The 115059-nt window shown below is 61.4% G+C and carries 99 protein-coding genes, 4 pseudogenes and 1 riboswitch (2 of these 104 only partly in view); of the genes and pseudogenes, 44 read left to right on the top strand and 59 right to left on the bottom strand.

Translation table 11 applies throughout. The features are described from left to right. Together ltrA and dksA are read right to left on the bottom strand one after the other, a co-directional pair. Window positions 1-255: pseudogene (gene ltrA / locus WI754_RS16485) on the bottom strand (group II intron reverse transcriptase/maturase) (its annotated part extends 612 nt beyond the left edge of the window); the annotation flags it as partial. A 74-nt stretch (window positions 256-329) separates the two neighbouring features. Further along, complete coding sequence (dksA, locus tag WI754_RS16490; RefSeq protein WP_018324683.1) at window positions 330-749, bottom strand: RNA polymerase-binding protein DksA; 420 nt, start codon at window positions 747-749, stop codon at window positions 330-332. Window positions 750-1233: 484 nt separating this feature from the next. Here dksA and WI754_RS16495 point away from each other — a divergent pair, with 484 nt between their 5' ends. The 3 genes from WI754_RS16495 (at window position 1234) to WI754_RS16505 (ending at window position 4412) form a co-directional block, all read left to right on the top strand. Then, the gene (locus WI754_RS16495; RefSeq protein WP_349434560.1) at window positions 1234-1761 is read left to right on the top strand and encodes a histidine phosphatase family protein; all 528 of its coding nucleotides are present in this window, start codon (window positions 1234-1236) and stop codon (window positions 1759-1761) included. A 102-nt stretch (window positions 1762-1863) separates the two neighbouring features. Beyond that, on the top strand, window positions 1864-3339 hold the full coding sequence (locus WI754_RS16500) for a YcjX family protein (protein WP_349434561.1): 1476 nt from the start codon (window positions 1864-1866) through the stop codon (window positions 3337-3339). Continuing rightward, a complete protein-coding gene (locus WI754_RS16505; RefSeq protein ID WP_349434562.1) occupies window positions 3336-4412 on the top strand; it encodes a TIGR01620 family protein in 1077 nt (358 codons plus the stop codon). Before WI754_RS16500 ends, WI754_RS16505 begins: the two co-directional genes overlap by 4 nt. A 100-nt stretch (window positions 4413-4512) precedes the next feature. Here WI754_RS16505 and WI754_RS16510 read toward each other — a convergent pair whose 3' ends face one another. Further along, a complete protein-coding gene (locus tag WI754_RS16510; RefSeq protein ID WP_349434563.1) occupies window positions 4513-5304 on the bottom strand; it encodes a molybdopterin-binding protein in 792 nt (263 codons plus the stop codon). Further along, complete coding sequence (locus tag WI754_RS16515) at window positions 5301-6164, bottom strand: cytochrome b/b6 domain-containing protein (protein ID WP_349434564.1); 864 nt, start codon at window positions 6162-6164, stop codon at window positions 5301-5303. The genes WI754_RS16510 and WI754_RS16515 overlap by 4 nt, the downstream gene beginning before the upstream one ends. A gap of 260 nt (window positions 6165-6424) precedes the next feature. Between WI754_RS16515 and WI754_RS16520 the strand changes: the two genes are divergently transcribed. Further along, window positions 6425-6976 carry a hypothetical protein gene (locus WI754_RS16520; protein ID WP_349434565.1) on the top strand — a complete coding sequence of 184 codons (552 nt, stop codon included), beginning with the start codon at window positions 6425-6427 and terminating at the stop codon, window positions 6974-6976. 53 nt (window positions 6977-7029) lie between these two features. On the opposite strand, the gene folK is transcribed toward WI754_RS16520, so the two are convergent. Genes folK through folP form a run of 3 tightly spaced genes read right to left on the bottom strand, consistent with a single transcriptional unit; the run spans window position 7030 to window position 8808 of the window. Continuing rightward, window positions 7030-7557 carry a 2-amino-4-hydroxy-6-hydroxymethyldihydropteridine diphosphokinase gene (gene folK / locus WI754_RS16525; RefSeq protein ID WP_349434566.1) on the bottom strand — a complete coding sequence of 176 codons (528 nt, stop codon included), beginning with the start codon at window positions 7555-7557 and terminating at the stop codon, window positions 7030-7032. Window position 7558: 1 nt separating this feature from the next. After that, complete coding sequence (gene folB / locus WI754_RS16530) at window positions 7559-7927, bottom strand: dihydroneopterin aldolase (protein WP_112846756.1); 369 nt, start codon at window positions 7925-7927, stop codon at window positions 7559-7561. Next, window positions 7924-8808 (bottom strand): dihydropteroate synthase, encoded by an 885-nt coding sequence (folP, locus tag WI754_RS16535; RefSeq protein WP_349437840.1) that lies wholly within the window; start codon window positions 8806-8808, stop codon window positions 7924-7926. The genes folB and folP overlap by 4 nt, the downstream gene beginning before the upstream one ends. A 203-nt stretch (window positions 8809-9011) precedes the next feature. Between folP and WI754_RS16540 the strand changes: the two genes are divergently transcribed. Next, window positions 9012-9641 (top strand): DUF922 domain-containing protein, encoded by a 630-nt coding sequence (locus WI754_RS16540; protein ID WP_349434567.1) that lies wholly within the window; start codon window positions 9012-9014, stop codon window positions 9639-9641. Window positions 9642-10072: 431 nt separating this feature from the next. Here WI754_RS16540 and WI754_RS16545 read toward each other — a convergent pair whose 3' ends face one another. After that, window positions 10073-10393 (bottom strand): 2Fe-2S iron-sulfur cluster-binding protein, encoded by a 321-nt coding sequence (locus tag WI754_RS16545; RefSeq protein WP_112846812.1) that lies wholly within the window; start codon window positions 10391-10393, stop codon window positions 10073-10075. A gap of 217 nt (window positions 10394-10610) precedes the next feature. Beyond that, a complete protein-coding gene (locus tag WI754_RS16550) occupies window positions 10611-10979 on the bottom strand; it encodes an Hpt domain-containing protein (protein WP_349434568.1) in 369 nt (122 codons plus the stop codon). Window positions 10980-11641: 662 nt separating this feature from the next. Here WI754_RS16550 and WI754_RS16555 point away from each other — a divergent pair. Then, window positions 11642-18310: a kinesin gene (locus tag WI754_RS16555; protein WP_349434569.1), complete on the top strand. Its 6669-nt coding sequence runs from the start codon at window positions 11642-11644 to the stop codon at window positions 18308-18310. A 359-nt stretch (window positions 18311-18669) separates the two neighbouring features. Further along, complete coding sequence (locus tag WI754_RS16560; protein ID WP_349434570.1) at window positions 18670-18999, top strand: hypothetical protein; 330 nt, start codon at window positions 18670-18672, stop codon at window positions 18997-18999. A gap of 204 nt (window positions 19000-19203) precedes the next feature. Here the strand turns inward: WI754_RS16560 and WI754_RS16565 are convergent, their stop codons facing one another. The 5 genes from WI754_RS16565 to WI754_RS16585 all read right to left on the bottom strand — a co-directional run bounded on the left by WI754_RS16565 (window position 19204) and on the right by WI754_RS16585 (window position 26218). After that, a complete protein-coding gene (locus tag WI754_RS16565; RefSeq protein WP_349434571.1) occupies window positions 19204-20097 on the bottom strand; it encodes a cytochrome c1 in 894 nt (297 codons plus the stop codon). Between the two features lie 29 nt (window positions 20098-20126). Next, complete coding sequence (locus tag WI754_RS16570; protein ID WP_349434572.1) at window positions 20127-21398, bottom strand: cytochrome b N-terminal domain-containing protein; 1272 nt, start codon at window positions 21396-21398, stop codon at window positions 20127-20129. A 14-nt stretch (window positions 21399-21412) separates the two neighbouring features. Further along, window positions 21413-21991, bottom strand: coding sequence for a ubiquinol-cytochrome c reductase iron-sulfur subunit (petA, locus tag WI754_RS16575; RefSeq protein ID WP_349434573.1), 579 nt, complete (start codon window positions 21989-21991; stop codon window positions 21413-21415). A 368-nt stretch (window positions 21992-22359) separates the two neighbouring features. Beyond that, window positions 22360-24225, bottom strand: coding sequence for an ABC transporter ATP-binding protein (locus tag WI754_RS16580; protein ID WP_349434574.1), 1866 nt, complete (start codon window positions 24223-24225; stop codon window positions 22360-22362). Window positions 24226-24364: 139 nt separating this feature from the next. Beyond that, window positions 24365-26218 carry an ABC transporter ATP-binding protein gene (locus tag WI754_RS16585; RefSeq protein ID WP_349434575.1) on the bottom strand — a complete coding sequence of 618 codons (1854 nt, stop codon included), beginning with the start codon at window positions 26216-26218 and terminating at the stop codon, window positions 24365-24367. A gap of 394 nt (window positions 26219-26612) precedes the next feature. On the opposite strand from WI754_RS16585, the gene WI754_RS16590 reads away from it, so the two are divergent. Beyond that, window positions 26613-27077, top strand: a complete 465-nt coding sequence (locus tag WI754_RS16590) for a tRNA (cytidine(34)-2'-O)-methyltransferase (protein ID WP_349437841.1) — start codon at window positions 26613-26615, stop codon at window positions 27075-27077. 16 nt (window positions 27078-27093) lie between these two features. Here WI754_RS16590 and WI754_RS16595 read toward each other — a convergent pair whose 3' ends face one another. After that, window positions 27094-27663 (bottom strand): NAD(P)H-dependent oxidoreductase, encoded by a 570-nt coding sequence (locus tag WI754_RS16595; RefSeq protein ID WP_349434576.1) that lies wholly within the window; start codon window positions 27661-27663, stop codon window positions 27094-27096. 77 nt (window positions 27664-27740) lie between these two features. Between WI754_RS16595 and soxR the strand changes: the two genes are divergently transcribed. Next, window positions 27741-28250 (top strand): redox-sensitive transcriptional activator SoxR, encoded by a 510-nt coding sequence (soxR, locus tag WI754_RS16600; protein ID WP_349434577.1) that lies wholly within the window; start codon window positions 27741-27743, stop codon window positions 28248-28250. Here soxR and WI754_RS16605 read toward each other — a convergent pair. Together WI754_RS16605 and WI754_RS16610 are read right to left on the bottom strand one after the other, a co-directional pair. Next, window positions 28223-29431 (bottom strand): MFS transporter, encoded by a 1209-nt coding sequence (locus WI754_RS16605; RefSeq protein WP_349434578.1) that lies wholly within the window; start codon window positions 29429-29431, stop codon window positions 28223-28225. The two genes, soxR and WI754_RS16605, sit on opposite strands and share 28 nt — an antisense overlap. 87 nt (window positions 29432-29518) lie before the next feature. Next, window positions 29519-29779, bottom strand: a complete 261-nt coding sequence (locus WI754_RS16610; protein WP_349434579.1) for a hypothetical protein — start codon at window positions 29777-29779, stop codon at window positions 29519-29521. Window positions 29780-29991: 212 nt separating this feature from the next. Here WI754_RS16610 and hemF point away from each other — a divergent pair, with 212 nt between their 5' ends. After that, window positions 29992-30903 (top strand): oxygen-dependent coproporphyrinogen oxidase, encoded by a 912-nt coding sequence (gene hemF / locus WI754_RS16615; protein ID WP_349434580.1) that lies wholly within the window; start codon window positions 29992-29994, stop codon window positions 30901-30903. Window positions 30904-30969: 66 nt separating this feature from the next. On the opposite strand, the gene WI754_RS16620 is transcribed toward hemF, so the two are convergent. Further along, window positions 30970-31224, bottom strand: coding sequence for a hypothetical protein (locus WI754_RS16620; protein ID WP_349434581.1), 255 nt, complete (start codon window positions 31222-31224; stop codon window positions 30970-30972). A gap of 157 nt (window positions 31225-31381) precedes the next feature. Here WI754_RS16620 and WI754_RS16625 point away from each other — a divergent pair, with 157 nt between their 5' ends. Then, window positions 31382-31645: a BON domain-containing protein gene (locus tag WI754_RS16625; RefSeq protein ID WP_349437842.1), complete on the top strand. Its 264-nt coding sequence runs from the start codon at window positions 31382-31384 to the stop codon at window positions 31643-31645. On the opposite strand, the gene WI754_RS16630 is transcribed toward WI754_RS16625, so the two are convergent. The 4 genes from WI754_RS16630 to WI754_RS16645 form a co-directional block, all read right to left on the bottom strand. Next, window positions 31646-32260 carry an ABC-type transport auxiliary lipoprotein family protein gene (locus tag WI754_RS16630; RefSeq protein WP_349434582.1) on the bottom strand — a complete coding sequence of 205 codons (615 nt, stop codon included), beginning with the start codon at window positions 32258-32260 and terminating at the stop codon, window positions 31646-31648. Between the two features lie 210 nt (window positions 32261-32470). Next, complete coding sequence (locus WI754_RS16635) at window positions 32471-33841, bottom strand: MlaD family protein (RefSeq protein ID WP_349434583.1); 1371 nt, start codon at window positions 33839-33841, stop codon at window positions 32471-32473. A gap of 70 nt (window positions 33842-33911) precedes the next feature. After that, a complete protein-coding gene (locus tag WI754_RS16640; RefSeq protein ID WP_349434584.1) occupies window positions 33912-34763 on the bottom strand; it encodes an ABC transporter ATP-binding protein in 852 nt (283 codons plus the stop codon). Then, a complete protein-coding gene (locus tag WI754_RS16645; protein ID WP_349434585.1) occupies window positions 34763-35905 on the bottom strand; it encodes an ABC transporter permease in 1143 nt (380 codons plus the stop codon). The genes WI754_RS16640 and WI754_RS16645 overlap by 1 nt, the downstream gene beginning before the upstream one ends. 140 nt (window positions 35906-36045) lie before the next feature. Here WI754_RS16645 and dgcA point away from each other — a divergent pair, with 140 nt between their 5' ends. Beyond that, complete coding sequence (dgcA, locus tag WI754_RS16650; protein WP_349434586.1) at window positions 36046-37029, top strand: N-acetyl-D-Glu racemase DgcA; 984 nt, start codon at window positions 36046-36048, stop codon at window positions 37027-37029. Here the strand turns inward: dgcA and WI754_RS16655 are convergent. Next, window positions 36981-38201 carry an MFS transporter gene (locus WI754_RS16655; protein ID WP_349434587.1) on the bottom strand — a complete coding sequence of 407 codons (1221 nt, stop codon included), beginning with the start codon at window positions 38199-38201 and terminating at the stop codon, window positions 36981-36983. The genes dgcA and WI754_RS16655 overlap by 49 nt on opposite strands. Before the next feature lie 92 nt (window positions 38202-38293). After that, on the bottom strand, window positions 38294-39133 hold the full coding sequence (locus tag WI754_RS16660; protein ID WP_349434588.1) for a UDP-2,3-diacylglucosamine diphosphatase: 840 nt from the start codon (window positions 39131-39133) through the stop codon (window positions 38294-38296). A 202-nt stretch (window positions 39134-39335) separates the two neighbouring features. Between WI754_RS16660 and WI754_RS16665 the strand changes: the two genes are divergently transcribed. From WI754_RS16665 to WI754_RS16680, 4 genes are all read left to right on the top strand, one after another. After that, the gene (locus tag WI754_RS16665; RefSeq protein WP_349434589.1) at window positions 39336-41648 is read left to right on the top strand and encodes an NADP-dependent malic enzyme; all 2313 of its coding nucleotides are present in this window, start codon (window positions 39336-39338) and stop codon (window positions 41646-41648) included. A gap of 172 nt (window positions 41649-41820) precedes the next feature. Continuing rightward, window positions 41821-42558 carry an autoinducer binding domain-containing protein gene (locus tag WI754_RS16670; protein WP_349434590.1) on the top strand — a complete coding sequence of 246 codons (738 nt, stop codon included), beginning with the start codon at window positions 41821-41823 and terminating at the stop codon, window positions 42556-42558. Window positions 42559-42757: 199 nt separating this feature from the next. Then, entirely contained in the window at window positions 42758-43402 is a 645-nt protein-coding gene (locus WI754_RS16675) for an acyl-homoserine-lactone synthase (RefSeq protein WP_349434591.1), read from the top strand. 239 nt (window positions 43403-43641) lie between these two features. Further along, window positions 43642-44661: a DUF2865 domain-containing protein gene (locus tag WI754_RS16680; protein WP_349437843.1), complete on the top strand. Its 1020-nt coding sequence runs from the start codon at window positions 43642-43644 to the stop codon at window positions 44659-44661. Between the two features lie 9 nt (window positions 44662-44670). Here the strand turns inward: WI754_RS16680 and bluB are convergent, their stop codons facing one another. The 3 genes from bluB to WI754_RS16695 all read right to left on the bottom strand — a co-directional run bounded on the left by bluB (window position 44671) and on the right by WI754_RS16695 (window position 47764). Further along, the gene (gene bluB, locus WI754_RS16685; RefSeq protein WP_349434592.1) at window positions 44671-45363 is read right to left on the bottom strand and encodes a 5,6-dimethylbenzimidazole synthase; all 693 of its coding nucleotides are present in this window, start codon (window positions 45361-45363) and stop codon (window positions 44671-44673) included. A 43-nt stretch (window positions 45364-45406) separates the two neighbouring features. Further along, a riboswitch (cobalamin riboswitch) is annotated at window positions 45407-45620 on the bottom strand. Window positions 45621-45660: 40 nt separating this feature from the next. Continuing rightward, window positions 45661-46482: an SDR family oxidoreductase gene (locus WI754_RS16690; RefSeq protein ID WP_349434593.1), complete on the bottom strand. Its 822-nt coding sequence runs from the start codon at window positions 46480-46482 to the stop codon at window positions 45661-45663. 88 nt (window positions 46483-46570) lie between these two features. Beyond that, window positions 46571-47764, bottom strand: a complete 1194-nt coding sequence (locus tag WI754_RS16695) for a phytanoyl-CoA dioxygenase family protein (RefSeq protein WP_349434594.1) — start codon at window positions 47762-47764, stop codon at window positions 46571-46573. 104 nt (window positions 47765-47868) lie between these two features. Between WI754_RS16695 and WI754_RS16700 the strand changes: the two genes are divergently transcribed. Beyond that, window positions 47869-48897, top strand: a complete 1029-nt coding sequence (locus tag WI754_RS16700; RefSeq protein WP_349434595.1) for a LacI family DNA-binding transcriptional regulator — start codon at window positions 47869-47871, stop codon at window positions 48895-48897. Here WI754_RS16700 and WI754_RS16705 read toward each other — a convergent pair whose 3' ends face one another. Continuing rightward, on the bottom strand, window positions 48898-50226 hold the full coding sequence (locus WI754_RS16705) for a diguanylate cyclase (RefSeq protein WP_349434596.1): 1329 nt from the start codon (window positions 50224-50226) through the stop codon (window positions 48898-48900). It abuts the gene before it with no gap. Here WI754_RS16705 and WI754_RS16710 point away from each other — a divergent pair. Then, entirely contained in the window at window positions 50218-50394 is a 177-nt protein-coding gene (locus WI754_RS16710; RefSeq protein ID WP_349434597.1) for a hypothetical protein, read from the top strand. The two genes, WI754_RS16705 and WI754_RS16710, sit on opposite strands and share 9 nt — an antisense overlap. Here the strand turns inward: WI754_RS16710 and WI754_RS16715 are convergent. From WI754_RS16715 to WI754_RS16725, 3 genes are all read right to left on the bottom strand, one after another. Continuing rightward, window positions 50378-51127, bottom strand: a complete 750-nt coding sequence (locus WI754_RS16715) for an NYN domain-containing protein (RefSeq protein WP_349434598.1) — start codon at window positions 51125-51127, stop codon at window positions 50378-50380. The genes WI754_RS16710 and WI754_RS16715 overlap by 17 nt on opposite strands. An 82-nt stretch (window positions 51128-51209) precedes the next feature. Beyond that, complete coding sequence (locus tag WI754_RS16720) at window positions 51210-52046, bottom strand: TolB family protein (RefSeq protein ID WP_349434599.1); 837 nt, start codon at window positions 52044-52046, stop codon at window positions 51210-51212. A 23-nt stretch (window positions 52047-52069) separates the two neighbouring features. Next, window positions 52070-53749 (bottom strand): NAD+ synthase, encoded by a 1680-nt coding sequence (locus WI754_RS16725; RefSeq protein WP_349434600.1) that lies wholly within the window; start codon window positions 53747-53749, stop codon window positions 52070-52072. Between the two features lie 291 nt (window positions 53750-54040). On the opposite strand from WI754_RS16725, the gene WI754_RS16730 reads away from it, so the two are divergent. After that, complete coding sequence (locus tag WI754_RS16730; RefSeq protein ID WP_349434601.1) at window positions 54041-55981, top strand: LTA synthase family protein; 1941 nt, start codon at window positions 54041-54043, stop codon at window positions 55979-55981. Window positions 55982-56011: 30 nt separating this feature from the next. Here WI754_RS16730 and WI754_RS16735 read toward each other — a convergent pair whose 3' ends face one another. From WI754_RS16735 to WI754_RS16745, 3 genes and pseudogenes are all read right to left on the bottom strand, one after another. Further along, window positions 56012-56287, bottom strand: coding sequence for a hypothetical protein (locus WI754_RS16735; RefSeq protein WP_349434602.1), 276 nt, complete (start codon window positions 56285-56287; stop codon window positions 56012-56014). Window positions 56288-56342: 55 nt separating this feature from the next. After that, window positions 56343-61676, bottom strand: coding sequence for a DUF4082 domain-containing protein (locus tag WI754_RS16740; protein ID WP_349437844.1), 5334 nt, complete (start codon window positions 61674-61676; stop codon window positions 56343-56345). Window positions 61677-61800: 124 nt separating this feature from the next. Continuing rightward, window positions 61801-63662 (bottom strand): annotated as a pseudogene (locus WI754_RS16745) (DUF4347 domain-containing protein); the annotation flags it as partial. Between the two features lie 703 nt (window positions 63663-64365). Between WI754_RS16745 and WI754_RS16750 the strand changes: the two are divergent. The 3 genes from WI754_RS16750 to WI754_RS16760 all read left to right on the top strand — a co-directional run bounded on the left by WI754_RS16750 (window position 64366) and on the right by WI754_RS16760 (window position 67687). Continuing rightward, on the top strand, window positions 64366-64788 hold the full coding sequence (locus WI754_RS16750; protein ID WP_349434603.1) for a TadE/TadG family type IV pilus assembly protein: 423 nt from the start codon (window positions 64366-64368) through the stop codon (window positions 64786-64788). Between the two features lies 1 nt (window position 64789). Next, complete coding sequence (locus WI754_RS16755) at window positions 64790-66523, top strand: TadG family pilus assembly protein (protein WP_349434604.1); 1734 nt, start codon at window positions 64790-64792, stop codon at window positions 66521-66523. A 201-nt stretch (window positions 66524-66724) separates the two neighbouring features. Beyond that, window positions 66725-67687, top strand: coding sequence for a hypothetical protein (locus tag WI754_RS16760; RefSeq protein ID WP_349434605.1), 963 nt, complete (start codon window positions 66725-66727; stop codon window positions 67685-67687). On the opposite strand, the gene WI754_RS16765 is transcribed toward WI754_RS16760, so the two are convergent. From WI754_RS16765 to rpiA, 5 genes are all read right to left on the bottom strand, one after another. Next, window positions 67676-68074 (bottom strand): GFA family protein, encoded by a 399-nt coding sequence (locus tag WI754_RS16765; protein ID WP_349434606.1) that lies wholly within the window; start codon window positions 68072-68074, stop codon window positions 67676-67678. The genes WI754_RS16760 and WI754_RS16765 overlap by 12 nt on opposite strands. Window positions 68075-68196: 122 nt before the next feature. Further along, the gene (locus tag WI754_RS16770; protein WP_349434607.1) at window positions 68197-69570 is read right to left on the bottom strand and encodes a 3-deoxy-7-phosphoheptulonate synthase class II; all 1374 of its coding nucleotides are present in this window, start codon (window positions 69568-69570) and stop codon (window positions 68197-68199) included. Window positions 69571-69843: 273 nt separating this feature from the next. Further along, the gene (gene gor / locus WI754_RS16775) at window positions 69844-71235 is read right to left on the bottom strand and encodes a glutathione-disulfide reductase (protein ID WP_349434608.1); all 1392 of its coding nucleotides are present in this window, start codon (window positions 71233-71235) and stop codon (window positions 69844-69846) included. A 203-nt stretch (window positions 71236-71438) separates the two neighbouring features. Continuing rightward, window positions 71439-71993 carry a DUF2059 domain-containing protein gene (locus WI754_RS16780; protein ID WP_349434609.1) on the bottom strand — a complete coding sequence of 185 codons (555 nt, stop codon included), beginning with the start codon at window positions 71991-71993 and terminating at the stop codon, window positions 71439-71441. A gap of 171 nt (window positions 71994-72164) precedes the next feature. Beyond that, complete coding sequence (gene rpiA / locus WI754_RS16785; protein ID WP_349434610.1) at window positions 72165-72857, bottom strand: ribose-5-phosphate isomerase RpiA; 693 nt, start codon at window positions 72855-72857, stop codon at window positions 72165-72167. A 223-nt stretch (window positions 72858-73080) separates the two neighbouring features. On the opposite strand from rpiA, the gene WI754_RS16790 reads away from it, so the two are divergent. Beyond that, the gene (locus WI754_RS16790; protein WP_349434611.1) at window positions 73081-73758 is read left to right on the top strand and encodes an HAD family hydrolase; all 678 of its coding nucleotides are present in this window, start codon (window positions 73081-73083) and stop codon (window positions 73756-73758) included. A gap of 48 nt (window positions 73759-73806) precedes the next feature. Here WI754_RS16790 and WI754_RS16795 read toward each other — a convergent pair whose 3' ends face one another. Next, the gene (locus tag WI754_RS16795; RefSeq protein WP_349434612.1) at window positions 73807-75693 is read right to left on the bottom strand and encodes a murein L,D-transpeptidase; all 1887 of its coding nucleotides are present in this window, start codon (window positions 75691-75693) and stop codon (window positions 73807-73809) included. 509 nt (window positions 75694-76202) lie between these two features. Here WI754_RS16795 and fumC point away from each other — a divergent pair. The 3 genes from fumC (at window position 76203) to WI754_RS16810 (ending at window position 79675) form a co-directional block, all read left to right on the top strand. Next, window positions 76203-77615, top strand: a complete 1413-nt coding sequence (gene fumC, locus WI754_RS16800; RefSeq protein ID WP_349434613.1) for a class II fumarate hydratase — start codon at window positions 76203-76205, stop codon at window positions 77613-77615. Window positions 77616-77797: 182 nt separating this feature from the next. Then, a complete protein-coding gene (locus WI754_RS16805) occupies window positions 77798-78865 on the top strand; it encodes a GGDEF domain-containing protein (protein WP_349434614.1) in 1068 nt (355 codons plus the stop codon). A gap of 168 nt (window positions 78866-79033) precedes the next feature. Continuing rightward, a complete protein-coding gene (locus WI754_RS16810) occupies window positions 79034-79675 on the top strand; it encodes a L,D-transpeptidase (RefSeq protein WP_349434615.1) in 642 nt (213 codons plus the stop codon). A gap of 21 nt (window positions 79676-79696) precedes the next feature. Here WI754_RS16810 and WI754_RS16815 read toward each other — a convergent pair whose 3' ends face one another. The 4 genes and pseudogenes from WI754_RS16815 to WI754_RS16830 all read right to left on the bottom strand — a co-directional run bounded on the left by WI754_RS16815 (window position 79697) and on the right by WI754_RS16830 (window position 82567). Further along, window positions 79697-80497 carry a M15 family metallopeptidase gene (locus tag WI754_RS16815; protein WP_349434616.1) on the bottom strand — a complete coding sequence of 267 codons (801 nt, stop codon included), beginning with the start codon at window positions 80495-80497 and terminating at the stop codon, window positions 79697-79699. Next, window positions 80481-80834 carry a hypothetical protein gene (locus tag WI754_RS16820; protein ID WP_349434617.1) on the bottom strand — a complete coding sequence of 118 codons (354 nt, stop codon included), beginning with the start codon at window positions 80832-80834 and terminating at the stop codon, window positions 80481-80483. Before WI754_RS16820 ends, WI754_RS16815 begins: the two co-directional genes overlap by 17 nt. A 144-nt stretch (window positions 80835-80978) precedes the next feature. Beyond that, entirely contained in the window at window positions 80979-81587 is a 609-nt protein-coding gene (locus tag WI754_RS16825) for a pyridoxamine 5'-phosphate oxidase family protein (RefSeq protein WP_349434618.1), read from the bottom strand. 75 nt (window positions 81588-81662) lie between these two features. Further along, a pseudogene (locus tag WI754_RS16830) lies at window positions 81663-82567 on the bottom strand (alpha/beta fold hydrolase). Window positions 82568-82614: 47 nt separating this feature from the next. On the opposite strand from WI754_RS16830, the gene WI754_RS16835 reads away from it, so the two are divergent. Next, window positions 82615-83100 (top strand): MarR family transcriptional regulator, encoded by a 486-nt coding sequence (locus tag WI754_RS16835; protein WP_349434619.1) that lies wholly within the window; start codon window positions 82615-82617, stop codon window positions 83098-83100. A gap of 12 nt (window positions 83101-83112) precedes the next feature. Here WI754_RS16835 and WI754_RS16840 read toward each other — a convergent pair whose 3' ends face one another. Beyond that, window positions 83113-83487, bottom strand: coding sequence for a DUF971 domain-containing protein (locus WI754_RS16840; protein WP_349434620.1), 375 nt, complete (start codon window positions 83485-83487; stop codon window positions 83113-83115). A 237-nt stretch (window positions 83488-83724) separates the two neighbouring features. Here WI754_RS16840 and moaA point away from each other — a divergent pair, with 237 nt between their 5' ends. Together moaA and WI754_RS16850 are read left to right on the top strand one after the other, a co-directional pair. Beyond that, window positions 83725-84714: a GTP 3',8-cyclase MoaA gene (moaA, locus tag WI754_RS16845; RefSeq protein WP_349437845.1), complete on the top strand. Its 990-nt coding sequence runs from the start codon at window positions 83725-83727 to the stop codon at window positions 84712-84714. 366 nt (window positions 84715-85080) lie between these two features. After that, complete coding sequence (locus tag WI754_RS16850; RefSeq protein ID WP_349437846.1) at window positions 85081-85638, top strand: phosphotransferase; 558 nt, start codon at window positions 85081-85083, stop codon at window positions 85636-85638. 77 nt (window positions 85639-85715) lie between these two features. Here WI754_RS16850 and WI754_RS16855 read toward each other — a convergent pair whose 3' ends face one another. After that, window positions 85716-88268: a HAMP domain-containing methyl-accepting chemotaxis protein gene (locus tag WI754_RS16855; protein WP_349434621.1), complete on the bottom strand. Its 2553-nt coding sequence runs from the start codon at window positions 88266-88268 to the stop codon at window positions 85716-85718. Between the two features lie 458 nt (window positions 88269-88726). On the opposite strand from WI754_RS16855, the gene WI754_RS16860 reads away from it, so the two are divergent. From WI754_RS16860 to mobB, 3 genes are read left to right on the top strand one after another with little or no spacing between them, the layout of a single operon-like run. Continuing rightward, window positions 88727-89635, top strand: coding sequence for a DMT family transporter (locus WI754_RS16860; protein ID WP_349434622.1), 909 nt, complete (start codon window positions 88727-88729; stop codon window positions 89633-89635). Window positions 89636-89660: 25 nt separating this feature from the next. Next, entirely contained in the window at window positions 89661-90320 is a 660-nt protein-coding gene (gene mobA, locus WI754_RS16865; RefSeq protein WP_349434623.1) for a molybdenum cofactor guanylyltransferase MobA, read from the top strand. Beyond that, the gene (gene mobB / locus WI754_RS16870; RefSeq protein WP_349434624.1) at window positions 90317-90832 is read left to right on the top strand and encodes a molybdopterin-guanine dinucleotide biosynthesis protein B; all 516 of its coding nucleotides are present in this window, start codon (window positions 90317-90319) and stop codon (window positions 90830-90832) included. Before mobA ends, mobB begins: the two co-directional genes overlap by 4 nt. A gap of 8 nt (window positions 90833-90840) precedes the next feature. Here the strand turns inward: mobB and WI754_RS16875 are convergent, their stop codons facing one another. Both WI754_RS16875 and WI754_RS16880 read right to left on the bottom strand, forming a co-directional pair. Next, window positions 90841-91578, bottom strand: coding sequence for a polysaccharide deacetylase family protein (locus WI754_RS16875; protein ID WP_349434625.1), 738 nt, complete (start codon window positions 91576-91578; stop codon window positions 90841-90843). Between the two features lie 119 nt (window positions 91579-91697). Beyond that, window positions 91698-93878 carry an OmpA family protein gene (locus WI754_RS16880; RefSeq protein ID WP_349434626.1) on the bottom strand — a complete coding sequence of 727 codons (2181 nt, stop codon included), beginning with the start codon at window positions 93876-93878 and terminating at the stop codon, window positions 91698-91700. 391 nt (window positions 93879-94269) lie between these two features. On the opposite strand from WI754_RS16880, the gene WI754_RS16885 reads away from it, so the two are divergent. The 4 genes from WI754_RS16885 (at window position 94270) to WI754_RS16900 (ending at window position 97259) form a co-directional block, all read left to right on the top strand. Further along, window positions 94270-95052: an ABC transporter substrate-binding protein gene (locus WI754_RS16885; RefSeq protein ID WP_349434627.1), complete on the top strand. Its 783-nt coding sequence runs from the start codon at window positions 94270-94272 to the stop codon at window positions 95050-95052. A gap of 155 nt (window positions 95053-95207) precedes the next feature. Beyond that, window positions 95208-96011, top strand: a complete 804-nt coding sequence (locus WI754_RS16890) for an ABC transporter permease (protein WP_349434628.1) — start codon at window positions 95208-95210, stop codon at window positions 96009-96011. Beyond that, window positions 96008-96838 (top strand): ABC transporter permease, encoded by an 831-nt coding sequence (locus WI754_RS16895; RefSeq protein ID WP_349434629.1) that lies wholly within the window; start codon window positions 96008-96010, stop codon window positions 96836-96838. The genes WI754_RS16890 and WI754_RS16895 overlap by 4 nt, the downstream gene beginning before the upstream one ends. Before the next feature lie 154 nt (window positions 96839-96992). Continuing rightward, window positions 96993-97259, top strand: a complete 267-nt coding sequence (locus WI754_RS16900) for an usg protein (protein WP_037130015.1) — start codon at window positions 96993-96995, stop codon at window positions 97257-97259. 24 nt (window positions 97260-97283) lie between these two features. Here the strand turns inward: WI754_RS16900 and WI754_RS16905 are convergent, their stop codons facing one another. Together WI754_RS16905 and WI754_RS16910 are read right to left on the bottom strand one after the other, a co-directional pair. Then, window positions 97284-97988, bottom strand: a complete 705-nt coding sequence (locus WI754_RS16905) for an SDR family oxidoreductase (protein ID WP_349434630.1) — start codon at window positions 97986-97988, stop codon at window positions 97284-97286. A gap of 102 nt (window positions 97989-98090) precedes the next feature. Then, entirely contained in the window at window positions 98091-98816 is a 726-nt protein-coding gene (locus WI754_RS16910; protein ID WP_349437847.1) for a DUF2270 domain-containing protein, read from the bottom strand. Between the two features lie 138 nt (window positions 98817-98954). On the opposite strand from WI754_RS16910, the gene WI754_RS16915 reads away from it, so the two are divergent. Further along, window positions 98955-99770 (top strand): class I SAM-dependent methyltransferase, encoded by an 816-nt coding sequence (locus WI754_RS16915; protein ID WP_349434631.1) that lies wholly within the window; start codon window positions 98955-98957, stop codon window positions 99768-99770. A 104-nt stretch (window positions 99771-99874) separates the two neighbouring features. Here WI754_RS16915 and WI754_RS16920 read toward each other — a convergent pair whose 3' ends face one another. Next, window positions 99875-100843 (bottom strand): aliphatic sulfonate ABC transporter substrate-binding protein, encoded by a 969-nt coding sequence (locus WI754_RS16920; protein ID WP_349434632.1) that lies wholly within the window; start codon window positions 100841-100843, stop codon window positions 99875-99877. Window positions 100844-101083: 240 nt separating this feature from the next. Here WI754_RS16920 and WI754_RS16925 point away from each other — a divergent pair, with 240 nt between their 5' ends. The 3 genes and pseudogenes from WI754_RS16925 (at window position 101084) to WI754_RS16935 (ending at window position 104029) form a co-directional block, all read left to right on the top strand. Beyond that, window positions 101084-102361, top strand: coding sequence for an MgtC/SapB family protein (locus tag WI754_RS16925; protein WP_349434633.1), 1278 nt, complete (start codon window positions 101084-101086; stop codon window positions 102359-102361). Between the two features lie 111 nt (window positions 102362-102472). Continuing rightward, window positions 102473-103340, top strand: a pseudogene (locus WI754_RS16930) (NAD(P)-dependent oxidoreductase). Further along, window positions 103337-104029, top strand: a complete 693-nt coding sequence (locus WI754_RS16935) for a DNA alkylation repair protein (RefSeq protein ID WP_349434634.1) — start codon at window positions 103337-103339, stop codon at window positions 104027-104029. The pseudogene WI754_RS16930 and the gene WI754_RS16935 overlap by 4 nt, the downstream one beginning before the upstream one ends. A 17-nt stretch (window positions 104030-104046) precedes the next feature. Here the strand turns inward: WI754_RS16935 and WI754_RS16940 are convergent, their stop codons facing one another. From WI754_RS16940 to WI754_RS16950, 3 genes are all read right to left on the bottom strand, one after another. Next, window positions 104047-104535, bottom strand: a complete 489-nt coding sequence (locus WI754_RS16940; RefSeq protein ID WP_037130000.1) for an Lrp/AsnC family transcriptional regulator — start codon at window positions 104533-104535, stop codon at window positions 104047-104049. Between the two features lie 66 nt (window positions 104536-104601). Continuing rightward, window positions 104602-105240, bottom strand: coding sequence for a uracil-DNA glycosylase family protein (locus WI754_RS16945; protein WP_349434635.1), 639 nt, complete (start codon window positions 105238-105240; stop codon window positions 104602-104604). Beyond that, entirely contained in the window at window positions 105240-105839 is a 600-nt protein-coding gene (locus tag WI754_RS16950; RefSeq protein ID WP_349434636.1) for a thermonuclease family protein, read from the bottom strand. Before WI754_RS16950 ends, WI754_RS16945 begins: the two co-directional genes overlap by 1 nt. Before the next feature lie 121 nt (window positions 105840-105960). On the opposite strand from WI754_RS16950, the gene WI754_RS16955 reads away from it, so the two are divergent. After that, window positions 105961-107496 (top strand): HAMP domain-containing sensor histidine kinase, encoded by a 1536-nt coding sequence (locus WI754_RS16955; RefSeq protein ID WP_349434637.1) that lies wholly within the window; start codon window positions 105961-105963, stop codon window positions 107494-107496. Window positions 107497-107579: 83 nt separating this feature from the next. Here the strand turns inward: WI754_RS16955 and WI754_RS16960 are convergent, their stop codons facing one another. From WI754_RS16960 to cobT, 5 genes are all read right to left on the bottom strand, one after another. Next, window positions 107580-108638: an ABC transporter ATP-binding protein gene (locus WI754_RS16960; protein ID WP_349434638.1), complete on the bottom strand. Its 1059-nt coding sequence runs from the start codon at window positions 108636-108638 to the stop codon at window positions 107580-107582. Next, window positions 108635-110254, bottom strand: a complete 1620-nt coding sequence (locus WI754_RS16965; RefSeq protein ID WP_349434639.1) for an iron ABC transporter permease — start codon at window positions 110252-110254, stop codon at window positions 108635-108637. The genes WI754_RS16960 and WI754_RS16965 overlap by 4 nt, the downstream gene beginning before the upstream one ends. Window positions 110255-110448: 194 nt before the next feature. Next, the gene (locus tag WI754_RS16970; protein ID WP_349434640.1) at window positions 110449-111474 is read right to left on the bottom strand and encodes an iron ABC transporter substrate-binding protein; all 1026 of its coding nucleotides are present in this window, start codon (window positions 111472-111474) and stop codon (window positions 110449-110451) included. A 152-nt stretch (window positions 111475-111626) separates the two neighbouring features. Beyond that, entirely contained in the window at window positions 111627-112043 is a 417-nt protein-coding gene (locus WI754_RS16975) for a diacylglycerol kinase (RefSeq protein ID WP_349434641.1), read from the bottom strand. 278 nt (window positions 112044-112321) lie between these two features. After that, on the bottom strand, window positions 112322-113338 hold the full coding sequence (gene cobT / locus WI754_RS16980; RefSeq protein ID WP_349434642.1) for a nicotinate-nucleotide--dimethylbenzimidazole phosphoribosyltransferase: 1017 nt from the start codon (window positions 113336-113338) through the stop codon (window positions 112322-112324). Between the two features lie 172 nt (window positions 113339-113510). Here cobT and WI754_RS16985 point away from each other — a divergent pair, with 172 nt between their 5' ends. The 3 genes in view from WI754_RS16985 to WI754_RS16995 are tightly spaced (at most 49 nt apart) and all read left to right on the top strand, a layout consistent with a single transcriptional unit that may run on beyond the window. After that, a complete protein-coding gene (locus WI754_RS16985; protein ID WP_349434643.1) occupies window positions 113511-114299 on the top strand; it encodes an adenosylcobinamide-GDP ribazoletransferase in 789 nt (262 codons plus the stop codon). Window positions 114300-114348: 49 nt separating this feature from the next. Continuing rightward, window positions 114349-114573, top strand: coding sequence for a DUF1289 domain-containing protein (locus WI754_RS16990; protein ID WP_349434644.1), 225 nt, complete (start codon window positions 114349-114351; stop codon window positions 114571-114573). Next, window positions 114570-115059, top strand: partial view of a TIGR02281 family clan AA aspartic protease gene (locus WI754_RS16995; protein ID WP_349434645.1) — the 5' portion only. 212 nt of this gene lie beyond the right edge of the window; only the first 490 of its 702 coding nucleotides appear in the window; the start codon lies at window positions 114570-114572; its stop codon lies off the right edge, out of view. Before WI754_RS16990 ends, WI754_RS16995 begins: the two co-directional genes overlap by 4 nt.

The raw sequence follows: 115059 nt of genomic DNA on the forward strand, positions 1-115059 counted from the left end.
CGGGATCATCACGCGACGCACCGGCTGCGGCCGATACGTCCCTTCCGGTAGGCTGTCGCGGATGGCCGGCCAGCACTTGCGCAGCATCGCGGCCGTCTGGTCGATGTCCAGTCCGTCCGCGCCCGCCGCGCCTTTGTTGGCCCGCACCTGCTTCCAGGTCTGCAAAAGGTTCTCTCGCCTCAGGGCCGCGTCCAGCAGCCCGCGCCTGTGTCGTTCCTGTGCCGCGGCGGGGGTGGGACTTGCACCCACAAGAATGTGCCCATGCTGGGCGCACAACAAAAACGGCGCGAAGTTTTCGCGCCGTTTTCAATGTTTTGGGACTAGAGCGGTTATTCGTCGCGGTAGACTTTTTCCCGCCGTTCGTGGCGCTCCTGCGCTTCGATCGAAAGCGTGGCGATCGGCCGTGCGTCGAGACGCTTCAATCCAATCGGCTCGCCCGTCTCCTCACAGTAGCCGTAGGTTCCCTCGTCCAGGCGCTGCAGGGCTGCATCGATCTTGGAGATCAGCTTGCGCTGCCGGTCACGGGCCCGAAGCTCGATGGCCCGGTCAGTTTCCGAAGATGCTCTGTCTGCAAGATCAGGGTGGTTTGCACTTTCCTCGGCGAGGTGCCCGAGCGTTTCACGCGCCTCACGGAGGATGTCGTTTTTCCAGGCGTTCAGCTTTGCTCTAAAGTATGCACGCTGGTTGGTATTCATGAATTCCTCAGTCTCGGACAGGACAAAGGAACTAAGATCGATCTTCTCACTCAACGCGATTCTCCTGAAGAACATCTCATGTGCGGCGGTGTATAGACCCATGCAGGCGCCGTTTCAAGTCTCTGAAAAATAGCACACCGCTTTTTAAGCTTTGCTTAGTTGCGAGGCTAACAGGCTAATATTTCATCAAAATTACAGGTTTGTAATTTTTCGTGAAATTGTCTTACGCGCGATAACCGCTACCCATACCCAAAGTTGCGGGCACAGGATCAAAAAGAACCCCAGCGCCAAATTGCGAAATGCCGGACGCACAAAACATAGGCACATGTTTCACGCCTCACGCTGCAGGCAAGAAGCGAACGCGCGGAACTTGGGCGTCACTGTCCTAAAACCGACAGCCTGGCGAACTGCTGAAGCCCGGCATGTTGAAAAACAAATCCCTGTGACTTGATCTTTCCGCGGGCCCGGCGGACAAAGCTCGTCTAAAGCCGAGCGATCGATGCTGCTGCCGTCGATCCAATTTCTGGGATCCCGCCTTATGTCTGCCCCACCTGCCCCTGGTTTCCGGCTCTACCTTCTCCGACATGCCAAGGCCGGCTGGGCGCTTCCGGGTCAGAAGGATTTCGACAGGACACTTGGCGACGCTGGCTTGGTCGAGGCCGAGATCGTCGCCGAAATGGCGGCAGATCGCGGTTTTGCCCCGGAACTTATCCTGACTTCCACGGCTGTTCGCTGCCTGCAGACGGCCGAGGCATTCCGCCGCGCAATGGGCGAGAATCTGGACATCCGCGATATCGACGCGCTCTATGAGGGCGCCGCAGACAGCTATCGCGAGATCATCACCGGCCAAGGCTCCCTCGCCTCGCTGATGGTGGTCGGCCACAATCCGGCGATCGAGGAAATCCTGCGCGAAATTCTCGGCGAGCGCGTGGCAGCTGAGACGATCCCCTACGGATATCCGCCTGGCGCACTTGCGGTGATTGATTTCCACGACCGCCCGCAAGCCGGTATTTTGCCACCGGCTAGACTCGTGGCCTGGCTTGATCCGGAATGTCATGACGGGTGAACGCCGCAGGGCAACACTTTTTTCGGCCGCTCGGGCGTCCTATATCGCAAACGACCAAATTGGCCCCGAGGCCAGATACAACGCGTTCCGAGGCCCGAAAATTTGCCATCGCTCCTGACCCGCATTTCCGATGACGCCCGGCTTGCGCTCGATACCTTGACCGATCGCGCATCCGGTTTCGTCAATCCGACGCTGCGGCTCGGGGTGACCGGGCTTTCGCGCGCCGGCAAGACCGTATTCATCTCGTCGCTCGTCCATAATCTCCTGAATGGTGGCCGCCTGCCGGTCTTCGAGGCCGTCCGCTCCGGGCGCGTGTCGAAGATAAGACTTGAGCCGCAACCGGACGACGCGGTGCCGCGCTTCCAGTACGAGGATCACATTGCCGCGCTTGTCCGCGACCGGGTCTGGCCGGATTCGACCCGCGCGATCTCGCAATTACGCATCACACTCGACTACGAAAGCGCCAGCGGCTGGAACCGGATGTTCTCACCGGGCCGGCTATCGATCGACATCGTCGACTATCCCGGCGAATGGCTCCTTGATCTGCCGCTGCTGACGCAGGATTTCCGCTCCTTCAGCAACAAGACGGTCGAGCGGGCAAAAACCGGCATACGTGCCGAGCTCTCCGCGGACTGGCTTTCACTCGCCACATCGCTCGATATCACCATGCCCGCGGTCGAAGCGGACGCACAGCGGCTTGCCGAAGCCTTCACACGCTACCTGAAGGCCTGCAAATCCGACGAACGTTCCCTGTCGACGCTCCCACCGGGCCGCTTCCTGATGCCTGGCGACCTGGAAGGCTCGCCGGCACTGACTTTCTCACCACTCGCCAACCTGCCCGAAGGCCGTGCGCCAAAAGGCTCGCTCTGGGCGATGATGGAGCGGCGCTACGAGGCCTACAAGACCCATGTGGTCAAGCCGTTCTTCCGCGAGCATTTTGCCCGGCTCGACCGGCAGATCGTCCTGATCGATGCGCTGCAGGCGATCAACCGCGGCCCGGAGTCGCTGCTCGACCTCGAAGGCGCGCTCGCCGATGTGCTCGCCAGTTTCCGGCCAGGCACCAATTCCTTCCTGTCGGCCTTCCTGACCAAACGGATCGACAAGGTGCTGATCGCCGCGACCAAGGCCGACCATCTGCATCATGAGAGCCACGACCGCCTGGAGCGCATCGCCGCCCGGCTCGTGCAGCGCGCCATCGATCGCATCGGCATCAGCGGCGCGGGGCTCGAAGTCATGGCCATAGCCTCGGTCCGGGCAACCCGCGAGGCGACGGTCAATCATGACGGTCACGCCCTGCCGGTCATCGTCGGGACCCCGATCGCCGGCGAGGCGATCAACGGCGAAACCTTTGACGGAGAACGGAAAACAGCGATATTTACCGGCGACTTACCGCAGAATCCTGATGCACTTTTTCAGGACCTTGAATCAAGACCGGAGGAGAGCCTGGTCCCTGACCTGAGTTTCGTGCGTTTCCGGCCGCCGCATATCGAGGAAACCGGCGGTGGACTGAAATTGTCGGTGCCGCACATCAGGCTTGACAGGGCGATGCAATTTTTGTTCGGAGACCGGCTGGCATGAGCGATACGCCGAAAACGCCAAAACGAAAGCCCGCCGTTTTTACTGTCGAAGGCGAACCATCGACATCGGCAGCCCGCCGCGATCCGGTGCGCCGCTCACCCGCCAGTTTCGACGAAAACATCGTCATGACACCTGACGCCGAGGATCCGTTCCTGGCGACCAGCGCGCTGCCCGCCCCGCCGGAGGCGGCACCGCGCAAGCGCCGCTTTTCCTTCGGTAAACTTGTATTCGCCGCCTTGGGTATTTTGGTGTCCCTGGCCGTCGGCCTGTGGATCGACAGTCTGGTGCGCGATCTCTTCACCCGTGCCGACTGGCTCGGCTATCTCGCAATCGCTGCCGCCGCCAGCGGCTTGCTCGCGTTCCTCGTGGTCATCGCCCGCGAGCTGGCAGGTATCATGCGGCTGAATGCCATCCAGGCGCTGAAGCAGGAGGCAATCGACGCAAGCCTTGCGCCGACGCCCAAGCCGGCCCGGAAGGTGATGGCCCATCTCGTGCACCTGCTTGCCACCAAACCGCAGACAGCACGCGGGCGTCTGCGCCTCAAGGAAACCGAAACCGACATCATCGACAGCCCGCATCTGCTTGACCTGACCGAGCGCGAATTGCTGACGCCGCTCGATCGGGAGGCGCGGGCGCTCATTCTCAACGCCTCGAAACGAGTCTCGATCGTCACAGCCGTCAGCCCACGAGCGCTCGTTGACCTCGGCTACGTCATCTATGAATCCGCCCGTCTGATCCGGGCGATGGCCGACCTTTACGGTGGGCGCCCAGGTACGTTCGGCCTCTTGCGGCTGATGCGCGACGTGATCGCACATCTCGCCGTCACCGGCTCGATCGCCGTCGGAGACAGTCTGATCCAGCAGGTGCTCGGCCATGGCCTTGCCTCGAAACTGTCGGCCCGGCTCGGCGAAGGCGTCATCAATGGCCTGATGACAGCGCGTATCGGCATCGCCGCGATGGATCTCTGCCGACCGATGCCGTTCCGGGCGCTGAAACGCCCCGGTATCGGCGATTTCATCGGCGATCTGACACCCGGAATGTCGAGGACGAAAGCACCCGAGGGCGACGGCTAGCGCATGTCGCCCAAAAGTGCGCAGCGGTTTTGGGACAACGACATGCATAAGAACAAAGACCTAAAGCGCATCGCATGAATCCGTTTTGGCGCGATGCGCTTTAAATGCCGGCATACCATTCGTAGCCAAGATCTTCCCAAAAGCCGCCCTTGCCGCTGCCGTAGGGCGCGAGCGTCGCGGCGAGTTCGATACCTTTGACGTATTTCGCCATCTTGTAGCCGAGCTGACGCTCGATGCGCAGCCGCAGCGGCGCACCATTGGCCACGCGCAGCGCCTCGTCGTTGCAGCCATAGGCAAGGATAGTCTGCGGATGGCCCGCGTCGATCAGGTCGATCGATTCGTAGTATCGCACGGCGCCGGACAGACCGAGGTTCATGCTGTCGTAACAATGGAAGATCACGAAGCGCGCTTCAGGCTTCACCTTGGCTTCGTCGAGGATCCTGGCGAGCGGCACGCCAGTCCATTTGGCGATACAGCTCCAGCCCTCGACACAGTCGTGCCGGGTGATCTGCGTGCGGGCCGGCATGTTGCGCAGTTCATCAAGGCTAAAGCTCAGCGGCTTTTCGACCAGCCCGCCAACCGTCAGTCGATAGTCGGCAAAAGCCTTTTCCTTGAGTGCCAGATAGTCCGCATCGGTCGGGTCGGTCGAGCCATTTGGCCGCTGTCCTTGGCGCACCTCGGTCGCCGAGAATTCCGGCGCCAGCGCGTCGGCATCGATCAGCATGCGCTGGACGCGATAGGTCAGGCTGTTTGCCGAAGCCAGGACATCCCGCACGGGGCTCTGGCTGGACAGGAAACCGTCGAACGCATCGCAGCCGGAGAGCGGGATGGTCGAGGCGGCCGCCCCGGCAACGGTGAGGAACTTGCGGCGATTGATGATAAACCCGCTCATGCCGTATGCTCCTCTTTCTTTTCGGGGTCGGTGCGATACCAGCCGGTGATGATCGAGCGCATTTCGTTCAGAGGGCCAGCCGCGATAACCATGAAGATATGGATCAGGAAGAACCCCACCAGCAGCGCCATACAAATGAAATGGATGGTCCGCGCCGTCTGCCGCCCGCCGAAAACGTCGAGCAGCCACGGCCAGGCGGCGTTCATGCCAGGCGACATGGTAATGCCCGTCAGTATGATCAGCGGGAAGATGACGAGCAGGACGCCGGCATAGGCGAGCTTCTGCAGGACGTTGTAGCGGCCATCATGATGAAAGCGGAACCGCAAATGATCGGAAAGGCTTTTCGGCAAGCCCCTGATATCCGCGAGGGACGGAAGAATATCGCGCCTGAGATGGCCGCTGATCAGGCTGCTGACGAACCAGACGAGGAAAGCCGCCACGAAGAACCAGGCAAAGAAGAAATGGACGACCCGCCCGGTCGACAGATCCTGGTACGATGGCAGCGTCGCCCAGGCCGGGAAGCCGCGGTAGGACGGGTTGTCCGCCGGTCCGCTCATCCCAAAGACGCCGCTCGTCTTGTAGCTCCGTCCGAAGATCGTGGTGTAACCATCGACCTTGCCGTCGGCGGTCTGCATGGCGCGCATGGACAGGACGCTGTTGTCGAACTCGAAACCGGATTGTTTGCCGATATAAAGTTCCGGATGGGCATTGAAGATCTGCAACCCGCTGAGCAGCAGGAAGAATAAGGCAATCGCCCAGGTCCAATGCGTGACGCGCGTGGCGATCCGGTGCCGGTAGATCACCTTGCCGTCGCCACCATGGTGCGCTAAACGCGATTCGATGTCGTCGATGATGGTCATGGCAAGCCTCCCTTGTATGCGCAACTACGTAACCAATCCCGGTTCGGTTTCAACGCAACTCCGCTCACCAGCGCACACATCGCAGTGAGGCGCGCGTGAAAGCCCAGGATTTCCAATGATTTCAGACGTCGGGCAAGTCCTGATGAAACATTTCGTGAGCATCGCAAGCGGCCTCCCGGAGGGCCGGAGAAACACTCCATTAACCATTTAAGTGCAAATGTAGCCTCACATTCCTGACATTTGACCATCAAGGATCGTTTATGTTTTCGCGCCCTTCTTTGATCGCTCGCGGCGTTGCCGCAGCCTCGCTTGCAGCTCTCACCTGCGCAGCCTCTCCGGCACTCTCGGGCGGCAACGACAAGGCGTTTTTCGAACAGGTTTCCGGCCAGTGGAAGGGCCCGGGCGAGATCGTCGCGGGAAAATACAAGGGCACGAAATTCACCTGCGACCTCACCGGTGAAGCGAGCGAAAGCTCGGCCGGCATCAAGCTCGACGGTTTCTGCCGTGTCGGCGTCTTCAAGCAGCCGATGTCCGCCGTCATCACCCAGTCCGGCAAAAGCTATAGCGGCAAGTTCCTCGATGGTGCCAACGGCAAGGGCCTTGATATCGTCTCCGGCAACGTCGGCAAGGACAAGGTCGTCGTCGGCATCAACCGCAAGAAGCTGAACGGCGCGATGATCGCCCGTCTGCAAGGCGATTCGACCCTGAACATCACCATCTCGGTAAAGGTCGAGGATACGATGGTGCCGGTGATCGGCGTCAGCCTCAACCGTCAGCTCGATGCCATCGCCGTCGGCTCGATCAAGAAATAACGGTGGTTTTCGGAACGTTTTCAGAGAGCCGGCTCGTCCGGCTCTTTTGCGTTTCAAACGGCCGATTGCGGCGCGCGTTGCCGCCACCAATCATTTCGCGGATCGGCCACTTCGATGCCCGTGACATCGGCACTCATGAGCCATTCGGCCACCGATTTGCCGGCAACAATGAGATCCGGGGCGAAATCGGCGAGCGGCTTCAGCACGAACCCACGTTCCGTCATGCGCGGATGCGGTATTTCCAGCGTCTGGGACTGTTGGCTCAGACTGTCATAGGTCAGCACGTCGATGTCGATCGTGCGCGGCCCCCAGCGCTCCAGCCGCTCCCGTTTCATCTGGCGCTCGATCGATAGGCAGGCATCGAGCAGCTCGTCGGGCAAAAGCGAGGTTTCAACCGCGGCGCAGGCATTGAAAAACCAGGCCTGATCCGTCTTGCCCCAGGGCGGTGTCCTGTAGAGTTTCGAGACGTGCGTCACCGCGCAGTCCGGCCGCGTGTCGAGGAGCACGAGAGCCCGGGCCATCGAACTGGCCGGGTCGCCGATATTGCCGCCGAGACCGAGTGTCGCCAGATGGGTCGGCATCTCAGGCAAAATGCTCGACCGTCACTTCGACATAGTCGAGAACACCCGGAACCGGCGCGTTCGGCTTGCGGATCGATATTTTCGCGCGGCGGATCTGCGGAAAGACCGAACAGAGCGTGGTGGCAACCTCGAGCGCCAGCGCCTCGATCAGATAACGCCGGCGGCCGGTGATGATCTTCTCGATCTCGGTGAAGGCAACACCGTAATGCACTGTATCATCGATCGAATCCTCGACAAGCGCCGTTCCCTGCTCGACATCCAGCTCGGCATCGACGAAGAAACGCTGCCCGAGAAATTCCTCTTCGTCGTGGACGCCATGGCGGGCGAAGAAGGCGCAATTCTTGAGGGTGATCGTATAGATCGCTGTCATGGCTGATTTTCCGTCCCGTGTTTCTTCTGCGCCTGTCTTTTTGTCGCCAGCATAGCATCCGCCACGAGAAGCGCATCCCTGTTGATTGCGACATCATGTACCCGGAAAACCGCAGCGCCCGCCATTCTCAGCAATGCGGTCGTGGCCGCCGTGCCGACATCCCGATCCGGCGCTTCGCGCCCCGTGATGGCTCCGATGAAGCGCTTGCGCGACGTTCCTGCCAGAAGCGGCAGTCCGAAACCTCGCAGTTCACAGAAGCGCGTCATCAGTTCGACGTTCTCATCGGTATCCTTGGCGAAACCGAAGCCGGGATCGAGAACGATCCGGTCGTGCTCGACGCCGGCGGCAGCCGCGATTTCCAGAGAGCGCTCGAGAAAATGATATTGATCGCGCACGACATCTGTGAGTTTTTCGCGGTCGCGGCCGGTATGCATGATGCAAAGCCCTGCCCCGGTCGCCGCCGCCACATTCGCTAGATCGGGCTCACGCTGCAGGCCATGCACGTCATTGATGATATGCGCACCTGCTGCAACCGCCAGCCGCGCGGTCTCGGCCCGGTAGGTATCGACGGACAGGGTCGCATCCGTTCGTTGGGCAAGTGCGGCAATGACGGGAAGCACCCGCGCCTGTTCTTCGGCAGCCGTGACCGCGGCGGCACCCGGCCGGGTCGATTCGCCGCCGATATCGAGGATCGCGGCTCCCTGTTCGAGGCAGTGCAGCGCGTGCGACACCGCAGCTTCGACATCGTCGTAGACGCCGCCATCGGAAAAGGAATCCGGCGTCACGTTGATGATCGCCATGAGCAGTCCGGTAGGGCCGAGTGCGAGGCTTCGCCCATGCGCCAGCTTCCATTCGAAGGGATCGAAAGGATCATCCATGATGGTTTCACTCCCTCTTGCCGGCCCGCGGCCTCAGCGGACTTGCTTTGACCACAAATGCAGGCCGAAGATGCCACTTCTTGCAACAAAGGCTCGGATTACATTGTGTTTTCCAATTTGTCCGAGACGCACGTTATTTGCTGTTGCGCTCAGGCTGGCTATGCCCCAAGCTCTAGAGAAGTTCAACTGCCGAGACCTGTAAACCTATGCCGACTGGCCGCATTTCCTTCGCCGCGTTTCTGATTTTGAGCATCGGTGCGAGCCATTCTTCGCTAGCGCTTGCCGACACGGTCATGAACAAAAGCATCACCTACTTCTCGGTCGGCGGCCGCACGGCCGAAGAGCTCGACAAGGCGCTGTCCGCGCGTGGTCCGATGATGAATTCTACCGGCGCGCGCCATCCCGGCGCCACCAAGATCAAGTTCGGCGGTACGATAACCTATGTGAGACACGGCAGTCGCTGCGCCGTCGGCAGCGCCAAGGTCACGCTCAGCACCAAGCTGATCCTGCCGCGGTGGAAAAACCGTGGAACGGCAAACCGGGATCTGGCGCTCGTCTGGGATACGTTGGCAAGCGACATCAAACGCCATGAGGAGCGCCACGCCGAGATTGCCCGCAACCATGCCCGCAAGCTGGAGAAGGATTTCCTCGCATTGAGACCCGAGGCCGACTGCGAGCGCATGCAGGCGCGTGTTGCCCGGTTAAGCGAAACGGCGATCCAGGAACACGATCGAGACCAGGCCCGCTTCGATAGGACGGAGGCGGCCAACTTCGATCGCCGCATGATCCGGTTGCTGCAGTACCGGCTGGATGCGATGACGAAGGCCAAACGCTAAATCGTCTGCAAGATTCCTGCGTCCGCTTCGAGCAACCAAAAAAACGAATCACCCGGCTTGTGCAAAACTTGCGACGTCAACAGCATCTCACTGGTGATTTCTCACCATATAACAGTGCCGAAAGATAAGGTATAGTGTAAGCATCGAGTGAAAAGCAGGAAAATAAACTCTCTTCACTCTCAGTCCGGATCTAGTCACCATGCATCCATGCAGGATGCCTTTTACCGGAAGTATTGTTTCGCGCTTGACTGTTCTGTACCGGATTGATGTTCGACCGGCCCGATCCATTGCGCATGTGGCGTTCTCCTGGCGTATCCGAAAGCAGCAGATGTTCCCTCCCTCGTCTGTATGTGATGCGCCCTCCTAGCCCCGCTCGTCGTTGCGACCAGCGGGGCTTTTTCTTCCTTGCCCTAAAGCGGTCGCAATGAAGGTCAGGCCTGGCGCTCGGGAACATGAACCACGAGCCCGTCCAGGCCGTCGCTCATCTTGATCTGACAGGAGAGCCGCGAGGTCGGCTTCACATCATAGGCGAAATCGAGCATGTCCTCTTCCATCGCCTCCGGCGCACCGACCGTCGCCGACCATTCCTCGTCCACATAGACATGACAGGTCGCACAGGCACAGGCGCCGCCGCACTCGGCTTCGATACCGGGAACCGAATTGCGCACCGCATTTTCCATGACGGTCGAACCATTTTGAACGTCAAAGTCATACTGCGTGCCGTCGAAGGCGATGATGGTCAGTTTGGGCATTTGGTTTTCCGGATGCTTGGCGTTGTATCGGTATACCGCAGGAACAATCACGCCGCCCCTATACCAGAGGCGGCGGCGGGATGCGGCAAATTCGTCCGATTTCTTCCAACAATTCCCATCGCCAGTCAACACGAAGCGATTTTCGAGCCCGGCGTTCACCCGCGAGGCTTCATCACCGCAAGGCGTCCTGCAGGCCAGGCGACTTTCGGGTTCGCCCTCAGCGGCAGAGCTTCAGGATGAACAGTTCGGCCTCGATCACCGCAGCGCTCAACGCTGCAAGATGGTCGGCCTGCTCGGGCCCGACCTCAACGGCGCCGGCTGCCTCGGCAACACCGAAAGCACCGACGGCAAGAGCGGCACCTTTGAGGCGATGCGCAGTCGAGACCGCCACGTCAGCATTGGCGGACGACAATTCCTTCATCAGCTGCCGCGCCTGGCGCGCGAACATCTGCAGCACTTCGATTTCCAGGAGCTTGTCGCCCATCGTCTGCGTTGCCAGGTGAACCAGATCGATCGGCCTCGACTTCGAGGGACATGCCCCGCCGAAATTGTCGGGTGCTTCGAACGCGATCTTGAGTGCCGCCATGTGCCAATATCCTTATTCTGTTTTTTTCTGACGCAACCGGCCCGTCACCGGTCACATTCTGTTTTTTAGTTCTGCCCGTCCATGACGCCGGACGGTCTCCGGTTTGTCTGGAAGTGCTTGACCAGTCAGGCTATTATGAGGCTCGAAGATGGTGCGGGCGTTACCCTCCCGATGCCCAGTCCGGCCGTCATTTCGCTCGTCTCAGGAGCCCATTAGGCCGGATCGGCGCTGCTATCTGATTAAAACGCGGCGCAATGAGGGCAGCTTTCGCTCGGCATGGTTAACGGCCATTAAACCGCCTGATTACAAGGGTTTCTGCGGGGAAAAGGTCCACTTTTCATTAAGAACTTGTTAGGATTTTAACGAATGCCGGGGGCGCTTAATTGTAAGAAACCGGTGAATGTGTCACTACGGTACGTTGAGGGATATGTTTATGCCTTAAGGTGCAGACAGTCCTGACGGAAAACCGCATCGAATGAAGCACCTACGGGGCTGATGTGCTGTTCCGTCGGTGCGTGGTTGAAATGGGTGCATGTCAGGTTCTGCGTAGATGTGATGCGCGTATCCTGCTGTCACCGTCCGAGTATCGGAGGTGCTCCCAATGCAGGCGGTGTTGCGGAGGGTCCTTTCGAAAGGACAGTTTAGTAACGAGGCGTATCCGCATGGCGACAAATAAAAGCAACGAGTCGATCGACGACAAGGCATTTCAGGCGTTGGAAGACGCTTTGAAAATCGACTTTGACGAGCTTAAGTCGGCCCTGAACGACAAGACGTCGGTGGGCGATCCGGAGGGAAAAGTGTCTGAACCAGTGAGCCAGGCACCGGCACCCAGCCAGGCAAAGACGACAAAGCCGCAGGATCAGGCAGCCCGCGCGGGACGGGCGACGGAAACGCCAAGAAGTCTCTCTCCCGAACCGGCCCCCAAGGCGCCCGCCTTCGCGCCTGCCAACGATGATGGCCGCAGAACGCCCGCCGCCATTCTGCGCTCGCTGGACGTCCGCTCCAGCCGCTCGGCGATGCGGATCGCCGCCGCTGTCTCCGCGCTCTGGGTTATCGGCGGCCTTGGTGTCGCCAACCTGCTCTTTGGTCCGGAAATCTGGCAGATCCGCTCGCTTGCCGACCTGTCGGCCATGCCGGGCGCCATCGGCGTGGCGATCTTCATCATCCTGCCGGTGATGCTGTTCTTCTCGTTCGCCGTCATGATTACGCGCGCACAGGAACTGCGCAGCGCCGCCCGGTCGATGGCCGAGGTCGCCCTGCGCCTTGCCGAACCTGAAACGGCAGCGTCCGAGCGCATCATGACGGTCGGCCAGGCCGTTCGCCGCGAAGTCTCGGCAATGAACGAGGGCATCGAGCGCACGATTGCGCGCGCGACCGAACTCGAAACGCTGGTTCATTCCGAAGTCAACGCGCTCGAGCGCAGCTACAGCGACAACGAACTGCGGGTGCGCACGCTGGTCCAGGAACTCGGACTGGAGCGGGAATCCATCGTCGGCCATGCCGAGCGTATCCGTTCGTCGATCGCCGGCGCCCACACGCAATTGAAGGACGAACTGGCGACTGCCGGCGATGATATCGCCAGCCGTATCGCCACTTCCGGTGAAGCCTTCGCGTCGATGATCGAAACCCGCGCCGCAGCCCTGATGGAGCGCTCGAACAGCGCGACGCAGACGATCGACGCCATGCTCTCGACCCGCACCGATGCTTTGGTCTCAGGTCTCACGACCGCCGGCGTGTCGCTCAGCAACGAGTTCGATACCCGTCTCGAAAATCTCAGCCAGACGCTCAGCAAGCGCGGCCAGCAACTGCTCGGTCAGTTCGAAACGCGCGCCTCCACGCTCGACGCCAACACAGAGAAGCTGAATGCCGCGCTGAATGAGCGCGCGCGCCAGCTCAACGAGACGCTGATCGCCCGCACGCGCGATCTGAACGAGAGCCTCAATGTCGGCCAGCAGGCCATCACCGGCGGTCTCGACGATATTCTCAACACGCTGAACGCCACGCTGGACGAAAAGGGCGCGAGCTTCCGCCAGAGCCTGAAGACCAGTTCCGACGACATGATCATGGATCTCGACCTGCGCTCTGGCTTCTTCGAGGAGAAGCTGCAGACAACGGTCGGACAACTGGCGACGGCCTTCGATTCCCGCTTCCACGAATTCGCGACCGCCTTCGACAAGCGCGCCGGCATGCTCGATTCCAAGCTGATGGAAAGCCTCGCCCGCATCAACCAGTCGGTGACCGGCGGCGCCGAATCCATCGGTGGCATGCTGGACGGTGGTATCGAGCGCTTCGAGTCCGCCCTGTCCGAACAGTCCCTGACGCTCGCGACCACGCTCGGCACGACGCAGGACTTCATCGAACACACGATCAGCGGCAAGACCGCCGAGCTCAGCGAAGCGATCGGCAATGCGCACGCCCGAATCGACGGAGTGCTGTCCGAACGCTCCGGCTCGTTGATGAGCGCGCTCACTGCGGCGCAGGATCGGATCGAATCCGGCTTCGTGCAGCGCGCCGGTTCGCTCGAAACTGCGCTCACGGAAAGTCAGCAGCGGCTCGCCGAAACGCTTGATGCCCGCACCAACGCGATCGCCGCCAGCAACCAGCAGCTTGCGGAAAACCTCAACACCCGGACCAGCGGCTTCATCGACGGCCTGCAGGCAATCCATGGCCGCATCGAGGACACGCTGACCAACCGCGCCGACGAGATCACCAGCTCCATCGCCGCCAGCCAGTTCCGCCTCGACAACACCCTTTCTGAGCGCACGGTCGAGCTTTCGAGCCTGCTTGCGGCAAGCTCGGAATCCATCGACAGTGCCTTCGAGGGCACGGCGGAACGGATCGATACGATCCTCTCGCAGCGCACCGGCGCACTCGCGAACGTGCTGACCTCGTCAACGGCAGCGATCGACAGCGCCTTTGACGGCACGGCAGAACGGATCGACACGATCCTCTCGCAGCGCACCGGCGCACTCGCGAACGTGCTGACCTCGTCAACGGCAGCGATCGACAGCGCCTTTGACGGCACGGCAGAACGGATCGACACGATCCTCTCGCAGCGCACTGGCGCGCTCGCAAACGTGCTGACTTCATCAACGGCAGCGATCGACAGCGCCTTTGACGGCACGGCAGAACGGATCGATGCGATCCTCTCGCAGCGCACCGGCGCGCTCGAAAACGTGCTGACTTCGTCAACGACCGCAATCGACAGCGCCTTTGACGGCACCGCAGAACGGATCGACACCATCCTGTCACAGCGCACCGGTTCGCTAGCCAACGTTCTCACCTCGTCTGCAGGCGCGATTGAAAGCGCGATCGGCGGCACGACGGAACGGTTGGAAACGCTGCTGTCCGAACAAAGCCGCACGCTCGGCGACACCCTCGCCAGCCAGACGGCGACGCTCGACACGCTTCTCGCCGAGCGCTCGGCAGAGATCGCCGGCACGCTGTCCGCCCGCGCGACCGAAATGGTCGACACACTGAGCAACCGCTCGGAAGAAATCGCCGACGGCCTCTCCTATCGCGCCAGCGCGATCGCAGAAACCATGGCCGACCGGGTCGGCGATATCGAGCAGCAGCTTTCGGGCCGCGTTGCGGCGATCGCCGAAAACCTCAGCGGCCGTGTCAGCGAGATCGCCGGCACGATGACCAGCACCTCGGCCGAGATCGCCACGGCCCTGTCTAGCCATGCCTCGGAACTCGCTGCCTCGATGGCAGGCAGGGCATCCGATATCGAACAGACGCTGTCCGGACGCGCCGGTCAGCTGGCGACATCGCTTGCCTCCACCCATGATCAGATCCGGACGACGCTGGACGACCGGCTCAACGCGATCAACGTTGCCGTCGCCCACGGAACCGAACAGCTTTCCGACGTGCTCAGCGAACAGGCGACCTCCATTGCCACAACGCTCGCCACCAGCGCCAGCATGCTGGAAATGACGCTGGAAGAGCGTCAGGCGGAACTTGGGGGCGTCATAGACCAGAGTGCCGCGGCGCTCGAACAGCGCATGCTGGCAAGCACCAGCCACGTGGCAACCCAACTCGGCGAGACCGCCGATCACATCAGCCGCGCCGCCGACACGCTAACGCACCGGATGGACACGTCCCTCTCCGCTATCAACAGCAGCGTCGACGAAACCGGTGCGCGCATCGAAGGTAGCCTCGGAGCGCTGGAAGGCCGTATTCGCGACAGCGTCGGCGGCGTCAGCGAATTCGTCGACAATGCCGGCCAGAGGATCGCCGACACGCTGTCCGCCAAGGTCTCCGAATTCGACCAGGTCAGTGACAGGGCTGCGGCACGCATTGCCGACAGCCTTGCCGGACGCGCCGACGAAATCGACCGCATCGGCAGCGTCGCTGCGGCCCGCATCGCAGACGCGCTCTCAGACCACACGGCTGAGTTCGACCAAGTCAGCACGGCCGCTGCCGCGATGATCGCCGACAGCCTTGCAAGCCGCACCGAAGAAATCGACCGCATCGGCAACAGCGCCGCGGCCCGGATCGCAGAAACATTGAGTGACCGCACGGCGGAGCTTGATCGGGTGAGCACCGCAGCAGCAACCCGCATTTCCGACAGCCTGGCCGGGCGCGCGGACGAGATCGACCGCATCAGCGGCACGGCCGCGACCCGCATTGCCGACACGCTCTTCAGCCATACGGCTGAACTCGGCCGCGTCAGCGACGAAGCCGCCGCTCGTATCGAAGCCAGCATCGAGGGCGGTACGGGCCGCATCGAAGAGCGGCTCGGAACCATGGACCGTGCCCTGTCGATCGGTCTCGACAATGTCAGCCGGACGATCGAAGGCAAGGCTGCCGGTCTCGTGACGAACCTGCGCGGCGCCGTCAGCGACGCAGCGCAGGGCATCGATGCTGAAGCCGTGCGCTCTGCAGAACTGCTGGCCAAGGCCGGCGAGGATTTTGCGCAGGCAATGGCCGCGCGTCAGTCCGATTTCCAGTCCAGCATAGAGCAGACCGCCGCGACCGCAGCAATGCGCAGCGCCGAACTGGCGCGTTCCGTGGGAGAAGCAACCGATGGTGCGGCCGCCCGGATCGCCCAGACGCAGTCGCGCGTGGCGGAACAGGCGTCGTCGCTGCAGCAGAGCCTTACCGACGTGGAGAAGGCCCTGGAAGCGCGCGGCAACACGATCCGCACCACCCTTGACGACGGCACGCGCGAACTCAACTCGATGCTCGCCGGCCGCTCCGCCGAACTGTCGCGCCTGATCGACGAGAAGGCTCGCCCGGTCATCGATCAGTACGCCGCCACCGGCAAGGAAGCCGCAGACCGCATCAGCGAGGTCGCCCGCGAGAGCGCGGAACGCCTGCGCGCCGAAAATGCGACGCTGCTCGAGAGCCTGACCGCCCGCACCGGCGAGACGCTGAATGCCATCTCGAGCCGCGCGGAAGAAACCGCCAAGGCGATGAAGATGGTCGAGAACCGCCTGCAGTCGACGGCCATGGGTCTGATCGATCAATTGGCGGCGAGCAACTCGTCGATCGCAGGCGTCATCGAGCAGGCAAGCGCCAATCTCGGCGCCATGGACCAACAGCTGGAAGCGACCACGACGCGGTTCTCGGAATCGGCCAATCGCGCTTCCGACATGCTGTCCACCTCGACCCGCCTTCTCGAAGGCAAGGTCGACAAGCTCGCCAATATCTCCGGCTCGACCCTGTCGCAGATCGGCGGCATCGTCGGGCGCTTCGAAGATCATTCCAAGGTGCTCAGCCAGGCATCCGACCTTCTGGGCGCAGCGCAGTCCAATCTGGTCAGCACGCTCGAAGAACGGCAGGATGCGCTGCGCACCCTCTCGGTCGGCCTTGTCAGCCGCTCTGAAGAGATAGAGAAGACCATGCATGCCCTTGAAGGCTTCGTCGATGGCGCCTTCCAGCGCGCCGAAGATCGCTCGGCGCAGATCGCAGGCAACCTGCGCTCCGGCATCCAGACGTCCTTCAACGATGTCGGGCGTATCCTGACAGACGCCGAACAGCGCGCCGCCTCGGCTGCCGAGGCCATGCGCGATGCGGTGGTCAAGGCAGGCGACGAAGCCAGCTTGTCGGTCGAATCGGTGTTCGTTCGCGCCGAGGAACGCTCGAACGAAATCGCCAGCAACCTGCGCGCCGGCGTCCAGGCTTCCTTCGCCGATGTCAGCAAGACGTTGTCGGAAGCCGAAGCCCGCGCAACGTCGGCGAGCGAAGCCATGCGCGCCGCCGTCGCAAAGGCCGGCGAGGATGCGGGCCTCTCCGTCGAGGGTGCCTTTGCCCGCGCCGAGGAGCGCTCCAAAGAAGTTGCCTCGCGCCTGCGCGGCAGCGTCGGCGCCTCGCTGTCGGATATCGACCGTATGATGACCGAAACCGGCAAGAAGTCGGACGGTGCCGCCCTGCAGATGAGCGAAGCGATCCGCAAGGCCGTCGAAGAAGCCGTCAGCCGCTTCAGCGGCGCAACCGAAGAAATCCGCCGCTCGGCCAGCGAGATCCGCCGCGAGCTCGACATGACCCGCGAGGAACTGAAGCGCGGCGCCTTCGACCTGCCGGAAGAAGCCAAGGAAAACGCCTCGGTCATGCGCCGCGCCGTTGCCGAACAGATCAAGGCGCTGCAGGAACTCTCCGACATCATCGGCAAGTCCTCCGGCCAGCTTGAGATTGCCCAGCCGGCGCCACGCCAGCAGGCCGTCGCACAACAGCAGCCTGTGGCCGCGGCACCGGTCCGCGCCGTTGCCCAGCAGCCAGCCGTAGAGCCGCGCCGCCAGGAGCAGGAGCCCCTGCTCCGTGGAAGTCTCGGCCTGGAACAACCGCGCGCCGCCCAGCAGCCGGTCGTTCGGCAGCAGGAGCCGGTAGCGGTGACACGTCCGCAGTCCGGCGAAGGCAGCGGCTGGATGCGTGACCTGCTGCGCGGTGCATCGCGCGACGAGGAGGCACCGGCGCCCGTCCCTGCGCAACGCGCAAGCGAGGCACAGCCCGCCGCCCGCGCCGGCGATACCCGCAATCCGCGCCATGTCATGGAATCGCTGAACTCGCTGTCGGTCGACATCGCCCGCGCCATCGACCACGACGCCTCGGTCGACCTGTGGCGGCGTTACCAGCGCGGCGAGCGCGACGTCTTCACCCGCCGCCTCTACACGCTGAAGGGCCAGCAGACCTTCGACGAGATCAAGCGCAAATACGATCGCGAGCCGGAGTTCCGCACTGCCGTCGACCGCTACATCGCCGATTTTGAAAAACTGCTCGGCGACGTCGCTCGCAACGACAGCGACAAGGTAATGACGCAGAGCTACCTGACGTCCGATACCGGCAAGGTCTACACGATGCTGGCGCACGCGGCCGGGCGGTTCAGCTAACCCCCAATTCCGGTTTCCATGTCTAGAATGGCCCCATCCGCAAGGTGGGGCCATTTTCATTTTGGGTATTCGCGGGCGTTTTGACGTTAAATAGAAATGCACTGTGCGGCTACTTCGCGCGCCTCGCAGGATGGGTTTGATCGCGAACAGCCGCTCAATGAAAGGGGACGCATGCAGGAATCACCAGCCAGAAGGCTCGTTGGAAACGATCAGAAGTCACGCCTCAGCGTCTATCGGCGGCATAACGGTTTCACTATGTCGAGGAGGAAATATCCGCGTGAGGCGATGCGTCCTAGTCTGGGTGGAGGCCAGTAGTTCAGGGATATTTGCGAGTAGCCGGGAAGCAGTCCTGGAGGCCCATGCCGCCATTTCTTTGCACCCCACTGATGACGATATGGCGCGGGCTGGCGGCTTCATACAGGCCGATTCGCGGCCCTTTTGGACAACGGAATAATCGTCATGGAATGGCTTTACGCACCGAATTTGAAGGTCGAGACGCGATTGTCGCCCAGCTGCAGACAGCAATGGTCAAGCGTATAGATCGAAACGGCAGTCTGCGGTTTCGCGTCGAGGGAGGCCCGCCTGCCCTCGCGGCTCAAAGCATCGCTATCGAAGGGTTTATCTCGATGATGTTGGAGGACATGGACCACTTTGTGCATCCGTTGATCCACGGACGACAGGCTGCATGAACTGGAGATTTACAAGGAAGACGGCAACCCAATTCTCATCGATCCGCACGAGATCGATATTTCGAAGATACATTGTTACTGAAGCAGCGGAACCAGTCCCGGCGGGAGGCGCAAATATCGTATCTGTGAGGCAACGCTTGCGGAACACCAGACACAAAAAAGGCGGCCACCCGGGCCGCCTTTGTCGTTCGAAGCCTAAAAGCCTCAGTGTTCCTTGTTCGCGTAGACCGACTTCTTCGTCAGGTAGATCAGGCCGGTAAAGATCAGCAGGAAGACCATGACCATGAAGCCGGTGCGCTTGCGATCTTCAAGATGCGGTTCGGCGGCCCACATCAGGAAGGACGCGACATCGCGCGAATACTGCTCGACCGTCTGCGGCGAACCGTCGTCATAGGTGACCTGGTCGTCGGAAATCGGCTTTGCCATCGCAAGTGCCGCAGCACTGCCGAAGTACGGGTTGTAATGCGTGCCTTCGGCGACTTCCGTGCCAGCCGGCGGTTCCTGATAGCCGTTCAGGAGCGCGTGGATGTAATCCGGTCCGCCTTCCTGGTACTGCGTGAACATGTCGAAGACGAAGGTTGGGAAGCCGCGCTCAACGCCGCGAGCCTTGGCGATCAACGAGAAATCCGGAGGAGCAGCGCCGTTGTTGGCAGCAGCGGCTGCTTCAACGTTCGGATAAGGCGACGGGAAATGATCAGAAGGCAGGGCCTTGCGGGTGAACATCTCGCCATCGGCATTCGGGCCGTCCTGGACTTCGTAGTTCGCTGCGAAGGTCTTCACCTGCGCTTCGGAATAGCCGAGGCCCTCCAGCGTGCGGAAAGCGACGAGGTTCATCGAGTGGCAGGCGGAACAGACTTCGGTGTAAACCTTCAGGCCGCGCTGCAACTGACCCTTGTCGTAGTGGCCGAACGGGCCGGAGAAGGTCCATTCTTCCTGTTCCGGCTTGTGGATCGGGAAGTGCGGCGTGCCGCCTGCATGTTCCTCCTCGGCGGCACCGCCTTCGGCTTTGTGTTCGCCGGCTTCCTGGGCGAACACAATACCGGCGCCAAGGCCTGCGACGACTGCGAGCGAAAGAATGCCTGTAACAAGCTTTTTCATTGTTGTGGGTTCCTTAATCTTCGCAGACATCACGCGGCAACGGGCTTCTTCGCAGCCTGCTTTTCCAGTACCGCTTCGGTGATGGAATTCGGGATGCGCTTCGGCGTTTCGATCAGTCCGAGAACCGGCATGACGACGAGGAAGAAGCCGAAGTAGTAGAGAGTGCCGAGCTGCGACATCACCACGTAAAGGCCTTCCGCCGGGCGCGAGCCCAGCCAACCGAGCATGATGGCGTTGATCACGAAGAGCCAGAAGAACAGCTTGTACCACGGACGGTAGACGGCCGAGCGCACCTTCGAGGTATCGAGCCAAGGCAGGAAGAACAGGACGATGATCGCGCCGAACATCACCAGAACGCCGCCGAGCTTCGAGTCGATCGGGCCGACATTGAAGGTGATCGCGCGCAGCATCGCGTAGAACGGCAGGTAGTACCATTCCGGAACGATGTGGGCCGGGGTCTTCAGGGCGTTGGCCGGAATGTAGTTGTCCGGATGGCCGAGGAAGTTCGGCATGTAAAAGACGAACCAGGCGTAGACCAGCAGGAACACCGATACACCGAGCGCATCCTTGAGGGTCGCGTAAGGCGTAAAGGCTACCGTGTCCGTCTTGGTCTTGACTTCGACGCCGGTCGGGTTGGTCTGGCCGACGACATGCAGTGCCCAGATGTGCAGGACGACGACGCCGGCGATCATGAAGGGCAGGAGGTAGTGCAGCGAGAAGAAGCGATTGAGCGTCGGTTGATCGACGGCGAAACCGCCGAGCAGGAACTGCTGGATCCACTCGCCCACCAAGGGGAAGGCGGAGAAGAAGCCGGTGATAACCGTGGCTCCCCAGAAGGACATCTGCCCCCAGGGCAGAACATAGCCCATGAAGCCGGTTGCCATCATCAGCAGGTAGATGACGACGCCGAGAATCCAGAGGATTTCACGCGGCGCCTTGTAGGAGCCGTAGTAGAGACCACGGCCGATGTGCAGATAAACGGCGATGAAGAAGAACGACGCGCCGTTGGCATGCATGTAGCGCAGCAGCCAGCCATGGTTGACGTCGCGCATGATCTTTTCGACGGAGTTGAAGGCAACCGTCGTCTCAGCCGCATAATGCATGGCGAGAACGACGCCGGTCAGGATCTGCACGATCAGCATCACCGACAACATGGCGCCGAAGGTGTAAGCATAGTTCAGGTTGCGCGGAACCGGATAGGAAATGAAGCTGTCATGCACGAGCCGCGGCAGCGGCAGGCGCGAATCGACCCACTTCTCGATCCCGGTCGTCGGCATATAGGTTGAATGATCACCACTCATAATCAGTATTCCCCTCAACCGATCTTGATGACTGTGTCGGAAGTGAATGCAAAAGTCGGGACGGCGAGGTTCATCGGCGCCGGCCCCTTACGGATACGACCGGCCGTATCGTAGTGCGAGCCGTGGCACGGACAGAACCAACCACCGAAATCGCCTGCCTGGCCGAGCGGAACGCACCCGAGATGCGTGCACGAGCCGATCATGACGATCCAGTTTTCCTTGTCCTTGCCGGCAGAGCGATCGAGATCGGTCGCTTCAGCATCGGCCGGAAGGTTGGCATTGCGCGCAACCGGATCCTTCAGGTCGGCAAGCGCAACAGCTTTCGCCTCTTCGACTTCCTTGTCGGTGCGGTTGCGGATGAACACCGGCTTGCCACGCCATTTCGCTGTCAGCGACATGCCGGGCTGCAGGCTCGATACATCCACCTCGATCGAAGCGAGCGCCAGCGTCGAAGCGTCCGGCCGCATCTGGTCGATGAACGGCCAGGCGACCGCACCCGCGCCTACGACGCCCGCCATGCCGGTCGCCAGATATAGGAAGTCGCGGCGAGTGGGCTCGCCCAGGGTTTCGCTTGATGTCTCGTGTTCGCTCACGGCTAAACCATCCTCTCACGCAATGTTTGCGGAAACCGCACTGTCCCCGGCGTCGACCCGCTCCGTGCTGACACTTGAGCGAAAGAACAGCGCCAAATCAATAAGCCGATGCACGATTCGAAGAAAACTTTCGCCCTTCCGCCTCATGCATCAAAACCGGGCGAATCCCGCGCGTTTAATAAACGGCAGATTCCCCGGCAATCCGGCGCGTTCTATGCTTGATCGCAAGGGATGTCTAGCCTTGAGGACGGGAGGTGGGCCACAATGTCGCGGGAAAACCGAAGCCAATGTTCGCAAACCGCTTTTCGCGGTCTGGCCTCGTCAAAACACGGCTTTCCCAAGCTTGCGGGCGCCGGTTTTCGACACCGTCATTCGGCGGCGGCGTCACGGGCGAGGAAGCCGCCGGACTGGCGCAGCCACAGATCGGCGTAGAGACCGCCGGCGGCGACCAGTTGTTCATGCGTCCCGTCTTCGACGATCCGGCCTTCGTCCATGACGATCAGCCGGTCGAGTGCTGCGATGGTGGACAGCCGGTGCGCGATCGCAAGCACGGTCTTGCCGTGCATCAGCCGGTCGAGATTGGACTGGATCGCAGCCTCGACCTCCGAATCGAGCGCCGAGGTCGCCTCGTCGAGAACGAGGATCGGGGCGTCCTTCAGCATCACCCGGGCGATCGCCACCCGCTGGCGCTGGCCGCCGGACAGCTTGACGCCGCGCTCGCCGACATGGGCGTCGAAGCCTACGCGTCCGCGCTGGTCCTGCAGCCTTTCGATGAAGCCGAGCGCCTCGGCTTTCCTTGCCGCATGACGCAATCGATTCTCGTCCGCGTCCGGACGACCGAACAGGATGTTGTCACGGACGGAGCGATGCAAAAGCGACGTATCCTGGCTGACGACGCCGATCTGGTTGCGCAGGGACTCCTGCCGGACCGCGGCGATGTCCTGCCCATCGATCAGAATACGGCCGCCTTCCAGATCGTAGAATCGCAAGAGCAGATTGACGAGCGTCGTCTTGCCGGCCCCCGAACGGCCGACGATGCCGACCTTCTCGCCTGGTCTTATGACGAGCGACAGATCATCGATGACACCATTGCCCCTGCCGTAGTGGAAACGGATATGCTCGAAACGGATGGAGGGGCTGGTGATGGCAAGGTTTGCGGCACCCGGCCGGTCCACCAGCTGGATCGATTGCGAGATCATGTCGGCGGCATTCTGGATCGTGCCGACATTGCGCATGATGCCGTTGAACTGCACCATCATCCGGCCCAGGAGAAAATTCAGCCGCAGGATGAGCGCCATGGTGAAAGCGACAGCACCGGAGCTGATCGCCCCCGAAAGCCAGAGGTCGACGCTCAGTGCCGCCATCGTCACGATCATGATGCCGGACAAAAGCGCCATCGAGGCGCGCACGCCGGTGATGAACCGGGTGAAGCGGATGATCGTGTCCTGATAGATGTCGAAACCCTGCCGCATGTAGCGGTCGTTCTCTTCATCGCGGGCAAAGAGCTTCAGCGTCTGGATATTGCTGTAGGCATCGACCATGCGACCGCTCAACATCGATGAGGCTTCGGCCGTCTCGCGGGAATGCTCGCGGATGCGCGGCACGAAATAGCGCGCGAGGAAGCCGAAGCCGATCAGCCAGAGCAGAACCACGACGGCGAGAGAAGAATCGAGCTGCCCGACAAGCACCAAAGTCGAAACGGAATAGATGCCGACGAACCAGACGCTTTCCATCAACGAGGTCACAACGTCGCCGACCGCCTGCCCGCCCGACCAGACCTTGGTAACGATGCGGCCGGAAAAATCGTTCTGGAAGAAGGACAACGATTGCCGCGCCACATGCAGATAGGACTGCCAGCGCACCAGATTGTAGAAACCGGGCGTGATGATCTGCTGATCGACTAGTGCCATCAAGAGCGACACCAGGAAGCGCACGATGCCGATCAGAACCAGCATGCCGAACAACTCGGCTCCATGGGCAGCGAGCAGGCCGCTCCAACCCTCGCCGGGTTTGACTGTCGCGAGGATATCGACGACGCGGCCGACGAACCAGAACAATGTCGCCTCGATCGCCGCCGTCATGCCGCCAAGGAAGAGCATGGCGATAAACGGTGCCTTGGCCTGGCGGATGTAGAACCACACATAGGCGATCAGCCGCTCTGGCGGCTGCAGGCCTTCGCGCGCCGCGAAAGGCTGTATCCAGTTTTCAAAAAAGGCAAACAGGGCGCGCAGCATGTGTCCGATATAGCCCTTTTCAAAAATGCGGCAATGCGGAATCCAGGCCGGCCGGATTACAAGTGCGTAATGCGGCCGGCCACAGGCATTTCGAACCAGTGTCCCTCCCCGCCTTCGCGGCGAAGGATCGAAGCCGGCGCTACTCCGCCGCCTCTTCCTTTTGCGCATCGTCGGCGATGAAGCCGCCGGACTGCCGCGACCAGAGATCGGCGTAGAGCCCACTCTTGGCAATCAGCTCGGCGTGGCTGCCGGTCTCGACGATTTTGCCGGCTTCGAGGATGACCAGCCGGTCCATCTCCGTCAGCGTCGACAGGCGGTGGGCGATCGCGATCACCGTCTTGCCCGCCATGAGCGCGAAGAGGTTTTCCTGGATCGCGGCCTCCACTTCCGAATCGAGCGCCGACGTCGCCTCGTCGAGGATCAGGATCGGCGCGTCCTTCAGGAAGACACGGGCGATCGCGATCCGCTGGCGCTGGCCGCCGGAGAGCTTGACGCCCCGTTCGCCGACCTGTGCGTCCAGCCCCTTGCGGCCCTGGTTGTCCTCGAGCAGCTCGATGAAGTCCCAGGCATTGGCCCGCTTGGCGGCGGCGATGATATCGGCATCGGTCGCTTCCGGGTGACCATAGGCGATGTTGTCGCGGATCGAGCGGTGCAGCAGCGAGGTATCCTGCGTCACCACGCCGATCTGGCCGCGCAGGCTGTTCTGCGTCACCGCCGAAATATCCTGCCCGTCGATGCGGATCGTGCCCGATTCGAGATCGTAGAACCGCAAGAGCACGTTCATCAGCGTCGTCTTGCCGGCGCCCGAGCGGCCGACAAGACCGATCTTTTCACCCGGTTTGATGGCCAGAGACAGGTTGTCGATGACGCCCTTGCTCTTGCCGTAGTGGAACCGGATGTTCTCGAACGCGATTGCCCCATGCAGCGCCTTGAGTACCGGCGCTTCCGGTTTATCGACAATGTCGTGCGCCTTCGTCATCATGCTCATGCCGTCATAGACGGTGCCGATGTTTTCAAAGAGCGCCGAGACTTCCCACATCACCCACTGCGACATGCCGTTGATGCGCATGGCGAGCGCCACGGCAATCGCGATCGAGCCGACCGACATGCCGCTGGTCATCCAGAAATAGATGCCGAGTGCAGAGATCGAAAACAGCGCGATGCAGTTGTTCGTGTAGACGAGCACGTGGAACAGCGTCACCTTGCGCATCTGCCGGTGCACGGTCTGCAGAAACTGATCCATGCTTTCCTTGGCATAGATCTCCTCGCGGCCGGCATGCGAAAACAGCTTCACGGTGGCGATGTTCGTATAGCTGTCGACGACGCGGCCCGTCATCATCGAACGGGCATCGGCCTGATCCTTGGAGATCTTGCGCAGGCGCGGCACGAAATATGTGACGATGCAGACGTAGACGATGATCCAGATGACCAGCGGTGCCAGCAGTCGCCAGTCGGCCGCGGCAACGACCACCAGCATCGAGACGAAGTAGCTGACGACATAGACGAAGACGTCGAGGATCTTCATCACCGTTTCGCGCACGGCAAGCGAGGTCTGCATCACCTTGGTGGCGACACGGCCGGCAAACTCGTTGGCGAAAAACGTCATGCTCTGGCGAAGCAGGTAACGGTGCATCTGCCAGCGCGCGATCATCGGATAGTTGCCGAGCAATATCTGGTGCATGATCAGTGAATCGAAGGCGACGATGGACGGCAGACCGATCAGGATGAGCGCGCCCATCCAGAACAGCTTCGTACCCTCAGTCTCGATGAACGTGTCCTGCTTGGCGGAAGAGAGCCAATCGACGACATTGCCGAGGAACTGGAACAGCGCCACTTCGCCGATGGCGATCAGCATCGTGCAGATCGACATGGTCAACAGCCAGGGCGCCGCCGGCTTGGTATAGTGCCAGCAGAAGGCAAACAGTCCCTGCGGTGGAACCTTGGGCTCCTCGACAGGATAGGGATTGAGGCGGGATTCAAACCAGCCGAACATTATCAAGCTCCTTCAGGAATCCAGTGAAGGAAGGCGGGAGACCCGCATTCATCGATCAGAAATTCTAAAACCGGAGAAACAGCGCAATCTTGCACACGAGACGTGTTCGTCCGGAAAGCGGACGGTCGCGCGCAGTCATGCCGTATAAGGAAAAGCGCGAAACCGGTCAGTCCATCGGGACTGAAGGCACAGCCTGGAGGCTGGTGATCATTCGGTAATCCATGCATGCCTCCGTCGGTTCGCGTTGAAGATGTGGCAGACTTAAATTGTTTTGCGTCGATATGCCAGATTGTCGCAGCCACTTTTTTCATCATTTCCATCTCTGCCGGGATTCTGTTGCCATTACGGCACAGATTGATTACGGGCTGTGATGAACCCCATAAGCCTTGGTGATATGTCCGCACATCCGCTCCGCATCGCCCTCTACCAGCCGGACATTCCCGGCAATACCGGCACGATCCTGCGCCTTGCCGCCTGTCTCGGCCTCCCGGTCGATATCATCGAGCCGGCCGGCTTCGACCTGTCGGACAAGAACCTGAAGCGCGCCGGCATGGATTATATCGCCTCGGTCATCTTGACGCGGCACGTCAACTGGGACCGCTTCGAGGAAACGCGGCTGACGGAGGGGCGGCGGCTGGTGCTTGCCTCCACCAAGGCCGCCGAACCCTATACGCGCTTCCGCTTCCTGCCCGGCGATACCCTGCTCTTCGGCCGTGAAAGCGCCGGCGTTCCCAACCACGTCCATGACAAGGCCGACGGCCGGATCATCATACCGATGGTCGAAGGCCAGCGGTCGCTGAATGTCGCCATGTCGGTGGCGATGATTGCCGGCGAGGCGATCCGGCAGGTCTCCGCCTGATTGCCGCCAACGGCTGTCACGCAGCGACCCCTCCATAGGCGTTTTCGGCCCGGGCCGCCTTCAGCGCCCTCGCCCACCATTTCAGTCGCCGCAGCATCACCAGCAGGCTGGCCTTGGCTTCAGCCGCCTTGAACGGATTGCCGGCGGCATCGAACTGCGCCCAGACATTGGAGAAGGTGACGGTGTCACGGATGGTGACAGTGTGCAATTCGGCAAAGACCTGCCGCAGTTGTTCAACGGCGCGCAATCCTCCAGACACGCCGCCATAGGAGATGAAGCCGACGGGCTTTGCGTGCCAGGGCTCGTAGCACGAATCGATCAGTTCCTTCAGCGCCGCCGGATAGCCGTGATTGTATTCCGGCGTCACGACGACAAACGCATCCGCCTCGGCGATCTTCTCTTCCAGCATCGCGACGTTGATGGCCGCCTCGTCGGCCGGCCGCTTGAGCTGCAGCGGATCAATCAGGATCACCCGAAGGCCGCTTTCGGCCCAGAGTTCAGTCAAGACCCAGTTGACGACCGTGTCGCAAAAGCGACCCTGTCGCGCGCTGCCATAGACGACGGCGATGTTCATTTTCTCATTCATGTCTGCGAATGCTCCGTTGCTGAACCGTTGGAGCATCTGGTATAAAACCTCAACTAAAGTTTAGGTCAATACTTCCTATGGAAAAAAGCAAAACCGATCTGCCGCGCCGGGAACTGAGTGTCGGCGAGGTCGCAGCCCGCAGCGGCGTCGCAGTCTCGACGCTGCATTTCTACGAAACCAAGGGCCTGATCAGAAGCATGCGCAGCCGCGGCAACCAGCGCCGTTACCCCCGCAGCGTGCTGCGCCGCATCGCCGTCATCAAGATCGCCCAGCGCACCGGCATCCCGCTCGCCGATATCCAGAAGGCGCTCTCCGCGCTGCCGGACGACCGCCAACTGTTGGCCAGCGACTGGGAGCAATTGTCGGAAAACTGGAAGGCGGATCTCAATGAGCGCATCACCAAGCTCACCGCTTTGCGCGACCAGTTAACTTCCTGCATCGGCTGCGGCTGCCTCTCCATGCGCGACTGTCCGCTGCGCAATCCTCACGATGCGCTGTCGGAAAAAGGCACCGGCGCCTATCTGATCGAACATGCCGGCGAAGAAGGCGACGGCGTCGTTCAGACCGGCAGGCCGGATGCCTCCTGAGATTTTGCCAGACGCTGCAATGCGAGCATGCTTAGAAGCGTGCCGAGCGAACTGACGAAAGCAACAGCGAGCGCTGCGCGGTTTCCATAGGTGCTCAGAACATAGGTGAAGAACGGTGGCGCCGCAGCGAAGGCGAGATTGAGGGGCAACCCCAGCCGCGCTGCGACGCCCGCATAGTCGGCGGGCGTGAAGAACACCAAGGGCAGCGTTGCCCGGCTGACCGACATCGCGCCGCTCGAAAGCCCGTAAAGCAGCAGGAAAAGCAGGATCGACCATTCCGTCCCGCGGCCGATCACCAGAATGATCAGACACAGCGGCATGATGAGCGCGGCAACCAGCCCGGTCGCCAGCCCGTTCCATCGGTTGCCGCCCAGGAAATCGAACAGTCGCGCCGACATCTGGACGACGCCAATCGCCGAGCCGAAGCCGACGGCCAGATAGTCGGCAACATCGAAGCTCCGGAACAGATCAATGACGACGAGCTGGAAACCCCAGGTGATGAAACCGTTAAGCGCGATCGCCGCCGTGATCAGGGCAACGATGCGGCGATGATCTCCATGCGGCGTGGCGCCGGCAGAACCCGACTTTTCGCCTGCAGACTCCACAATGGTCGTCTTCGGCAGCGCAAAGAGATGCAGCGGCAGACAGACGAGCAGCAGCAGGCAGCCATATATCAGCGAAACGCCACGCCAGCCGAATTGGGCTTCCAGAATATCCGTCGCCGGCCAGGACAGGCTGGGCGCCAGCGCCATGAACAGCATCTGCGCGCCGATCGCCTGCCGGGCGCCCTCGCCTGCGAGTTCCGCCAGAAAGACATGCGCGGATGTCGTCAGGCATGCGGCACCGGCCATGCCGAAGATGGCCCAGGCGATGAAATAGCCGATAGGTCCGCCCGAGACGGACAGAATCCAGAGCCCCGGAGCGGCGAGAAGCGAGCCTGCGGCCAGCACCAGCCGAGCGCCGTACCGCTGGTAGAAACCCGCGATCGATGGAGAGCAGACCGCCATCACCACAAGCATCAGGGTCGGCCCAAGAAAGATCGTTGCGCGGTTAAGGCCAAGGTCCGCCGCCATGACCTCGCCAGTCACGGAAATCGCCATGAACAGCGCGCCCCAGCCGATGATCTGGGTGATTGAAAGAATAAGGACGGAGCGCGAAACGGGAGAGCGCAGAAAAGGCATAACGAGCAACTTTGGAGGCCCGAATCGGGCAGAAGGGATCAATAGCGATTATGCCGTTTGGAGATCGAGAAACCAGCAGCTTTGCAATCAATCCGCGCTTGGCAATCGCCGCATGGTGAACTCGATTTCATCGCCTTCGAGCTGCCGCCAGCTCTCAACCTCGGTCCAGTAGGCAGCCTTCGGCCAGGTGTCGAACCATTCCTGCGCCTTTTGCCGTGCATGGACGCGGTCGAGCCGGAAAGTCTCGCGCACGAACAGACCGTCGCTTCGCTGCGGCCTGCCGCTGCGATGCCGGGCAATCTGTCGCCGCAAACCTTCAAGCGGCGGTCCTGCAGGAATCTTCGCCATGAAGCTCACCTTTCGCCAGTCGAGCCTTCCAAGACAAAGATAGGGAGATATTCCTGCTTTTGCGAGTCCGAACTTCACCGCCCCATGCTGCGGCAGACTGCCCCTCAGGCTCTGCACGCCGTTGCCAAGCACGGCAGAAATATGATCTTTCAGAATCGGTACAAATCGGCGGGTATCGCAGCTCCCATCCCCCGCCAGACAGGATGATTTCCATGGAACGACCGGAACTGCCGCAGGGATTACCCGCGGATATCGAGGACAAGAAGGTAAAGGCGAGAGCCTGGTTCGAAAGCCTGCGCGATACGATCTGCGCCGCATTCGAAACCGTCGAGGATGAACTCACCGGTCCCTTGTCCGATCGCGAACCCGGCCGCTTCGTCGGCAAGGATTGGCTCAGGGACGACGGCGCTGGCGGTGGCGGCCGGATGTCGATGATGGAAGGCCGCGTCTTCGAAAAGGTCGGCGTTCATACCTCGACCGTCCACGGCGAATTCTCGCCGGAATTCCGCGGCCAGATACCGGGTGCAAACGAAGATCCGCGGTTCTGGGCGTCCGGCATCTCGCTGATTGCCCATCCCGTCAATCCGAATGTCCCCGCCGTCCACATGAATACCCGCATGGTCGTCACCACCAGCCACTGGTTCGGCGGCGGTGCGGACCTGACGCCGGTGCTCGAGCGGCGCCGGACGCAGTCGGATCCGGACGCGATGCTGTTTCACAAGGGCATGGAAATCGCCTGCAAACGCCATCCGGTTGCGGATTATCCGCGCTTCAAGGCGTGGTGCGACGACTATTTCTTCCTGAAACACCGCAACGAACCGCGTGGCACAGGTGGCATCTTCTACGACTGGCTTCATTCGGATGGCGAGAAAGGCGGCTGGGACGCCGACTTCGCCTTCACCCAGGACGTCGGCAGGGCCTTCAGCCTGATCTACCCGAAGATCGTGCGGGCGAACTTCAACAAGCCCTGGACCGAGGAGGATCGCGACGAGCAGCTGGTGCGCCGCGGCCGCTACGTCGAATTCAACCTGCTCTACGACCGGGGGACGATCTTCGGCCTGAAGACGGGAGGCAATGTCGAGTCGATCCTATCCTCGCTGCCGCCGGTGGTGCGCTGGCCGTGACACATTCCAAACGAAAAACCCGGCCGCGCAACGGCCGGGTTTTTCGTTGAGAGGAACGCCCGGGAATTAGTCGCAGATCGTGATCTTCCTGATGCGCAGGTTGCCCCAGCGGTCCCAACGCTTCACCTTCTTGATGTAGCAGGACGGCTCGTAGTAACCGCCGTAATAGCCGCCGTCATAGAAGCCGATGGAGAAACCGCCATGATAGTGGCCGTGATGGCGATGGTGCCCGTGGTGGCCATGGTGGCCGGCGTAGGACGGCGCTGCGAACGAGATGGCGGCGACGGCAGCGACAGTCGCGGAAATGATGAACTTGCGCATGCTGTTCTCCTCTGTTGGTTCCTGATGAGTTCGTCCCATCCAGTGACCCAACATTCTCATGAGGCACTTGTTTGCGCTGTTTCGAATGGAACAGGACCGAACAAAAACCCCGCCCGCGCGTTGTTATGCCAGAGAACCGGTTGGGAGCATGGCAGCCATGATCTTCAAGGAGCGCACATTTTACGGCAGGACACCGGAAGAGTTTTTTCCGCAGGATCAGGCGGACCTGGAGACACACGTCGCCAATTGCCTGGCCACGGTGGACGGGCTCGACGCCTCGGATGTCTCCGTGATCTCCAAGGGTAGCACGATCCTGTTGACCGGCACCGTTTCGACGATCGAGGAGGTGGAGAGGGCTGAAGAAGCCGCAAGGACAGTCGAGGGTGTCGCCGAAATCGTCAACAGAATTGCGGTCGCCTGATCAGATCGTCGTCAGCGTCCAGGCAACGATATCGGCAGCCACCTGTGCAAAGGCCCCATCGAGCGCGGCGACAAAGGCGGGGTTTCCACTGCCGGTCACGGGCAACGTTGCTTTAAAGGCTTTCTGCGCGATAACCGTGCCGTTGCGATCATTGAGAATCTTGGCAAAAATCTCAACGACCGCCGTGTCGGCGCCATCCGTCGATATTTCAAACGCGCGGATGTTCGTGATCACCTGATAATCGATCGCGAGCCCCTCGCCCGGCTTGCCGACGCCAGCGACCTTGCCGGTGTTTTCGAACGTTTGCACCAGTTTCGCCTGCACCATCTTCGGCAGGCGGTCACTCCATTGGGATTTTGCCAGATACTGGATCTCGGAGCCGGACAGCCGGATCACGACCTGATCGCTGTCGAGCGCCTTCAGCGCGGTCGGATCGGGAACGAGGATCTGCTTGGCGGTGGACGGTGGTCCCTCGATGACTGGCGCAGTGGAAAGACTATAGGTGTTGTTGGAGGCCTTGCTCGCGCAGGCCGACACTGTGGCCGCCAGGGAAAGAAGAATGCAGGCCCGGAGCAATCCGGCCTTTCGACCACAAGAAACACCGGGAAAATTCATTTCAAACACTATCCTTCGCCAATCAGCCGCAACTTAGAGGCTCATCCGGTCAAAACAAGCCAAAAAAGGCAAAGCCCACCATGCACATACGGCAGAATTCCCTCGAGGCTTGCAGCCGTGCCACGCAAATTTGCTGTTTGGGAAAGTCAATACGCGATTCGAAGCGGAAATCCGTAGAATTTCCGGCCGAGGAGGAGGCGAATCGACGGCTTAACGTCGCGCCCGGCCGTCATACTGCTTGACGGTTTCGCCGCCGAACAACAACCGTTGCGGGTCCCTGTCGAAAGTGGAAATCGTGCTGTCCAGCGTTTGAACCGCGCGCCGCGTCTCGCCGACCAACGCCTCGACGTCCCGCAACCCGGAGCCGGAGAACCGTTTCAGATTGTCTGCAATCGGACCGATCTGCGCGTTCAGATTGTCGGCCATCTTGCGGAAGGAGGCAAGCGTCGCACGGGCATCGGCCGACAGGGAAGGCGCGTCGGCATCGCCGAGGAAGCCGTCGAGCTTGGCGAGAATGCCATCAACACGGCTCGATGCGGCATTCAGCTTGTTGGCCATCTGGGTAACGTCGGTGATCGTCTGGTCGATATCGTTCTGACGGCCCCTGATCCGGTCGGCGAGCTCGCTGATGGAAGCGGCCGTCTTGCGCGCATCGGCGCTTGCCGCCGACACATCGTTCACCACGCCGGTCACCTTCTGGCTGTCGACGGCCGCCATCAGTGTATCGACACGGCTAAGCGTCGCGGTCGCATTCTCGCCAAACCGCTGATAGGTCTCGGCTGTCTTCTTGAAGCTGGCTATGGTGTCGGCCACGCTGCCGGATGCCGCGCTCAGCTCATTGCTCATCTTCTCGACATTGCTGACGATATGATCAACCTTTTTCGTATCGACGGATTTCACCAGAGCTTCAGCCGATGTCAGCGTCGAATCGAGCTTGTCCGCCGCTGCCGTGATCGAGGTCGACAGGGCGCTGACGCTCTTCAGGAACTCGTCGATGCCTTCGGAGTTGTCGGCCAGGGCTTTGGTGAAGCGGTCGGCATTGGCGATCGTGCTGGTCAGCGGCCCGCGCACATCCTTGACGAACCCCTGGATGTCGCCGATCGCATCGTTCGCCCGATCCATGATCTTGTCGGCAGTCGCCAGAAGGCTCGTGACGCTGGACTGATCGGCCTGCATCTGCGCCGACTTGCCCTCCTCAAGCGCCTTCGTCAGGATGTTTTCCTCACCCTTGTTGCCGCCGCTGAGCTCGATATAGGCAGCACCGGTCAGGCCCTGGATTTCAAGCGTTGCGGTCGTCGATTTGAGAACGGGCGCGTCGGCGGAAACCTCGGTTACTGCAACGGAATAGCGGGGATCGTTGGCGTTGATTGCAAGGCTGCGGACCGAACCAACGGGAATGCCGTTGAACCGCACCGGCGAGCCGACGCTCAATCCATTGGCCGAGCCCGGAATGCTGATCACCAGTTCCACCATCTGGCCGCTGCGGCCATATTGCGACATCCAGTAGACGAAGCCGAAGGCCGCGAAGATGACCATGACGGTGAAAAAACCGACGATGGCGTAGTTGGCTTTTGTTTCCATTGCTACCGGTATCCTTCAGGGAGGCCGCAGACGCGGTTCCTTGCTTCAATCAAAATCATGGACGGCGCTGTCAGGAGGCCCTTTTGCCGTCGTCACGGACAATCGAGCGCGCACGCTTGCCCCGGAAATAGGACTTCACCCAATCGTCGTCGCAGGCGAGCATATCCTCGATCGTGCCTTCGACGAGAACCCGCTTCTGCCCGAGCACCGCGATCCGGTCGCAGACCGAAAACAGGCTGTCGAGATCGTGAGTCACCATATACACGGTCAATCCCAGGGTGTCGCGCAGTTTGGCAATCAGGTTGTCGAACTCGGCAGCGCCGATCGGATCGAGCCCGGACGTCGGCTCATCGAGGAAGACCAGGTCGGGATCGAGCGCGAGCGCGCGGGCAAGGGCCGCGCGTTTGATCATGCCGCCGGAGAGCTCGGAGGGAAACTTGTCCGCCGCCTCCGGCGCCAGACCAACCATGTCGATTTTCAGCCGCGCCAGCTCGTCCATCAAGTCCTGCGGCAGGTTCAGATATTCCCGCATCGGCACCTGGATATTTTCGAGCACAGTCAGCGAGGAAAACAGGGCGCCGTGCTGAAAGAGCACGCCGAGGCGCATGTCGAGTTCCATGCGTTCCTCTTCGCTGACCTCGTCATATTCGACACCGAGTATCTTGATCGAGCCGGAACGGCGCGGCAGCAAACGCAGGACCGTGCGCATCAGTACCGATTTGCCGGTGCCGGAAGCGCCGACGAAGCCAAGGATTTCGCCGCGGTAGATATCGAGATTGAGCTTGTCGAGCACGATGTTGGAGCCGAAGCCGACCGTCAGGTCTTTCACGGACAGGATGATCTCCGTACCGTTTACCCCGCTCCCCTCTTTCTTTCCCGCCGTCACATTGTCGCTCGGTTCCACCGGCCAAACCTCTTCCATCAGAAATCGATCGATGCGTAGAACATCGCAAACAGGCCGTCGACAAGGATAACGACGAAGATCGACTTCACCACCGATTGGGTGACGTGTTTGCCGAGCGATTCGGCGCTGCCGCCGACTTTCAGACCTTCCACCGCAGCGACAACGCCGATGATCAGCGCCATGAACGGCGCCTTGATCATGCCGGCGAGCACGGACGAGAAGTCGACCGCCTCCTGAAGCCGCGCCAGAAAGGTCGCAAAGGTGATGCCGGAGTAGCCCCAGGCGACGACGGCTGCCCCTGTCAGCGCTGCAAAGTTGGCTATGATGGTCAAAAGCGGCAATGCCACCGTCAGCGCAACAAGCCGCGGAAACACCAGGACGCCAATCGGGCTCAGCCCCATCACCTTCAGCGCATCGATCTCCTCGCGCATCTTCATCGAGCCGATTTCGGCGGTGATGGCACTGCCGGACCGGCCGGCGATCATGATGGCCGTCAAAAGCACACCGATTTCGCGCAGTTGCAGGATACCGACCAGATCAACGACGAAAAGCTCGGCGCCGAAATAACGCAGCTGGAAGGCACCCTGCTGGGCGATGATGGCGCCGATCAGGAAGGACATCAGCATGATGATCGGCGTAGCCTGCACGCCCATGCGATCGATCTGGTTGACGATCGCGGCCGGCGACAGGCCGCTGTGGCGCCCAAGCTTCAACTGCGCGCCGCGAACAGCCGAGCCGAGAATGAACATCGCAGCGACCGTGTCTTCCCAGGCAGACATCACGGCCTCACCGACAGGCGCGAAGAACCGGGTAAAGCGGGAGCCGGATTGCTTCTGTTCGTCGCCAGGCTCCGGCAGTTCCTCAGGCAAGGCACTCAGAAGCTCAAGATAGCGCGGCTTGTCACTAATGAGCGTCACATCGCCGATCTTGGACATGAATCGACGGATGACCCACGCCCCTGCCGTATCCATCGCCGTGATGGCGCTGAGATCGACTTCAGCCGCTTTCCCGCCGTTGGAAGCAAGTTCGCTGAGGCGCGGTGTGATCGTATGAACGGACGCGCTGCGCCAATCGCCGCTGAAACGGTAGATCCGGGTTCCGTTCTTGCCAGCCTCGTCGAGCTGCACGTCGGTCTCGGTTTTCATTTGCGAACGCGTCACGTCTGTTGGGTCTTCCGGAGATGGCTGCATTTGATAAAAGGTCAGCGACTCATAACCGCTCGAGCCCCATCTGTCACCGATTGAAACGTTTCTGAAACAAACGGTTGGCCGCTGCGATATGGATGCCACAGGAGACACTGATGACACGTTCGCTCGTAACCGCCGTCGAACACTTCCCGATCGCCGGCAGCTTCACCATTTCGCGCGGCAGCAAGACGACGGCCTCCGTGGTTACCTGCCGCATTTCCGGCGATGGTTTTACCGGGGTCGGCGAATGCGTGCCCTACGGCCGCTACGGCGAAACCATCGACGGCGTGCTCGCTGAAATCGAGGCAATCCGCCCTGAAATCGAGGCGGGCCTTGGGCGCAACAGCTTGCTGACGGCGATGAACGCCGGCGCGGCACGCAATGCCATCGACTGCGCGCTCTGGGATCTCGAAGCAAAAACGTCAGGCAGGCACGTCTTTGCGACAGCAAATCTCACTGAACCACAGCCGCTGACGACGGCCTATACCCTCTCGCTCGGGGAGCCGGAGACCATGGCAACTCAAGCCGCGCAATACGCCCACCGGGCCTTGCTCAAAGTCAAGGTCGGAACCGCCGACGATGCCGCCCGTATTCGCGCGGTCCGCGCCGCGGCACCGGACAGCGCCATCATTCTCGACGCCAATGAGGGCTGGACGGAGGCCAATCTGGCCTATCACTTCGCCGTCTGCGCCGAATCGGGCGTCGCGCTGATCGAACAACCCCTTCCCGCAGGGCATGACGGCCTGCTGGCGTCCTTATCCCGCCCCGTCCCGGTCTGCGCCGACGAAAGCGTGCACAGGACCGAAGACCTGCCGAAGCTCGCCGGGCTCTATGATGCCGTCAATATCAAGCTCGACAAGACCGGCGGGCTGACAGAAGCGCTGCGCATGCGCGATGCGGCGCGCGCCTTGAACCTCAAGATCATGGTCGGCTGCATGGTCGGCACCTCCCTCGGCATGGCACCGGCTATTCTTCTGGCGCAAGGCGCCGAATTTGCAGACCTCGACGGACCGTTGCTTCTCGCCCGTGACCGCGAGCCCGGTCTGCGCTACGAGGCCTCGCTGGTCTTCCCGCCTATTCCCGCCCTCTGGGGCTGAAGATACCAGGCGGTCAAGGCCGAGCCGCAGCCGATCAGTGCCACAACGGACATAGAATAGAAACCGTGGACTCCGAACCAGGTGTAGAAATAGCCCGACGCAAACGTGAAGATCGCCGAGAATACGCCGGTATAGAAGAAATACAGCCCCTGCGCGGAAGCCTCCTGCTCTTCCGGCACCCGCTGGACCAGCATGTTCTGCATGCCCGTATGCATGATCGCATAGGTGAAGGCGTGAAAACACTGCAGCACGAAATAGCCCCAGAAACCGAGTTCCATCGGAAAGATGATCCAGCGCACGACGGCAAGGCCACATCCGGAAAAGATCATCGTCCACAGGCTGAAGCGCCGTATGATCGTCTTGGCGCAGGCAAACATCGCCACCTCGGCCGCGACGCCGGCGCTCCACAACAGGCCGATCTGCGTGCCGCTGAAGCCGATGTGCTGCCAGTAGATCGCCGAGAAGGCAAACAGCATCGCATGGCTGCTGTTGACCAAAGTCACGCCGACCAGAAGCAATTGCAGGTCGAGTTTGCGCAAGGCTTTGGGAGGTGGCTCGGTCAGTGTCGTCAGTGTCGATGGACGCCGCGGGCGGCCGACACGCGGCGCAATCAGCGTCAAGACGATCATCAGAAGAAAGCCGCCGACCATGGCCGGTAGCACCATCGCGCCGCCATAGACACCAATCATCGCGCCGCCGACCATCGTCGCGGCAATGAAGGCGACGGAACCCCACAGGCGCATGCTCGCATAGTCAAAACGCCAGCGCCGCACGCCGGTCAGCGCGATCGCCTCGACGATCGGCACATAGGGCGAGTATACGCCGCCCTGCAGCGCGCAGACGACCAGCACGAACCAGAAGCTGTGCGAGACGAAGAGGGCAAGCCCCGTCAGCAGCGAAAGGACCGCCGACCAGATGAGCACACGCGCGCGCTCACCGATCCTGTCGGCCAGAAGCCCGACCAGCGGCGCCGTGATGACGCGCACGAACATCGGCACCGCCAGTATGATGCCGATCTCGGCATCACTGAGGGAAAGCGTGCTGAGCCAGACCGGAAAATACGGCATGGCGAAGCCGTTGACGATGAGCGGCGCGCAGAAGAGCAAAGCGATGCGCGGCACGAAATAGGCCGGCGCATCCTCGCGATAAGGAAGCGGAGACGAGGGAATCATGGAAGGACCTGATGAATGCGTCCATGATTTATCACAGCGCCTCCGAGCGGCGCTAGAAGCTAGATTCCCCTACACTCGTTGTGCGGTTGCTTTTATGCCGCCTGTTGCGAAAGAGCCCGCGCCATCATCACTTCGATCTCGGTCGTATCCTCGCGAACGGCGGGAACGCCGCTCAGCTCACGCCAGGTGATCAGCTCCATCGTGCCGTCGTGATGCTCGGCGATCGCCGTGCAGCTTTCCACCCAGTCGCCGGTATTGATGTAGCGGACGCCACCGATATCCTCGATCACGGCGTGATGGATGTGGCCGCAGATCACCCCGTCGGCATTTTCCCGACGCGCCTCCTCGGCCACCACGCGCTGGAATTCGCCAATGAAATTGACGGCATGCTTGACCTGCAGCTTCGCCCAGGCTGAGAACGACCAATAAGGCAACCCGAGACGACGGCGGACGGCGGACAGGCCGATATTGATGAGGATCGCCATGTCATAGGCCCAATCGCCGAGATAGGCGAGCAGCCGCGCATTGCGCACCACCACATCGAATTCATCGCCGTGCAGCACCAGATATTTCTGACCATCGGCACCCTCATGCATATGCCGTTGGGCAACCTCGATGCCACCGAAATGCACACCAGGGAAATCGCGCATGAATTCGTCGTGGTTGCCGGGAATATAGATGATGCGGCTGCCCTTGCGGGCCTTGCGCAAAAGCTTCTGCACGACATCGTTGCACGCCTGCGGCCAATACCAGCTGCGCTTCAGGCGCCAACCATCGACGATGTCGCCGACAAGGATGATCGTCTCAGCCTCGTTGGCGCGCAGGAAATCCAGAAGATAGTCGGTCTTGGCCGCTTTCGATCCCAGATGCACATCGGAAATGAACAGGGTCCTGAAACGGCGAATGGCTGGGTCTTGCTCTTTCTCAGTCATACTGCCTCGCAGATCTATCGGGCCTCTTTTACCCCTGTCAAAAACAGACTCTTGTTTCAGGAGAATGACAGCCTGTGGATCGGCCATTTCCCGGTTGAGACGGCTGCCCCGGAAAACCAGGGACAATCGAGCGGTTCGAAACTGTACGGGGCGTTCGTTTCGTGCAAAAAGAGCCGCGACGAAAAGGGAAGGATTCACGAAAATGAGCACCGGCGACAAAGCCAAGACCCCAACGGTTCCAGCAAGCGGCGATCTCGACGAACAGGCGCTGTTCTTCCATCGCTATCCGCGTCCCGGCAAGCTCGAAATCCAGCCGACCAAGCCGCTTGGCAACCAGCGCGATCTGGCGCTCGCTTATTCACCGGGCGTCGCCGCCCCTTGCCTCGCCATCCGAGACGATCCGTCGACTGCCGCCGATTATACGGCCCGCGCCAATCTGGTCGCTGTCGTTTCCAACGGCACGGCAGTGCTCGGGCTCGGCAATATCGGACCGCTTGCCTCCAAGCCGGTGATGGAAGGCAAGGCCGTCCTCTTCAAGAAATTCGCAGGTATCGACGTATTCGACATCGAGATCGACGCGCCCGAGATCGACCAGATGGTCAATGTCATCGCAGCACTTGAGCCGACCTTCGGCGGCATCAACCTGGAAGATATCAAGGCCCCGGAATGTTTCGAAGTGGAGCGCCGGCTGCGCGAGAAGATGGATATTCCGGTTTTCCATGATGATCAGCATGGAACCGCGATCATCGTGGCAGCTGCCATCCTCAACGGCCTCGAACTCGCCGGCAAGGACATTGCCAAGGCAAAGATCGTCACGTCGGGCGCGGGCGCGGCAGCGCTCGCCTGCCTCAATCTCCTGGTGACGCTTGGCGCCCGGCGCGAAAACATCTGGGTGCACGATCTCGAAGGCCTCGTCTATCTCGGCCGCGAAGTGCTGATGGACGAGTGGAAGTCGATCTACGCCCAGGACAGCGCCAACCGGGTGCTCGCCGACAGCATTGCCGGTGCCGATGTCTTCCTCGGCCTTTCGGCCGCCGGCGTCCTGAAGCCTGAGCTACTGGTGCAGATGGCGGAAAAGCCGCTGATCATGGCGCTCGCCAACCCCAATCCCGAAATCATGCCGGAAGTCGCGCGCGCGGCGCGCCCGGACGCGATGATCTGCACCGGCCGCTCGGATTTCCCCAACCAGGTCAACAACGTCCTGTGTTTCCCCTACATCTTCCGCGGTGCGCTCGATTGCAGCGCCCGGACGATCAACGAGGAAATGAAGATGGCGGCCGTGCGCGCCATTGCAGCCCTTGCCCGCGAGGAGCCGTCGGATGTCGCCGCCCGCGCCTATTCCGGTGAGACGCCGGTGTTCGGCCCGGACTACCTGATCCCCTCGCCGTTCGACCAGCGGCTGATCCTGCGCATTGCGCCGGCCGTCGCCAAGGCTGCGGCCGAAAGCGGCGTCGCCAATCGGCCGATCACGGATTTCGACGCCTATCTCGACCAGCTCAACCGCTTCGTCTTCCGCTCCGGCTTCATCATGAAGCCGATCTTCGCCGCCGCCAAGAACGCCCAGAAGAACCGCGTGATCTTCTCCGAAGGCGAAGACGAGCGTGTGCTGCGCGCAGCGCAGGTGCTGCTCGAAGACGGAACGGCCCGCCCGATCCTCATCGGCCGCCCGCACATCATCGAGACCCGCCTGAAGCGCTACGGCCTGCGCATCCGGCCGGATACCGACTTCGAAGTGGTCAATCCCGAAGGCGATCCGCGGTTCCGTGACTATGTCGACGAGTATTTCTCGCTCGTCGGCCGCCTCGGTGTCATTCCGGAAGCCGCCCGCACCATTGTGCGTACAAACCAGACGGTCATTGGCGCTCTCGCAGTCCGGCGCGGCGAAGCCGATGCCCTGATCTGTGGTGTCGAAGGACGCTACAGTGCCCATCTGCGTGCCGTTTCGCAGATCATCGGCAAGCGCGAAGGCGTGCTCGACTTCTCGGCGCTCAGCCTGCTGATTTCGCAGCGCGGCACCACCTTCCTTACCGACACCTATGTGACCTTCGATCCGACAGCGGAGGAGATCGCCCAGAAGACGATCATGGCGGCCCAGGAAATCCGCCGCTTCGGCATCACGCCGCGCGCGGCCCTCGTTTCCCATTCGAATTTCGGCTCGAGGGATTCAGACAGCGCGTCAAAGATGCGCAAGGCGATGCAGATTGTTCGCGACCTCGCCCCCGACCTGGAAGCCGATGGTGAAATGCACGGCGATTCCGCTATTTCGGAAATTCTGCGCAAGCGTGTCATGCCCAACAGCACGCTGACCGGCGAAGCCAACCTGCTTGTCTTCCCCAATCTCGATGCGGCCAATATCACGCTCGGCGTCGTCAAGACCATGACCGACAGCCTGCATGTCGGCCCGATCCTTCTCGGTACCGCCCTGCCGGCCCACATCCTGTCGCCATCAGTCACCTCGCGCGGCGTCGTCAACATGGCAGCGCTCGCCGTGGTGGAAGCCTCGCATCCGGCGTGAGGCGACATCGATTGAGCCAGGTACCTGGCTCAATCGAAACAACAAAACCGCACAAAACCACTATCTTAGATTGACAACCCAAGAAACGATTTATTAACCAAAGATTGTACTGGACAAAGAGTAAAAACCGTTATCATGGTAAAATACCTTTAAATCACAGGGTATTTGCAACATGACTGACCAACGGGCATTCTTTGACCTGCTGGACATTATGGAAAACGAGAAACTCGTTGAAGCAAAACGGTTTTTCGCCCTGATGCGCAGCACTTTCAGTATTGCAAATCTGCTTTACGTCGACGTTGAGATCTTAACGTCGGGATTCGTAGTACATAGACTACACCATACCTACAGCGCGAGCGCAGTCAGAACTTATATCGATGAAGGATTTCTCCGGATCGACCCGATCTTTCGGTCGGCCATGGGCAGCATCAGGCCGGTGGACTGGGCGACCGCCCGCAAACTTTACCCCGAAAACGAACCACTCTTTTCCGCGGCTGCCCATCATGGACTCGGCGTCAATGGCATCACGCTGCCGCTTGCCGCGCCGACGCGCCGGCTGGCTTTTCTAGCGATCCATGCCGATGTCCCGGCCGAGGAATGGCCGGCCTATAGACGCTGCCATCTGCGTGATTTCCAGCTGCTGGCCAATCTCTTTCATGCCTCCCTCCTGGAGAACGAAAACAGGGTCGAGCTTTCGAACCACGACGCCGGGTCGCTCACCAATCGGGAGACCGAAGTGCTTGGCTGGGCCGCTGCCGGCAAAAGCTATTGGGAAATCGGCACCATCCTCGGCATCTCCGAACGCACCGTTCGCTTCTTCATGACCAATGCCCGGCGCAAGCTGAATGTCGTGTCCAACGCACAGGCCGTCGCCCAGGCCGTCCGGCGCGATCTTATTCCGACCTTCTGACTTCACCGAAGCGGCCTCATCCAAGGCGCCTCCAACCCGTTTCCTGTCCCGCAATCGCCAGCTCAGTGCGTCCAAAGGGACGCACTGGATTTCATCACATATTGGCGTGCATTCGAAACCTGTCACTACCGACAGTTTTGCCGATCGCCGATCACTGACAGCATTTGCTCCTCGCATTCGAGATCACAGGAGCAAAAAAATGATCAGGATTTTCAACCGCAACAGCCGCAAACAGTATCCCCAGGATATCGACGCCATGTTCAGGCTGCGCAAGCGCGTCTTCCACGATCTCCTGAAATGGGATGTGTCGGTACGCGGCGATTGGGAAATCGACCACTACGACGACGCCAATCCACTCTATGTGCTGTCCTACTCCGACCAGACCGGACGCCTGTGTGGCTCTCTGCGACTGCTTCCGACGCTTGGGCCCAACATGCTCGACGACACCTTCCCCATTCTGCTCGGGGGCAATCCGGAGGTTCGCGATGCATCGGTGTGGGAGTCGAGCCGTTTCTGCATCGATCCAGAGATTTCGCAGGATCGCGGCTCCAATCAGGTGACGATCGCCGCGGCGGAACTGATGTGCGGCGTCGGTGAACTCGGGCTGTCCTCCGGCCTCAGCCACATCGTCACCGTGACGGATGTCTTCCTCGAGCGGATGTTCCGCCGCATGGGTTGCCCCGGCGAGCGCATCGGCGAACCGCAGCACATCGGTTCGGTCTATGCGGTCGCCGTCGCCTGGGAAGTGACGACCGAACTGCTGGAGACGATGAAAACTGTCGCTCAAATCGGCGGACCGGTCCTGGAAACGCCCATGTCGCTCGAAACCGCCCGCGCCGCCTAACGTCGGCTTCCGGAGGGCCGCGACCGCGGCTCTCCGGCCACATCGGCGGAATTTCCCGGGCTCGCGTTAACGCTGGCAAGCGGACTGCGTTGCGCCTCTTTCGAATGGCGGTATGATAGGCAATGGCTTGGAGCGCGGCAATAATCCGCCGCGCCCGATAGAGTGCCGGTTCGCTCAGACGAGAGAAAACAGTGATTTTCCGTTCGGTTCGCTTCGCGGCGCTTATCGCTCCGCTTCTCATGGCTATGACGGCCACCGCCGACGCCTCGACGGTGTGCGAACGGCTGAATGCGCGCCTGTCGAACCTGCCGAAGATCGTCGCCTCAAATGCTAATCTGCGCGACTACACCGGTGCAATCGCCCGGCAGAACCTTGATCTGCGCAAGGCGCGCAGCGACCGGCGGCGTCTGGGGTGCAGTTCCGGCAGCGTGATCATTGTCGGCGATCCGAACGAGGAGACCTGCGAGGCCCTCGACAGCAAAATCTCACAGATGGAAATCAAACTCGAAACGCTGAAGGCCCGCCGCGAATATCTGGTGACCGGCGGCGACAGCGAAATCAGCCGCCGGCGGATCCTTACCGCGCTCTATGTCAATCGGTGCTTCGAAGAACAGGATGAAACGCTGGCCGAAGCCGAAGAGCCGGAAACGCACCGCAACATCCTGAGGGATCTGCCGCCGATCAGCGAAGGTGACCCGGCCTTGCGCGGCGGTGCCGACGTATCGGATTTCACCCGGCCGGGCGCTGACGACGGCGGCCTGCGCACGTTGTGCGTTCGCACCTGCGACGGCGCCTTCTTCCCGATCTCGTCCGGCGCCACCCCCGCCGATTTCCAGCGCGATGCAGAGACTTGCCAACGCCGATGCCCGGGTGCGGAAACGGCACTCTATTACCATGCGCTTGCGACCGAAGAGACCGATCAGATGATCTCGGCCTCCACAGGCGAGCCCTATCTCGAACTGCCCACGGCCTTCGCCTACAAGACCCGTGACCGCAGCCAGCCCGGCCAATGCGGTTGTGCGCCTGCCCGGCAGACCGCCACGAACCAGAGTGTGCCGGACGACGGCAGCGGCATTCTTGAGATCAGGCCGCGCAAGGCTGACAAGACGGCAGCAAAGGCTGCCATCGCAGACCGTCCCTACGATCCGCAGAACAGCAAAGTGCGCGTTGTCGGGCCGAGCTTCCTGCCCTCCCACAAATCGTCGATCGACCTGAAACACCCGACCGGCCCCGGATACCAGCCGCAGCAGACCAACTGATTAGAGCCTCTACCTGGCCGGCTTGACACCCCAGGCGTTGGCGAAGACCAGCTCGTCGAGCGCCAGTCGCTGCCGCCAGCCTTTGACGGCCAGTTCAGGTTCCGCATAGAGCTGATCGACATAGCCCAGGCAGAGCCAGGCGATGATCTCGATGTGATCGGGTATGCCAAGAACGGCCTTGACGTCGCGCTCGTGGAAAATGCTCACCCAGCCGACGCCGACGCCTTCCGCCCGCGCGGCAAGCCACAGGTTCTGCACGGCGCAGACCGTCGAAAACGCGTCCATGCGCGGATTGTGCGTCCGGCCGAGAACGACCTTGCCGGCACGGGTCGGGTCGCAGGTGATACAGAGGCTCACCGGCGCCTTGCGGATGCCTTCCAGCTTAAGCGAGCGATACGTGTCGCGCGCGGCGCCATCGAACATCAGCGCCGCCTCCTCATTGGCACGCTGGAAGGCTTCGAACACCTTTTGGCGTCTGTCTTCGTCCCGCACGACAATGAAATTCCACGGCTGCATGAAACCGACGGAGGGTGCGCTGTGGGCGGCGGCAAGCAGCCGTGCGATCACATCGTCCGGCAGTGGTGTCGGAAGGAACTGATCGCGCACGTCACGGCGTGTCTCGATGGCGCGGTAGACGGCGGCGCGCTCGTCCGGTGAAAATGCCTCCGCCCTGACAAGGCGGTCTTGCGGTTCCGTTTGCATCGTTTGATCCCCAACAATGCGAAACCTCCCGCCGTCCGCGCGGGGCTGGTCTATCTCGTCAGGCCGGTCTTCTGACTGCGGATCAACCCGCCTTGCCGCCTTCCCAAATCACATGAGGATTCAGTGGCAGAATTCTGAAAATATTCAGAAATTCATTCTAGCAAGGCCGTCCCCGTCACAGCGTTGGGCACGTCCCGGATTTTCACCGGATTCCCGATTCTCCCGCTTTCGCGGGCACCTGAACCAAACCGATAAAGGCACAGCGGGCCGCCGAATGCAAGCGGCCCAACGTTCTCCTCACAGGGCGGCAACCGGATGTGGTGAACCGTCATAAGCGCCCCAGATCGACTGATCGAAGCAGATCACCGAGCCGGTTATCAGGCCGGATTCGGCCGACGACAGATAGGCACAGGCCCGCGCCACCTCGGCCGGATCGACAAGACGACCGAAAGGCTGGCTTGCAGCCGCCTTCTCCAGCCAGTCGTTGGCAGCGCCATGAAACTCGCGCTGGATGCGATCCTCACCTTCCGACGCCATCCACCCGATGTTGAGCCCGTTGACGCGGATGCGGTTGCGCAACACCGCATAAGCGGTGTTCTTGGTCAGTGTTTCCAGCGCGCCCTTGGAGGCGCAATAGGCGGAGATGAACGGCTGCCCGGCCTTGGCCGACATCGAGCCGATATTGACGATCGTCCCCTCTGTCTTTTCCCGGCGCATCACCTTGATCGCCTCCTGCATCAGGAAGAACGGCGCGCGCACGTTGACGGCGAACATGCGGTCGAACAATTCCGGGGTTGTATCGAGGATGGTGCCGCGATCGGTAATCGCAGCCGCATTCACCAGCGCATCAACGCGGCCAAACTGCGTATCGCAGGCAGCGACGACCTTGCGTGCGTCCTTCACCTCTCCGAGATCGGCCTGTACATACACCACCTTGGTACCCGCAGCCCTACCGATCTCGGCCGCCTTGGCCTCGCCTTTTGCGGCATTGCGGCCACAGATGACGATGCCAGCGGCGCCCCGTTCGGCAAACAGCGCCGCGATCGTCGCTCCCAACCCTTGGGTACCGCCGGTCACAATCGCGATCTTGCCGTCAAGGCGGCCATAGTCGTTGCTCATTCCGTTTCCTCCGTTTTGAAATGGCGATGATGCAGAAAACTTCCGTCCGGAAACCGGACGGAAGTTTGACATGCCGGGTGCGCCGGCGTCAGCTCAGTTTCTTCTCCGCCTGTGCCGCAAGCGCGCCAGCGAAGGCCGCCGCCTCCCACCCGCCGGCCAGCGCCTCATGCATCAACTGCGCCTGCGTCTTCGGCGCCAGTCCGCCGAGCGGCGGATCGCGGTCCAGATTGGTCGGGAAGGAATAACCTTCCGCGCAGGACGCGATCGCGTTGGCCGCCTGCGCGTCAGATAGCCGTCCATCGGCCAGCATGGCTTTCAGGGCCGGATAGAGCGTTGCACTCATCCGCTCGCGGTTGACCGTCTCCATCGCCCGACCGAAGGCGGACGAAACCTGCAGCAGATTGGCGACACGCTTGATGTCGGCCGAACGATTGGTGCCGGCAGCGTGGAAAAGCGCCGGATTAAAGAACACCAGATCGCCCTTGGACAGCGGCAGTTGCACGTGGTTCTTATCGAAATAGTCGCCAAACTCCTGTCGTTTCAGGGCCAGATAACCCGGCACATAGGTCTGGCTGTAGGGCATGAACAGCGTCGGACCGCTTTCGAGCGGCATATCGCAATGGGCAACCGCCCCCTGCAAGGTGAGCACCGGCGACAGCCGATGCACATGGGCAGGAAACTGCTCGATCACGGCCGATGTCTGGAAGCCGAGATGGTAGTCTCGATGCGCCGATTGCGCCGCACCACCCGGATTGACCCGGTTGACCTGCGCCGTCATCTGGTAGCTCGGCCCGAGCCAGGCTTCGCTGACCAGCGCGATCAGCGTGTTGCCGTAATAGGCCGCGAAATTCTCCGGATCCTTGAGGCAGTGCTTTTCCAGCGAATTCCAGATCCGGTCATTGGCGCCGGGCTTGGCAAAATGGTCGCCGCCTCCGGTATTGGTGCGATGCTGCTCTTTGATGATCTCGTCGAAGACACCGCTTGCCGTATCGATGACGCCCGTATCCTCGAAAGCCTGCTTCAGGACGATGACGCCCGGGCCCATCGCGAAGGCCTCACAGATCTCCGCGAGCACCGCGCGACGTCCATCGTCTGTTTCGGCCGCCTTCAGAACACTGGCGCCGTCATAGATCAGCACATTTTTCTCGACGCTTGCCGCATGCTGATAGTCGCTGAGCAGCGTCCTCCGCTCCACCTCGCGTCGGAAATCCTCCAGATCGCAGGCCGCTTCCGTTAGCCAGACCCGATCGGCGCGCTGCCTCAGAGCATTGTCGGTCTTCATCCTTTTTTCCTCCCACTTGGTGCCGTTCGATGGCCCGACTATACGTGGTGGAAAAACCTGATATAGAGCAGAAATCCATCAAAACACCATCAGAGCAAGACCAAATGGCGCATGAGTTTCTGGTCAAGGACATTGCCTTCCAGGCAGGCCTCAGCACCGCGACCGTCGATCGGGTGCTCAACGGTCGGCAAGGCGTGCGCAAGCAGACCGAAATGCGCGTGCGTGCCGCCATCCGGGAACTGGAAAAGCAGCAGGCCGGCATGGAGGTTCAGGGGCGGAAATTCGGCATCGACATCGTCATGGAAGCGCCGGAGCGATTTACCAACGCGGTCCGTGACGCCTTCGAAAGCGAGAGCCTCACCTTCCTGCCGACGATCTTCCGGTCCCGTTTCCATTTTGCCGAGACGGTGCGGCCGCACGAGATCGTCCAGCTACTCGACCGCATTCGCCTGCGAGGCACCGACGGCATCGTGCTGAAAGCGCCCGACGTTCCCGATATCAGCGCCGCCGTCGTCCGGCTCGAACAGTCCGGCATTCCCGTCGTGACGCTGGTCACCGACCTGCCGAACGCGCCGCGCACCGCCTATGCCGGGGCGGACAATAGGGCCGCCGGAGAGACCGCCGCCTATCTGATCGGCGAGCGGTTCGCTGGAAGTCCGGCAACCGTGCTGGTGACGCTGTCGAGCAGCCGGTTCCGGGGCGAAGAGGAGCGGGAGATCGGTTTCCGCCGAACCTTGCGCGACCGCTACCCGTCGATCGGGATCGTGGAGGTCAGCGAAGGGCTTGGCCGCGACGAAGCAACCGGCGCACTCGCGGCAGAGGCCCTGTCCGCCAATCCGGGCATCAACGCCGTCTATTCGATCGGCGGCGGCAACCGGGCGGTGCTTGCCGCTATTGCTGAGGCCGCCAGGCCCTGCACCATTTTCGTCGCGCATGATCTCGATGCCGACAATCTCGATCTGCTGCGCAGCGGACAAATCCACTTCATTCTGCATCATGATCTGAAAGCCGATGTCCGCACGGCCTTCCGCGCGATCATGAACCGTCGCGGGGCCTTGGCCAATTCGAAAGGAACGCACCTCTCGGCTGTGGAAGTCATCACGCCCTACAACATACCGGCATGGGTGCGTTAGTCAGGCGGCCTGTCCGGCTTCGGGAGCACGCTGCACGTCGAGGAGGTCATCGGCCGTTTGGACGCGATTGCGGCCACGGCTCTTGGCGAGATAGAGCGCCTGATCGGCGAGCGGCACGAGCTCGCGGGCAATGCGGCCGTGGTCGGGCGCGAAGGCGACGCCGATGCTGCTGCCGACGCGCAGCAACTGCCCCTCGAACGGCACCGGCACCTGCGCCTCGACAATCAGCGTATTGGCAAGTGCGATGACCTGATCGCGCGCCATGGTATGGTCGAGAATGACGGTAAATTCGTCCCCACCGAGGCGGGCGACGACACCGTTGTCCGCGACACGGGCCGCAAAGCGGGACGCAAGCGTCTTCAACACGGCATCACCGGCCGGATGCCCGTAGCCATCATTGACCGCCTTGAACTTGTCGAGATCGATGCAGAGCAGCGAGAACGACCGCTCCTTCACCCGGGCAAGCGACGTCTCAAGAACATCGTCGAAACCGCTGCGGTTCAGAAGCCCGGTCAGGCGATCATGTTTGGCGAGATGGCGGTTTTCCGCCTCGCTCGTCTGCAGCGCCGAGAACACCGCACCGAACCGGACTGCGATGAAAGCCATGACCAAAGCGCCGGACATGGCAATGACGATGACGCTCGGAAGCGTTTCGGACCGAACGAAACTGCCCGGCGCACGCGGCGTCCAGGCAGCGACCATGCAGGCCGGCTGCGAGCAATCGCTGACGGCCACATGGATGGAGCCTTCCGGCACCTGGCGCAACGGCGCAAAGGCAAGGCTGGAGATGCCGAGCCGGTCTTCCATGTCGGTGATCATCCGGTCGCTGAAGGGCTTTACCGTGACCATGAACACCGGGTTGCGGCGAGCCATCGGAATTTCCGCCGTTTTCGGTACCACGGCCTGCACGACAACGATGCTCATGCTGCCATCGATCATCCTCAAGTCGGCAGCATGGATGTTCGGGACCGGGGCCGTCAGCTCATCCGGGTGGGCCTTGGTAGACTGCAGCACCCAGCCTCCGCCCTTGGCCACCAATGCCGCTTCATAGAGGTCATTCGCCTTCTCGAGCAGATCAACGGCCCATTTCAGGGTGCGGGAACCACTTTGAGGAACGACCTTCTCACCGTTTTCGACCGCCAGCAGCGTGCGCTCACTGGCATCGGCAAAAATCATCCAGGAGAATCCGAAATCCTTCCACAGCCAGTCCGTAAGCTCCTGCTTGACGAAGGCACCGGTAAAGCCCTGCCCTTCAAGCTGCGCAAAGCTTTTGTCCCAGAAGGAAAACTGCGCCTGATACTGCACCACCGCGTCGATCTGGTGCTGCATCTCGCTTTCGATGAGTTTGCGTTCGGCGGTAAGGCCGAACCGGTCGGCCTCGGTGACGGAGCGGTCGAGGACGAAGGCAAGGCTGGCGACAATCAGCAGCGGAAGTTTCGTTTACGCAAGCTGGTTGGAAATCCGTTAATTGCGGCAGCCCCTATCGTGCGGAAATGACTGCAATCCTGGGCTTCACGCGGACGAACATCCCTTTTTCACGCTGCTGCAAATCGAGTGACGCATCCTGACGAAGAAGCTTTGTCAAAGTGGCAGAACCATAAGACTTCGTCGTGAAGTTGGGAGCAACCACACGCAAAGCCTTTCCCAAACTAGCAATTGAGACCCATCCATTGTCCGTTTCGGCATCAAATGTTTTGATTGCCGCGCTTACAAGTGACAGCACGCCCTGCGGTTTTGCGGGTTTCCCCGTGGGTTTCGCTTGAGGTTTCGCCGTTGCGGCAACGGGCACCGGAACAAGGGAGGATTGACCAACGACATGAAAGGCGTCGCAGCTTTGGCGAAACGATGTGGATGCCTGCTTGCTGCCAATGCCGATAACGACCTTCCCTCCGCCGCGCAGATGCATTGCAAGCGGTGTGAAATCACCGTCCGAGGAGACAAGACAGAAAACATCGGCCTTGTTGGCAAACATCAGCTCCACCGCATCGATCGTCATGCGCATGTCGCTGAAATTCTTGCTTTTGCACGGGCTCGAAACCTGAATGGTGTCAACGGCATGGGGCGCTGCCGCTGCAAGCCAGCCAGCCCCTCTCCCGTGGGCAAAATCGCCGTAGGCGCGGCGCGTCACCGTCGCTCCATAGGCGCCTGCTTCCCGCAGGACGTGGCTGGCGAAATCTCCCGGAACATTTTCCGCATCGATCAGTACGGCCACTCGGTTATGAATGGGCATTTCCCGTTCCCCTGTTTTAGAAAACAATAGGAAAAGGAATAATTGCGCACAAGACCAAGACACAACCACCGAAAGGCGTATTCTATACCTCTGAGGGCACCGGCTCATACCGCACGAAGGCGAATTCCTTGCCATCGGGAGACCAGTTGGGCACGTTGATCGTACCTTGGCCGCCGAACAGCTCGAACAGGACGCGGGCGTTACCGCCGTCCGGATTCATCAGCCGCAGCCGAACGTCGAGGTCGCGCGGGTGATCGAACACGTCGCCGTCATAGGAAAGCACGAGCAGGTGTTTTCCGTCGGGTGATGGATGCGGGAACCAGTCGCCGTATTCGCTGTCGGTGATACGCGTCACATCCGAACCGTCCGGACGGATACGCCAGATCTGCATCCGGCCGGCGCGGCTGGAGTTGAAATAGATCCATTTCCCATCCGGGCTGTAATCCGGACCGTCATTGCGCCCTTCGCCAAATGTCAGCCGCGTTTCGTCGCCGCCATCGACTGGGATCGTATAGATATCGAAGACCTGATCGCGGATGCCGCAATAGGCCAGCGTCTTTCCGTCCGGCGACCAGCCGTGCCAATAGGACGGTAGGTTGCGGGTCACGAGCCGCGGCGCGCCGCCTTCCGCCGGCAAAAGGTAGATCGCCGACTTGCCGAATTCAGTCTTGTCGCTGATGACGATCGTCTCGCCGTCGGGCGAGATGCCGTGGTCGTTGTTGCATTGGCGCGCAAAGCCGGTGTCGATCAATATCGGCTCCCGAGCTGTCAGCGCCAGCCGATAGAGCAGCCCGTCTCCGTTGACAACGAGCGACTGTCCATCGGGCGACCAATTCGGCGCCTCCACCAGTTGCTCCGTTTGCCAGACGATCCGGCTCGTGCCGGTTTCGAGCGTGTAGATTTCGACCGAACTGCGCATATCGCCTCCTCCGGCTCGTCGTTTTACCGGTCGCGGAACCGGTTGGTGATCGGATAGCGGCGGTCGCGCCCAAAGTTCTTCTTGGTGATCTTCACGCCCGGCGCCGACTGGCGGCGCTTGTATTCGGCGATATAGAGCAGATGCTCGATGCGGTGCACCGTCGCCTCGTCATGACCGCGCTCGACGATCTCCTCGGTGCTCATTTCCTTTTCGACCAGGCACTCGAGGATATCGTCCAGCACCGGATAGGGCGGCAGGGAATCCTGGTCGGTCTGGTTCGGACGAAGCTCCGCCGACGGCGCCTTGTCGATGATGTTCTTCGGGATCACCTCGCCGGACGGCCCGAGCGCACCGGGCGGCACGGTCGTATTGCGCCAGCGCGACAGGCCGTAGACCTGCATCTTGTAGAGATCCTTGATCGGGTTGAAGCCGCCGTTCATGTCGCCGTAGAGCGTTGCGTAACCGACCGACATTTCCGACTTGTTGCCGGTCGTCACCACCATCGAGCCGAACTTGTTGGAGAGCGCCATCAGGATCGTGCCGCGCGTGCGGCTCTGCAGGTTTTCCTCGGTGATGCCCGATTCCGTGCCCTCGAACATCTCTGAAAGCGCGCTCATGAAGCCCTGCACCGGCTCCTCGATCGGCACGATGTCGTAGCGGCAGCCGAGGGCCCTGGCGCATTCCTCGGCGTCCTTGAACGAATCCGATGACGTATAGCGATAGGGCAGCATCACCGTGCGTACGCGCTCCTCACCCAGCGCGTCGACGGCGAGTGCTGCACAGATCGCCGAGTCGATACCGCCGGAGAGGCCGAGCACGACGTTCTTGAAGCCGTTCTTGTTGACGTAGTCGCGAAAGCCCAGCATGCAGGCGCGATAGTCCGCCTCTTCCTGCTGCGGCAGGCGCGACATCATCCCCGGCTCGCAAACCCAGCCGTCGCTGCTTCTGCGCCATTCGGAAATGGAGATGCTCTCCTCGAACTGGCTCATCTGGAAGGCCAGCTTCCTGTCCGCATTGAAGGCGAAGCTGGCGCCATCGAAGACCAGTTCATCCTGGCCGCCGAGCTGGTTGGCAAAGATCATCGGTAAGCCGGTCTCGATCACCTGGCGAAGCACGACTTGGTGGCGCACGTCGATCTTGCCGCGATAATACGGCGAGCCATTGGGCACGAGCAGGATTTCCGCGCCGCTTTCCGCCAGCGTCTCGCATACCCCCATGTCGTTCCAGATTTCCTCGCAGATCGGGATGCCGAGCCGCACGCCGCGGAAATTGACCGGCCCCGGCATAGCACCTTCGGTGAAAACGCGCTTTTCGTCGAATTCGCCATAGTTCGGCAGATCGATCTTGTCGCGAACGACCAACACCCGGCCCCCGTCGAGAACCGCAACGGAATTGTGTCGTCCCGCCTCGCCCTGACGCGGAAAGCCGACGACGACGCCCGGACCGCCGTCGGCCGTATCCGCCGCGAGCGCATCGACCGCCTTCTGGCAGGCTTTGAGAAAGGCCGGCTTCAGGACCAGATCTTCCGGCGGATAACCGGAGATGAAGAGTTCCGTCAGAAGAAGCAGGTCGGCCCCGTTGCGGGCGGCGTCGGCGCGCGCTTCGCGCGCCTTGGCAAGGTTGCCGACGATATCGCCGACGGCCGGGTTGAGTTGGGCAACGGCGATGCGAAACGTGGTCGAAATGGTCTTTTGCGCGGTCATGAAACAGGCCCGTACTTTGTCTTGCTGTCGCGGATGCGGCGGCACCCGGGGAGATATCTAACGCATTCCGCGCCAAAAAAACCCGTGCCTGCCGTGAAAATAGAAAAAAAGCGTCCGCTCGGGATTTGAGACCCGCAGCACAACCACAGGAATGCCCCGGCGCGCACGTTTCGCGTCTCGGATCCCGACAGAAAAAGCACTGGAAAAACCTTACCCGGCTTATTCATCCTGCGTTCAACATGACATCTGTATGACATTGAGACGACAGTTTTATGAAAATTGGAGAGGGCCTTGGCCAGTTTTGAATCGGCAGTGCGTACTGCTACCGCCACCGAGGTCTACGGTCCCCCAATCGCTTTCGGCGCCCGTAACAGCAAGCTGCTGTCGATCGCGGGACGCCTCTGCCTGTCGCTGCTCCTGTCGATCACGCTCATCTTCGCCGTTGAATGGATCACGCGCGATTCGGCCTCCGAGGCAGTCTCGTATTTCCTTGATCCGGTGCGCCCCGCCTGGACAACGGCCGGCGTCTTCTTTTTCGTCTTCCTGGCACTCGACGCGGCGTTCGGACGCGAAAACTACAGCATTATTTTCATCGCGCCGCTCGCACTGATCCCGGCCCTCGTCAGCCGCCAGAAGCAGATTTTCCTCTCAGACCCGCTCTATCCCACGGACTTCCTGTTCGGGCGCCAGATCATGGAACTGATGCCGGTCCTGGTGCGGGACCGCCCCTGGACGGCGGCCGGCATTGTCGTCGGCCTTATCGCCTCGATCATCGCCCTTGCCTGGCTTGCCCGTTTCGCCTGGCGCCGCTTTCCGCTGTTGACACGCCGCCAGCGCCTGACCCGGCTGGCGGTGGCCCTGCCGCTGCTCGCCTCCTTCTACCACATCATGGACTACAACAATTTCTCCTGGATACGCGATCGGCTGCAGATCATTCCGATCATGTGGGACCAGACGGAAAACTATCGCCACAACGGTTTCGTCATGGCGTTCGCCCTCAACCTGCCGATGGCAAACGTCACGGCGCCGGCGGGCTACATGTCCGATGCCATCGACAAGATCCCGACGAAGCCGGTGCCGGCCGGCACGACGCATCGTGGCAAGCCGGACGTCATCGTGCTGATGAGTGAATCCTTCTGGGATCCGACCCGCCTGCCGAACGTCAAGCTGTCGCCCGATCCGATGCCGACCATCCGTAAGATGCAGTCCGGCAACGTGCTTTCGCCGGAATTCGGCGGCATGACCGCCAATGTCGAGTTCGAAGCACTGACCGGCTTTTCGAATGCCTTCCTGCCCTATGGCAGCATTCCCTACCAGCAGTATATCCGCAATCCGATCCCGTCGCTTGCCACCTTCTTCCGCGGCGAAGGTTATGTCGCCCGCGCCGTGCATCCGTTCCAGAAATGGTTCTGGAACCGCAGTGCCGTCTACAAGGCCTTCGGCTTCGAACAGTTCCGGTCGGAAGAGAACCTGCCGGCCATGCAGAAGCGCGGCATCTTCGCTTCCGACGAATCGCTGACGAAGGAGATCATCCGCGAGGCCGATCAGCTGCGCGATCCGTTCTTCTTCTTCACCGTCACGCTGCAGGGCCACGGCCCCTATGAAGCGAACCGCTACGCGAAGAACACCATCAAGGTGGAAGGAAACCTGCCGGAAGTCGACAGGCAGGTGCTGGCGACCTATGCGCAAGGCATCAAGGAAGCCGACGACAGCCTGAAAATGCTGATGGATTGGGCGAAGGAGCGCGACCGTGAAACGATCATCGTGCTCTTCGGCGACCATCTGCCGCCGCTGAACACGGTCTATCCGAACACCGGTTTCATGAACGACGTGACCGCCTCGCGCAAGGGACCGCTCGAACAGATGAAGGCCCAGCACGAGACGCCGCTGGTCGTTTGGTCGAACAAGACCGGGCCGGTCAAGGATATCGGCACGATCAGCCCGGCCTTCCTGTCCTATCATATCCTCAAGCAGGGCGGCTTCGAGCACCCCTACTACACGGGATTCCTCGGCAACGTCTTCGACCAGTATCACGTCATCGATCGCTACATGCTCATCGATGCCGCCGGCAAGGACACGCCCGCCTGGGGTCGCAAGAAGACTGTTCCCTCTCTTATCCGCGACTATCGCTTCCTGCAGCACGACATGATGTTCGGCAAGCGTTTCGGGACAGACAGGTTCTTCCAGTCACACGCGGATCTGTTCGCGCACGCAAGCGGAGGGGCTCTCTAGAAAGGTCTCCCCGTCGGGGTTAGGATTAAGCTAACCCGCTTCAGCGGGGACGAGCCGCGGCATCTTCTGGACATCGGACAACCGGCGAACCGCACCGGCTTTGACCAAGCCGCCCAACGCCTCCTGCATGAGATCGACGGCGTTGGCGAAGGCATCGACCGGCATGAGTATCCTCTGGCGGAAAACCGGTTTCGGATTGTTTTGCCCGTCTTTTTCGGTGGCGGAAAGGCTCATCAGATCGATCCTGACGACCGCGCCGGTCACGGTGATCTCGCCAATGCCGTCGGCGTAGAGTTCGCTGCTCATCGGTACTCTCCCTCTATCGCGCGGCCATCACATCAGTTCGTTCTTGAGCCCTGTCCTACGCCGCCAGCTGCGGTCTGAACGCCACATCCACATAGTAGTTTGTGCTGTTGAAGGCGCTGTTCGGGAACAGCCCGGCCGAGCCGTAGGCATAGACGCCGTTGCCGCCGCTGAGCGCCGACGACAGGGCATGCAGATTGCCGTTGTCTACGCCGGAACTGAAGAAATTGCTCGTCGCCGAATAGAACCCATTGCTGCTGTAGGAAACGACATAGGTCGTGTTTGCCTGGATCTGAACCTGCTGGGCCAGAGCGACCGACTGCCAACCGCTGGCGCTTTCATTCGTGAAAGTGGCATTTGCGAGCAGCGTTCCGGTCGACGTCCAGAGATATCCCGTATGCGGGCCGGTATTGCTCGGACCCTTATAGAAACGGAACCCGGTAATCGAGCCCGCGACGTCCGCCTGGAACTTCATGCCGAGATTGACGTCGGCGGAGTCGTTTTCGGTAACGGTCGCTGGCGTCGCGCTCGACGAAAACAGGTTCTGTTCGTCCGGCGGAACGACGTTGAGCGACACCTGGGCCGTATCGGTTCCTCCCTGCCCGTCGGAGATGGAATAGGTAAAGCTCGCAGCGCCGGTGTAGTCGTTCGTCGGCGTGAAGGTGACGGCATTCGACTGGCTGTTGAAGGCGACGGTGCCGTTCACCGCGTTTGCGACACCGGTAATGACCATCGGATCGCCATTGGCGTCACTGTCATTGGCAAGCAGTGTGCTCGCCTGTACGGAGAACACCGCGTTGGATGGCGTCGAGAACCCGGAATCGTCGAGCGCTACGGGGCTGAGGTTTCCCGTTGCCTGCTCGTAGAGGACATCCACCCAGTAGTTCGTCGCATTGTAAGTGGCTGTCGGAAAAAGGCTGGTCGTGCCATAGGCAAAGACACCGTTTCCGCCACTCCCCGCACTGGACGGCGCCGACAGCGGGCCGTTCGTGTAGCTGGTCGCGAAGAAATTCGGCGTCACGCCATAAAAACCATTGGAATGATAGCTGGCGATATAGGTCGCCCCCGCAGAAATCGAGACCGGCTGGGTAAAGGTCACCGTCTGCCAGCCACTGGCGCTCTCGTTGGTGAAAGTTGCAGACGTGAGCAGATTCCCGCCACTGGTCCACAGCGAGCCGGTATGTGTGCCGGTGTCCTGGGCGCTCTTGTAATAGCGCAGCCCGGTGATGATACCGGCGGACGAAGCTATAAATTTCACGCCCAATTCGACGGACTCGGGGTCGTTGACGGAAGCCGTGCTCGGCGCGTTGGATGGAGAGAACAAGTTCAGTGTTGTCTCCGATTGACCCACCGTCAGGCTTACGGCGGCAGACGCCGTTCCGCCCCGACCGTCCGAGATGCTGTAGGAGAAGCTTGCCGGCCCGATATAGCCCGAAGCCGGCGTGAACGTGACGGCGTTGGTCTGGCTGTTGAACACCACCGTGCCGTTCGTGGCACCGCTCACGCCGGTGATCGTCAAAGGATCGCCGTCGGGATCGCTGTCGTTCGCAAGCAGCGTGGATGCGGCAATCGAAATCGAGTTGCTGTTGGAGACCGTAAAGCCGTTGTCGTTGCTGGCAATCGGCACCGTGTTGACGGTCGAACGTTTGTAGACGACGTCGACCCAATAGTTGCTGGCCTGGAAACTGGTCGTTGGAAACGCGGTGCCCGACGAATAGACATAGAGGCCGTTTCCGCCGCTTGTCGCGGATGAGGGAGCCGTCAGCGATCCGTTGACCTTCGAACTGTTGAAATAGTTCGCGGTGGCCGCATAGGTTCCGGTCGTGTGGTAGGACGCGACATAGGTCGTCCCCGCCGTGATCGCGACCGGGCTGGAGAAGGTGGCGGTCTGCCAGCCGCTGGTGGATTCGTTGGTGAAGGTGACGGTCGCCAGCAGCGTGCCCGTCGACGACCATAGCGAACCGGTGTGCGGCCCGGTGGCAGTGGCTGGCTTGTAGAAGCGTATGCCCGTGATCGTCCCGACCACGGATGCGGTGAACTTCATTCCAAGCTCCAGTGGCTGGGCGTCGCTGACCGCCGGCCCCGCCGGCCCTTCGGTCCACTGGAACAGCGACACACCGGCAGGGTCTTGTTCGACCGTCAGGGACACATTGGCGGTCGCCGTGCCGCCGCGGCTGTCCGAAACCGTATAAGTGAAGCTTGCCGGCCCGCTATAGTCGGCATTCGGCGTGTAGATGACATTGCCCGTCTGCGTGTCGAGCGCCACCGTTCCGTTGGTGGCATTGCTGACCGCACTCACGGTCAGCGGGTCGCTGTTGGGATCGGTGTCGTTGGCCACCAGTGCAGTGAAGGAGATCGGGAGCATCCCGTTCTTCCCGACCGTGAATCCCGAATCGGCCGTCGCCGTCGGCGCCTGGTTGGGGTCCGGCGTGAAAACGACGTCGACCCAGTAGTTTGCGTTGGAACTGTTGCCCGGGAATACGCCGTTGCTATTGCTGGTATACGCGTAGACGCCGCCGCCAGACTGAACATTCAGCAGGCCGTTCGTGTAGGATGATGTGAAATAATTGTCGTTCGACGAATAGTATCCACCGGTGTGATAGGACGCGACATAGGTCGTTCCGGGAGTGAGACGCACCGGATTCGAGAAAGTCGCCGTCTGCCAGCCCGTTATGGATTCGCCGACGGAAATGCCGGTGGCCATCAGCGTGCCGGTGGTAGTCCACAGATTTACGACGTGCTGGCCGATATTGTAGAACCCCTTGTAGAACCGAATGCCATTGACAACGCCATCCGTCGTCGCCTGGAAGCGGACGCCCAGTTCGACGCCGTCCCGGTCGAGATTGGTTTCGACTTGCGGTTTGCTGGCAAGGGTCCAGAGGCTCGATGTCGAAGGCAGGTTGACCGTGACCTGGGTGCTCGCCGACGGATTGCCGAGGTTGAGGCTGTCGTCCACGGCGCGCGACATGATGTTGTAGGTCCCGGACGCCTGCACGACCCAGCTGTAGCTCCACGCCTCGCGGCCTGTCGCCTTCCACCAGCTCTGGCCGCCGTCAAGGGACACCTCGACGCCCGCAACAATGCCGCCGCCGAGATCCTGTGCGCTTCCGGTGATCGTGACCTTCTGTCCCTCGACGAAACTCGCGCCCAAGGTCGGAGAGGTGATGGTCGAGGTCGGCTTGGTCGTATCGGTCGATTGCGTCGCCAGGATCAGGCTTGCGTCGAGTGTCCCAGGCTGAATGCCCATGTCGGCGAACATGTTGACCATCGCCTGCTGGACATTCGGATCGGTTGGTGTGGTCGCACCCTCATGGTTGGAATCCAAGCCCCAGGACCAGAAGACGGTACCCGCTCCGAAGACGAGGGCGCCGCTCTCGGCCCGGTACATGGTCAGGCTGTGCGTCACATCGGCGGGACCGATCGAAGTGCCGTAGTCGCGCAGATAGGTGTTCACTGAAACCGTCGACAGCGACATGTTGATCAGCCCGGCGGGCCGGTAGCCGTTTTCGACGTCGGAGTCCCACTCATAGCCGAGCAGGTTCTGGACGAGCGAGTAGGTTTGGCCCGGCTGCAGATCGGCGACGTCGGTATTGCGCCAGAATCGCAGGTTGGAATAGTCGTAAGGGATGGTGATCGTGTCCTGCCGGTAACTGTCCACCGTGAACATGGTGCCGCTCAGCGAGTTCTCCGGCTCCTGTCCGGGATCGGCAAACCTCGGGTCTCGCCAGGTGCCGGTACCCGTCGAGCTCGGATCGGGGGTCCCACCCCAGGTTTCCTTGTAGGTGACCATCGTCCGGTACGGCGTCCCATTGCCGTCGATGCTGGTTTCCCAGCGAACCTTCCAGTAGATTTCGTTGCCGCTCCAGAAGGCAAGGTCGACGCCAGAGTCGCGCGCCGCCTCGACGTTGGCTCGCTGTTCAGCCGACCAGTACTCGTCATGGCCCACCGAAAGAAAAGCCTCATGATTGAGCAGCAGGCTGCCGCTTCGCGTCGTATCGACGCCGGAGACGTAGGAGACGTCGTAGCCGTTCTGCTCGAGCCAGCGGATCGCCGAATGTTCGACGCCGAATATGAAATCATGTGTGCCGCCGCTCGGGCTGGTGTTGGTGATGAACGGTCGATTGTAGCTGACCGCGGTGGCGCGGCCGATCGCGGTCAGGCCGCAACTGCAGTTGGGCGGCATGTAGCCGATCATATCGTTGGGATCGACCGGCACCTCGCCGTAATACAAGCTGGCGCCGCCCCAGGCATTGTATGCCTGCCAGGTGGTGTCGGAAGTCTGGAAGACGATATCGCTGGTGGAACTGTCGTCGCGGACAATGAAGGGGATGTGGCTGGCGCCCGTTGTGCCGTCCTCGCGGACGAGCTTGGCGATATAGACGCCCGAGACCATGTCGGAAGGGATGGCCCAACTTGCCGAGACCGCCCAGTTGCCCGCATCGATCAAACCGCGCGACATGTCGACGATCGGATGCGGCTGCACCTGCGCCTGTGCCAGGTTCACATCGATTGTCGTCACCTTGCGTGCGCCTGCACCGCCATAATAACCCAGTCGATAGATATCGATCCGGTAGTTGGTCGAGTTGGTCGCAATTTTGAAGTCGACCGTCTGGCCCATATTGGTACTGATCTGGGTTGCAAAGCCCTGGATGTTGCCGTCGCCGTCGCCGTCGATGCCCCATTCGCTGATGGGGTTGCCTTGCTTCAGGTTTTCCAGAACGATCTTGTTCTGGGCGGTCGGGTTGAGCTGACTTGCGGTGCGCGTTCCGTCGGAAAACTGGAAATTTTCGACACCAGTGACGGTATCGGCACCATCCGGGGAGCCGCTGCGGTTGTCGGCGATCGTGTAGGTGGCCCCTGAAAGCGCGATCGTATAGTTCGCGAATGCCCCGCTGAAGACCACGGTGTCGCCTGTTCCGCCGCCGCCATCAATCGTATCATTGCCGCCGCCGCCGTTAAGCGTGTCGTTTGCGGACCCTCCAGTGAGCACGTTGGCGCCACTGCTGCCGGTCAGGCTGACCGCCGCGCTCGATCCGCTTGCATTCACGCTCTCAAAGCCGGTCGTGTTCGCCGTGTCGCCGGAACTCTGGTCGGCAGACGACAGGTTGATCGTCGCTGCACCGTTGACCAGCAGCGTGTCGATATCCGCCCCGCCGGCGATCGACACGTCCGAGCCGTCATAGGTGATCGTATCGTTGCCGGCCCCGCCGCCGATCGTGTCGGCGCCGGCCCCGCCGACAATCGTGTCGGCGGCCGACCCACCGGTGAACACGTTGGCATTGCCATCGCCGGTCAGGCTGACGGTCGCGGTCGATCCACTTGCATTCACGCTCTCAAAGCCGGTGACGTTCGCAGTGTCGCCGGAGCTTTGGTCCGCGGACAACAGGTTGATTGTCGCGGCTCCTGCTACCACCAAAGTGTCGGTGTTCGTTCCGCCGGCGATCGAGACATCCGAACCGTCATAGGTGATCGTGTCGTTGCCTGCTCCGCCGCTTATCGTATCGGCGCCGGCACCGCCGACAATCGTGTCAGCAGCCGATCCACCGGTGAACACGTTGGCATTGCCGTCGCCGGTCAGGCTGACGGCCGCGATCGAGCCGCTGGCATCGACGTTCTCGAAGCCGGTGACATTTGCGGTATCGCCGGAACTCTGGTCCACGGACGACAGGTTGATCGTCGCTGCACCGTTGACCAGCAGCGTGTCGACATCCGCCCCGCCGGCGATCGAAACATCCGAGGCGTCATAGGTGATCGTGTCGTTGCCCGCTCCGCCGCTTATCGTGTCGGCGCCGGCACCGCCGACAATCGTGTCGGCTGCCGATCCACCGGTGAGCACGTTAGCGCCACTGCTGCCGGTGAGGCTCACGGCCGCATTCGATCCGCTTGCATTTACGTTCTCGAAGCCGGTGACGTTTGCAGTGTCGCCGGAGCTCTGGTCCGCGGACGACAGGTTGATCGTCGCCGCTCCCGTTACCACCAACGTGTCGGTGTTCGTTCCGCCGGCGATCGAGACATCCGAGCCGTCATAGGCGATCGTGTCGTTGCCTGCCCCGCCGCTTGTCGTGTCGGCGCCGGCACCGCCGACTATCGTGTCGGCACCGGACCCGCCGGTGATAGTGTCGGCCTGGTTGCTGCCGGTGACGGCGAAAGCTTCGCTCTGGCCGCCCAGTGTGATCGTCACGCCGGCTGCTGCGCCCGAAGCCGAGATCGCCTCGACACCCTGAATGGATGCATTTGTCGCCCCGAGTGTATTGAGGTCGGACGAGGTCGAGGTCAGATTGATCGTGTCACCGGTTCCGGTGCCGAGATTGATCGTGCCCGCGCCGATGAGGATCGCGTCGAGCTGCGTGCCGCTGAGGGTCACCGTGTCGGTGCCGGCGGTGCCGGTGAGGTTGCCGGTTTCGACATTGCTGACCGTCGGGATTGTGAGCGCCGAAATGTTGCCGCTCGCCAGGACATTCAAAACATCGGTCGTCAACAAGCCGCTGGCGAGATTGATGGTGCTGAACCCGGCCCATTGCGACGCCGTCATCGTTACATTGTCGCTGCCGCTACTTCCGGTGAGCGTCTCGATGCCGGAAACCGTTCCAAGCGAAAAGTTGACGGTGATGCCGGCCGTCAACACGATCTGGTCGCGCGTACCGCTAGCGCTGTTGGCGCCGCCATCGATCGACTCGCCGGCAACGAACTGGCCACTGCCCAGGTTGATCGTATCGTCGCCGCTGCCGGCGACGATTGCATCTGCGCCGTTGCCGCCATTGAAGGTGTCGCCGCTGGCGTCCTGAAGCTGAGCGACAGTGCCGCCCGAGAATCCGGTGAGCGTCCCCGTCGTGGCGTTCGCCGTGTCGTTGCCGCTGGTGCCCGTGAACGTCGCCATGATCCCGGCATAGGTCATCATGCCTTCCGGCGAAAGCGGCGGACGACCGGGGCCGTCACCGCGATCCAGTGACCAGGTTCCACCGCGAAGTTCCGCGCCGACAATGCCGCTCGCAGCCGCGACGCGAACGCCTGTCCATGCTGCAAGCGAATCAACGAAGGCAGCACCCCGTTCACCGGCGCCGGTCTCGCAGGCCCAAATCAGCAGGGCCTTTTCCGTTCCAAGTGCTGTGCCGAAGCCAGGAAGTTCGCTCGTTTCGTCCTTGATCGTCTCGTACGAGACCGGGCCCGCTGCGAAGCTTACTTCACCGGGCCGGCCATGCGCGATCAAGTGGATCGCGTCGAGGTTCGCGCGCGCCTCCAGTATCCGCGCCATCTGGGTCATGGCCGGCTCGTCCGGCGAAAGCACCACTGGCTCGACGTCTGGTCTCAGGCCGGCAAGCAGCGTCTCGAAGTCCGTGACAGAGGGGTCGATGAAAGCGATCTCACGAGAGTGGGTCATGGTGTTTCCCGGACAATTGGATCAATGTTGGGACATCTGGCCAGGCCTTGCGAACCACGTGGATTTTCTCACGCCACCCGGTCGCAGCCGATTACAGCCGCCCAAATAGGCCGGCCAGATCACGCTTCTACAAAGACCCATCCTGCCAGCTTTTGATTGTCCGCAAACCCTAGCAATCGGTCTGCACTACAACTTCTAAAGGTGGTAAGAGGTGCATGGCCCCATCCTCCAATGTGATGATGGATTGGATGGCGTATTCGGCTCCTTCGTTGAGGATCTTGGGTGGAGAGGTACGGGACGGGCCGATGATAGACGTGGTCCGTTCTTGCGCAGCCACAAGAGCGCCGAGCCTCCGGCAGAAGCGTCGCCGCCCCTCGTGACAAGGCTCCGGCAGAAACGATCGAAGGTCCTTGCAAGAGCGTGCGTGGCCGATGCGGACGACGGTTTCCGAAATGAACTCATACAAAAACTCAGCCGGTCCGCAGACTTAATTTTTCAGGTGTGCCATTCCGGATCGAACCTCGGAGCTGAAGCGTCCACACGGACGAAAATGATACAGCCCTAAATACTTGAAATACAATAAGGAGACGCAAAAGCATAAAAGACAATTTATTAGCGTATCGAAAAATTAACAATTGAAGAACACGATATAGGTGTATCCGGATCGAAATTTCGGCGCGATATAAACTTGGGAGTGAGTTAGATGTCTCTCATATCAAGACTGCGCAAGAATATCGAAGGTGCCGCCGCGCTGGAATTTGCCATCGTCGCCCCGCTCTTCTTCCTGACCATCTTCACGATGATCGGATATGGCATTTACCTCAGCGCCAGCCACGCCATCCAGCAGATCGCCGCCGATGCGGCGCGGACGGCCGTCGCCGGCCTGTCGGAAACCGAGAGAAAGAGCCTAGCCAACACCTTTATCCAGTCAACCACGCTGGACTACGCCTTCATCAGCAGAGACAAGCTGACCGTCGACGTCGAGGACGACGTCAGCAACCTCAATCAGTTCACCGTCACGATCGCCTATGATTCCAGTGAGTTACCCATCTGGAAACTGTTTTCCTTTGCGCTGCCCGACGAGCAAATCAAAAGATACGCGACAATCCGGCTGGGAGGTATCTGATATGGACTGCGCAAAATTCAAGCATGGCAGCTTCTTCTCCGAGAAATCCGGCAATATCGGCATATCGGCGGCCCTCGTTCTGCCGCTGGTCGTCCTGTCGCTCGGCCTCGGTGTCGACTACGGCTATCTCACGCTGCAGAAGCGCGAAATGCAGGGCATCGTCGATATCACCGCGATCGTCGCGGCCGCCGATCTGCCCAATGTCGAAAAGGCGGCGCGCGATCACTTCAAGAATAATGGGCTCAACCTCGCTGTTGCGACCAAAAGCGGATTGCTGACCGTCGACGGAAAAGTCGTTCCGAGAGACCTGACGGCACTTCAGAACGGCATTGTCACCATCGTCAAGGGTCGCTATGTGCCGGATCCGGCGCTCGCGACCGGACAGCGTTTCATCCCCAATGCCACGCCCGCGGACGCGGCCCAGGTATCGATCGAGAAGGAAGGCGCATTGCATCTCGCGGCCATGTTCAGCGCGCCGCCGACGATGAGCGCCACAGGCACGGCCGCCAGCACCAAGCTCGCCGCCTTCTCGATCGGCTCGCGGCTTGCAAGCCTCGACGGCGGTATTCTGAACGCCGTGCTCGGCCAGATGCTCGGCACGACGATTTCCCTGAAGGTGATGGACTATCGCGCCCTGGTGGACGCGGATATCAACGTCCGGCCCTTCCTGAAGATCGTTTCCACGCGGCTGAATCTGACGGCGGCAAGCTATGAAGATGTTTTGACGGCGAACCTCACCATGCCGCAGCTTCTGTCCTCCCTGCAGGCCGTTCACGGGATTTCCAGTGCGGCAACATCCGCCTTGAAGGCCCTGGAAACGGCGAGCAACAAGAGCAAGAAGACGTTTACCCTGTCGCAGATCCTCAATGTCGATCCCAAGAAGGGCCTGAACGTCGATGCCGGATCGAACTGGGACATGACGGTGGGCGCGTTCGACATCGTCTCGGCTGCCGCGGCGATCGCCAACGGCACCAACCAGATCTCGCTTGACGCGATCGCCGGCCTTCCCGGCATAGCCTCGGCCAGCGTCAAACTCGCCGTCGGCGAGCCGCCCGTCGAAACGCCGCCACACAGGTTGGGCGCGCCGGGCTCGGCCGTTCGCACCGCGCAGACGCGGCTTGCTGTGGACGTCAACGTCAATGGCCTGGCGGCGTTGGCTGGCCTGAAGATCAAACTCCCGATCTACGTCGAAGTTGCCCACGCGGAAGGCAAGCTGGCCGACATCCGCTGCTATGGCAGTACCCCGCAAAATGCCAGCGTGACCGTCGAAGCCGTCCCGGGCGTCGCGGAAATCGCGATCGGAACGGTCCATCCGTCAGTTCTGTCGAACTTCAGCAATGAGGCGAGGGTTGAGAAAGCCCGGCTCGTCGATTCCGCCCTCCTCAGGATCGACGGCATCGCCCATGTCGAAACGAAAAACATGCAGCCGCAGCGGTTGACGTTCAGCCCTTCCGAGGTCGCCATGGGGGGCGTCAAGAGCGTGTCCACCAAGGACATCCTGACCTCCACGACGCAGACGCTGCTCAACAATCTGGACGCCGATATCCAGGTGCTGTTCCTGACGGTCGGCAGCCCCCAAGCCGTCCAGTCTGCGCTTGCCCAGAGCTTGAGTGCGGTCACGCCATCGATCGATACGCTGCTTTATAATCTGCTTCTCGCCGCCGGCGTCCGGGTCGGCGAGGCGGATGTGCGTGTCACTGGCGTCAGCTGTCTGCAACCGGTCCTCGTACAATAAAAATCATGGAGGTCGTATCGTTCCGGCCGGATGGCGATGCTGCCATCCGGCCTTTTTTTTGTTGGCCGGAAGACCCAAAAAACCAACCACGGCCTATTCCTGAAACAAAAGGTGGACTTTGAGCGTTTGTCGAGCGACACAACTTTCGCTCACCCCGATTCCGAAACCGATGCACCTATCCATTGGACCTTCGTTAAAGCCATGACCGGTATGCCGTCGTCAGAGATCGAAAGCCCAGAAACCGGCCCGTCCGCCGAGATTGAGGCATTTGCGTCGAACCCGGAGCTGTTTGCGGTCCTGCAACAGGGCGCGCGACACATGATCGAGCTTTATGACCAATTTCCCAGGATCGCCCGCATGGTCGCCGCCCAGCAGAAATGGCTACTCACCCAGGCTGCCTATGCGCTGCACGTGCAGCGCAACCCGGCAGACCCCCTCTCCGGCATCACGGCGTCGCGGCTTCTCGACATCATCGGCGAATTCGGCGCGGCCAGCCGCAACACGGCGACAGCCTTCCTGGCCGAGCTGCTTGCCTACAAGCTGATCCGCGATGTACCGGGATCGCCCAGCAAACGCAGCCGCCCGCTGGAGCCGACGGAGGCCAGCCACCAGGCGATGATGCTGTGGTTCCGCGGCCAGATGCGCAGCCTCGACCTTCTCGATGGCGGTGGGCGCGTCACAAAGCTGGAGGCCAATCCGGAAATCTTTCGCCGCGCCCAGCCGATCGCAGCAAAGCGGCTGATCGCCGACAGGGCGTGGCGGGAGCCGCCGCTCAGCATCTCCTGTTTCGTCTGGACCGAATATGGCGGGTTGATCCTCGACGATTTCGTTTCACGGATTGTCAATGTCATACCCAAGGACGGCTACCACTGGGTCGAAGACCTTCGTTTTGCAGAATTGTCCAACCACTACTCCCTGTCGCGCACGCATATCCGGCGCCTCTTTGCCCGCGCTGAAGCGCTGGGCTCGCTTGGCTGGCAGGACCGGAGCAACAGCCGGAACAAGGTATGGGTCGCGGTCTCGTTCATTGATGATTACAAGCGCTGGCAATCGATCAAGTTCTGCGCACTGGACCGGGCCTTTGGCGAAGCAGTCCGCTCGATTGACAAAGAGAAGCAGCGCCTCCAAACAAACAGTGCCGATGCGAGCGCGTCAGACGTTTGACTGCGCAAACTTCGGCAGGCTGTCGTCGATCTCGTAGAAATCGCCCTTGTCGGCACAGAAGATGTGGTAGCCGAACGCCAGTCCAGTTGGCGGTTCGAACGCGCCGGCCATGATCGAGGTGTAGTCGAGGCCGTCCATCTTCCAGAACAGCGCCGAACCGCAGGTCTTGCAGAAGCCTCGCCGGGCTTGCGGGCTCGAGCGGTACCAGGTGATGGTCTCGGTGCCCTGAATGTCCAGGTCCGCGTCGAGAACATTGGTGGCCGCATAATAGAGCCCGGTCTGCTTGCGGCACTGCGAGCAGTGGCAGGCGATTACCTCCCGCAACCTTCCTCGCGTATGAAAACGGACCGCGCCGCAATTGCAGGAACCGCTGTGCTCTTCCACCATGCTCATCCCCTCAAGCTTTTTTGATTGGCCCGTCCCGCAGGCATGAAAAAACCGGGCCAGCATCTTCGGCCGACCCGGTTTCGTCAATTTCAATTCATTCAGCCGAGGATCAGCGGCGCTGATCAGCCGTTGACGACCATCCGCTTCTCGTCGCGGCCGCCCTTCATGCGCTCGGCCAGAAGGAAGGCGAGTTCCAGCGCCTGGTCGGCATTGAGGCGCGGGTCGCAATGGGTGTGGTAACGATCGGCCAGATCGGCGCCGGAGAGCGCGCGGGCGCCGCCGGTGCATTCGGTCACGTCGTTGCCGGTCATCTCGACATGGATGCCGCCCGGATGCGTGCCTTCGGCGCGATGGATCTGGAAGAAGCTCTCGACTTCCGACAGAACCCGCTCGAACGGCCGGGTCTTGTAGTTGTTGAGCGTGATCGTGTTGCCGTGCATCGGGTCACAGGACCAGACGACCTTGCGGCCTTCTTTCTCGACGGCGCGGATCAGGCGCGGCAGGTGCTCGGCAACCTTGTCATGGCCGAAGCGGCAGATCAGCGTCAGGCGACCAGCCTCGTTCTGCGGGTTAAGCAGATCGATGAGCTCGATCAGCCCGTCACCTGTCAGCGACGGACCGCACTTCAGACCGAGCGGGTTCTTGATGCCGCGGCAGTATTCGATATGCGCATGGTCAGGCTGGCGGGTGCGGTCGCCGATCCAGATCATGTGGCCGGAAGTCGCGTACCAGTCGCCGGAGGTCGAATCGACGCGGGTGAGCGCCTGCTCGTAGCCGAGCAGCAGCGCCTCGTGGCTGGTGAAGAAATCGGTCTCGCGCAGGCTCGGATGGTTCTCCGAGGTGATGCCGATCGCCTTCATGAAATCCATGGTTTCGGAGATCCGGTCCGCGAGCTTGCGGTAGCGCTCGACCTGCGGTGAATCCTTGACGAAGCCGAGCATCCACTGGTGCACGTTTTCGAGGTTGGCGTAACCGCCCATCGCAAACGCGCGCAAAAGGTTGAGTGTCGCAGCCGATTGCCGGTAGGCCATGATCTGGCGTTCCGGGTCCGGGATACGGGCCTTCTCGTTGAACTCGATGCCGTTGATGATGTCGCCGCGATAGCTCGGCAGTTCTACATCGCCCTGCTTTTCGATGTTGGACGAACGCGGCTTGGCGAACTGGCCGGCGATGCGGCCGACCTTGACGACCGGCTGCTGGGCGCCGAAGGTCAGGACGACGGCCATCTGCAGAAACGCGCGGAAGAAGTCGCGGATCGTATCGGCGCCGTGTTCGGCGAAGCTCTCGGCGCAATCACCGCCCTGCAGCAGGAAGCCCTTGCCTTCCGACACATTGGCAAGCTGGTTCTTCAGACGGCGTGCCTCACCCGCAAAGACCAGCGGCGGATAGGTCGCAAGCTGCGCTTCGGTTGCGCTGAGCGCCGCCAAATCCGGAAAATCCGGCACCTGCTGAATAGGCTTCTGCCGCCAGCTGTTCGGGGTCCAATTCTGTGCCATGTCAATCACCTGTTCTCTTGCGCGAGGTCCGCCGTCGCTGCCGCGTCCCAGATAGGTCGTCCGGTCGACGCTGGCAGGAAACGGGATCTGAATCGCGTTTCCAGCGGCCCAATTCCTGACCGCAGCTTCCCCAGCCGGGAAAACGGCGATTTTGCGGATGCGGGCTTATAAACGTTAACATGGGGATTGAAAAGCGATTGTTCCAGCAAAGTGAGCACCGCGAAATTTTGGCGCGCACTTTACCGGCAACACGTGAATTGCCGAGCCGACGGCTTAGCCGACCCTCTCGCCGTTCTTGATGCGGTAGCTGGGGCTGTACATCGTCACGAGCTCTTCCGCCGCCGTCGGATGCACAGCCATGGTGCGGTCGAAGTCGTCCTTGGTGCAGCCCGCTTTCAGCGTGATTCCAAGCAGTTGCGCCATCTCGCCTGCCTCATGACCAAGGATATGGGCACCCACGACCTTACGGTCAACGGCGTTGACAATCAGCTTCATGATCGTCTTTTCGCGACGTCCCGACAATGTCGCCTTCATCGGCCGGAACTCGGCCCGGTAGATTTCGAGCGCGTCGTACTTCTTCGCGGCATCCTCTTCAGAAAGACCGACCGTGCCGATTTCCGGCTGCGAGAAGACGGCGGTAGCAATCAGGTCGTGATCCGGGGAGACCGGATTGTGTTTGTATTCCGTTTCGATGAAGCACATGGCCTCGTGGATGGCAACCGGCGTCAGCTGAACACGGTCCGTCACGTCGCCGAGCGCATAGATGCCCGGCGCGCTGGTGCGCGAAAACGCATCGACGACGATCGCGCCGCGCTCATTGACCTTTACACCCGCCGCTTCCAAGCCAAGCCCGCTGGTGTTCGGCACGCGGCCAAGCGCCAGCATCACCTTGTCCACCGTCAGCGTCCCGTGCTTCAGTGTTTCGGCAGCCAGCTTGCCGTCGGCTGTCTTGGTGATGGATTGCAGCAAGTCCTCGCACAGAATGCGGATGCCCTTCTCTTCCATCGCCGCATGCAGCCCCCGTCGCATGTCCTGGTCGAAGCGCGACAGGATTTCCTTGCCGCGATAGATCAGCGTCGTCTCGACGCCAAGGCCATGGAAGATATTGGCGAACTCGACGGCGATATAACCACCGCCGGCAATGACGATCGACTTCGGCAGCTCCGGAAGGTCGAAGGCCTCGTTGGAGCTGATGCAGAGCTCATGGCCGGGTAGCGCCTCATGCGGTGTCGGGTGCCCGCCGACGGCGATGACGATGCGCTCGGCCGTCACGGTCTTTCCCGTCGAGACAAGCCGGACGGTGTTCGGCCCTGTCAGTTCTGCCCGCGTATTCAGGATTTCCGCGCCGGCATTGGCGAGCCCCTTCTGGTAAAGGCCTTCCAACCGCGTGATTTCCTTCTCCTTGGCGACGACGAGCTTCGTCCAGTCGAATGTGCGTTCGCCGACGCTCCAGCCAAAGCCTTCGGCATCTTCGAAATGCTCGGTGAACTGCGACGCATAGACATAGAGTTTCTTCGGCACGCAGCCGCGAATGACGCAGGTGCCGCCATAGCGGAATTCTTCGGCGATGGCGACCTTCTTGCCCATGGCGGCCGCGAGGCGCGCACTGCGCACGCCGCCGGAGCCGCCGCCAATAACGAAAAGGTCATAGTCGAAAGACGTCATGCTGAAAAACTCCCGGACGGGTCAAGTGCGAAAGAAGGCCGGTCGCCTGGAAAGCAGTGGCCGGGTCGGCCATGCCGGACCCTTCCGGCGATTCCCGCCATGTGTTGCTGATATAGGGTCGAGCAAGACAAAATGAAAAGCCCGGAATGATCCGGGCTTTGCAATTCGTCATCGGCCTGCGCCGGTCGAAACCGGCAGGCCGCTTATTGAGCCGGCTTTTCGGTCGTCGTGGCGTCTGGCACCGGCTGCTGGCCGGCGGTCAGGGTCGCACCGAGTTCCTTGGTCGCAGCCGCGTTGAGGTCGCGCGAAATGCCCGCGGCCCAGATGTCGGCAGCCTTCATCATTTCGCGCGAGGCGATCGGGCCATCCTTCAGAAGCTTCTTGCCCGCGTCCGACGTGTAGAACGCGGTGATGGCATTCAGCTGCTCGACGGTGAAGGTCTTTGCGTAGATCGTCGCAGCCTCACGCTCCAGGTCTGCGCGGCGCGCAGCCAGCTCAAGCGCCTTTTCATCGACCGTCTTGGTGATCAGTTCCTGATAGTTCGGCGAGGACTGGATCAACGTCGTCTTCAGGCGTTCGGCGAGATTCGGCAGAATGTTGTCGAAACCGTTCGTGGCGTTGATTGCCTCGATCGCGGCGCGGGCAGCCTTCACCTGCTCGTCCGTCACATCCTGCGCCCGCAAGGCAGGAACCATGACGGCGGAAAGGATGATGGCCGTTGCAGCCACTGTACGGCCGAGACCTGCGAGATTGATCATATCTGAAACGCTCCTGTCAGTTGACGCCGGGTTCCGTGCGCGTCTTGCTCCTGCGAACCCCGCATAATCCAATTTCAAAGCCGCCGCCACCATGGGGCTCGATCCCCTTGGGCGGCAACGCTGTTGTAACACTCCGCCGCGGTCCACCTTGTGCCACGGCTGGAAATCTCGCTAGCCCGTCATCACCCTCGCCCCTGTCGGACCGGCAATGATGGCGAGGGACGCGATGCCAATGAAAAGCCCGTGTTCGACCACGCCCGGAATAGCATTGAGTTCATATGCCAGCGCATCTGCATCAGGAATACGGCCAAAAGATGCATCCAGAATCAAATGTCCGCCGTCGGTCATGAAGGGGCCGTCGCCGGAGGCGCGCACGACGATTTCGCCGGAAAGACCCTGCCGCGCGGCCAGTTTTTCAACGGCGATACGGGTGGCGGCAAGCCCGAAGGAATTGACCTCGATCGGCAGCTTGAAGGCGCCCAGCGTGTCGACCACCTTCGTTTCGTCGGCAATCACGATCATCCTTGACGACGCGCAAGCAACGATCTTTTCCCGCAGCAGCGCGCCGCCTCCGCCCTTGATGAGGCGCAGCTTGCCGTCCACTTCGTCGGCGCCGTCGACCGTCAGATCCAGTTCGGGAAGCTCGTCCAGCGATTTCAGCGGCACACCGAGTTCCAGGCAAAGCCGCGCCGTCCGTTCCGACGTTGGCACGCCCTCGATGCGAAAACCGGACGCCACCTTTTCGGCGAGCAGACGAACGAACTCCTCCGCCGTCGAGCCTGTGCCGATGCCGAGCCGCATGCCGTCTTCGACATAGTCGAGTGCTGCCGCGGCAGCCTTGATCTTCATTTCACGGGCGTCCATGCGCCACGCACTCCCCAAAATCTTGTCCCGCGGACCACAGCGAAAAGGCCCGGTCCTTTTGTTCCGCTGAGACGTTTACACGGCTGTCACGGCAAACAAAAGCCCAAATAGCAGGCGAGACACAAATGGCCGCCACAGCTTACCGCCTAAAGTGGCGATTGCTTTTTCCCGCCGGTTCCCCTACCCGAACTGCAACGTTTCGCAGTTCCCCCAAGAGGTTTTCGTGTCCGCCCCCGTTGTCGTTTTTGATCTTGATGGAACCCTGGTCGATACCGCACCGGATCTCGTCGCAAGCCTCAACCACGCCGTCACCCAGGCAGGCCTTGCACCGGTTACCTATCACGACCTCACCCATCTGGTCGGACACGGCGCCAAGGCGATGATCGAGCGCACGTTCACGCTGCGCGGCAAGGCGCTCAGCGCCAACGATCTCGACTGGCAGATGAAGGAATTCGTCGATTTCTACCATGGTTCGATGCCCGGTGAGTCCATTCCCTATCCGGGCGTCATCGCAGCCATGGACCGACTCTCTGCCGCCGGCTACACACTCGCCGTCTGCACCAACAAGCTTGAGATGCTGGCGAAAAGCCTGCTGGAAGGGCTCGACCTCACCCCTCGCTTCGCGGCAATCACGGGCGGCGACACGTTTCATGTGCGCAAGCCGGATGCCGAACACCTCTTGTCCACCATCCGCCTTGCCGGCGGCGCGCCGGAAAAATCAGTAATGATCGGCGACAGCCTCAACGACATCCTGGTCGCCCGCAACGCATCCGTCCGCTCGATCGGCGTCCCCTTCGGTTATTCCGACGTGCCGGTCGAAAGCCTGGCGCCTGATCTCGTCATCCGCCATTTCGACGAACTGACGCCGGACCTGATCGAGCGACTGATCGCGCAGGCATGAAAAAGGCGACTCAAAGTCGCCTTTTTAGAATCATCCCTTTCGCAGCACTCAGCCTTCGGCGCGGCGGACGAGCCGTGTCGCCTCGAACGCGCGGTTCATATACATGTCGCGCTCATAGACATCGTCGAAATACTCGACGGCGCCGTCCTTGTTCGGCCAGGCGGTGAAATAGGCGACATAGACCGGAATCCTTTGCGGCACCTGAACGCCCTTGTTGCGGCCATCAGCGATCTGTGCGGCGACATCATCGAGGGTGGTGCCAAGCACGGCAGCAGCCATCCGGCGCGGATCGGCAAGACGCACGCAACCATGACTAAGAGCCCGCTGGTCCTTCTTGAAGAAGCTCTTCGACGGCGTGTCGTGCATGTAGATCGCATGACTGTTGGGGAAGAGAATCTTCAATTCGCCCAGCGCGTTGTCGCTGCTTGGCGGCTGGCGCACGGCAACGCCGTTGGTCGAACCGTTCCAGTTCACGTCATACGACGAAACGGCACGGCCGGCCACTTCCACCTGATAGCCGAGGCGGTCGAGATAGCCGGGGTCGCTCCTGAGCTTCGGCAGCATCTCATTGATGATGATCGACTGTGGCACGCCCCAATAGGGATTGAACTCAACCGTCTGGATCTCGTCCTCGAAGAAATAGGTCTGGTTCGCCTTCGAGCCGACAACCACGCGCATCGAGAACTGTTCCGCGCCCTGGTCGTGATAATAGGCCATGAAGGCAGGCTGGTTGATGAAGACGTAGCGGCTGCCGAGGTCGGCTGGCAGCCAGCGCGCCTGCTCCATGGCGACGCGCACCTTGTCGATCTTGCTCTGCGTGGTGTCGCCCCCGGTCAGGATGCGGATCGACGCCTTGCCGACGATGCCGTCCGGCTTCAAACCGTTTTCCTTCTGGAATCCCTCGACCAGCGCCACCAGTTCCGGCGTATAGTCCGGCGTTCCCTGATAGGCCGAAAGTGTAAGCGCGTGCTCGACCTTCAGCGCGTCAGAGCCCTTCTGGCGGATGCCCGCGACGACATTGGCAAGCTCGGGATTGGCGATGCCCGGTTTCAGCAGCGTACCCGGCGCGATGGTGATCCGCGGCGCATCGCCCGTCTTTGCCTCGAGCGCTTCCAGCTCCCGTTTCAGCGCCAGGAATTCCGGGCCGGTCGGCGTCTGAGCCTTGAGATAGGCTGCGACATCGTGGCTTCTGGCGATATTCTGAAGTTTGCCCGTCAGGTTGACACTCTTGCGCTTGAAGTCGTGATAGCCGGAAATCTTGTTCGGATCGATGCGACCGCGGACGGTGTCCTGAACATAGGTCAGCGTCGCGGCGGACATGCGGATTTCGAAATCCACCAGTGCCTTCTCACGCGCCGTCATGTCGTTGCTGTCGAACGTATCGGACGGTACCGAAACGGCATAATCCTGCGGATCGAGCCCAACGCTTGCGGCCTCGCCGAGCACGGCCAGCGCAGCCCTTGCCGCCGCATTCGGACGATCACCCTCAACCCAGATAAATTCCTCGCGGGCCGCGTAAAAGGCCTCGATGGTCTTGGCCACATCGGCCGGTGCATAGGCCGTTACGCTCGGCAGGAACTGGCGGGCATCGGCGAACGACCCGCCCTGGGTCGGCAGCAGTGCAGCGTTGCGCACGGAACCGGTCACGACAGGATCGAGAAGCTTTGCGGTATCGATGCGCCTCAGCGCTTCGGCCTTGTAGGTGTAGTAGCGCGGCGAGGTCACACGCGGCAGGGCACGGGGCTCCGAATCTTGCGCCGGGCTCGCTTCCTGCATGCCGCCAAAGCGGGGCCACACCTGCAGCTCTTCCACGGGCGGTCTCTTCTTGCGAAAGAGATCCAGCAAGGTATACGCTTCCGCGCTCTGGACGCCGAAAGAGGTGAACGCGCACCCGGCCAGGAGTGTCACGATCGCTGCAGTTTTCATCAATTTCATTGGCTCACACGTCCCCGTATCGCATTGCCGCCATCAGCGGTTCGCGCCCGATGCCCTTCATGTCACCGAGCTTTCGTACTTATAAGAAAGGATGGTGAATGAAAAGGAAACGCCACCCATTCCCGGTCTCCGGCAGCTTTTACAAATCCGTCACAGCGCCCGGTTGGCAAGACGGATGAACGTGTCCAAAAATTTGAATTCCTTGAGTTATTTTTTCAAACGCCCACAAAATCGCTCTGAGCTGGGAAAATCGCCACCAGGGCCTTGGAAACTATGCGATCGGTTGTGTCTGAAAAGGCACAGCGCGCCAGCGGCGCCGACTCGCGGAAAGGGACCTTCCAATTGAAACAGAAGGCTTGGTGAAGCACCCGTATTTTAAACGATTGTAGCATGGTGCAGCCCCTCGCAACCTCTTTACAAGCACCGGGCACCTGGGCCAGAGAGAACCGCATCATAGCTTCAGACCGCCGCGATGCGGCGGCCATATCCACCTTCGGTCTTGATACCGCATGACGAAAGCAGGGATTACGATGACATCAATGCGCACGGAAACAGATACGTTCGGCCCGATCGAGGTCGCAAGCGACCGCTACTGGGGCGCGCAGGCACAACGTTCGCTCGGCAACTTCAAGATCGGCTGGGAAAAGCAGCCGCTCGCCATCGTCCGCGCGCTCGGCATCGTCAAGCAGGCCGCCGCCCGCGCCAACATGGAACTGCAGGGCCTCGACCCGACAATCGGCAACGCGATCATCGACGCGGCCCAGGAGGTCATCGACGGCAAGCTCAACGACCACTTCCCGCTCGTCGTCTGGCAGACCGGTTCCGGCACGCAGTCGAACATGAACGCCAATGAAGTGATCTCCAACCGTGCGATCGAAATGCTCGGCGGCGTCATGGGCTCGAAGAAGCCTGTGCATCCGAACGACCACGTCAACATGAGCCAGTCGTCGAACGACACCTATCCGACGGCCATGCACATCGCCTGCGCCGAGCGCGTCGTTCACGACCTCTTGCCGGCTCTGAAGCACCTGCATGCGGCTCTCGAAGCCAAGGTGAAGGCCTTCGACCACATCATAAAGATCGGCCGCACGCATACGCAGGACGCCACGCCGCTGACGCTCGGCCAGGAATTTTCCGGCTATGCTGCACAGGTCGCCTCCTCGATCAAGCGTATCGAAATGACCCTGCCCGGCCTTTGCGAACTGGCGCAGGGCGGCACCGCCGTCGGGACCGGCCTCAACGCGCCGATCGGTTTTGCCGAAAAGGTCGCCGCCGAAATCGCGGAGATCACCGGCATCGCCTTCGTGACCGCTCCCAACAAGTTCGAGGCGCTGGCGGCCCACGATTCGATGGTCTTCAGCCACGGGGCGATCAACGCTGCAGCAGCCGCCCTTTTCAAGATCGCCAATGATATCCGTCTGCTTGGCTCCGGTCCGCGTTCGGGTCTCGGCGAACTGTCGCTGCCGGAAAACGAGCCCGGCTCGTCGATCATGCCGGGCAAGGTCAACCCGACCCAGTGCGAGGCGCTGACGCAGGTCTGCGTGCAGGTATTCGGCAACAACGCGGCGCTGACCTTTGCCGGCAGCCAGGGTCATTTCGAACTTAACGTCTATAATCCTCTGATGGCCTACAATTTCCTGCAGTCAGTGCAACTGCTGGCGGACGCCGCCGTCTCCTTCACCGACAATTGCGTCGTCGGCATCGAGGCCCGCGAGGACAACATCAAGGCGGCACTCGACCGCTCGCTGATGCTGGTCACCGCCCTTGCCCCGAAGATCGGCTACGACAATGCCGCGAAGATCGCCAAGACGGCGCACAAGAACGGCACGACCCTGCGTGAGGAAGCCGTTGGCGGTGGTTATGTCACCGATGCGGAATTCGATGCCGTGGTCCGCCCGGAAACGATGATCAGCCCTTCCTGATCAGTCCTTTGGCACTCTTTCAACAGACACAGTCAGGCAGCGCAAAATCGCTGCCTGACTGTCGTTTGGGCAACCGTCTTCAAGTGCATTCAATTTTACCGATCGATTTTGCCAAACGTTAAGTCTTCCAAAATCTTTTATCCCTAGAACTTGCAATTGGAGACAATAGACGGGAGCCCGCAATGCAAGCGGCTTTGAGCAAGGCGCAGATACCGGATATCGCAGCGCAGGTGACCTATGCCATGCGGATCATGGGGATCGCGCCCCTACCGAGAAATTATGAGCTCTATTACGAAGCCTATATCGGCTCCAATCCGAAGCTGACCAAGGAACTGGCGGCGCTCGGCAGCCGCGCCACCCAGGAAGAACTGGACGAGATCGGCGCGCGCTACTTTGCCCATGTGCACCACGCGGCCGGAATCGACCGGGCACATACACATCTGGCAAGCGAACTCGGCGACCTTCTCAAGCTTCTGCAGGAAGAGCAGTCAGCACTCGAGAACTACAACCGGCTGCTCGACGAAACCTATCAGAATATCACGTGCAAGAGCAGCGCCAGCGTCGAAATCCTGCGGCATGCGGTCAGCATCCTGACCGAAGCGACCGCGGATACGATGAACCAGGGCAAGGAACGGGCCGAAAACGTCTCGCTGAAGTCCTTCGAGATGGAGGTCATTCGGCAGGAGCTCGACGAGTACAAGCGCATCGCCAATACCGATTCGTTGACACGCCTCGCCAACCGCCGAGCCTTCGACGAGAAGCTCGCGGCCATCTACAATTCCGAGCAGCTTCGCGCCCATACCGGCCTTCTGGTCGCCGATATCGATCATTTCAAGAAGATCAACGACAGCTACGGTCATCCGGTAGGCGACAAGATCCTGGCAACTGTCGGCACGGTCATCCGTGCCAATCTACGCCGCGACGCCTTCGTTGCCCGCACCGGCGGTGAGGAATTTGCCATCATCCTCAGCGACAGTACGCTCGAGGAAAGCCTTCAGGTGGCCGAGCGCATCCGCACCGCGCTCTCAACGACACCCTTCAAGAATTCCAAGACCGGCGTCAACTACGGCCCGATCACGCTCTCTGTTGGTGTCTGTCAGGCAACGCAAGCCGACGACCCGACCGACCTCTACAACAAGGCCGATATCGCACTCTATTGCGCCAAGAATGCCGGCCGAAACCGATCCATGCTGTTTGAGGAAGGCATGAAGAAGGATACCGGCAAGAGCTGGCTGATCTATCGCAAATAGCAAAAAATATGTGTCGGTCGAAGGTGCCCGAGCAGCGTATTTTGCCGTTTTTTTTTGCGTTCCCCAGGAAACAGCTGCTCTCCCGGTGATTGTCTAGAAAGGCTCCATACAAGGGAGCGAACCGGAATGACCCGGAAAAATCTCCCGCAAAAACCGGGAGATACGGACATGAAGACCATCATCGCAGCCCTGATCGCAACCACCCTTCTTAGCACCGCAGCACGGGCCGCCGGCCAGGACCAATCCTTCGAAGTCGCCTCACTCCAGACCTCGACTGTGAAGACCGGCTGGCTGCAGGTGCTGTCGGAAGGCAAGCCGGCAAAGACGAAGACCGCGAAGAAGAACATCAATCAGTCGCCGATCCAGCGCGAACTGGTCGCCTTCAGCGAGAAGGTCGCTGCCGGCACCATCATCGTCGACAATTCCGACCGCCGCCTCTACCACGTGCTCGGCAACGGCGTCGCCATGCAATACGGCGTCAGCGTCGGCCGCGAGGGCTTCATCTGGACCGGCACCAATACGGTGAGCCGCAAGGCCGAATGGCCGACCTGGAACCCGCCTGCAGACATGCGCGCCCGTGAAGCCAGGAAGGGCCATATCCTGCCCGTCACCATGAAGGGCGGCATCGAAAACCCGCTCGGCGCCCGCGCCATGTATCTCGGCTCGACCATCTACCGCATCCACGGTACCAACCAGCCGTCCTCGATCGGCAAGGCGATGTCCTCCGGCTGCATCCGCATGGCAAACGAGGATGTCGAGCACCTGTACGCCAACGTCACGATCGGTACGAAGGTCATCGTCCGCGACTGATCCGCGTAACGACGGAAAAGCTCAGCGGCAGGCCGAAACGCCTGCCGCTTTGGCAACGGCGATGAGTTCGGGCCGATATTCGAAATGCATCGTATCGTAGTGATACCAGCGCCCGCCCCAGATGAAGCCATACCGCTCGAAGGCATCGACGATCTTCATCGGATATTTGTTGTTGTACGACGGCACCCTGCCCGGCTTGCCGCCCACCCAGATCCAGTAGTCCGCATATCGGGTATTGAGATCGATCGCCGCGCCAAAACTATGCACGGACAGGTTCGAAGCGGCGGCCACCCTGCGCCAGTTGAAGGTGCCGGCGGAAGGCGTGAGAAAGATCTTCAGGTCAGGTACTGTTTTCAGCTCGTCCCGAACTTTCTCGAGCGCCCGCGCCGCGCCCTGCCTTGTCGTCACCAGCAGTTTCCTGCCGAACCAGTCGACCTTCACCAGCGACGCTTCCACTTCGCGCGCCGATCCGCCGTAAAGGCGTTTCATCAGGGCCTCGCTGCGAATGCGGCCCGGATCGAAATTGACCTCCGGCCGGGTTTCGCAGGGTCCCGGCGGATAGATCTGCGACAGGCTATCCTCGATATCGCCCGCCGCCAGTTTTTGAGCATGATCCCTGGCCTTGCCATCATCGATCGGCAAAGGCGGTCCGCCGTCGCGAATGAGGATCGATCCGCCTTCGCTCTTGAGAAGGGCCTCCGGATAGGCCTCGATCAGCAGCTCCATTTTGCGCGCGAGACCGAGCTCGTCCGCTTGAGCCGGGAAAGCCGCAAGCAACATTGCCGCGAAAACAAGCGACGTCCTGTCAATCGACGGTGACATTGATGTAGTCGCCGTCAGCCCCGCGAAAAATCTGCACATTGATCAGCACGTCGCCGCGTACCAGCGCCCGCGCGGCGCGCGTTTCGATGGTGCCGTATTCGATCATGCGCTCGGCCTTTTCGCGATTCTCGGCAGAACCGAAGAAACTGTCGCCCTCATCGCCCGGCTGGGATGTGCCGAAGCGATGATAGTTCGCCCGGTCCTGCCGGATGATCTGCCACGGCTCGGACAACCGCTCGCCATTGGAATTGTAAAGGTCTTCCTCGCCGATATAGGCATTGTATTCTTCCACGAGCCGATCGGCCCTCGCCACTCCGGTGGAAAGGACGATTGTCATCGCGACCGCCAGCAAGAAAACGCTCCTGTTTTTCATATGTTCCCCAATCCGCGGCACCAAAAGCCTGCGCGCTCCATCGGGGCACGCCGCCCCGTCCTTTAAAAGACGCAGGACCGACCTGTTTTATTCTGGGTCTGCAGGCGCCTACCACATTGTCTTTGCGGCACGCTGCGGCCATTCGCGGTCGTAGGTTTCCCGATCGAAATCGGCCTTTGCCGCCTTCAACAGCATACCCGGCGTCGGTAGGGACTGCGGATCGAGGAAACGCGCGGGGTTCCAGAGTTGCGAGCGGATCAACGCCCGGGCGCATTGGAAATAGACCTCGCCGATGGTAACGACGATGACGCTGCGCGGATGTTTGCCGTCGACCTCGAAGGAATTGGTAAGCGCCGGATCGACGCTGACGACGGCCGTGCCGTTGATCCGCATGGTCGTGTTCGAGCCGGGAACAAGAAACATCAGTGCCACACGCGGGTCGCGGACAATATTGGCGAGCGAATCGACCCGGTTGTTGCCGCGCCAGTCCGGCATGAGCATGGTCTTCTCGTCTTCTATCCTGACGACATTGGCGTCGTCGCCGCGCGGCGAACAGTCGAGCCCCTCGGGGCCAACGGTGGCGAGCGCCGCAAACGGGGAAGCCTCGATCATCCGGGCGTAGTCCGGCGTCAGCCTGGTTGTCACCTTGACCAGCGACGCCTCACCGGCTTCCCCATAGAGCGCGTTCAGTTCCTCGACCGAGCGAATGATCGTCATGCTATTCTCCCAGAATCCGAGCGATCCTTTCGACCGATAGCATGACGCCTTCATGACAGCACCCGCAAAAATTGCTTAAGCTGCAGCCCTTTTATCTTCCGCGTGAATGAAGGCATTGATCCGCTCGATCACCGGCGGCGCCGAAACAATGCGGCGATGACCAAGTCCGTTGGCCCAGTGGAGTTCAACATTCGCGCCAGCCGCCGCATAGCGGCGCGCATGATCGGCAGAAACCTCCTTGTCGTCTTCCGCATGGATGACCAGCACCGGCACGGTCAGCACGCCGAGTATCCGGGCTGCGTCAAAGTCCTCGATGCGCCGGCCCGACAATTGGACGACCATGCCCTCGAGGGCCACCTGGGCCTTGTGAGAAAGGCGAAGAAGCTTCCCGAACCCTTTGAAAAGCCATGTCATCTCGCTCGGCGCACCGATCAGCACCATAGTCTTGGCAATCCGGGACTGCACGTCGCACACCAGACCGCCCGCAGCGCAAGCGAGACTTGCGCCGCCAAAGGAATGGCCGACTGTGACGTCGAACCCGCCGAAATGACGCCAGGCGGCATCGATCGCCCGCACGGCGGCCGGCATCGTCAGCGTTCGGCCCGGTGAGGCGCCGTGGCCGGGCCAATCGAGCGCGACCACCTCGGCGCCCCCGGCCAGAAGCCCCTCGATCATCGTTGCCAGATAATCGCTGCGCGATCCCCAGCCATGGAGCAGGAGCACGCGTTTTGCCGCGCCTCACCCTGCGCGCGAAAGCGCTTTGCCATCACCCACCCACCGGCGTAGGAAAGCGTAACCGGATGAGCGCCTGCCATCACGGGTTCTGCCGCTGCGAGCGCTGCCTTTTCCTTGCCGTTTGACGGCTTGCGGGAGGGCGTCACACTGAACAGCCGAAACGCCAGCCGTCCCGCCGTCTCCGGAGAGAAGGCCGATACGCATCTGAGGGCAAGACGGGTGACCTCGATCGCAAAGGATGCCATAGTGGGATTCCCTTTAAATGTTCAATGATGAACATTATTGTACAACGATGAACAAAAAGCAAGCGACGATCGAACACCATCATTTTCCCTGGGACCATCCGCGTTTCCGCAGTTGGATTGCGGTCGCCCGCGCCTGCCAGCTGATGCAGCAGACGTTGACTCGCGCACTCGCCGATCTCGACATCAAGCCGCCTCATCTCGACATCCTGATCAACCTCTATCGCTTCGACGGCATCTCGCAGCAGGAACTCGCACGAAAACTTCTCGTCGGGCGCTCCAACATGAGCATGCTTTTGCCCCAGCTCGAAAAACGCGGGTTGATCGAGCGGCGCGGCGACGAGAAGGACAAGCGCGTGCTGCGGCTGTCGCTGACTGCGAGCGGCCGTGAGTTGACAGAGCAGGCGATGGAGATCCAGACCGCGCTGATCGAAAAATCGCTGGACAACGAACCGATCGAGGACTGCCTGATCGTCGCCCAATCCATGGAGCGGCTGATTGCCGTTCTATTGAAGGAGGAAGCTGATCTCGACTGACGGCGCCGGCCGTTAGCGCGGCTTTTCCGCCTTGTCGCGGGTCATGCCCTTCTCGGCGAGATCGCGCTCATAGGCAGCAAAAAGGGTCTCACCGGTCTCGCCGAGTTCACGCAGATAATTCCAGGTGAATATCCCGGTATCGTGAAAATCGTCAAATCCGATCCGCACCGCATAATTGCCGGTCGGCGTCATCGAGATGATCGAGACATTGCGTTTGCCGGGCACCGTCAGCCCCTGCCCCGGCCCGTGGCCCTGAACCTCGGCCGATGGCGACAGCACCCGCAGCATCTCCGCCGAAAGATCGAAGGAGGCGCCGTCGTTGAAGGTCACCGTCAGCCGGTGGCGATCCTTCGAAACGCGCAATTCGGTCGGCCAGATGTCGCTCATGATTTCAGTCTCCTGCTTGTGCCAAGCACTAGCGCAGATTCCCGCCGGAGGGAATTCCGGGCCTTCGCTTCCTTCCGGTGAAAGAAAGTGTTTCGCCGGTTTTCTGATGGTTTTCCGTGCTTTCGCCTTGACGCCGCCAGTTTTGCTCACGACATTGATGCAGCAGGGAGAATTTCGTTGAATACCGTCACCATCGACAGGACCGGCGCCCACAAGCTGGTCGATGCCAAAACGCCGATGATCGACCCGTTCGGGCGCGCCGTTACCTATCTCAGGGTTTCGGTAACGGATCGCTGCGACTTCCGCTGCACCTATTGCATGGCGGAAAACATGACCTTCCTGCCGAAGAAGGACCTCCTGACGCTGGAGGAGCTCAACCGGCTCTGTTCCGCCTTCATCGCCAAGGGCGTGCGTAAGTTGCGGCTGACCGGCGGCGAGCCGTTGGTGCGCAAGAACGTTATGTTCCTGGTGCGCGAGCTTGGCAAGCATGTCCATTCCGGCGCTCTTGATGAACTGACCCTGACCACCAACGGCTCGCAGCTGTCGCGCTTTGCCGCCGAACTCGCCGATTGCGGCGTCCGGCGCATCAACGTCTCGCTCGACACGCTCGACGCTGACAAGTTCAAACAGATCACCCGCTGGGGCGAGTTCTCGAAAGTCATCGAAGGCATCGACGCCGCGCAAGCGGCCGGCATTCATGTCAAGATCAACGCCGTCGCCCTCAAGGACCTCAACGACGCCGAGATCCCGGACATGCTGCGCTGGGCGCACGGCCGCGGCATGGACCTGACGCTGATCGAAACCATGCCGATGGGCGAGATCGACGAGGACCGGACCGACCACTACCTGCCGCTGTCCGAAATGCGCGATCGCCTCGCGCGCGAGTTCACCTTGTCGGACATCGCCTACAAGACCGGCGGCCCCGCCCGCTATCTGAGCGTGACTGAGACCGGCGGCCGGCTCGGCCTGATCACGCCGATGACCCATAATTTCTGCGAGAGCTGCAACCGCGTCCGCCTCACCTGCACCGGCACGCTGTATATGTGCCTCGGCCAGAACGATGCCGCCGACCTACGCACGCCGCTGCGCGCCTCCGACGACGATGCCTATCTGTCGCGCGTCATCGATGAGGCGATCACCCGCAAGCCCAAGGGCCACGACTTCATCATTGACCGCACCCGCAACAAACCCGCCGTCGCCCGCCACATGAGCGTCACCGGCGGCTGACCGATCCGCGCACTCGGTCCCCCCAGCCCGGATTTTCGATGTCCATCAGCAGAATGCATCGCGACGAGCTTGATATCGACAAGGCGCCAGCAAGCCAGCTGGTGGCGGGGCAATTCCCCCAATGGGCGGATCTTCGAACCCGTCCTTTCCGCGCAAACCGATAATGCCATCTACCGATTGGGACATGGAATGGCCGTACGCCTGCCGCGCCGCGCCGACGCAGCCGAGCAGGTGGAAAAGGAACCTCGCACCGCATCTCCCGCTCGCCGTCTCTGCGCCGCTGGCGCTTGGCGCCCTCATCCGGACGACCCCTTCCATTGGTCCGTTTGACGCTGGTTACCGGGCGAAAACGCGGTAGAAGGCGCGATCGCCGACCAGCAAGACGCCGCCCTCAGCCTTGCGCAGTTCGTGCGTGCCCTGCAGGACATAGATCCATCAGATGGGCCACCGCCGGGACCACATAATTTTTGCCGCGGCGCATCGCTGGCAAGCCGGGACGAGCAAACCCGCAGCGCAATCGAAAGCCTGCATGGCATCGCCGACACCTATGCGCTGACGCGCGCCTGGGACACAGCCCTGCGCATCGACCCATGGCGCAAGCCACCCGTCTGGATCCATGGCGACCTTCACGCTGGCAACCTGCTTGTCGAAAAGGGCTGCCTCGCCGCCATCATCGATTTCGGCGGGCTGGGCGTTGGAGATCCTGCATGCGATCTGATGGTTGGCTGGACACTCTTATCGGCTGAAGCCCGCAGCACGTTTCGTTCAACGCTTGCCGTCGATGCAGCAACTTGGGCAAGGGGACGCGCTTGGGCGCTGTCCGTGGCAATCGTCGCACGTCCCTACTACCTACACACAAACCCCGTCCTCGTCTCGACATCGCGTTGTGCAATACGGGAGGCTCTGGCCGACCTCGATGACTGAACCAACCGAAAACCGCAGCCACAAAAAGGGCCGCCAGACTTTTCGCCGGCGGCCCGTATATTCTTGGGTGTGACGGCTCAGGCTGCGTAGCTTCTTCCGTAGCCCTGCGTCCGGACGCCCGCCACCGAACGGCTGGTGCCCGTCTTGAAGCGCTCGATCTTTTCGTTGAGCGTATCCACCTGATGGCGCAGGCCGTGGATTTCGGCGGTGTTCTCCTCGACCATCGCCGCGTTCTGCTGAGTCAGCAGTTCGACCTCGTGGACGGCCTGGTTGACCTCGTTCAGGCCGCGATACTGGTCGGCAGCGGCCGATTCGATGTTGCTGACGAGCTGGTGGATCGTCGAGATATGGTCGTTGATGACGGTCAGCGCATTGCCGGTTTCCTGCACCAGCTCGACACCGCCGCGGACCTGCGCCGAGCTCTCGGAAATCAGCCCCTTGATCTCGCGGGCAGCACCGGCGCAGCGCTGGGCAAGCTCGCGGACTTCCTGTGCGACGACCGCAAAACCGCGGCCGGCCTCACCGGCACGGGCCGCCTCGACGCCGGCGTTCAGCGCCAAAAGGTTGGTTTGGAAGGCGATCTCGTCGATGACGCCGATGATCGTGCTGATCTTGTCGGACGAACGATTGATTGCTGCCATCGCTTCGATTGCCTTGCCGACGACTTCGCCGGAATGCTTGGCGTAGCTTTGGGTTTCGTCGACCGATACCGTCGTCTTGCGGGCGCTTTCGGCGGTCGAGCGGACGATTTCAGTCAGCTGGCGCAGAGCGCGCGAGCTTTGCTCAAGCGCCGCCGCCTGCTGTTCGGTGCGGCGGGCAAGATCGTCGGCGGAAGAGGCCAGATTGCCGGTGCCGCCGGTGATTTCATCGGTGACGGAACGCACGTCGATCAGCGTCGCACGCAGTGCCTCGACGGCATTGTTGTAGGTGCGGGCCATGACGATGTAATCCTCGGACAGGTTTTCCGCCATGCCCTCTTCCAGATTGCCGTCGGCAAGCTTGGCCAGCACGTCGGAGAGAGCGTTGAGCGCCTCCATCTGCTCGGCCTCGATGCGGGCACGCTCCTGACGCCGGCGGGCCTCCTCTTCGGCCGACAGGGTGCGGGCCGCTTCGGCTTCCTGTCCGAGCCGGACGTTCTCCACCGCATTGTCGCGGAACACTGCAACCGAGCGCACCATGTCGCCGATCTCGTCGCCGCGGTTGCGGCCTTCGATCGCAACCTCGAGGTCACCTTGCGCAAGCCGCGTCATCGTCTCCGTCACGCGCTTCAGCGGGCCGCGCAGGGTTTCGATCAGCATCAACCCGCCAATGATGGCAAGCAGCGTGCCGGCGACCATGGCGACGATCGACACATCGGCGGAGCGCTGGCTGTCCTGCTTGCCGGCTTCCTGGGCGCTGCTGACGAAGCTTTCCAGCGTCTGGCTGGCAGCGGCGACCAGCGCCGAAGCCTCGGCCTTGGCAGCCTGCCAGCGCGCGCCGACGTCGATCAGCTGCGCAGTGCCCGTGTCGATATCCTCAAGCGACGGCGTCAGCTTACCGGCGAGATCGCGCAGGGCTGCGTTCTTGCCGCCCATTTCCGAGAGTTTCGTCACACTTTCGCGCACCGCGCCGATATCGGCAATAACGTTGTCGCGGCTCGCCGTATCCAGCTTGCGATGCAGTTCGCTGATATGCAGGCGCGTATCGTCGAGGCCTTTGAAGGTCTCGTTCATCAGCGCGATCAAGGTCTTCAGCAGTGAAATCTCGGCGTCCATGCCAACAAAACGTTTGGCAGCCGTATCCGAATTGGTCACCGCCTCCTTGGCAAAATCGGCCTCGTATTTGGAGAATTTGATCAGCGCCGTGCTGAGCAGGCCCTTCTTGATCTCGTTGGTATCGGTGCTCTTCAGGATGTCCTGGATCTTCTGCGTGTCACCCTTAACCTCGGCGATCTTCTTCAGCACCTTGTCGGAAGCGATCTTCTCGGCTTCGGCAATCTGCTTCAACAGATGCGGCAGCAGATTGGTGGCCTGCTGGACCTTCGCGTCCGGAGCGATTGCCATGGTGACGGGCAGGCGGAATTTCTTGATACGCTCGGCAAGACCCTGATAGGCGGCGGCATCGAAAAGCAGTGCCTTGGCGAAGGATTCCTTCTCGCCGGATTCCTTGCGCAGAATGTCGATCTGCTTGAAGGCGGTGTTGCCCTGCGCCGTCATGTCGGCAAGGGCAGCATCGAGCGAGGCCGTCACGCTGTCGCGCTCGGTCTTGATCGCCCAGAGCTTGTCCGCTTGCCCGCGCATCGCGGCGCCAAGCGCCACGACCGAGCTGATCTTCGCCTTATCGTCCTCGGCCGTCAGCAGGTCGTTCAGCGTGCGGATGCCAGCTTCCTGCTCATCGATCCGGCTCGTCAGCGTTGTGCGCGCCTCTTCGGTGGGGCTATCGGCAAAGCTCTGCAATCCGCTGCGCAGCGCTTGGAAATCGGAGAGATTGTTGATCGTTTCGCGCGTCACGGTCATGTGGCCGTTGAGCGTGCTTGCGGTGAAATAGCCGACAAGGCCGATGCCGGCGATGAGGGCGACCAGCGGCACGACGAACAGGAGAACCTTGGTGACAATGCGAAGACGCTGCAGCGAACGATCGATCAGGGACATTCCGAACTCCAGATGTTGAGCAAATCGGACATTCCCGCCAGACTGCTCTCCTTGGTGGAGAAACGGACATGCCGGTGCGCGACCACGGCGCTTGTCCGGAACGTCATCCGGTTGACCTGAACGGCAATACTTGCCGTTACGTCAACCATAATCGCATCATGCGAAGGGCAGCGGAATAGCGGCACGATAGGCAGCGAAGCTTAATATTTCGCCAAAAATCCCGTGGTATACGCGGTCGAGGCGAAATTGCCCGGAGTCTTGTTTGAACATTCTAAAATATTGATGGAAACGGTTATTCTTTCAAATCTGCCATGAAATAAGACAGCCATCGGATAGAAGTTGCATAAAAGGCATGCCGATGCTTTAGAGATAGGCAAGACCAATCCCATGTGCTTTCGAAGCTGATGCATTCCGTGGCCAAAGGGCCGGACTGCGACGAGAACAGGCCAATAAAAATAATGCAATCCAACGCCAATTTTCGCGGCGCCATCTTCATGTGCCTCGCCATGGCGGGCTTCACCTGCAATGACGCCCTGGTGAAATCCGTCACCGGCGTCATGAATGCCGGCCAGATCATGCTGGTTCGCGGCTTCTTCACGTCCGTGCTCGTGCTGCTGCTCGCCCGCCACTTCGGCGCGCTGCGTTCGTACCGCCTGATTCTAAACCCCGTCATCGCGCTGCGCATCGTTGCCGAGGTCTTCGCATCCATCACCTATATCCTGGCGCTCGGCCAGATACCGCTGGCCAACGCCTCGGCTATTCTGCAGGCATTGCCGCTGGCCGTCACCCTCGGTGCGGCGCTGTTCCTGTCGGAGCCGGTCGGCTGGCGACGCTGGCTCGCCATCCTTGCGGGCTTCATCGGGGTGCTGATCGTCTTGCGGCCCGGCCCCGAGGGGTTTACCGGCGCGGCACTCAGCGTGGTCGCATCCGTTGTCGGCGCGGCGATCCGCGATCTGTGTACCCGCCGGATCGATCCGGCCGTGCCATCCCTCTTCATCTCCGTCATCACCGCCGTGGTCATCACGTTCGTCGGCGCAGCACTCGTCGTGCCGCTCGGCGGCTGGCAACCGATGTCGCTGGTATCCGTCAGCCATCTTGGAGGCGCAAGCCTGCTGCTCCTCGTCGGCTACCAGTGCATCGTGCTTGCCATGCGCAACGGCGAAATCGCCATCGTCGCCCCGTTCCGCTATACCAGCCTGATCTGGTCGATCGGGATCGGCATCCTGTTCTTTTCCGAAGAACCGGATCTCTGGATGGTCACCGGCGTTGCAATTATCATTACATCCGGCCTCTACGCCTTTGCCCGCGAAAACAAGCGTCGAGCAGCGGCCGTGGCACAGGAATCGGAACCCGGATCGCCGAAATGAGACAATGCAGCGGCGGAGACATTCGATGAGCGCATCGGCGATCCCAACTGCAGATCGACCGCCGGCCGTCATCCTGGCCGGCGGCAGGTCTTCGCGCATGGGCAGTGACAAGGCTGCCGTTACGTTAGACGGCATACAGCTTCTGTGCCACGTCATCGAACGCCTTGCCTCGCAGGTGGCCGGCATCAGCGTCAACAGCAACGCCATCACCGGATTGGACTTCGCTCCCCGCATCGCCGTCTTTGCCGATGACGTTCCTGGCTATGTTGGCCCCATGGCGGGGGTGCTGTCTGCCATGCGCCACACGGCCAGGCACTTTCCGTCCGCAAGCCACGTGGTGACGGTTCCGACCGACACGCCGTTCTTCCCGCACGATCTTGTCGCCCGCCTTCAAGGCGCGATCACCCTGCCCGCTCAGATCGCCGTCGCTTGCTCGGCCGGGGTCATGCACCCGGTCTTCGCCCTCTGGCCGGTTGATCTCGCCGGCGAGCTCGAACACTGGTTGCTGACGGACGAGAAGCGCCGGGTGCGCAGCTTCATCGAAAGCCATGCGATGGCAGAGGTCGATTTTCCGATGCTCGAAACCGCTACCGGCCCGATCGACCCCTTCTTCAACATCAATACGCCGGCGGACCTGGAAACGGCCGAGCACTGGCTGCCGCTCATCGAGGACATGGAAAGATGACGTCCCCCAAGATCTTTGGAATCGCCGGCTGGAAGAATTCCGGCAAGACCGGCCTCGCCGTCCGGCTGGTCACCGAGCTGACGCGGCGCGGCTACCGAGTCTCGACCGTCAAGCACGCCCATCATGATTTCGACATCGACAAGGTCGGCGCCGACAGCTTTCGCCATCGCGAAGCAGGCGCCCATGAGGTGACCATCGTTTCCGGCACCCGCTATGCCATCATGCACGAACTGAGGGGCACGCCAGAACCGAGTTTTTCCGAGATTCTTGCCCGCCTCGCGCCGTGCGATCTCGTCCTGATCGAAGGCTACAAGCGCGAACCGATCCCGAAGATCGAGGCGCGGCGGCTGGAGGCGCAAAACCGCGAACCGCTGGCGCCGACCGATCCGCACATCATCGCGATCGCCGCGGATCATCCCGTCGAGGATAGAGGTCTGCACCTGTTCGATCTTAACGATACGATGGCGATCGCCGATTTCATCGAAGCCAGCACGGGGCTTTCCAGGGACTGATCGCTGCGTCAATTGATGGTATCGTCGCTGCCATCTTCCATCGCGTCATCGAGCTGAACGAACGCGAAACCCTTGACCTTGAGATCGAGAATGCCCTTGACGACGCCATCGCCCGCCGCATGCGTCGGCTGGTTGATATGGGCAATGATCACGTCGCCATCCTTCGCCGCAGCAATCCGTTTTTCCGCGGCTGATGGGCCAAGCAGCGAACCGCCGTCACCGTTCACCGAATAGCCGGCGATCCGAAATCCCATCTGCCGGATCTGCCCGATCGATGACAGCGTATATTTTGCCGTCGCGCCGCGGAACCAGTGGGGCGTCACGCCTTGGGCCGCAATGGCCGCAGCTCCACCCGCCACTTCCCCTTCCACCGCCTGAGCGCTTCCGGCGGCAGCAATTCCATAGATCGATATCGGTCGATCGACAGCGGGAACGTGCATCGCCCCATGATTCTCGATTTCGAACAAATCAGGCCGGGCTTTAAGGATTGCGAAAACCGCGCCATTGCGTTTCAGCCAGCGGGCGGTGACGAAAATGGTCGCAGGAATATTGTTGTCGATCAGCGTCGAGAGAATGCGCTCGTCCGTCTTGCCGCTACAGGCATCGAAGGTCAACGCGACGCGCGGTCGCGAACCTGCCTCCTGCCTCTGAAGCATCAGCTGCGGCTCCACCAGCCGGGTTGAGGCAAGACAGGCATGGGCGATCGAAACGACCGTCAGAAGCGTGGCGACAAAGGTTGTTTTCACAACGGGCTCGAAGGCTGCGACGGCAGGAATGCCGGAAGAAGAACCGCGGCACGAAAAAGCCCGGTGCGCGATGCACCGGGCCGTTTCAAGCGGCGTCTCTATGAGAAGCCGGACTATGGCTAATTCTGGGCCACCGGACGGACAAGTGGCGTCACGCGACGGATTGTCACGCGGCGGTTCTCCTGTTCGGCTTCCAGCGTGCGGACCTTGAGGAAGCGCTCGCCATAGCCCTGGGTCACCAGGTTTTCGGCCGGGATGCCGTAGACTTCCGTCAGCAGCGAGGCGACCGATTCGGCCCGTTCGTCGGACAGAACGAGGTTCGATTCATCGCTGCCAACCGCATCCGTGTGACCTTCGATGAAGAAGGTTTCGCCCGGATCCTTCTCGATCACCTGCAGCATGGCATCGGCAACCTTGCGCAGGGTTTTGGCCTGCGACATCGGCACTTCGGCGCTGCCGGTCGCAAACGTGATCGTATCGAGATCGATACGGCGCACCTTGTCGCGGATACGGGCCGAGTTCCTCACCTCGTCGATCGAATAGACGCGCTCGACCTGCTCCACCGGCGGCTCGGCCAGGAAGTCGTAGTAGTCGCGGTCCGGCTCGCTCGACGTATCGATGATGTAGTCACGAACCGGCACGCGCAGGCGCATCGGCGGCAGCTCCTCACCGACATCGTAAATCGGCGGACGCGGGCCTTCATCGACCTCCGGCGCATAGATCATCAGATATTCGCGTCCGTCCCGATCGATGCGCGAACGCTGCACGATGTCACCGTAACGATTGTAGATCGTGATGATGCGCACCCCGTTCGGCCGTTCGATGACCTCGCGGGACCGGCCACGCGACAGTTCTTCATAGTAGGTTTCCTGGGCATTGCGGCGCAGACGCGGACGATCGTCGCCGCGCACGATGATCTGATCGCCGAAATCGAGAACGGTGCGGTTATCGCGCGTCTCATCGATCCGCGGCCGGCGGCTGCTGTCGTTGCCGGTAAAGGCATCGATCAGGTCATTCGCATTGAATTCCGGCACACGCTCGACGCGGCGGCCTTCTTCTCTGATGTTGGCTCCCAGTTCCTCCTGGGTCGGACGGCGGTCCCTGCGGCTCGACTGGGCTTCCTCGTCGCTCTTCGGAACCTCGACGTTTTCTTCCTGGGCACGCGCCTGTTCACGACGCTTGCGACGCTTCTCGCGCACACCCTCGTCGCCGGCATTGTCGGCGTCCTTGTCGCTGTCGAGAACGGCAGCACCCTTATCCACCGGCAGCACGACCGTATCGTCCGTCGCAGCCGGATCGCGGGCGATCTCCTGCTTTTCTGCCTCGCTGCGCGTATCGACGATTTCCGGGATAGGCTGGCGGCGGTCGCGCCGCTTGCGAGGGGTTTCAGTCGCTTCGCCGTCACCGTCGATCGCCGGGCGCAGTGCGTCCTCGGCGGCGGGCTGCTGGCCCTCTTCCTGCTGCTGGCCTTCAGCCTGCTGGCGCTTCTTGCGCTCAGCGCGGATCTTCGCCCGTTCCTCGGCGGTCTTTGCGGCCTCATCGTCGGCTGACGGCTGGGCTTCTTCCTGCTGCTGTTGTTCGGCCTGCTGTCGCTTCTTGCGCTCTGCGCGGATCTTTGCCCGTTCCTCGGCAGCCTTGGCGGCTTCATCATCGGCGGACGGCTGAGCCTCTTCCTGCTGCTGTTGTTCGGCCTGCTGGCGCTTCTTGCGCTCGGCGCGGATCCTTGCCCGTTCCTCCTCCGCCGCCTTCGCAGCCTCATCGTCGGCAGAGGGCTGGGCCTCTTCCTGCTGCTGCTGTTCTGCCTGCTGGCGCTTCTTGCGCTCGGCGCGGATCCTTGCCCGTTCCTCCGCCGCCTTCGCAGCCTCATCGTCGGCAGGGGGCTGGGCCTCTTCCTGCTGCTGCTGTTCTGCCTGCTGGCGCTTCTTGCGCTCGGCGCGAATGCGCTGCTTTTCTTCAGCCGCCTGGCGGGCTGCCTCGTCATCGGCGGAAGGCTGTGCCTCCTGCTGCTGCTGCTCGGCCTCCTGCCGCTTCTTGCGGCGTTCTGCGCGGCTCGGCTGCTCTTCCTGTGACGGCTGCGCTTCTTCAGCCGGCTGTTCCTGCTGCTGTTGCTCGGCGCGCTGCTTGCGCTTCTTGCGCAGCAGCTCTTCCGGCACCTGGTCGCCGCCCTCCACCGCGATGCCACCTTCCTGCGCGACTTCGAACGGCTTCATCAGGCTATCGGCCAGCGCCGGCTGGATGGCGATCGACATCGACAGCATCGGAAACGCGACAGTCGCGAAAAGTTTGGATCGAATGGTCATGTATTTCCTCCTTCAGAGGTCCTGTTTCGTCGTTTTCAACCGGTAGGACGTTCCGGCCTTCTTCTTTCTTCGCCTTTTGGGCAGACCCAAGCCGTCAAAAGGCGGTCAAAAAAAGGCACACCGGCCAAATCAGCCCACGACGATTAGCGGAACCTGCATTAACTCAGCATGAATGCTCCGTTCATCTTGGGCAGACATAGGCCGGCATCACCGCCAAGCCACCCCGGCGCATGACAATGTTCAGACTTTTCATGAAGGATCCGCTGCTTTCCTGTTGATTTTTTCGCTTAAAGCGTAGGAATATCCGCGCCAGCCCGACCACAACGACGGTCGGCATGTCGGCGGCCGCGAAGAAGAAAAAATCGGCCGCCAGCCAACAGAGAGGATCAACATGCGTATTTCAAGACGTCTCGCCATGGCCGCTTCGGCAGCCGTAATCGCGCTGATGGCCGGCACCGCCATGGCTGAAGGCGACAAAATCGTGATCGGCACGGAAGGCGCCTACCCGCCCTTCAACAACCTGGAGTCCGACGGCTCGCTGACCGGCTTCGACATCGACATCGCCAAGGCGCTCTGTGAAGAGATGAAGGCCGAGTGCACATTCGTGACGCAGGATTGGGACGGCATCATCCCGGCGCTGATCTCCAAGAAGTTCGACGCGATCATCGCCTCGATGTCGATTACCGCCGAGCGCAAGGAAAAGGTCGACTTCACCAACAAGTACTACAACACGCCGCCGGCCATCGTCGTTCCGAAGGACTCGCCGATCACCGAAGCAACGGAAGACGCGCTCGACGGCAAGACGCTTGGCGCCCAATCGTCGACAACTCACTCCAACTATGCAGAAGCGCATATGAAGAAGTCGGAACTCAAGCTCTATCCGACCTCGGAAGAATACAAGCTCGACATCGCCAATGGCCGCATTGACGGAGTGATCGATGACGTCGTCGTGCTGTCGGAATGGCTGAAGACAGCTGACGGCGCCTGCTGCAAGCTGCTCGGCGTGCTGCCGATCGACCCGGTCATCAACGGCGAAGGCGCCGGCATTGCTGTCCGCAAGGGCGACGATGCGCTGCGGGAAAAATTCAACGCCGCGATCGACGCGATCCGCAAGAACGGCAAATACCAGGAAATCAACGACAAGTATTTCCCCTTCGACGTTTTCGGCAGCTGAGACGGCACTGCGGTCGAGCATCCCATATTCGGGAAAAGCATCGTCCCATGACGAAAATGCAACGGCGGAAGGCTTGCCCTTCCGCCGTTTTTGTCTGACAAGGAATATATAAAAAGAAGCTCATCTAAAAACGCTTCAAAGGGGAATGTTCTGGCATGAGCGGATTGTTTGCCGCCCTCTCTTCCGCCGTGGCCTGGTTCGGCTCGGTGATCGATCCGTTATGCGGTCCCATCGGAATTTTCCGGTTGTTCGGCTCCGGCACGCTGCTCGCCTGCGACGATGCGGGCTGGGGCGATGAAATCTCCTACGGCTTCATGATCACCGCGACGCTGGCAATCGCGACCCTGCCGGTCGGGCTTGTGTTCGGCTTCTTCATCGCGCTGGCCAAGCAGTCCGAGGAAAAATCGCTGCGGCTTGCCTCCAACATCTACACCACCATCTTTCGCGGTCTGCCGGAACTCCTGACGCTGTTCATCGTCTATTACGGCCTGCAGATCCTGGTGCAGCAGTTCCTCGCCTCGCTCGGCTTTGAGGGCGCGGTCGAGATCAACGCCTTCGTGGCAGGCATGATTGCGCTCGGCGTTGTGTTCTCGGCCTATTGTTCGGAAGTGCTCTTGTCAGCGTTCAAGGCCATTCCGCGCGGCCAGTATGAAGCAGGCGACGCGCTCGGCTTCCACCGCGGCAAGACAATGCGGCTGATCATCCTGCCGCAACTGGTGCGCATCGCCCTTCCCGGCCTTGGCAATCTGTGGATGGCGTTGCTCAAGGATACCGCACTGGTCTCGGTGATCGGCCTGCCGGATATCCTGCGCCAGACGGGCGTCGCCGCCCGCGTCAGCAAGCAGGCCTTCGAGTTCTTCGCCGTTGCCTGCCTTCTGTTCCTCATTCTCGCCATGCTGTCGTCCATCGTCTTCTCGGCGCTGGAGCGCTGGACCAAACGTTCGGAGGCCGTCCGATGAGCCACGCGGAAACGATGATCCCGCCGCAACCGGCTCCACCGGGCGTTGCTCGTCCGTTCACAGCGCAGCGTCTTGTCGGCAACATTGCACTCGGCGTCTGGCTCGCTGCAAGCGTCGGGATCTTCCTGCTGATGGTCGATGGCTGGGACCCGGAAAAATTCGCCAAATACGGCCCGAGCTTCCTTTCCGGCCTCGGGGTCACCCTGGGGCTCGTCGGCAGCTCCATCACGCTCGGCGCGCTCCTGTCCTTGCCGATCGCCTTCGCACGCATGTCGAAAAACAAGATCCTGGGGTGGGCCGCCTATGCCTATGTCTATTTCTTCCGCGGCACGCCGCTGATCGCCCAGCTGTTCCTCGTCTACTACGGCCTCGGCAGTTTCCGGCCGCAGATGGAGGCGATCGGACTGTGGTGGTTCTTCCGCGACGCCTGGAACTGCGCGCTGCTCGCTTTCACGCTCAATACGGCCGCCTATCAGGCGGAAATCCTGCGCGGCGCGATCCAGAGTGTCCCACGCGGCCAGACGGAAGGCGCCGCAGCTCTCGGGCTGCCGCCGCGCGTCGCCTTCTTCAAGGTGATCCTGCCGCAGGCGCTGATCGTCGCTCTGCGTCCGTATGGCAATGAGATCATCCTGATGATCAAGGGTTCGGCCATCGTTGCGATCGTCACCGTCTTCGACCTGATGGGCGAAACCCGCCGCGCCTTCTCGCGTACCTTCGACTATCAGATGTATGTCTGGGCCGCGATCCTCTACCTGATCATGGTCGAGCTTCTGCGCAACCTCTGGGCCTGGCTGGAAGACCGGATCACGCGTCACCTGAAGCGCTGATCTAAAGTCCTATATTAGCAGCACTCGCACAGGCGTGCTGCTAATATATTGATTCCACTGAATATTTATTCAGTGCGACAATTTTGTTAGTTCCCGATTAACCAAATCGGTGCTTCAATTCCAGGGACCATCATTGACGAGAATGAGGTCCAAAATGACAAATGAACTGGAACTGCAGCTCAAGGGTTACGGCCTGACGACGGCCCAAATCCTTTATCGCATGCCCGATCATCCCAGTTTCCTGCAGACTTACATCTGGCAGCACTACGATATCGCGCCCGATTTTCCGGAAATGAAGAGCTTCCTGAAATTCTGGCAGGAAACGCTCGAAGGCCCGCTGCATTCGGTGCGCTACGTCCACCGCAAACTGATCTCGGCCTCGGACTGGCGGGCACTCAAGGGCGAGTTCATCATCAACTGACGCCTCGCCCCGGGCTTGAAGAATTTATACCGACCGGGTGATGCCGCCATCGATGCGGATGTTCTGGCCGGTGATGTAGCCGCCGCGGTCGGTCGCCAGAAGCGCCACCAGTTCGGCCACCTCCTCCGATGTGCCATAGCGCCCCATCGGAATGCGCTGGCGCCGTTCCTCGGTCTCCGGCAGGCTGTCGATGAAGCCCGGCAGAACATTGTTCATGCGGATATTGTCGGCTGCGTATTTGTCGGCAAAAAGCTTGGTGAATGCGGCAAGGCCTGAGCGGAAGACACCGGATGTCGGAAACAGCGGGTCCGGCTCGAAGGTTGCGTAGGTCGAGATATTGACGATGCTGCCGGATTTCTGCTCCAGCATGATTGGCGTCACCAGCCGCGTCGGCCGCACGACATTGAGGAAATAGACCTCCATCCCCTTGTGCCAGTCGTCGTCGGTCAGTTCTAGCACAGGCGCGCGCGGTCCATGTCCGGCCGAATTGACCAGCGCATCCACCCTGCCCCATTTGTCATAAGCGGCATCCACCAGCCGCTTCAGATCGTCGTTCGACTGGTTGGAACCCGTGACGCCGATGCCGCCGAGTTCGTTTGCCAGCGCCTCGCCCTTGCCGGAGGAGGAAAGAATTGCGACGCGATATCCTTCGGCTGCCAGCCGGCGCGCCGACACCGCCCCCATGCCGGACCCGCCCGCCGTGATGATTGCAACCTTCTGACCCGTCATCGTCGTCTCCTTATGTCACTGACGGCGCGATAAAATCAGCAGCGGACGCGGATCACAATCAAGAAATCCTGCACATACCATCAGCCCGCGTGTTTCATCGGATCAGACGTGAACCTCGCCGTGTGCCAGTTCGCCGTCGCCGGGCTCCTTGGAAAGCGCCGCATAGGCCATGGCAGCGTAGAGCAGGACGACAAGGCCGAGCACCAGCCAGCCGGAAACAGGGCCAAGTGCCGCATTGGCGGCCAGGTCGGAGAGGGAGCGCACATGCCGCGCTTCGCTGCCATCGGGCCGGAGAACCGGCGACGAGATCTTCAAGGCCCAGGCCAAGAGCAGAATCAGGTACATCCAGCAATAATTGCGCCGCAACCGTCGACAGACCGCCGCGCGATAGGTCATCAGGAAGGCCGGCCGCCGCAGGCTGTCGGCGATCGGCGTCGCCCAGTTCACCTTGAAGGGTGCCTGCGGACAGAGAACCTGGGCAAAGTAGCCACGCTCCATCCGCCGAACGCGCGCGCGATAGACATCGAAGAAACGGTATCGGCGCGCCTCGATGAACAAAAGCAGCGAGACGAGAAGCATCGCGAACAGCAACACGCCATGATGGGACGTCGGCGCAGAAAGAGAAACCGAAAGAAGTGCAGCGACAACGGTGATCGCCCAGTTCGATGTCCGGTCAATGCGGTCGCGCCAGCCTGCCATTCGGCCTATTTCGCCGCGATAATAGTGGACGAGCGCGGTGATCGTCTCCGGTGGCGTTGCCGGCAAGGGCGGGCTTTTGGCCTCGCTGTCGTCCTTCAGCAGTTCGACCGGGCTGAGTTCGTCCATGATGATGTCCTCCCAACCTTTGTTGTTTCGCGCATCATGCGCCCAATTTCGGTCGCGACAAACGTTTTTTGCCCCCCAAAATGCACTGGAAAGTGGGTTTTCGCATTGCCAAAAGCACGCGCTCGCCGTAAAGACGCGGCCATGCAGAAGATCGATGAAGAGGCCCTCGCCGAAGCCTATAACCGCGCCCTTGCACTGGAGAAATCCGGCAATATCGATGCGGCGGTAAAAGCCTATGAAGACGTGCTGGCGATCGATCCGGACGATCACGGCGGTGCTGCCGTTCGCATCGCCTCGCTGGGCCGTGGGGAGACGCCCGACAAGGCCCCGGACGCCTATGTCGCCACCCTCTTTGATCAGCACGCCGATGTCTTCGAGAACGTGCTCGTCGAGCAGCTCGACTATCACGTGCCAATGATGGTACGTCAGCGCCTGCAATCGCTGAAACTCGGCCCCTTCGGGCGCGTGCTCGATCTCGGCTGCGGCACAGGCCTGACCGGCGGTGCGCTGCGCGACATGGCGGACGATATCACCGGCATCGACCTGTCGGAAAACATGGTCGAGATCGCCCATGAGAAGGATCTCTACGAGACGCTCTATGTCGCCGAAGTCGTCGATTTCCTCGAGGACAATGACGACGAGCCCTTCGACCTCATCACTGCGACGGACGTGCTGCCCTACCTCGGGGCTCTGGAAGCGCTGTTCTTCGGCGCCGCCGAAAACATGAACCCGGGCGGCCTGTTCATTTTTTCAAGCGAAACCTTGCCTGCGGAAACTTTCGCCGGTCGCACCTTCATGGTCGGCCCGCACCAGCGCTTCGCGCATGCCGAAAATTACGTCCGCGAACGCCTCGACGCCATCGGCTTCGACATCGTTGAACTCACCGACATCATCGTGCGCATGGAAGAAGGCGAACCGATCACCGGCCATCTGGTGATTGCAAGACTGCGGGCCTGACCGCTCGGCTCTTGAACTTGGGGCAACTCCCGCCAGCCGCCCGTGAGCAGGCAGCAAAAAACGGCGCCACGGGTGCGCCGTTTTTTTGATTTCAAGCAGGCATATCAGCTCGCCCGGCCGTTCCAGATAATGTCGCCGATGGTCAGCTTTTCCGGAATGATCTGCAATTCATAGAACTCGTCGGCCAATGCCTGCTGATAGGCGGCCGCCTCCAGCCCGACCGTCGATACCGCCGCAAGGGTAAAGCCCTTGCGCGTCAGCGCCACGCGCTGGATGTCCTCCGGCACGCCGGTGATCTTCGACAGCGCCGCGACGGTGCCATCGAGATCGGTTTGCGCCGCGGCCCCGACCTTTGCCAGTTCATCGAGGATTTCGAGGAGCACGTCGCCATGCGCGGCGGTGAAATCGCCATTGCTGAGGAAATAGCTCCAGCTTTCTGCGATCCCTTCGGCCGTCGTCAGCACGCGCGTCTGAGGGGTCTTTTCAGCGACGGCGTAGTAGGGATCCCATATCGTCCAGGCATCGACCTGGTTGCTGGCAAACGCGGCTGCCGCATCCGACGGTGAAAGGTCGGCAGCCTCGATATCCGTGATGCCGAGACCTGCCGTGCGCAATGCCTTGACGGTGAAGTTATGGGCGCTCGATCCGCGCTTGAACGCCACCCGCTTGCCTTTCAGGTCGCCAATCGACTGGATCGGCGAATCCTTGTGCACCAGGATGGCGGACCCGGCAGCGGAGCCCTTGTAGGTACCGGCATAGCGCAGATTGCCGCCGGCAGCTTGCGCGAAAAGCGGCGGGACGTCCCCGGTCGGGCCGAAATCGATGGCGCCGGCGCCGAGCGCCTCGAGCAGCGGCGGGCCGGACGAGAACTCTGCCCAGGTGACGGTGATGCCCCGCTCGGCGAAGCGCTTCTCAAGCGCGCCCGTTCCCTTGGCGAGCGCCAGAACACCGTTCTTCTGCCAGCCGAGGCGCAGTTCCGTCAACGGTTCGGATGCGGCGCGACCGATTCCTGGCAGCGTCGCTGCGAGCGCGGCAGTCCCGAAAAGCGATAGTGTCTGTCGGCGTGTGAACATGATGGGTCCCTCTCGATGTTGGTCGGCGCACTACAGCGGCGCTACTGCCATCAAGATTGGTTCAATCTATAAAAACTATATACAATATAAATATCAAAAACGAACGGGATATCGGAAAAGCCAGTCTGCAAACTCTCTTCAGGCAAAAAATCATTCTCCCGTGTTCCCTCTCGAACCGCGGGTGACGGAAGCCCGGGATGCCACTCTTGCCCTGACGAATCCAGGCCCTATCATTTTTGAATGGAACTTGTTGAAGTCTTCCAGCGCCTCGGCGTGGCGCTCACCATCGGCCTCCTCGTGGGCTGTGAGAGGGGCTGGCAGGACCGCGACGTGCCCTCGGGCGGCAGAACCGCCGGTATCCGCACGTTCGGCCTGTCGGGCTTTCTCGGCGGGCTTGCCGGCTATCTCCAGACACTCGCCGGACCCATCCTGCCTGCGGTGCTGCTGCTCCTCTTCGGCGCTGCTTTCGTCGTTTTCAAACTGCGAGAGTCCGAGGCAGACGAGGATTACGGCGTCACCACTGTCGTCGCGGGCTTCGTTGTCTTCGCGCTTGGTGCGATAGCGGTCGTCGGCGACGTGCGGGCCGCGGCTGCCGGCGGGGTCACGACCACCGCGCTGCTCGCAGCCAAACGCAGCCTCCACGGTTTTCTGAAGCAATTGACCTGGCTGGAGATCAGGGCAGCCCTCATTCTTCTGGCCATGACGCTTGTCGCTCTGCCGCTGCTGCCGAACGAGACCATCGATCCTTGGGACGTTTTGAACCCCTTCGCTCTGTGGCTGTTGACGGTCATGATCGCCGCCATCTCCTTCGCCGGTTATGTCGCCATCCGTGTTGCCGGGCCCAGTCGCGGCATCCTGTTTGCCGGTGCCGCCGGCGGGCTGGCGTCCTCGACGGCGCTGACGCTCTCCTTTGCTCGCTTCGCAGCCGATGCGCCGGAAAGCGCCCGGCAACTGGCCTCGGGCGCGACGATTGCCGGGGCCATGTCGCTCATCCGCGTCCTCGTTATCGGTGGCGTCCTGGCGCCCGTCCTCCTGATACCACTGGCGCTTGCGCTGGCGCCGGCCGTACTTGTCATGCTGGCCGCGAGCTTTTTGATCGTCCGCCATGGCAACGGCAAGCATGGTGCACCAGACCTTCAACTCGAAAATCCATTCCAGCTTGGCGAGGTGCTGCGTTTCGGCGCCCTGCTTGGCGCCGTCATCGTGGTGTCAAAGGTCCTGGTCGACAGGATCGGCCAAACCATGCTTTTTGCAGTCGCGGCCGTATCGGGCCTGATGGATCTCGACGCCATCACGCTTTCGACGGCACGCATGACGGGGACGTCGGTCGATCTTACCACCGCCGTCGCGGCGATCCTGATCGCGGTGGTGGTCAATCTCATGACGAAAATCGCGCTGGCATTCACGGCCGGCGGCAAGGGACCCTACGCCATAGCGCTCACTTTGGCGACGCTTGCGGCCATCGCTACTGGTGCAGCCGCCTATTTCACCCTGGGCTCCTTCGTTCCGACATCCTGATTGCCATCGCGCATATATTCATGAAATGCGGCGCACAGGCGGCGTTCTCCCTTCCGCCTCCGGACCATTTCCGCTAAGTCTCTCGCGATACGCGCTACAGGAGCATTCGGAATGGCAAAAGTCGCTTTCATCGGTCTCGGCGTCATGGGCTATCCCATGGCCGGTCACCTCAAGACGCGCGGCGGGCATGACCTGACCGTCTATAACCGTACTGCCGCCAAGGCGGAAAAATGGGCGGCGGAATTCGGCGGACGCGCGGCCGCGACACCAGCCGAAGCGGCGGACGGACAGGATTTCGTTTTCTCCTGCGTCGGCAATGACGACGACCTTCGCTCCGTCACGATCGGCAAGGATGGCGCCTTTGAAACCCTGAAGGCAGGCGCAGTCTTTATCGACAACACGACGGCGTCGGCCGAAGTCGCCCGAACTCGATGCAGCCGCGACAGCGCGCGGCTTCCATTTCATCGACGCCCCTGTATCCGGCGGCCAGGCGGGTGCCGAAAACGGCGTCCTGACGGTGATGTGCGGCGGCCAACCCGATGTCTTCGAACGTGCCAAACCCGTCATCGACGCCTATGCCCGCATGGTCGGCCTGATGGGTCCTGCCGGCAGCGGCCAGCTGACCAAGATGGTCAACCAGATCTGCATCGCCGGCCTCGTGCAGGGTCTTGCCGAAGGCATCCATTTCGGCAAGAGGGCCGGCCTCGACATCGAGAAGGTCATCGACGTCATCTCCAAGGGTGCCGCCGGCTCCTGGCAGATGGAAAACCGCCACAAGACCATGATATCAGGCAAATACGATTTCGGCTTTGCCGTCGACTGGATGCGCAAGGACCTCGACATCCTGCTCGCCGAGGCCCGCAACAACGGCGCCAAGCTGCCGGTCACCGCCCTTGTCGATCAGTTCTATGCCGACGTGCAGGAGATGGGCGGCAATCGCTGGGACACGTCGTCGCTCTTGGCGCGGCTGGAGAAATGACTCTGTCGCCTTCCTCCCCGGCAGATGCGGTCATCGCCCATCTGCAATCGCTGCGGAGGGAGGAAAACCGCGCCGGGATGGCGCGTTTCGGAATCGAAACCGCGACGGCGCTCGGCATCTCCAATGCCGACCTGCGGCGCGTCGCGCAAAAAATCAAGCCCGATCACGGTCGCTCGCTCGCCCTGTGGGACAGCGGGATACGGGAGGCACGGCTGCTTGCGAGCTTCACCGGCGAGCCGGGAAAGCTGACGCTCGAGACGGCCAGGCAATGGGCTGGCGATTTCAACTCCTGGGAAATCGTCGATGGTGTCGCCGATCTCTTTGTCGATGCCCGGCTGGAGAACACGCTTATCCCGGAATTTGCCGCCGACGAGCGCGAATTCGTCCGGCGATCGGCGTTTGCAATGATCGCCGTCAGCGCCGTTCACCTGAAGAACGAGCCGGATGATACCATCCTCGCCTGGCTTGCCCTGATCGAAGCCCATGCCGGCGACGAGCGCAATTTCGTGAAAAAAGCGGTGAACTGGGCACTCCGCCAGATCGGCAAGCGCAGCACCCGTTGCCATGGCCCTGCCCTGTCGCTCGCCCGCTCGCTTGCGGCAGGATCAGACCGGGCAGCGCGGTGGATCGGCAAGGATGCCGTCCGCGAACTGACGAGCAACGCCGTCCTTCAGAAGCTGAAGGTCTGACCGCTGGGTCGAGCGCCTCACTCCTCGCTCGACTTCGCCTGTTCGATCTGCATGTAGTCGAGCGGCAATTGCGTCGTGTACTTGATCTGCTCCATCGCGAAGGCGGAGGAGACGTCGCGGATTTCGATCTTGGCGATCATCCGCTTGTAGAAGGCGTCATAGGCAGCGATATCGGGCACGACGACGCGCAGGAGATAGTCGACATCGCCGCTCATGCGGTAGAACTCCACCACTTCCGGAAACTCACCGACCACCTCCGAAAAACGCTTCAACCATTCGATGGAATGGGTGTTGGTGCGGATCGAGACAAAGACGGTGACCTTGGTGTTGACTTTCACCGGATCAAGCAGCGCCACGCGGCCGCGGATCACGCCGTCCTCTTCCATCTTCTGGATCCGGCGCCAGCACGGCGTGGTGGACAGACCGACCTTCTTGGCGAGGTCGGCAACGGCGAGTGTGGAATCTTCCTGCAGGAGACGCAGGATTTTGCGGTCAAGACGATCCATGGAAAAGGCCCCTTCGAATATTTTTCTCTCTATAGCGCGAAAATAGCCAAATGGAAGAAAATTGTTTCAGGAAATCAATTTTTTGACCCGCTCGCGCAAGACCGGCAACACGTCGGCCTCGAACCACGGATTCTTCTTCAGCCAACCGGTGTTGCGCCAGCTCGGATGCGGCAAGGCGAGCACCGCCGGCCCGGTGTTGGAGCCCAGATATAGGCGCCAGTTGCGCACCGTCTCGGTCATCGTCGCGGCGCGGCGGTCGCCGAGGTGCCAGCCTTGCGCATATTGGCCGATGGCGAGCACAAGCTCGATTTGCGGCATGGCATCGATGACCTCTTGCCGCCATCGCGGCGCGCATTCCCGGCGCGGCGGCAGATCGCTGCCCTTGTCATCATAACCCGGAAAACAGAAGCCCATCGGCACAATCGCAAACAGGCTCGGATCGTAGAATTCTTCCCGCGTCACCTCGAGCCAATGCCTGAGCCGGTCGCCGGAAGCATCGTTGAACGGCAGCCCGCTCTCGTGCACGCGCAGGCCCGGCGCCTGGCCGGAGATCAGGATACGCGCCGTCCGCGAGATCACCGCGACGGGGCGCGGCTCATGCGGCAGCTGATGGTCAGGCCCGCGCGCCGGCGCGTCCCGACAGATCCGGCAGGCGGCAATCGCCGCGCGCAAATCCCAAAGATCATCCCGCGGTTCGTCAGTCATTACCCAAGCCTTGAAAGCAACGTTTTCAACCACGCGCCAAGCCGCGACATCGCCGTGCCCTGCCAGCCGTCCGGTATATGGGGGGCCTCATCCATTCCCCCATGGGTCTGGCGCCATGTGCGCGGCGCCTCGAACGTGCCTGACCAGATACCAAGCCGATTCTCCCTCGCGGCGCGCTCCTCAGCCTCGTAGTCCCCAAAGGCAATGGCATAGCCCGCAGCGACCATCGCGGCATTGAGGTCGCGGCTGCCCGACGAGCACACCGCAAGAAGCCGGCCGTAGCGGTCGCTGCCACCAGCTTCGCACGTGGTTTTCGCATCGTCGATCAGAGCGACCAGATGGTCCTTGGCCCCCTTGCCACAAGGCCATCGCTGATTGTCGCGTTGACAGACCTGCCGGAGTTCCGGCGCATCGATACCGACAAGCCGGATGCGTTTGCCGTCAAGGACCAGCGTGTCACCATCGACGACCTTCACCCAGCCGGAGACCATCTCCTGCCCCGCAGTGTCGAGACGCGTCACGACAAGCCCGAGAAAGAGCAGGATCGTCGCCGTCAAGAGCAGATCGCGGATGACACTCGCCAGACGCTTCATGGTCATCCCTGCTGCCGTAAATGATGAGCTCACCTTACGGAAGGCACCGCTAAAAACAAGAAATCTCAGCAACTTCTTAAGGATTCCCTCTTATAGTTCAATGGATTCCGTCAACGCGTTTGAGATCATGAGTAAGGGCGTCAGCACCTCGACCGACAAAATCATTGTCGACAAGTCGCGCAGCCATCGCAACACGGCTGTGTCGAAAGCCGTGCGCACGACCCGCGAACGGCTGCAGGCCGGCCCGTCGAATGCGTCCGGTTTTGCCAGGGAGATGCTCGGTCTCCATATCGATGCGATGCTGCAGAGCGCCATCGCCATGCCGCTCTTCCTGTTTCTGGTTACCGGCGTCGGCGTCTATCTCTCGCAAACCCTCGACATCATCGCCTGGGGCCTGATGACGCTCTGTGTCCATGCCATTGGTATCCTCCTGGCGCGCCGCGCCAAGGCCCGGGAGATCAACGCGGAAAAGGTGTCCTATTGGCGCCGCCGCTTCCTCATCGTGCAGATCGGTCTCGGCATCTGCTGGGCAGCTTTCATGCTTCAGGATTGCGATAGCTGCGGCGAGGTCAATTTCGGGTTCTATCAGGGCGCCGTGCTGTTGATCGCGCTTGCCGCCACGGCGATGGGCACCTTCCTGCTGCGCGATGCTCTGCTCTTCACCTTCATTCCGGTCGTGCTGGTGCTCACCGGCCTGACGCTCAAGACCGGCAGCCCCGGCTACATGGCTTTGACCGCGGTTGTTTCGACGTCGCTGATCTTCCTCGTCTTCATGACGAACCGCCTGCACCGTTCGAACATCCATATTCTGTCGATGCAGTCAGAAAAGGACGACCTGATCGCCGAACTCGAAGTCGCCAAGTCGATGTCGGACGAAGCGCGGCGCCGCGCCGAGGAAGCCAACCTCGCGAAGTCCCGCTTCCTTGCCTCGATGTCGCACGAGCTGCGCACGCCGCTCAACGCCATCCTCGGTTTTTCCGAGGTCATGTCGACGGAGGTCCTCGGGCCGCTCAACAATCCGATCTACAAGGAATATACCGGCGACATCCATCGCTCCGGCCAGCACCTGCTCGACCTGATCAACGAGATCCTCGACCTGTCGCGCATCGAAGCCGGCAAATACGATCTCAACGAGGAAGCCATTCATCTGGTCGAGATCACCGAGGATTGTATCGGCATGGTGCAGCTTCGGGCCCGCACCAAGAACATCACCATCACCGAGCAGTTCGAATACGGTATGCCGGCGATCTGGGTCGATGAGAAATCGATGCGTCAGGTGACGCTCAATCTCTTGTCGAACGCCGTCAAGTTCACGCCGTCCGGCGGCGAAATTTCCGTAAAGGTCGGCTGGACGGCCGGCGGCGGGCAGTACCTTTCCATCAAGGACAACGGACCCGGCATTCCCGAGGACGAAATCCCCGTCGTGCTCTCGGCCTTCGGCCAGGGCTCGATCGCCATCAAGAGCGCCGAACAGGGAACCGGCCTCGGCCTGCCGATCGTTCAGGCGATCCTTGCCAAGCACAATGGCGACTTCATCCTGCGCTCCAAGCTGCGCGAAGGCACCGAAGCCATCGCCATCCTGCCGTCAAAGCGCGTGTTGCAAAGCATTCCAGCCGTCGAGGATGCACCGGCGATCGAGCGGCGGCGCAAAAGCTTCGCCTGAGGCCGCAGCATATCGTCCAAGAACGCGCAGCGGTTTTCGGACAACGACATGTGTGAAAACAAAAAAGTAAACCGCGACACGCGTTAATCGGCCAACACATGCGCCGGGCCGTGGACGCTGATCCGTACCAGATCGCCCGGCTCGGGAATTTCGGAACCGACACATCTGATCGACAGGAAATCCGGCATGGCGCGGTCGGTGCGATCGATCCGGACGAGGACCATGCAGTCGCCACCGCCGAACTCCACATCGTCGACATGCCCGACCGGCCCTTCCGGTCCCGCTCCCGCAATAGCTGTCGTCAGCCGGATCTGTTCGGGACGCAGCATGATCGTAGCCTGCCCCGCCTTCGATCCCGGCTCCACGGCGAGCGAACCCAGAATACAGTCAGCGCGGCCAGCGACGATATCGGCGTCGAGCAGAATGGCCTCGCCGAGAAAGGTCGCCGTTTCGCGATCGCGCGGCTTTCCGTAAAGCGCACGCGGCGGCCCGAACTGGACGAGCCGCCCCTGCCGCAGCACGGCCACCTGATCGGCAAAGGACAGCGCCTCCGCCTGATCATGCGTCACCAGGATCGCCGTCGTCCCGGCGGCGCGCAGCACCCGTGCCACCGTCCGCCGCATCGTATCGCGCAAGCCCGTATCGAGCGCCGAGAAGGGCTCGTCCAGCAGCATCAGCCGGGGCTTCAATGCCAGTGCCCGCGCCAGCGCGACGCGCTGCTGCTGTCCCCCGGAAAGCTGATGCGGACGCCGTGCCGCCATGATGCCGTCGAGCTCGACCATCTCCATCAGTTCGGCGATCCGCTGGTTACGATCGGCAGCGCTCCTGGCCAGTCCGAAGCCGATATTATCGGCCACCGTCAGATGCGGAAAGAGCGCCCCGTCCTGCGAAACGATGCCGATCCCGCGTTTGTGAGCCGGCACAAGCACGCCCTTGCCGGCCAGCGCTCGTCCGTCCAGCACCAGCGAGCCGACATCGGGCGTCTCGAAACCGGCGATGATGCGCAAAAGCGTCGTCTTGCCGGAGCCGGAGGGTCCGACGATCGCAGTGCGGCCGCCCGCCTCGATCTTCATGTCGATCGCGTCGAGCGCCACTGTCGGGCCGTAGGATTTGCTGATCGCGCCGATGGTCAGAAACGTCATTGTCCGGTTGCCCGTCTGGATTGGATGTAAAGTAGGAAGGTCAGCGGTAGTGACAAAAGCACCATCATCACCGCATAGGGCGCCGCCGCGACATAGTCGATCTCGCTGGTGAGCGACCAGAATTTGGTGGCCAAGGTCTCGACGCCGGTTGGTGACAGCATCAACGTCGCCGTCAGTTCGTTGGTGATACCGAGTGCCACCAGTGCCGTACTGGCCGCAACGCCGGGTGCTGCCAGCCGCATCGTCGTCTGGCGAACCGCCTGGAACGGGGTGCGCCCCAGGGCCATCGCCGCGCGCTCGAGTTCGACCGGCGCCTGTGCGATGCTCGTGCGCAGGCCGACCATGGCGCGGGGGAGGAACAGCAGCACATAGGCAAGGAACAGCGTCGCGAATGTCTGGTAGAGCGGCAGGATCAGCCGCACCGTGATCGTCACCAGCGCCAGCGCCACTACCACGCCGGGAAGCGAGCCGACATAATAGTGGCAGGCTTCGAAAATCCGCTGCAGCCGGCCGGGCGCGCGCACCGACAACCAGGCCATCGGCGCCGCGGCGATCGTCGCCATGACGCCACCGGCGACCGCCAGCACGACCGTCTGCCCGAACGCGCCACCGACAAGATCGATCCGCCAGATCTCGGCGCCGCCGATATAAAGCCAGCGCGTCAACGTGACGAAGGGCACGCCGATCGCAAGCATCGCTGTCACGATGTTGAGCGCAAGCGCCGGAACCACCATGAAGCCGAGCCGCCGCGTGTCCGCCGGACGCGCAGCACCAGAACCGACACGGGCATAGCGCTCGCCGCCACGCAGGATCACCTCCATGCCGAGAAGCAGCAGGCAACAGGCGACGAGAACGCCGGCCAGCATGTTCGCCGCCGGGCCGTTGAAGGCCGACTGGAACTGGTCGACGATCGCGGTCGAGAACGTGTCGAAGCGGATCATCACGTAGAGACCGTATTCGGCCAGAAGATGCAAGCCCACGAGAAGCGAGCCGCCGCAGATTGCCAGTCGCAACTGCGGCAGGATCGTACGAAGGAAGACCTGCCACGGATTGAGCCCGAGCGAGGCTGCCGCATCCTCAATCGCCGGGTCGAGACGCCTGAGTTGCGCGGCAACCGGAAGATAGAGAAACGGGAAATAGGCAAGCACTGAGACGAGCACGCCGCCCCGCAAACCGTGCAGGCCTGGGAAAAGGCTGATCCAGGCATAACTATGCACGAAGGCGGGAACCGCGAGCGGGGCCACCGCAAGCCACGCCCAGAGGCGCGCGCCGGGCAGATCAGTCCGCTCCGTCAGCCACGCGAGCGCGACCGAAAGCACGATCGTCAGCGGAATGGTGCAGAGTTCAAGCAGCGCCGTGTTGATCAGCAGATCGCCGACGCGAGCGCGGAAAATCAGCTTTGACGCGGTTTCCCAGCCGGTCTGGATGGTGATCCAGGCGATGAAGCCGAGCGGCACCAGACTGACGAGCGAAACGAGGGCCGCAAGGATCGTGACCCAGAGGTAGGGAACCCGTGAGCGACCTCTTGCGGCGGCAAACAACCGCCGCAGGGGTGAGGAGGATTCGGCATGAAACGCGGTGGCGCTCAAAATCTCTGCTTTCAAACCAAAAGACATTCGCAGCCGCCCTTGCGCGCCCGCTGCGAATGTTGCCGCTACAGTGTCGCGCGTCAGATACGACACGCAAAACACGCCGTAACACTTTTAAACGGCTGCATAATTCCTTGACGCAATTCCGCTTTGAGGAATTGTGCAGCAGTCCCGATACGATACCTAACCGGAGAGTTCCGTTCAGGTTTAGGCTCTGCCTATCACAGCAGACCGGCCGCCGTCATCAGGTCTGTGACTTTTGCGCTGTTGAGCGTCGCCGGATCGACCTTCGGATACTGCAGATCGGACAGCGCCGGCAGCGCCGCGTTCGATGCTTCACCATTGCCGACGGCGTATTCGAAGGAATTGCCGTCGCGCAGGATCGCCTGGCCGCCCTTGCCCGTTACCCAGGCGAGGAACTTCTGGGCATTTTCCTTGTGCTGGCTGGAGGCAAGCACGCCACCGCCGGAAATGCTGACGAAAGCGCCTGGATCCTCGTTCTTGAAATAATGCAGCGCGACATTCTTGCTATTCTCGCCGGTCTTCGCCTGATCGCCGAAATAATAGTAGTGATAGATAACCGCGCCCTCGACTTCACCGGCATTGACCGCCTTCATCGCCGTCGAGTTGCCCTTGTAGCCGGTGAAGTTTTCCTTCATCGACGCGAGCCAGGAAGCGGTCACCTCCTCGCCCTTCAGCGAAAGAAGCGCGCTGACGATCGCCTGGAAGTCGGCGCCCGACGGTGATGCGGCCCAACGCCCCTTCCAGCTCGGATCGGCCAGATTGAGCATCGACTTCGGCAGCTTGTCTTCGGTCAGCTTGGTCTTGTCATAGGCAAACACCGTCGAGCGGGCGGCAACGCCGATCCAGTGACCATTCGACGGGCGGAAATTCTCCGGCACCTGCTTGAGCGTCTCAGCGGCGACCGGCTCGAACAGCCCGGCCCCGTCGACGAGCGACATGGCGGGCGAATTTTCGGTCAGGAACACATCGGCCGGCGAGGCTGCGCCTTCCTGGACGATCTGGTTGGCGAACTCCATGTCGCCGCCCTTGCGCAAGGTCACCGGAATGCCGGTCTCCTTGGTAAAGGCCTCGGCCCATGCGACGCCGAGGCTTTCATGCTGGGCGTTGTAGACAACGATCCCGATGTCGTCGGCCTTGGCCGCGGTCGAAGCGAGCATCGATGCGCCGAGCAGCGCAGTCACGAGCGCGAGCACACTTGCGGAACCCGGGGGCGAAATTTTCATGGCAGCCTCTCAAAATGTTAGGCCGGACCATTCCTGCCCGGCGGCTCCGGTATAGAATGATGATCGCTTCAGTCAACTTTGATCAGCGTCGGTGAGCACCGCCGCCGCTCAATTTAATTTGACCGCTCACGAGGGAATAGAGCGTTCACGTGTCAGAGCGCGAAAAGCTTCGAAAAGAACACCACATAGCCCGCATAGCCCGCATTGGCGAGGATCATGCAGAGGCAGGCCAGCGAGCCGAGATCCTTGGCATTCTTGCCCATCTCGGAAATTTCCGGCGATACGCGATCGACGATCTCCTCGATGGCCGTGTTCAGCGCTTCAAAGGCGATCATCAGCAGGAACAGCACAAGCATTGCAACATACTGGAAGAAGGTCGCGCCGCTGATGACGAAGGCGATCATGGCAATCGCAAAGGCGATGAGCTCATGACGAAACGCGGCCTCGCTCAACAGGCGCTTGGCGCCCCCCAGCGAGTAGCTCGCAGCGGCGAAGAAATGCCGGATGCCCGTGTGCTTCTTTACCGGCTTTTCACTGCCCATGCCACGAAAGTCCCTGTCCAGATACATGTTCGCTCCTAGCGCCGCGTGGAGCGAATGCATCGAGCATGCAATTCTGACACCGGCCTGAATGTTCGTCTTTTCAAACGGCTGCGGGTTATGATCAGATCGCCGCATCCGCATAAGTGAGAAGGCATGCGGTATCAAGCCCCATCATGGCCGGACGATGGCGGCAAGCGTCGCAATTAACGGTATAGGCCGGCTTTCATGTCGGATCGGCAACGAATCCAGGCATCGCCCCGGCCGCATCTCATCCTTGTAAACCGGCGGCAAGATCTTGGAAGCCGTCAGCTCTTGTTGCTGACGCCGGCCTGGGCAAACGTCGCCATGCCCGAATGGCAGGCGGCGGCGGCCTTGACGATGCCTGCGGCAAGGGCCGCACCGGTGCCTTCGCCAAGCCGCATGCCGAGTGCCAGAAGCGGCGTCTTGCCGAGCATCTCGATCGCCTTCATGTGCCCTGGCTCGGCCGAGACGTGGCCGATCAGGCAATGATCGAGCGCTGCCGGATTGACGGCACGCAGGATGGCGGCGGCTGTCGTTGCCACGTAGCCGTCGATGATGACAGGGATCTTCTGCATGCGCGCCGCCAGGATCGCGCCGGCCATGGCGGCGATCTCGCGGCCGCCGAGGCGCCGCAGCACTTCGAGCGGATCGGACAGATGGTCGGCATGCAGCGCAACCGCCTTTTCGACGGCAGCGATCTTGCGGGCCAGAACCTCGCCCTGCGCACCGGTGCCGGGGCCGACCCAGTCTTCCGCAGTCCCGCCATAAAGCGCCAGGTTGATGGCGGCGGCAATCGTCGTATTGCCGATGCCCATCTCGCCGATGCACAGAAGGTCGGTGCCGCCGGCAACCGCCTCCATGCCGAAAGCCATCGTGGCGGCACAGTCGCGCTCCGAAAGGGCCGCCTCTTCGGTGATGTCACCCGTTGGATATTCCAGCGCCAGATCGAACACCTTCAGCCCGAGATCGTGGCTGACGCAAATCTGGTTGATGGCAGCACCACCGGCAGCGAAATTCTCGACCATCTGCGCCGTCACCGAGGGTGGAAAAGGCGTCACGCCCTGTTTCGTAACGCCGTGATTGCCGGCGAAGATCGCCACCAGCGGCCGGTTGACGGCAGGCGCCCTGCCCGTCCAGGCAGCCAGCCAGAAGGCGATTTCCTCCAGCCGGCCGAGTGCACCCGGCGGCTTGGTCAGCTGCGCGTCCCGCTCCCGCGCCGCCACCAGCGCCGCGCTGTCAGGGCCAGGAAGGTTGCGCAGCAACTCACGGAAATCGTCGAACGGCAGGCCGCTGGCACTCATGTCGGTATCCTCTTGTCGTCTCGTCGTCAGCGGATGCTTCGCCCGCAAAGGTGCTTCCTCATAGAGCGCGATGACAAATCCGGCAACGGCATTTGCGCCTGTTGGTGTCGCCGTCGCATGATCGGCCGCAAAAGATCGATTCGCGGCGGCGAAGCGGCTTGGGGGAGCATCAATGTTCGATATCCGCGATTTCATCAACGACGTGGCGCGCTCGGTCGCGTTCCTCAGCCGCATCCACATGCCGCAACGGCATTTCGTCAATTTCGACGGACGCCTCAGCCGCGCCGTGCGCGCCTTCCCCATGGCGGGCCTGCTGATCGTGCTGCCCGCCGCCGCCATCGTATCGATCTTCAGTGCCATTCAGGCTGCACCCCTCTTCACCGCCTTCGTCGTCGTGACCATCCAGACGCTGATCACCGGCGCGCTGCACGAGGATGGCCTCAGCGACACCGCCGACGGGCTGGGCGGCGGCAGGACGAAGGAAAGCGCACTGATCATCATGAAGGACAGCCGTATCGGCTCCTATGGCGCGGTCGCGCTCATCCTGTCCTTCGGCCTCAGGGTCTCGGCGCTCGCCGCGGTGATCCCGCTTGTCTCGCCGAGCGGCGGTGGACTGCTGGTGCTCGCCGCCGCATCGCTCAGCCGCACCGCAATGGTCTGGCACTGGTCGAAACTGCCGCCCGCCCGCAAGGATGGCGTGGCCGCGTCGGCGGGCGAGCCGGAGGCATCGGCGGTGACCTTCGCCCTCGTTCTGGGCGTGGTTTCGGCGGCCCTTCTTCTGCTTCTCTCGGGCGTGTCGCTGCTTGCCGCAGTGCTGGCGATTGCAGCTTTCGCCGCGACCGTTCCCGCCTTCAGCCAGATCGTCGCCGGCAAGATCGGCGGCCATACGGGCGACACAATCGGCGCCACACAACAGCTGAGCGAAATCGCGGTTCTCGCCGCCCTTGCGCTGGCGATTTGAAACGCCGATATAGATTTGAAACCGCCCTTATTCGGACGTTACGCCCTTTATGGAATCGCCCTGCATCCTCGTCTGTTCGATCGACATGAAAACCGGCTACTGCTTCGGCTGCGGACGCACGCGCGACGAGATCGGCGCCTGGACGCTCTACACGTCGGAGCAACGCCGGAACATCATGGAAATCCTGCCTGCCCGGCTTGAAACGGTGGAACGCAAGCCGCGCCGCGAAACACGCCGGAGCCGCATGGCCCGCGAACGGGTCGGTAGCGAATGAACCGGCTGACCATTCTTCTGAGCATCCTCGCGGTTGGGCTCGTCTTTCTCATCCTCAACCACGACAGCGGCCGCACCTTCGGCATCATGAATGACGATTTCGGCCGTCTCGTCTCCCTCGGCGCGATCGCGGCCTTGATCAGTACCGGCATCCTTCGAAGCCGGCGCCACGTCGGCCAGAGCCTGCGCCAGTTCGCCATCTGGGTGCTGGTCATTCTCGCGCTCTCCGCAGCCTATCTCTACCGCAACGACCTGCAGTCCTTCGGCGACCGCCTGGCGGGTGGCCTCATCCCCGGCCGCGCCACGGTCTTCGTCGACAATGAGGGCCGCCAGGAGGTCGTGCTGCACAAGGTCCTGAACGGCCACTTCGAAACGCCGGTGACGATCAACGGCGAAAGCGTCCAGATGCTGGTCGATACAGGCGCCAGCACCGTCGCACTGTCCTACGAAGATGCAGAAACGCTGGGCCTCAACCCGGCCGGCCTCG

This window comes from Pararhizobium sp. A13 (assembly GCF_040126305.1).
In the GTDB taxonomy this organism is placed as follows: Bacteria; Pseudomonadota; Alphaproteobacteria; order Rhizobiales; family Rhizobiaceae; genus Pararhizobium.

What these genes read in the sequence shown, in the direction of transcription:
- WI754_RS16735 (WP_349434602.1), bottom strand. Translation starts at nt 56,287, where the DNA reads ATGAGCAGCGAACTCTACGCCGACGGCATTGGCGAGATCACCGTGACC.
- WI754_RS16580 (WP_349434574.1), bottom strand. Translation starts at nt 24,225, where the DNA reads ATGCTGCGCGCCCTGTTTGCCTTTTTTGAAAACTGGATACAGCCTTTC.
- WI754_RS16985 (WP_349434643.1), top strand. Translation starts at nt 113,511, where the DNA reads ATGTTCGATATCCGCGATTTCATCAACGACGTGGCGCGCTCGGTCGCG.
- WI754_RS16620 (WP_349434581.1), bottom strand. Translation starts at nt 31,224, where the DNA reads ATGCGCAAGTTCATCATTTCCGCGACTGTCGCTGCCGTCGCCGCCATC.
- WI754_RS16565 (WP_349434571.1), bottom strand. Translation starts at nt 20,097, where the DNA reads ATGAAAAAGCTTGTTACAGGCATTCTTTCGCTCGCAGTCGTCGCAGGC.
- moaA (WP_349437845.1), top strand. Translation starts at nt 83,725, where the DNA reads ATGATCGACCCGTTCGGGCGCGCCGTTACCTATCTCAGGGTTTCGGTA.
- WI754_RS16715 (WP_349434598.1), bottom strand. Translation starts at nt 51,127, where the DNA reads ATGCCCATTCATAACCGAGTGGCCGTACTGATCGATGCGGAAAATGTT.
- WI754_RS16690 (WP_349434593.1), bottom strand. Translation starts at nt 46,482, where the DNA reads ATGAGCAACGACTATGGCCGCCTTGACGGCAAGATCGCGATTGTGACC.
- WI754_RS16975 (WP_349434641.1), bottom strand. Translation starts at nt 112,043, where the DNA reads ATGTATCTGGACAGGGACTTTCGTGGCATGGGCAGTGAAAAGCCGGTA.
- WI754_RS16560 (WP_349434570.1), top strand. Translation starts at nt 18,670, where the DNA reads ATGCCGCCATTTCTTTGCACCCCACTGATGACGATATGGCGCGGGCTG.
- WI754_RS16820 (WP_349434617.1), bottom strand. Translation starts at nt 80,834, where the DNA reads ATGACAATCGTCCTTTCCACCGGAGTGGCGAGGGCCGATCGGCTCGTG.
- WI754_RS16880 (WP_349434626.1), bottom strand. Translation starts at nt 93,878, where the DNA reads ATGACCATTCGATCCAAACTTTTCGCGACTGTCGCGTTTCCGATGCTG.
- WI754_RS16965 (WP_349434639.1), bottom strand. Translation starts at nt 110,254, where the DNA reads ATGTCTTTTGGTTTGAAAGCAGAGATTTTGAGCGCCACCGCGTTTCAT.
- WI754_RS16860 (WP_349434622.1), top strand. Translation starts at nt 88,727, where the DNA reads ATGCAATCCAACGCCAATTTTCGCGGCGCCATCTTCATGTGCCTCGCC.
- WI754_RS16900 (WP_037130015.1), top strand. Translation starts at nt 96,993, where the DNA reads ATGACAAATGAACTGGAACTGCAGCTCAAGGGTTACGGCCTGACGACG.
- WI754_RS16605 (WP_349434578.1), bottom strand. Translation starts at nt 29,431, where the DNA reads ATGCCTTTTCTGCGCTCTCCCGTTTCGCGCTCCGTCCTTATTCTTTCA.
- WI754_RS16835 (WP_349434619.1), top strand. Translation starts at nt 82,615, where the DNA reads ATGAACAAAAAGCAAGCGACGATCGAACACCATCATTTTCCCTGGGAC.
- WI754_RS16585 (WP_349434575.1), bottom strand. Translation starts at nt 26,218, where the DNA reads ATGTTCGGCTGGTTTGAATCCCGCCTCAATCCCTATCCTGTCGAGGAG.
- WI754_RS16890 (WP_349434628.1), top strand. Translation starts at nt 95,208, where the DNA reads ATGAGCGGATTGTTTGCCGCCCTCTCTTCCGCCGTGGCCTGGTTCGGC.
- fumC (WP_349434613.1), top strand. Translation starts at nt 76,203, where the DNA reads ATGACGAAAGCAGGGATTACGATGACATCAATGCGCACGGAAACAGAT.
- WI754_RS16505 (WP_349434562.1), top strand. Translation starts at nt 3,336, where the DNA reads ATGAGCGATACGCCGAAAACGCCAAAACGAAAGCCCGCCGTTTTTACT.
- WI754_RS16905 (WP_349434630.1), bottom strand. Translation starts at nt 97,988, where the DNA reads ATGACGGGTCAGAAGGTTGCAATCATCACGGCGGGCGGGTCCGGCATG.
- WI754_RS16925 (WP_349434633.1), top strand. Translation starts at nt 101,084, where the DNA reads ATGGAACTTGTTGAAGTCTTCCAGCGCCTCGGCGTGGCGCTCACCATC.
- WI754_RS16950 (WP_349434636.1), bottom strand. Translation starts at nt 105,839, where the DNA reads ATGACCATGAAGCGTCTGGCGAGTGTCATCCGCGATCTGCTCTTGACG.
- WI754_RS16915 (WP_349434631.1), top strand. Translation starts at nt 98,955, where the DNA reads ATGCAGAAGATCGATGAAGAGGCCCTCGCCGAAGCCTATAACCGCGCC.
- WI754_RS16640 (WP_349434584.1), bottom strand. Translation starts at nt 34,763, where the DNA reads ATGGAAGAGGTTTGGCCGGTGGAACCGAGCGACAATGTGACGGCGGGA.
- WI754_RS16610 (WP_349434579.1), bottom strand. Translation starts at nt 29,779, where the DNA reads ATGGCGAAGATTCCTGCAGGACCGCCGCTTGAAGGTTTGCGGCGACAG.
- mobB (WP_349434624.1), top strand. Translation starts at nt 90,317, where the DNA reads ATGACGTCCCCCAAGATCTTTGGAATCGCCGGCTGGAAGAATTCCGGC.
- WI754_RS16805 (WP_349434614.1), top strand. Translation starts at nt 77,798, where the DNA reads ATGCAAGCGGCTTTGAGCAAGGCGCAGATACCGGATATCGCAGCGCAG.
- WI754_RS16545 (WP_112846812.1), bottom strand. Translation starts at nt 10,393, where the DNA reads ATGCCCAAACTGACCATCATCGCCTTCGACGGCACGCAGTATGACTTT.
- WI754_RS16780 (WP_349434609.1), bottom strand. Translation starts at nt 71,993, where the DNA reads ATGATCAATCTCGCAGGTCTCGGCCGTACAGTGGCTGCAACGGCCATC.
- WI754_RS16705 (WP_349434596.1), bottom strand. Translation starts at nt 50,226, where the DNA reads ATGCAGCACCAGATCGACGCGGTGGTGCAGTATCAGGCGCAGTTTTCC.
- WI754_RS16655 (WP_349434587.1), bottom strand. Translation starts at nt 38,201, where the DNA reads ATGATTCCCTCGTCTCCGCTTCCTTATCGCGAGGATGCGCCGGCCTAT.
- WI754_RS16895 (WP_349434629.1), top strand. Translation starts at nt 96,008, where the DNA reads ATGAGCCACGCGGAAACGATGATCCCGCCGCAACCGGCTCCACCGGGC.
- WI754_RS16630 (WP_349434582.1), bottom strand. Translation starts at nt 32,260, where the DNA reads ATGAATTTTCCCGGTGTTTCTTGTGGTCGAAAGGCCGGATTGCTCCGG.
- WI754_RS16885 (WP_349434627.1), top strand. Translation starts at nt 94,270, where the DNA reads ATGCGTATTTCAAGACGTCTCGCCATGGCCGCTTCGGCAGCCGTAATC.
- gor (WP_349434608.1), bottom strand. Translation starts at nt 71,235, where the DNA reads ATGACGTCTTTCGACTATGACCTTTTCGTTATTGGCGGCGGCTCCGGC.
- WI754_RS16810 (WP_349434615.1), top strand. Translation starts at nt 79,034, where the DNA reads ATGAAGACCATCATCGCAGCCCTGATCGCAACCACCCTTCTTAGCACC.
- WI754_RS16515 (WP_349434564.1), bottom strand. Translation starts at nt 6,164, where the DNA reads ATGACCATCATCGACGACATCGAATCGCGTTTAGCGCACCATGGTGGC.
- WI754_RS16555 (WP_349434569.1), top strand. Translation starts at nt 11,642, where the DNA reads ATGGCGACAAATAAAAGCAACGAGTCGATCGACGACAAGGCATTTCAG.
- WI754_RS16520 (WP_349434565.1), top strand. Translation starts at nt 6,425, where the DNA reads ATGTTTTCGCGCCCTTCTTTGATCGCTCGCGGCGTTGCCGCAGCCTCG.
- WI754_RS16670 (WP_349434590.1), top strand. Translation starts at nt 41,821, where the DNA reads ATGACTGACCAACGGGCATTCTTTGACCTGCTGGACATTATGGAAAAC.
- WI754_RS16970 (WP_349434640.1), bottom strand. Translation starts at nt 111,474, where the DNA reads ATGAAAATTTCGCCCCCGGGTTCCGCAAGTGTGCTCGCGCTCGTGACT.
- soxR (WP_349434577.1), top strand. Translation starts at nt 27,741, where the DNA reads ATGGAAAAAAGCAAAACCGATCTGCCGCGCCGGGAACTGAGTGTCGGC.
- WI754_RS16990 (WP_349434644.1), top strand. Translation starts at nt 114,349, where the DNA reads ATGGAATCGCCCTGCATCCTCGTCTGTTCGATCGACATGAAAACCGGC.
- WI754_RS16700 (WP_349434595.1), top strand. Translation starts at nt 47,869, where the DNA reads ATGGCGCATGAGTTTCTGGTCAAGGACATTGCCTTCCAGGCAGGCCTC.
- WI754_RS16550 (WP_349434568.1), bottom strand. Translation starts at nt 10,979, where the DNA reads ATGGCGGCACTCAAGATCGCGTTCGAAGCACCCGACAATTTCGGCGGG.
- WI754_RS16795 (WP_349434612.1), bottom strand. Translation starts at nt 75,693, where the DNA reads ATGAAATTGATGAAAACTGCAGCGATCGTGACACTCCTGGCCGGGTGC.
- WI754_RS16590 (WP_349437841.1), top strand. Translation starts at nt 26,613, where the DNA reads ATGTCCGCACATCCGCTCCGCATCGCCCTCTACCAGCCGGACATTCCC.
- WI754_RS16940 (WP_037130000.1), bottom strand. Translation starts at nt 104,535, where the DNA reads ATGGATCGTCTTGACCGCAAAATCCTGCGTCTCCTGCAGGAAGATTCC.
- WI754_RS16680 (WP_349437843.1), top strand. Translation starts at nt 43,642, where the DNA reads ATGGCTATGACGGCCACCGCCGACGCCTCGACGGTGTGCGAACGGCTG.
- rpiA (WP_349434610.1), bottom strand. Translation starts at nt 72,857, where the DNA reads ATGGACGCCCGTGAAATGAAGATCAAGGCTGCCGCGGCAGCACTCGAC.
- WI754_RS16595 (WP_349434576.1), bottom strand. Translation starts at nt 27,663, where the DNA reads ATGAATGAGAAAATGAACATCGCCGTCGTCTATGGCAGCGCGCGACAG.
- mobA (WP_349434623.1), top strand. Translation starts at nt 89,661, where the DNA reads ATGAGCGCATCGGCGATCCCAACTGCAGATCGACCGCCGGCCGTCATC.
- WI754_RS16955 (WP_349434637.1), top strand. Translation starts at nt 105,961, where the DNA reads ATGAGTAAGGGCGTCAGCACCTCGACCGACAAAATCATTGTCGACAAG.
- WI754_RS16855 (WP_349434621.1), bottom strand. Translation starts at nt 88,268, where the DNA reads ATGTCCCTGATCGATCGTTCGCTGCAGCGTCTTCGCATTGTCACCAAG.
- bluB (WP_349434592.1), bottom strand. Translation starts at nt 45,363, where the DNA reads ATGCAAACGGAACCGCAAGACCGCCTTGTCAGGGCGGAGGCATTTTCA.
- WI754_RS16815 (WP_349434616.1), bottom strand. Translation starts at nt 80,497, where the DNA reads ATGTCACCGTCGATTGACAGGACGTCGCTTGTTTTCGCGGCAATGTTG.
- WI754_RS16635 (WP_349434583.1), bottom strand. Translation starts at nt 33,841, where the DNA reads ATGGAAACAAAAGCCAACTACGCCATCGTCGGTTTTTTCACCGTCATG.
- WI754_RS16755 (WP_349434604.1), top strand. Translation starts at nt 64,790, where the DNA reads ATGGACTGCGCAAAATTCAAGCATGGCAGCTTCTTCTCCGAGAAATCC.
- WI754_RS16570 (WP_349434572.1), bottom strand. Translation starts at nt 21,398, where the DNA reads ATGAGTGGTGATCATTCAACCTATATGCCGACGACCGGGATCGAGAAG.
- WI754_RS16770 (WP_349434607.1), bottom strand. Translation starts at nt 69,570, where the DNA reads ATGGCACAGAATTGGACCCCGAACAGCTGGCGGCAGAAGCCTATTCAG.
- WI754_RS16960 (WP_349434638.1), bottom strand. Translation starts at nt 108,638, where the DNA reads ATGACGTTTCTGACCATCGGCGCGATCAGCAAATCCTACGGCCCGACA.
- WI754_RS16495 (WP_349434560.1), top strand. Translation starts at nt 1,234, where the DNA reads ATGTCTGCCCCACCTGCCCCTGGTTTCCGGCTCTACCTTCTCCGACAT.
- WI754_RS16695 (WP_349434594.1), bottom strand. Translation starts at nt 47,764, where the DNA reads ATGAAGACCGACAATGCTCTGAGGCAGCGCGCCGATCGGGTCTGGCTA.
- WI754_RS16945 (WP_349434635.1), bottom strand. Translation starts at nt 105,240, where the DNA reads ATGACTGACGAACCGCGGGATGATCTTTGGGATTTGCGCGCGGCGATT.
- hemF (WP_349434580.1), top strand. Translation starts at nt 29,992, where the DNA reads ATGGAACGACCGGAACTGCCGCAGGGATTACCCGCGGATATCGAGGAC.
- dgcA (WP_349434586.1), top strand. Translation starts at nt 36,046, where the DNA reads ATGACACGTTCGCTCGTAACCGCCGTCGAACACTTCCCGATCGCCGGC.
- WI754_RS16765 (WP_349434606.1), bottom strand. Translation starts at nt 68,074, where the DNA reads ATGGTGGAAGAGCACAGCGGTTCCTGCAATTGCGGCGCGGTCCGTTTT.
- WI754_RS16660 (WP_349434588.1), bottom strand. Translation starts at nt 39,133, where the DNA reads ATGACTGAGAAAGAGCAAGACCCAGCCATTCGCCGTTTCAGGACCCTG.
- WI754_RS16720 (WP_349434599.1), bottom strand. Translation starts at nt 52,046, where the DNA reads ATGCGCAGTTCGGTCGAAATCTACACGCTCGAAACCGGCACGAGCCGG.
- WI754_RS16675 (WP_349434591.1), top strand. Translation starts at nt 42,758, where the DNA reads ATGATCAGGATTTTCAACCGCAACAGCCGCAAACAGTATCCCCAGGAT.
- cobT (WP_349434642.1), bottom strand. Translation starts at nt 113,338, where the DNA reads ATGAGTGCCAGCGGCCTGCCGTTCGACGATTTCCGTGAGTTGCTGCGC.
- WI754_RS16840 (WP_349434620.1), bottom strand. Translation starts at nt 83,487, where the DNA reads ATGAGCGACATCTGGCCGACCGAATTGCGCGTTTCGAAGGATCGCCAC.
- WI754_RS16540 (WP_349434567.1), top strand. Translation starts at nt 9,012, where the DNA reads ATGCCGACTGGCCGCATTTCCTTCGCCGCGTTTCTGATTTTGAGCATC.
- WI754_RS16825 (WP_349434618.1), bottom strand. Translation starts at nt 81,587, where the DNA reads ATGACGATCATTCGCTCGGTCGAGGAACTGAACGCGCTCTATGGGGAA.
- WI754_RS16760 (WP_349434605.1), top strand. Translation starts at nt 66,725, where the DNA reads ATGACCGGTATGCCGTCGTCAGAGATCGAAAGCCCAGAAACCGGCCCG.
- WI754_RS16750 (WP_349434603.1), top strand. Translation starts at nt 64,366, where the DNA reads ATGTCTCTCATATCAAGACTGCGCAAGAATATCGAAGGTGCCGCCGCG.
- WI754_RS16510 (WP_349434563.1), bottom strand. Translation starts at nt 5,304, where the DNA reads ATGAGCGGGTTTATCATCAATCGCCGCAAGTTCCTCACCGTTGCCGGG.
- folB (WP_112846756.1), bottom strand. Translation starts at nt 7,927, where the DNA reads ATGACAGCGATCTATACGATCACCCTCAAGAATTGCGCCTTCTTCGCC.
- WI754_RS16725 (WP_349434600.1), bottom strand. Translation starts at nt 53,749, where the DNA reads ATGACCGCGCAAAAGACCATTTCGACCACGTTTCGCATCGCCGTTGCC.
- WI754_RS16665 (WP_349434589.1), top strand. Translation starts at nt 39,336, where the DNA reads ATGAGCACCGGCGACAAAGCCAAGACCCCAACGGTTCCAGCAAGCGGC.
- folK (WP_349434566.1), bottom strand. Translation starts at nt 7,557, where the DNA reads ATGCCGACCCATCTGGCGACACTCGGTCTCGGCGGCAATATCGGCGAC.
- WI754_RS16625 (WP_349437842.1), top strand. Translation starts at nt 31,382, where the DNA reads ATGATCTTCAAGGAGCGCACATTTTACGGCAGGACACCGGAAGAGTTT.
- WI754_RS16935 (WP_349434634.1), top strand. Translation starts at nt 103,337, where the DNA reads ATGACTCTGTCGCCTTCCTCCCCGGCAGATGCGGTCATCGCCCATCTG.
- WI754_RS16920 (WP_349434632.1), bottom strand. Translation starts at nt 100,843, where the DNA reads ATGTTCACACGCCGACAGACACTATCGCTTTTCGGGACTGCCGCGCTC.